Here is a 113088-nt window from a genome sequence, read left to right as displayed (position 1 = left end):
TCCATTCCGGATTTGGTTGTTGTACAGGATATGACAATTCCGGTTTGTAGTTCCAGTCCGGTAGGAACAACCGGCTCTTTCACCACAACTGTAAAAGGTGTAAGCACTACTGTTACCTGGACCGTTTTGCAAAGAGTTACAACTGCAGGTTCTACAGCATCAATAAGTGGAAGTACTGTTTTATTAGCACCGGCAAAACCCGAAAAATTACAGATCCGCTATGATTTTTCACCTCAATTACCTTTTGCGCCATCCGGTTTGATATTTGCACCTTACAATAACAGTTCTTATCCCGACACTTTTAACATCAATTATTCCAATAAATCACAAACTTCAATTACCACCAATATTGTTCGTACAGATGCTCTTGGTGATACTTCAGCGACTTGCTGGATGGGACAATTTTATTTCGATATCATCCTGATAAACTAGAACAACTAAATACCACAACTAATCTACTTAATTTTAAACAAAAAAGCCGAGCATTTTGCCCGGCTTTTTTATAACTAACCCACCTAAACTTATTTTTTGGAAGCCGCTTTAATAACTTCTGCAACTTGGGTTGCTTTTCCGCCCTCTGCAAGTTTCAATGCCGTGAAACCGTTGTTGTCTTTTGCTGAAATGTCGGCGCCTTTTTCAATTAAAAATTTTGCTATTTCAGCATTGTTGTAACGTGCGGCATACATTAATGGTGTCATTCCGTTTTTTGATTCGTTAACATCCATACCGTATTCAACAAATTTCTTCACTGTGGCAAGATCTCCTTTACTGATGGCAACAAAAAGAGGTGTTACATCAAATTTTGCAATGGCAACATTTTTTGAAGTTGACGTTTCAACATTCGAAGCTAAAGCAACATTTGTAGCTGCTAATAAAGCTAAACCTAATAAACTGATTGTTTTTTTCATGATGATGATTGATTTTTTCCGCGACGCTCCATTTTTTTGATTGCGCAACGGGTTGATTAATGATTAAAATTGAACTTGATTATAAATTATGATTTACTTGATTTTTTTATCGCGTATAAGGGAATCTCATTAAATACCGGGCTTTCAATAATCTGACGGTCTTCCATAATGATTTCCTCTGTAGTTTTTTCCGTGTAAACCGGACCTTGTACAGAAATGATACTTAATCTAATTTGCTCGTCTTCTTCAGAAGTGGTTTCTGTAACTTCATTTGGTAGATCACTTTCAATAATCTGATTGTTTTCCGCAATGATTTCCTCCATGGTTTTTTGATACGGATTTACAACTATCTCGTCCGAAATAACACTTGAAGTATCTCCACCCCCACCAGTACTGTTTTTACCTATTGTGGCATCGGTATTTTCAATTGATTGAATGTTTTGAGTCAGACTAAGGTTTTCATTGTTGAATGATTGCTGACAATTTAAGGCTGAAATAACATTGCTAAACAGTATCACAGCGATTCCTAAATAAATGATTGATTTTTTCATGATGATTGATGATTTGATTTTTTCCGCTGCGCTCCGATTAATTAATTTTTCTTAATATCAAATGCCTCGGGTGATGATTGATTTATTGAATAGACGCTTTCAAATTAATTTCGTTACTCGGTTTTATGCATTATAACATACTTTTAACAATTCAATACCGATAAACGATTTTTTCGACCGTTAACAGATGTTTTACTCACCACAAAGAACAAAAAAACCACGCTGAGCGTGGTTAGTATATTTTTACTATTGGGTTATCTTATTTATTCAGAAAAGCCAATACATTTTTTTCAATACGTTCGTTAATATTGGAAATGTCAGCCTTTACAAACTTCTCGCCCAAAATATTTTCAAACAATTCTATATAACGTTCTGAAACGGTTTCAATGTATTCATCGGTCATATTAGGAATTTGTTGCTCTTCTTTTCCTTGGAAACCGTTTTCGATTAACCAACGTCGAACAAATTCTTTCGACAATTGTTTTTGATCTTCTCCTTTGTCTTGTCTTTCCTGATAGCCTTCTGCATAGAAATAACGGGAAGAATCCGGCGTATGAATTTCGTCAATCAAAACGATTTTTCCGTCTTTGGTTTTTCCGAATTCGTATTTCGTATCCACTAAAATCAGTCCACGGGAAGCAGCAATTTCGGTTCCTCTTTGGAATAACGCTCTTGTATAATTTTCTAAAACGATATAATCTTCTTCGGAAACAATGCCTTTTGCCAAAATGTCTTCACGGGAAATGTCCTCATCATGCTCACCATTATCCGCTTTTGTCGAAGGCGTTATGATGGGCATCGGAAATTTATCGTTTTCTTTCAAACCTTCCGGCATGGTTACACCGCACAAGGTTCTTTTTCCCAAAGCATATTCACGAGCCGCATGACCTGATAAATACCCACGAATGACCATTTCTACTTTGAAAGGCTGACACAAATGTCCAACCGCAACGTTAGGATCCGGAGTAGCAATCAACCAGTTCGGAACGATATCTTCCGTTAATTGCATGAATCTAGTGGCAATTTGATTCAGAATCTGACCTTTGTATGGAATTCCTTTTGGCATTACCACATCAAAAGCAGATAATCTGTCGGTAGCTACCATTACCAAAAGTTCATCGTTGATATTATATACTTCTCTTACTTTACCGTGATATACGGATTTCTGACCCGGAAAATTAAAATTGGTCGTTGTAATTGTGTTCATTATTGTTGTGTTGTTGTTGAGTGGTGCAAATGTAATTCGATTCTGAGTGTCAAACAAAAGAATCTAAATAAATTTATTACTCAATTGCAAAGTTAATGGTAACATTCGCTACAACTTCAATTTCACCAATCGCTAAAGTTTCTCTGGACAATCCACCGGCATCCGATTCCATTTTCATCGCGGCATACATTGGTCTTGGGTAATTAGTCATTGAATTATCGGAAACCAACAACGCTTTCCCCACTTTTTGATTTAACGCCAATGCATAATCCGCTGCTTTTGCTTTAGCATTCTGAACTGCTTTAATCCTTGCTTCCGATTCGTATTGCGCTACTTTAGACGATTTAAAATCAACACCCTGAATCACGTTTGCTCCCGAATCTACCAATCCCATCATCAACTCGTCATATTTTGTAAGATCCTTAAGTTGGATTACAATATTTTGAGAAGCGGTAAAAGTGTTTTTCTTCTTTTGATAATCGTATGATTTGTACAATGAAACGCGCTGTGTCTGATAATCCGAGGCAGAAAGTTTCATTTTTTTGATGTATTTGATGATGGCATCAATCGCTTCATCATTTTTCTTTTTCACATCGGCGGCTTCACTACCGGTATTCTCAACGCCAACGGTAATAACCGCCTGATCCGGAGTTACTTTTATTTTTCCTTCACCGGAAACTACAATTTGTGGTACGGTTTTCATTTCTTGTGCGTTTGACAATGTTGTGATAAATAAGGTTACTGCAATTAAAAGAATCTTTTTCATATCGTATATATTAAGTTTTCCATTACAAATCAAAAGCAATGCCAAAATCCTTACAACTTACCCATTTTGGATAAAACAAATAGGATTATAATTGGAATTAGCAACAAAACCACCATTAACGTATTGTCTGTAACCATATTAGGAGCTTTCGCAATAGTAATAACATATCCGCCAATAGCTCCGCCAAAATGGGCCGTGTGGCCGATATTATCATTTTTAGCCTTTATTCCGTAAATCGAATACAACAAATAACCGATACCAAAAAGATAAGCCGGAATAGGAATCGGAATAAAAAACAGGTACAAACTCATATTCGGCTGCAGCAAAATAGCAGCATACAGAACTCCGGTTACAGCTCCAGAAGCGCCAATGGCACGATAATGATAATCATTTTTATGAAAATAGAGCGTAAACAAACTGCCGGCTATCAAGCTTCCTGCATAGATTATAAGAAAAGAAAGCGAGTCGAAATAACCAATTACCACCGGTGCAAAGAAATACAAGGTAAGCATATTGAAAAACAAATGTCCGATATCCGCGTGTAAAAATGCCGATGTAATCATCCTAATATGTTCTCCGGCCCGAATACTACCTATATGAAATTCGTACTTTCTGAAAAACGATTCGTCGCCAAAACCTTTAAAACTTGTAATAACGGTAATCGCAATAATAAATAATAAAACCAGGCTCATACATTTGAATTTTCTTATTGTAAAATTAACCAATGTTTCTTTATGGAATGTTAATTTAATCGAAGAATAATCAGTTTAAAAAGTATATTTGTAAAAACTTAAATTGATGCAGTTACTCGTATTTTTATTAGTATACCCTCTTTTATGGTGTATTTCAATGCTTCCCTTTCGGTTATTATATTTCGTTTCAGACTGTATCTATGTCCTGGTGTATTATATAATAGGTTACAGAAAAAAAGTGGTGCGTTCCAATATTAAATTAACGTTACCACATCTGTCTGAAAATGAACGACTGGCAATTGAAATAAAATTCTACAAGCACATGTGCGACATGTTTCTGGAAATGATTAAAACGCTGAACATTTCGGAAAAAGAAATGAAAAAGCGGTTCATCTTTACCAATGTAAAACTGGTTCTTGAACTCGAAAAGAAAAATAAAAGCATTGTCCTGATGTGTGCACATTATGCAAGTTGGGAATGGATGATTATTCTGGGAAAATACATTAATTTTAAAGGATTTGGAATTTATAAACGCATCCGAAACCCTTATTTTGACAAATTGGTAAGAGATATCCGTTCCAAATTCGATGCTACGTTAATTGATACTAAAACTACTATCAAAACTGTGAATGAAAATCAGGAAAAAGGGATTATGGGCATTTACGGCTTTGTAAGCGATCAGACACCAGTTCCTTATAAAACACATTATTGGCAAAATTTTATGGGGCATGAAGTACCCGTTCACACTGGCGGGGAAATGCTGGCAAAAAAAACCGACATGAATGTTTTGTATCTTAAAGTTGAAAAATTAAAACGCGGTCATTATCAAGCCACTTTTATACCTTTGGGGGAAAATGTAACCAACATTCCAAACTATGATATTTCCAGAGATTTTCTGAAAGAAGTGGAGAAACAAATTTATGCTGCACCGGAATATTATTTTTGGACACACAAACGGTGGAAATTTCGTCGTGATAAAGAATAAAAAAAAGCTCAGAAAATTTACTGAGCTTTTTTTATTATAATTTAAACCAATTGGCTACCATCGCTTTTTCCTGATGTAATGCGTTCTTGTGTACAAACTCATTGGAATTTTTATTGTATTCGTAGTCTTTTGCCCAATCCGTGTGATTTTCAGCCAAAGCTTTAATACTGTCGCAAACGTATTCGATTTCCGCCGAAGTAGTTGTAGGGTGAATCGACATTCTGATCCATCCCGGTTTTTCAATCAAATCACCGGAAGTGATTTTATCAGTTAGATAATGTGATGTTTCCTGATCCACATGCAACAGATAATGACCATACGTTCCGGCACAACTGCATCCGCCACGGGTTTGGATTCCGAATCGGTCGTTTAAGATTTTCACACCAAGGTTAAAATGTAAATCGTTGATATAAAACGAAATCACTCCCAACCTGTCCTGATGCTGTCCCGCTAAAATATTGATATTAGGAACATTCCCTAAACGTTCAAAAACATACTCTACAATTTCGTGTTCGCGTTTCAGAATATTGTCGATGCCCATTTGCTCTTTCAACTGAATGGCCAAAGCGGTTTTAATTACCTGAAGAAACCCCGGTGTTCCGCCATCTTCACGCTCTTCAATATTGTCCAGATATTTGTGCTCTCCCCAAGGGTTGGTCCAGCTTACCGTTCCTCCTCCCGGATGATCGGGCACCATATTTTTATATAATTTTTTATTGAAAACCAAAACTCCCGAAGTACCGGGACCGCCAAGAAATTTGTGTGGTGAGAGGAAAATAGCATCCAGATACCCTTCCGGATTGTCTGCCGGATGCATGTCGATTTTTACATACGGACCCGAACAAGCAAAATCAACAAAACATACACCATTATATTGGTGAATCAGCTTGGCTACTTCATGATAAGGCGTTCTGATTCCCGTTACATTCGAACAAGCGGTTATTGAGGCTATTTTTAAGGTACAATCTTTGTATTTTTCCAATAAAGCTTTGAAACTGTTCAGACAAATTAAACCTTTTTCACAGGCCGGAATCACTTCTACCTTTGCAATCGTTTCCAACCATGAGGTTTGATTCGAATGATGCTCCATGTGCGAAATGAAAACCACCGGCTTTTTTTCTTCAGGAATCTGCGTGTATTTCTGAAGATTTTCAGGCACTTTCAGTCCTAAAATACGTTGAAATTTATTGATTACACCTGTCATTCCTGTTCCGTCAACAATCAAAACATCGTTTTCATTACTGTTTACATGGTGTTTGATAATGTGACGCGCTTCATGATAGGCCATCGTCATTGCCGTTCCGGAAATCGTAGTTTCGGTATGGGTATTGGCCACAAACGGTCCGAATTCATTCATCAGTTTTTCTTCGATGGGACGGTATAAACGGCCTGAAGCGGTCCAATCCGTGTAAATGATTTTCTTTCTTCCGAAAGGCGAATCAAATTCCTGATCAATTCCGATGATGTTTTTTCTGAATTGCTGAAAATACTGCTCCAGCTGTGTTGTTTGTGTTGTAATCATTTCAAAAGCATTTGCGGTCAAAGATACATTTTTTTGATTATTTGAGGTTTTGCATGCGAATGGTTTTGAAAACAAAACTAAAACTTTAACATATCTTACTGATTTTATGATAAATACAATACAAATTCTGCTGCATTTAAGATTCCAAACCATAATCTAAAAATCTGTTATCTTTGCTTTTTAATCCGAACTCATGAATATCAAACTCCTCGCCATCGGTAAAACCGACAACAAAGCGCTGCAAACTTTAATAGACGATTACACTAAGCGTCTGTCTTTTTACATTAAGTTTGAATTGGAGATTATTCCGGATATCAAAAACGTAAAAAACCTGTCGGAAGCCCAACAAAAAGAAAAAGAAGGCGAACTGATTCTGGCAAAACTTTCCGCTACCGACCAATTGATTTTACTGGATGAAAATGGTAAAACGTTCTCTAGTGTAGGTTTTTCCGAAGAATTGCAGAAAAAAATGAATTCCGGCGTAAAAACCTTGGTCTTCGTCATTGGCGGCCCTTATGGTTTCAGCGAAGAAGTGTACAAAAAAGCGCAGGGAAAAATTTCGCTTTCGCTGATGACGTTCTCCCATCAGATGGTACGATTGTTTTTTATCGAACAACTTTATCGCGGATTTACAATTTTACGCAACGAGCCGTATCATCATCAGTAAGCAGTTGGCAGATTGCAGACGGCAGATTGCAGAAGGCAGATTACAGAAAACTGTCAACTATTATACTGACAACTAAAACACATATTCAGTTCCGTCAAAAATCAGATTAGGAAACGATAATTTGGTAAAGAGGATTTTATCCGACATATATTCGCCAAAAGAAAGGTTTTTATCAAAAATAAAGCAGACTTTCAGCTTTTTATCTTTAAAATTGGTTACGATATAGTTATTCAATTCTTTTTCCGATATCGGAACAGCGTTACAGATCATCTTGTTGTTTTTGTCAAACCGGATTACCAGTGTTTCCGGCGATTTAGTATCCGAATAATTTTTCAGAACATACTTCACATGCGTAAACGGAAGAAACGCTAAATTCTTTCCGATACTGTCGGCATACGAATAGAAATTATCTTTCGGAAGATCTTCATCGCTTTTCTTTTTAATCTTTTTCTCCTGAAGTTTTATAATATCGGGAAGAATGGTTTTCAACGGCAAACGTTTGTCGATATTAAAAACCCAATTGGTAGTGGTAATTATTGCATTTTTATTGATTTCAGCCAACGTATCTTTATTTTCGGTTTTAAAGAAAAAATCGATTTTTGAAATATCGGAAACTGTTTTCACAACCGTAACATCAGTTTTCGGCAACAGGATTTCTTTTTTTTCTCCGCAGGAAAACAATACCAAAACGGTAAAAAGCGACAGTAATTTATTCATGATTTTGCAATTTTTTAAATAATGTAACACATTCCACGGCTTCTTGCACATCGTGAACGCGAAGAATTTTAGCACCTTTCATCAACGAAATCGTATTCAGAAAAGTCGTTCCGTTCAAAGCTTCCTCTGGATTGTTCTCCAAAACTTTATAAATCATCGATTTTCTTGAAATTGCCGATAACAAAGGTAATTCCAACATTTGAAAAAGCTCCAGTTTTTGCAAAACTTCATAATTCTGTTCAATGGTTTTGGCAAATCCGAATCCTGGATCGATAATAATATCGTTAATACCCAGACTTCTTGCGGCGGCAATGCGTTTGGAAAAATAGAAAATCATTTCCTTTACAATATCCTCGTAATCCGTAAGCGTGGTCATCGTTTGCGGTGTTCCACGCATGTGCATCATGATGTAAGGCACTTTTTCATCTGCAATCACCTGAAGCATTTTGTCGTCCAATAATCCGGCGGAAATATCATTAATAATTGCGGCACCATTGTCAATCGCCACTTTAGCCACTTCTGCCCGAAAAGTATCAATGGACAATATGATTTCAGGAAACTTTTTTACAAGCAGCGCCACAATCGGTGTCAATCGTTTAATTTCTTGTTCTTCTGAAACAAAAACGGCATTTGGTCGTGATGAATACGCGCCAACATCAATAAACGATGCGCCTTCGGAAAGCATTTTCTCAGTCTGATTCAGGAAATCGGCATCGGATTTGTATTTTCCGCCGTCAAAAAAAGAATCGGGAGTGATATTAAGAATCCCCATTACTTTCGGGGAAGATAAATCGACTAATTCGCCTTTACAGTTGATGGTCATTGGAACAATGGCTGTTTTTATTAATTGTACTTTACGGTTCGTGTTTTTTTGAACTTCAAGCTTTATTCTTTACATTTGAAAATTCTAGAACAAAGATAACCAGAAAATGAGTAACACCTCACAGGAATTTGATAAAGTAATCGCCATTTGCCGCGATTTATACAGCAAAAAAATGAAGGATTACGGTAGTGCATGGCGCATTTTACGCCTTCCGTCCCTTACCGATCAGATTTTTATAAAAGCCCAACGCATCCGCAGTTTACAGGAAAATGAAGTTCGCAAAATAGACGAAGACGAAACCGGAGAATTTATCGGAATCATCAATTATTCGATTATGGCGCTGATACAGTTGGATTTGGGCGTAGTGGACCAACCGGATTTGGATTGGGAAACGGCGGTTCGTTTATACGATGAAAAAGTGGCGATTACCAAAGCACTGATGGAAGCCAAAAATCACGATTACGGCGAAGCCTGGCGCGACATGAGAGTGAGTTCGCTGACCGATTTGATTCTGCAAAAACTTTTACGCGTGAAACAAATCGAAGACAATAAAGGAAAAACATTGGTTTCTGAAGGCATTGATGCCAATTATCAGGATATGATTAATTATTCTGTTTTTGCATTGATTTTGATGGGATTCAGTAAAAAATAACTCCAGATGCTATTCAGAGAGGCCAAAATTGAGGATATCAGACAAATTCAAATTGTAAGGAATTCGGTTAAAGAGAACACATTATCCAATCCGGATTTAGTTTCCGATAAAGATTGCGAAATATTTTTATTCGAAAGAGGAAAAGGCTGGGTTTGCGAAACTGAAAACCAAATTGTTGGGTTTGCCATTGCCGATTTGAAAGACGATAATATCTGGGCGCTTTTCATCCATCCCGATTTTGAAAAACAGGGAATCGGAAAAAAACTGCATGACATTATGCTGGATTGGTATTTTAAACAATCTAAAGATAAAGTTTGGTTAGGAACCGCCTTCAATACAAGAGCCGAGCAGTTTTACCGAAAAGCAGGCTGGAAAGAAACCGGCTTACACGGAACGAAAGAAATTAAATTTGAAATGACCAGTAACGACTGGCTAAACCATAACAAATAATATGAAATATTTAGTACACCTGTCAAGAATCATTGTTGGGATTTTATTCATTATTTCGGGATTAATCAAACTTAATGATCCCATCGGATTTTCCTTTAAACTGGAAGAATATTTTTCGGAAGGCGTTCTGAACATTCCTTTTTTAGTGCCTTTTGCATTGGCAATTGCCGTTTTTGTAGTTGTTTTTGAAGTTGTTTTAGGCGTTGCTTTGCTACTTGGTTTTAAACCAAAATGGACCGTATGGAGTTTATTACTGATGATTGTATTCTTCACGTTTCTGACGTTCTATTCGGCTTATTTCAATAAAGTTACCGATTGCGGATGTTTCGGAGATGCGCTGAAATTAACGCCTTGGGAATCGTTCACCAAAGATGTTATCCTGTTGTTTTTCATATTGATTTTATTTTTCAACCAAAAGAAAATCAACCCGTTGCTAAAATCAATGCCGAATGCATTAACTGTATTTGTGGCGTATTCTCTTTGTCTTTTTATGGGTTATTGGGTATTAAACCATTTGCCTTTAAAGGATTTCAGAGCTTATAAAATCGGAACCAACATTCAAAAAGGTATGGAATTTCCAAAAGATGCTCCACGTTCAGTTTACGAGATGAATTTCGTTTACAAAGTGGGCGGAAAAGAACAAAATTTCGGAGAAAAAGATTTGATGAGTTTACCAGCCGGAGCAGAATTTGTACGCCGTGAGGATAAATTAATCAGCCAAGGCTACGTTCCTCCCATCCACGATTTTACAATTGAGCTGGACGGACAGGATTTTACCGAAGAAATGCTTAACGCTCCAAAAGTGATAATGCTGATTTCCTACGATTTGAAAAAAGCAAAATCGGAAGGTTTAGCCAAGCTTGAAGCGTTCTCTCAAAAAGCACAGAAAAAAGGCTATAAAGTGCTTGGAATGACGGCTTCTCCTATTGAAGATATTGCGAAATTCCGCCAGGAAAACGGCATTACTTTCGATTACTATTTCTGTGATGCCACAACGTTAAAAACTATTGAAAGAGCCAATCCGAGTATCGTAGTGCTCCACAAAGGAACAATTGTTGATAAGAAACATTGGAATGATATTGAGGATGTTAAATTGTAATTAATCATGAAGAAAATATTTTTACTTGTAGTTTCCGCACTTGCTGTATTTGCAATCTATTCGTATACCGACAGACAGGACGATAAGGCTTTCAAAAAAGAAGCGTTGGAAAACCAAATGACAGCTTTAGACGGAAGCTCCGTTGCGTTCAAAGATATCCTGAAAAAATACAAAGGAAAAACCGTAGTAATCGATGTTTGGGCTTCCTGGTGTTCGGATTGTATCAAAGGTATGCCGAAAGTAAAAGCACTTCAAACACAATTTCCGGATGCTACGTACTTGTTCCTTTCAATGGATAAAACTCAGGAAAACTGGAAAAAAGGCATTGAAAAATATGATGTCAACGGCGAACATTACATGGCAACTGACGGCATGAAAGGCATCTTCGGAAAATCTATTAATCTGAACTGGATTCCGCGTTACATGGTAGTGGACAAAAAAGGAAAAATTGCCCTTTTCAGAGCGATTGAAGCCGATGACACCAAACTGATTGAGACACTAAAAACTTTAAAATAATGAGACATAATATTGTAGCCGGAAACTGGAAAATGAATAAAAATGCCGGAGAAACCACTCAGTTACTGGCAGCTATTTTAAACCAGCTTCCCTCCGGAAAAGAGGTAGAAGTAATCGTTGCTCCTTCGTTTGTAAACTTATCACAAGCGGTTCATATTCTGGAACATACCAACATTGGTGTTGCCGCACAAAACATGCATCAGGCAGAAGGCGGTGCGTTCACAGGTGAAGTTTCTGCCGACATGCTGACTTCTATCGGAGTACATAATGTAATTATCGGTCATTCCGAAAGACGCGCGTATTTCAAAGAAAACGATGCGCTTTTAGCAAATAAAGTTGACACCGCTTTAAAACACGAAATGCGTGTTATTTTCTGCATCGGAGAAGAGCTAAAAGACCGTCAGGACAAACAACATTTCAATGTCGTTGAAAATCAGTTACGCGACGGATTGTTTCATCTGGAAGCCAATGCCTGGGTAAACATCGTACTGGCTTACGAACCCGTTTGGGCTATCGGAACCGGAGAAACTGCTTCACCGGAACAAGCGCAGGAAATGCACAAATTCATTCGTGAAACCATTCAGCATCATTACGGAAGCCCCGTAGCCGAAAACGTTTCCATTTTATATGGAGGAAGTGTAAAACCCGACAATGCCAAAGAAATTTTCTCTAAACCGGATGTTGACGGCGGATTGATTGGTGGCGCTGCTTTAAAAGCGGAGGATTTTATTGCGATAGTTGACGCAGTTTAAATATGATTAGCATTAATATCATCGGTTCGGGAAATGTTGCACAGCATTTGATTTCGGTTTTTCAACAAACGGAAACTATTGTTTTGCAACAGGTTTTTTCACGTAAAAGGGAAAACATAAATCATTTGGTTTCCGATGATACGATTGTTACACACTATTCTGATTTAAAACCCGCGGATATTACCATTATTTCAGTAACAGATGATGTTATTGCCGAAGTTTCCAACCAACTTCCGTTTGAAAATCAATTGGTGGTTCACACTTCGGGAAGCGTTGGTTTAGATGCTTTACATGCTAAAAACCGAAAAGGTGTCTTCTATCCGCTACAAACGTTTTCCAAATCAAAATCGGTTAATTTCAGAGAAGTTCCGCTGTGTTTGGAAACCGAAAACGAATCCGATTATTTGGTATTGGAAACAGCTGCAAAATCCATTTCGGATAAGGTTTTTAAAATCAGTTCCGAACAAAGGCAAAGCTTACATGTTGCTGCCGTTTTTTCGTGCAATTTCGTGAATCATCTGTACCAATTGGGAAAAGAAATCTGTGATGAAAATCAGGTTCCATTTGAAATTCTGTTGCCGTTAATTCAGGAAACTGCCGATAAAATCAAAACGCTTTCCCCAATGGAAGCACAAACCGGTCCGGCAAAACGCAACGACCAGAAAACAATAGAAAAACACTTGTCTTTCTTAGACGATAAAAATAAAAAAGCAATTTATCAATTGTTAACCCAATCCATACAAAAATACAATGGCTAAAAGTTATAAAGAGATTATGAACGACATCACCACGTTTATTTTTGACGTTGATGGCGTACTGACCGACGGAACCGTACACATAACCCCAACCGGAGAAATGCTTCGCGAAATGAACATTCGTGACGGCTATGCCATGAAGGCGGCGGTTGAAAATGGTTATACCGTTTGTATTATTTCCGGTGGAAGCAACGAAGGCGTGCGTGTTCGATTGCGAAATCTGGGCATTACCGATATTCATTTAGGCGTTCCCAACAAAGTGGATACGTTTAAAGAATTCACCGACATCTATAACATCAAACCCGAACAGGTTTTGTACATGGGTGACGATATTCCGGATTATCATGTGATGCAATTGGTGGGGTTACCAACCTGCCCACAAGATGCTGTTCCCGAAATTAAAAACATTGCCAATTATATTTCCCACCGCAATGGCGGAAAAGGCGCTGTTCGTGATGTTATCGAACAAGTTATGAAAGTGCAGGGCAAATGGATGGAGCACTTTGATGCGAAATTTGATTAAATTGCAGCAGATCAAAAACCAATAAATTAGATGATTAGAAATTCCGAAAAATTCGGAGTAAAAAATACTGAACACTGAATAAATATGAATTTTTTAAAACTAATACGTTACCAAAACCTGTTAATGCTCGCTTTAATGCAGCTTGTTTTTCACTTTGTATTCTTTAAAAATCAGCCGGAATTGGAACTTGCCTTATCCGATGTTGAATTTATCCTATTGGTAATTGCGACAGTTTGCATTGCAGCCGGCGGTTATGTGATTAACAACATCATGGATCAGGAAACCGATGATTTTTCAAAACCCGAAAACGTAATTGTTGGCAAACACATTTCGGAAGGAATGGCTTACAATATTTATGTAGCATTCAACATTATTGGTGTCGGAATTGGTTTTTACCTTTCCAATATCATTCAAAAACCTATGTTTTCTGCGGTTTTCATTGTTGTTGCCGGAACCTTGTATATGTATGCAACAAGTCTGAAGCAAAATCTTTTAATCGGTAACATCATTGTGGCTCTTTTACTGTCATTCAGCGTCGTTATTATTGGAATTTTCGACTTATATCCTATTACTCAGGAAAGCAATCAGCTGCAAATGGCAACGCTTTTTAGCATCCTTTTGGATTATGCGCTATTTGCCTTCATGATTAATTTTATCCGTGAAATTGTAAAAGACATTGAAGATATGGATGGCGATTACAATTCGGGAATGAGTACGCTTCCCATCGTTTTAGGTAAAGAAAGAACTGCTAAAATAGCATTCGGATTAACATTCATTCCTATCGCACTTCTGATTTATTACATGAATGAAAACCTGATGGAAGTACAACTGGTAATTGTTTATTTACTGCTTTTCGTATTGGCACCACTACTCTATTTTTTAATCAAAATCTGGAATGCCAAAACAAAAAAAGATTTTAAACATCTAAGTTTAGTTTTAAAATTGGTGTTGCTATTCGGAATTCTTTCTGTCGTTGCAATTACCTTAAACATTAAATTCAATGCTTAGAGAAAAACTTAAAAAATACAACATTATTTTAGCCTCGGGTTCACCGCGACGTCAGCAGTTTTTCAAAGATTTGGATTTGGATTTTGAAATCCGATTAAAAGAAGTCGAGGAAATCTATTCCGATGCTTTAAAAGCGGAAGAAATCACCAATTATTTAGCCGAACTGAAAGCCAATGAATTTTTAGGCGAACTTTCAGATAATGATATTTTGGTTACCAGCGACACCATTGTTTGGCATGAAAACAAAGCGTTGGGCAAACCGAAAGATTACAATGATGCTTTTCAAATGCTGCAATCGCTTTCCGGTAAAACGCATGAAGTAATTACGTCTGTTTGCATCAGAACCAAAGATAAAACCGATACTTTTTTTGAAGTTACCAAAGTTACATTCAATACACTTTCAAACGAAGCAATCACCTATTATTTAGACAATTACAAACCGTTCGACAAAGCCGGTTCTTACGGAATTCAGGAGTGGATCGGACTTGTGGCCATTTCCAGAATTGACGGTTCCTATGCCAATGTTGTTGGATTACCGGTAGATAAAGTTTATCAACATTTGCTTACATTTGTATAGATAAGCAAATGAAATGGAAAACCATCAGTTTTATATCGAAATTGTCGCCACTGTAATAACACTGATTCTTTTTGTATTAGTTCGGGTTATTGTTGCCAAAATTGTTCGTCGTTTTGCCAGCGTTTCCGAAAGAATTGAGCATCGCACAAATTTGGTTATCAAATACATACACATCCTTGTCAATATACTTACGGCAATTGTACTATTCACCATTTGGGGAATCCGGACAACACAAATTATCTTTTTTGCTTCTTCCATATCAGCAATTATTGGGGTAGCCATGTTTGCGCAATGGTCTATTCTGAGTAATGTTACTGCGGGAATCATCCTGTTTTTTAATTTCCCTTTTAAAATTGGTGATGTGATTCTTATTCACGATAAAGATTTTCCCGTAGAAGGCGAAATTCTGGACATTACAGCCTTTCATGCACTATTAAAAACCAAAAGCGGTGAACGTGTAACGTATCCAAACAATCTTTTGATGCAAAAAGGAATTACCATCGTTAGTCAACACATCGAAGACCGTGAGTTTATGGATTAATTAACATTTTTTATGTTTTTTTTATAGTTTTTTAATGAATAACAGCGTTAATACTACGAATACTTTAATAATTCTAAAACACATTATCTATGAAATCAATCAAATTAGTACTTCTTGGTTTTGCTTTATTCTTTTCATTATTAACTAAAGCTCAAGTATCTGTGAACGTAAATATCGGAACTCCTCCTGTTTGGGGACCGGTTGGCTATGCAGAAGCCCGTTATTATTACATCCCGGATATCGAAACCTATTACGACATAAACGCCGGAATGTTTGTTTATATGGGGCCGCGAGGATGGATTCATGCAAAAGCATTGCCTAGCAGGTATTCACATTTTGATTTATACAACGGTTATAAAGTTGTTTTGAATTTCAGAGGTGATAATCCGTATCGCTATTATGAAGTTCACAAAACCAAATTCCCGAAAGGATACAAAAACTACAAACAGAAACCTTTCAAAATGAAACACGATAATGGTAATCATTACGGGCATCATAAAAAAGGGAATCCGAAATCTGGGAACGGAATCCATTTCAATGACAATTTTCACGGTCAAAAACACGACAATGACGGCGGTGGAAAAGGACATGGTAACGGAAAAGGGCACGGAAAAGGGAAATAAATACTTTATAAATACAAGCAAAGCAAGGACATTAAAGCCTTGCTTTGTTTTTTTAACACAAAATAAAACCATAAACAAACCACTGATTAACAACTAATTAAAACAAAATACAACTTTCATTTTTCAATTCAATTTACGCGGAAAATCATTTTGGCACGGTAGTTGGAAATAATTCATCAACGAACGAATATTGGTTAAATTAAAATATACGATTATGAAAGCTATTAAATTTTTATTCGCAGGATTGTTTCTAATGACGTTGAGTGCACATTCTCAGGTTAATGTGAATGTAAACATAGGCACACCTCCGGTTTGGGGGCCTGTAGGATATCCCGAAACCCGTTATTACTACATTCCTGAAATCGAAGTCTATTATGACATTCCATCGGCAATGTTCATTTATTTTGATGGAGGAGGATGGATAAGAGCTGCGTACTTACCTTACCGTTACAGACATTATGATTTATACGATGCTTATAAAGTGTGTTTACACGATTACGGACCAAACCCTTATATTTACTACAAACAACATAAAGTAAAATACCACCACCATTACAGAGGTCCGGTACAAAGAACAATAGGTCCTCGTCCGCAAGTGGTGTACAATGGTCCGAGAGAAGGATACCGCAGAGAACGAAATGATGATGACAGAAGGGATTACTACAGAAATCAAAATGATAATCGTGGGGAAAAAAGAAGTAGCAATGATTTTAGAACCGAATACAAAGGTTCAAGAGATAATGGAAATGCGAGAGGAAATGATAACGGTCGTGAAAGAGGAAACGACCGTGGTAATGGAAACGGTCGCGGAAACGGAAACGGACGTGGAAATGGCGGCGATCACGGCAACGGAAGAAGAGGATAACATTTATCGGTAACTATAAAAGGGTAAAGATTGTAAAGTCTTTACCCTTTTTAATTTCATCCAAAAAAACAATGGCCCGAAGGTTTATCCGAAACCAACTTTTCCTTTTTAGTGAAAAAAATGTTATTTTGATAAGGGTTTCATGTTAAATAAATAGTTCTCACAACCTATTTCAGTATATTTGAAAATCAAGAATAACACTACATTATGAAGAAGCTCAGCTTACTTTTTTATACTTTTTTATATTTGATTTCTGTACCGGTTTTTGCACAACAACCGCAAAAATTAAGCACTTCCGATATTTACAGTCGGATTGAAAAACTCAACTTTTTAGGTTCTGTACTTTATATCGCTGCCCATCCCGACGATGAAAACACAAAACTCATTTCCTATTTAGCCAATGAAACCAAAGCCCGTACCGGTTATTTATCGTTAACCCGAGGCGACGGCGGACAAAATCTAATTGGAACAGAACTCAAGGAATTATTAGGTGTTTTGAGAACGCAGGAATTACTTGCTGCCCGAAGAATCGACGGTGGCGAACAGTTTTTTTCCCGCGCCAACGATTTCGGCTATTCCAAAGAACCGGAAGAAACCTTTGAAATCTGGAACAAAGAAGAAATTTTAAACGACGTTATTTTAACCATCCGCAGATTCAAACCGGATGTAATCATCAATCGTTTCAATCACCGAACACCGGGAACCACGCACGGACATCATACGGCTTCAGCCATTTTAAGTTATGAAGCTTTTGAAAAAGCAAACGATTCAAATGTGTATCCCGAACAATTAACCACGACTTCCGTTTGGCAACCCAAACGACTATTTTTTAATACTTCATGGTGGTTTTACGGCAGTGAGGAAAATTTCAAAAAAGCCGATAAATCGAATTTAATCAGCATCAATACCGGTGTTTATTATCCTCTGAAAGGAAAAAGCAACGGTGAAATTGCGGCTTTAAGCAGAAGTCAGCACCAATGTCAGGGTTTTGGAAGTACCGGAACGCGTGGCAACGAATTGGAATATCTGGAATTTTTAAAAGGTGATTTTCCGAAAGACAAGAATAACCTTTTCGATGGCATTAACACCACCTGGACAAGAGTTAAAGGTGGAGAAGCCATCGGTAAAATCCTGTTGGATGTACAGCAGAATTTCAATTTCAAAAACCCGGAAGTCCATTTACCTAAATTGGTGGAAGCCTATAAATTAATCTGCAAATTAGACGACGAACATTGGAGAACGCTTAAAAAACAAGAGCTGGAAAACATTATTATGGCTTGCTGCGGCTTGTATCTGGAAGGTGTTGCCTCAATGCAGATTACCAATCCGAACAGCGAGATTACTTTAAAACTCGAAGCAACCAACCGCAGCAATGAATTCATAACCATTGCATCTGTAGATTTTTTGAACACAGTGATTGCAGAAGATAAAAAACTGGAAAACAATGTAGTTTTTAAAACTGAAAAACAAGTTAAAATTCCGGAATCCATGCCTTTTTCATCGCCTTATTGGTTAAACGACAAAGGAACACTGGGTTTATTTTCGGTAACGGATAAAAGTATGGTTGGAAAACCCGAAACCAATCCGCTGCAACTGCACTGGAAAATTTCCATTTGCGATGTTCCGTTTGATATTTATAAGAATGTCGTGTACAAATTCAACGATCCGGTAAAAGGCGAAATGTACCAACCGTTAGCTGTTTTACCCGAAGTAACAACCGAAATACTAAACAAGGTAGAATTATTCCCGAACAACCGTAAACACCTGATTTCAGTAAAAATAAAAGCCGGAAAAGACAACTGCAAAGGCGATGTTATTTTAGATTTGCCTGCCGATTGGAAAGTCTGGCCGAAGAAAATCGCATTTGAATTACCCCAAAAAGGAAGCGAAAAAACAGTAACCTTCGAAGTGATTCCTCCATCCTATCCTACTGAAGCCGTGGCGAAAAGTATTGCAGTAATCAACAATGTCCGTTTTGATAAAAAACTGGTTACGATAGATTACGCACACATTCCGTTGCAACAGATTTTATTACCCTCGGAGGCAAAATTCAATAAGATTGAAATTGAAACCCGTGGCAGCAATATTGGTTATATTATGGGCGCCGGCGATGAAGTTCCGGAAAGTTTACGCCAAATGGATTATACCGTAACACTACTTTCCCCGGAAAAAATTACTACGGAAAGCATTAAAGATTTCGATGCGATTTTAGTCGGAATCCGAGCTTACAACACGATTGACGCTTTGAAATTCAAGCAAAATGTGCTGTTTGATTACGTGAAAAACGGCGGAACTATGATTGTTCAGTACAATACAAACGGAAAACTGGTTACCAACGACATTGCGCCTTATGAGTTGAAATTATCACAAGACCGTGTTACCGAAGAAACGGCAAAGGTGACCTTCCTCGACCCTAAACATGCGGTTTTAAATTTCCCTAATAAAATTACCGAAAAGGATTTTGAATGCTGGATTCAGGAGCAGGGATTGTATTATCCGAACAAATGGGCAAAAGAATTCACACCAATACTTTCGTCGCACGATAAAGGTGAAACCGAAAAAATCAGCGGATTGTTAGTAGCAAAATACGGTAAAGGACATTATATTTATACTGGGTTGAGTTTCTTCAGGGAATTACCGGAAGGAGTTCCCGGGGCATTCCGTTTAATGGCCAACCTGATTGCGATTGGGGAATAATGCGATTTGAAATACAAAAGGTGTTGTATAGCCCTGATGGCAGCGGCATCCTTTTTTTGGTGACTGCGGTTCCCGAAGACACTAAAAAAGATATAGCGTACAGCAGGACTGAAAGTGATTGATAAAACGAGCGTGATGCTCCTAAAAAATAAAACCATGCAAGAAGAAGAATTTAAGTGGAAAAGAAGTTATACGATAGTGTTGCTGCTCAACGCGTTCTATATTTTATTGTTCTATTTCTTAATGCAAATGTACGCTTAGATTATGCAGCTAATTGATTGGATTGTACTTTCGGTAACCCTTCTATTTATCGTAATTTACGGCGCCTGGAAAACCAAAGGCAGTAAAAATGTGGAAGAATACATTCTCGGAAACAACGAAACGCCTTGGTGGACCGTTGGACTTTCGGTTATGGCTACTCAGGCGAGCGCGATTACGTTTCTTTCCACACCCGGACAAGCCTATCATGACGGAATGGGTTTCGTGCAGTTTTACTTCGGATTGCCGATTGCCATGGTGGTGATTTGCATCACTTTTATTCCGATTTACCACAAACTAAAGGTTTTTACCGCTTATGAATTTCTGGAGCAGCGTTTCGATGTAAAAACGCGTTCGCTGGCTTCTATCCTATTCCTGATTCAACGCGGATTGGGAACCGGACTGACGATTTATGCTCCGGCGATTATTATGTCGGCCTTATTGGGTTGGAACCTGACGCTGATGAACATTGTGATTGGAATTATGGTGATCATTTACACCTTTTCGGGCGGAACCAAAGCGGTTAACGTAACGCAGAAACAGCAGATGTTTGTGATTATGACCGGAATGTTTATAACTTTTTTTCTGATTTTAAGCTATTTACCTGAAGAATTGAGTTTCAGTAACGCCTTGGGCATTGCGGGTGCGAATGACAAAATGGATATCGTCGACTTTTCCTTTAATCCCGAAACGCGATACACGTTCTGGAGCGGAATTACAGGCGGTTTCTTTTTAGCGCTTTCCTATTTTGGTACGGACCAGTCGCAGGTTGGACGTTATTTGAGCGGGAAATCGATTCGTGAAAGTCAGATGGGACTGATTATGAACGGCTTGCTGAAAGTTCCGATGCAGTTTTTTATTTTGCTGACCGGTGTTATGGTTTTTGTGTTTTTCCAATTCCACTCCTCGCCGTTGCATTTTAATCCGACGAATAACGATTTGGTAAAAAATTCAAAGCATAAATCCGAATACGAAAAACTGGAAAAAGAACTCGACGCTGTTCAGTCGGAAAAGAAAGAAATCAGCATGTTGTATGTCGGACAGTTGAATCAGGATTTCGACAACCCAATTTTGCAGCAGAAAATGGTATCGCTTTCCGGCAAAGAAAAAGATCTGCGCGAACAAGCCAAAGAGATTATTGCTGAAGTAGACGACAAAACTGAAACCAACGACAAAGATTATGTTTTCCTTTATTTTATTCTGAATTTCTTACCAAAAGGACTGATTGGTTTGTTGTTGGCGGTGATTTTTTCGGCGGCGATGTCGTCCTCGGCCTCCGGGTTAACCGCATTGGCATCAACCACAACTATAGATATTTACAAACGAAACTTAAGAGCCGACAAATCCGAAAAACATTTTGTTACGGCTACCAAACTTTTCACTCTAATGTGGGGCATCATCGCCATTTTGTTTGCGTGCGTGGGAACACTTTTTGAAAACCTGATTCAGTTGGTAAACATTGTAGGTTCTATCTTTTACGGAACTGTTTTGGGGATTTTCCTCGTGGCTTTTTATGTGAAGTTTGTAAAAGCACGAGCCGTTTTCTGGAGCGCCGTTATTACACAACTTACCATTTTTTACATTTATTATCTTGATATCGTAAGTTTCCTTTGGCTGAATTTTATCGGGGCAATGCTTACCATTATTTTGGGGATTTTATTCCAAAGTGTTCTAAAAACCAAAGAATAAAAAAAGGCTGTCAGTAACGACAGCCTTTTTTCAATAGTATAGTAAGATTATTTCTTAGACCATTCTGCAATGGAATCTTTGTTCATCTTAACGTAATCCATGTTTTTAGCTTTTTCTGCAGCTGCTAAAGATAACTTAGCTGTTTCAACGGCTCCAACTTTATCGCCTTTTTTCGCCTGAATCAGGGATTTTAAACGTAAGTACCAAAACGGTGGTTCTTTTTCCATATCTACAGCTTTATTAACCCATGTTAAGGCTTTGTTCAAATCGCCGTTAGATTGGTAGAAGTATTGCGCAGACGAGAAGAAATCAGACGAAGAAGGACCAGCCAATGTTTTCTCGATGCTCTTCATTGCGGTTTTTTGTGTAGGAACTTCGAATTTAACCGCTACAATGGTTTTCTCCCAAGACAATTCAAGTGACGCAGAATCATTATCTACATTGTTTACACCAATAGTAAACGTTTCCACTTTACGGTTTAAGGTTTCAGGTTTCACTGTAGTTCTTAGAACCACTTTTGCATCATCCCAATTTTCAGGTAATCCCCAGTTATCAGTATCGGCATAAAAAATAACATCCCAACTGTCTGCTTTTGGTAAAGTATACAAAGCATATTTCCCTTTTTTTAGGGTTTTTCCATCTATGATAACATCTTCGCTGAAGGTAATCGTTGTATTGGCATTCGCTCCGGTTCTCCAAAGTTTACCATAAGGAACCAATTCTCCATAAACCGTTCTTCCTTTTGTACTAGGACGCGAATAGTCGATTTCAACGTCTGTAAGTCCAACAACCTGCTCAATTTTTGTACTCGGACTCGCTTGTGGTGTTTTAACCTGCGCCTGCATTGCCAATGTTGCAAAGGCAAAAACCGCAGTCAGCATTATTTTTTTCATAATTTTAGGTTTCGTTTATTTGATTTCTGAGCAACGAAAATAGTAAAAAATACAAACTCAAAATGTTAATAATAGCTTAAATAAGCTTTTATGTTTAATTATTTTTTAAAAAGATTAAACAATGTTGTAATTTTACAAAAAAATATTTCCGATGTACACTCTTCATTCAAAGCAAAAACTGCCAATATCATTAGAAAAGGCTTGGGAATTCTTTTCGGATCCGAAAAACTTAAATACCATTACTCCGGATTCGATGAAATTTCAAACCCTTTCCGGTGACGAACGTAAAATGTTTGCCGGACAAATTATTCATTATAAGATTTCGCCTTTCAGTGGTATTACAATGGAATGGGTTACTGAAATTTCACATGTAAAAGAAAACGAATTTTTTGTAGACGAACAACGCTTCGGACCTTATAAATTCTGGCATCACAAGCATTTCTTCAAAGAAATCGACGGTGGTGTGGAAATGGAAGACATTGTACATTATAAAGTGCCTTATGGTATCATCGGAACGTTATTGCATCCGATAGTAATACGACCAAAACTGAATGAAATATTTGCATTCCGAAAAAAAAAACTGATTGAACTTTTTGGGGAATTCGATAGTACAAATGCAAAAAATCAACCATGAAAAACATATTAATAATTGGGGGCTCCTACGGAATCGGATTAGCGATTGCAAAAGAGCTTCAAGACAATAGTAACCTGTTCATTGCTTCAAGAAGTAATGCTGCTTTAGCTGATGTAAAAGCGATGCATATTTCCTTCGATGCCCTAACCGATTCAATTAACACTTCTCTTCTTCCAACCACTATTGATGGCTTGGTATATTGCCCGGGAAGCATCAATTTAAGACCGTTTAAAGGATTAAAACCTGAAGCTTTTGAAAGCGATTTACAACTTAATTTCATAAGCCTGATTAAAGTCATTCAATCGGTATTACCCAACCTTTTAGCTGCCGAACAGGCAAGTATTGTTCTGTTCAGCAGTGTTGCTGCCATGATGGGAATGCCATTTCATACCAGTGTTGCTGCTTCAAAAGGTGCGATTGAAGGTTTTGCCAAAGCCTTAGCCGCAGAATATGCCCCAAAAATCAGAGTTAATGTGATTGCTCCTTCCTTAACGGACACTCCATTAGCCGAAAAATTCCTGAACAACGAAACCAAACAGGAAAAATCAGCCGAGCGCCATCCGTTAAAACGATTTGGAAAACCGGAAGACAGTGCCCAAATGACAAGCTTTCTGTTAAGTGATAAAAGTTCCTGGATTACCGGACAAATTTTCCATGTCGATGGCGGTATGTCAACGTTGTTAATAAACGGGTAACAAGGACAATTGCATATTTAAGTAAAACCACAAACATAAAATATGAACATCTTTTGGTTTAGACGCGATTTACGATTAGACGATAACACAGCGCTTTTTCATGCTTTAAACGGTACGGAAGAAGTACTTCCAATTTTCATTTTTGATGAAACCATCCTTTCCCAATTGCCGAAAGATGATGCACGGGTAACTTTCATTCACAATCAGTTGGCTAAAATTCAGGAACAACTGAACGCAATCGGAAAATCACTGGCATTGTTTCACGGAACTCCGGAAAACGTTTTTAAGAAATTGATTTCCGAAAACAAAATCACGAGTGTTTACACCAATCATGATTACGAACCCTATGCCCGTAAAAGGGACAAAATGCTGAATGAACTTTTCAAAACCAACGCAGTCGAATTCAAAACCTGCAAAGACCAAGTGATTTTTGAAAAAAACGATGTAGTTAAAGACGATGGCACTCCGTATGTGGTGTATACGCCATATTCCAAAAAGTGGAAGGAAAATTTTCGTAAAACCGGTTTGGTGCATTATCCTTCCGAAACACTTTTGGATAGCGTAACGCTCCATTCCTACCCTTTTCTGAGTTTATCTGACATTGGTTTCACAACTTCATCCATAACCGTTCCGCCATTCAATATTTCCGAAAAACTGATTGCGAATTATGAAGACACCCGTAATTTTCCAGCTATTGCAGGAACTTCATTATTGGGAATCTATTTGCGTTTTGGCGCGGTTTCCGTCCGAAAAATGGTGAGCAAAGCCCTTGAAGCCAAAAACGAAACCTTTTGGAACGAATTAATCTGGCGCGAATTTTTCATGCAGATTTTATGGCATTTCCCACATACCGTTAACCGAAGTTTCCGGGAAAAATACGACGTAATTCAATGGAGCAACAATGAAGAGCTTTTCCAAAAATGGTGCGAAGGAAAAACCGGTTATCCTTTTGTGGATGCGGGCATGCGTGAACTCAACGCGACCGGACACATGCACAACCGTGTGCGTATGATTGTGGCAAGTTTTCTGTGCAAACATTTGTTAATCGACTGGCGTTGGGGTGAAACCTATTTTGCACAAAAACTTTTGGATTACGAACAAGCCAGCAATGTGGGAAATTGGCAATGGGCAGCCGGCAGTGGTGTGGATGCTGCGCCTTATTTCAGGATTTTTAATCCTACGGAACAAATTAAGAAATTCGATAAAGATTTGAAATACATCAAAAAATGGGTTCCGGAACTGGAAACATCCAAATATCCGAAACCCATTGTAGATCATAAAGAAGCGCGTGAAAAATGCTTACAAGTGTATAAAGAAGCTGTTGGTTAAATTCCCCTCCAAAGGAGGGGAATAATCAAAAATTAAATCCTATTCTGTTTTAATACCTTTAATCTTCGCAAAATCAATTTCATCAAAATGATGAATAATATAATCGGCCAACGATAAATCCTGATGTTTGGAATTTTCACTGTGATAACCGATACAGAAAATCTCCGCTGCTTTGGAAGCCTGAACGCCGTTGGTACTGTCTTCTATCACGATGCAATGTTCTTTTGGCGCCTCGGAAAGAGATGCCGCGTGTAAAAATATGGCAGGATGCGGTTTTGATTTTGGAAAGTCCTCGCCACTTACGGTATGGGTGAAATACTGATGCAAATCGAAACGGTTGAAAACACGCTGAATCGTACTTTTCGATGCCGAAGAAGCTAAAATCAGCTGCATGCCGTTTTCGTGTAGGTTTTTAATCAGATTATGAACGCCTTCAATCAGTTCCAAATCAGGTTTGGTATCGAACGCTTCGTTAAATAAATGGCGTTTGCGCAGAATCAAATCTTCGACTTCGTGTTCTAAATTGAAGGTTTCTTTGATGCGCTGGAAAACATTACGGGTCGAATTTCCGGTGAAAGAAGCATACATTTCCTCGGAAACTTCGATTCCTAATTCGTCAAAATGTTTGAAATAGGCATATTTGTGAACAGGCTCGGTGTCGACAATTACGCCGTCCATGTCGAAAATTACGGTTTTAATCATTGTAAATTGTGTTGTTGTGCGCAAAGGTACAAAGTTGCCCGCTTATTTTTAGTTAACAAAAATAAAAATGGTTTCCTCCCTAGCCCTGATGGGAGCGGCACCGCGTAGAGCGGACAGCAGGATTTACAAAACCCGACACAAAACGACCACTCGCTTCAAAAAAAACTGAATTTAAATCCCTTCTCCCTTTTCCCATCAAACTTATCAACCAATTAAACCTTTTCCCTTATCTTTAGTCTTATCTACAAATCGATTTCACTTGCAGGACGAGAAACAATTTATCGCGGAATTACTGAACCCGAAAACGCAGAATGAGGCGTTTCGGAAGTTGGTGCGCGAGTATCAGCGTCCGTTGTACAATCATATTCGGACTATTGTTTTGAATCATGATGATACCGATGATGTGTTGCAAAACACCTTTGTTAAGATTTTCCAGAACCTGAAAAATTTTAAAGGGGAAAGCAAGTTATTTTCGTGGATGTACCGCATTGCAACCAATGAAGCGATTACGTTTATCAACCAACGTGCGAAGAAATCCGGCATTTCAAATGAAGAAGTGCAGGAAAAAATGATTAACAGCTTGCAGGCTGATGTGGATTATGATGGAGATGAAATTCAGCTAAAACTGCAAAAAGCGGTAGCCACTTTACCGGAAAAGCAGCAATTGGTTTTTAAAATGAAATATTTTGAAGAAATGAAATACGAAGACCTGTCGGATATTTTAGAAACATCCGTGGGCGCTTTGAAAGCTTCGTATTTTCATGCCGTCAAAAAAATTGAAGAATATTTAAACACGAATTAAACCTTTAGGGCTTAATTTTGTCTAATAGTTATGAAAATGAATATGAAAAAGTTTGACTTACATAATGACCCGAAAATTGAAACCGGATTTAAAATTCCCGAGCATTATTTCGAGAATCTGGAAGACCGGATCATGAATCAGCTTCCGGAACCGGAAGTGAAAGTAATTTCGTTGTGGCAACGCAAATCGGTTTGGATCTCCGGCATTGCAGCAGTTTTAGTGATTGCATTGGGGACTTGGTTTTATTACAATCAACAGGCAAATGCCCTTACGGTTTCGTCTCAGGAGTATTTGGCTTATTCCAGCGATTTGTCTACTGAAGATATTGCTTATCATTTAACCGATGAAGACATTACCACTATTGAAAAAGATTTAGGCCTATACGATTCCGAATCTGAAACTTACGTTAACGAATATTTGAATTAAGATGAAAAAAATAATTATTATACTGTTACTTTTATTGTCGGTGACCACTTTTGCACAGGACAGGGAAAAACAAATGGAGCGCATTAAAGCGTTGCGTGTGGCTTTTATTTCGGATCGCTTGGATCTGACACCTGAAGAAGCGCAGAAATTTTGGCCGATTTTCAACCAGTTTGATGAACGCCAGTTGGAATTTCACAAACAGAAAAGGCAACTAATGCACAAACTGCGTCCCGAAAACGCTGCCGATTTATCCGATAAAGAAACAGCTGCGTTAATGGAACAGGACGATAAATTAGAAAGTGACATTCAGGAAAACCGCAGAAAACTCACGAAAGATTTGCAAGGGGTTATTCCGAATCAAAAGATTTTAATGCTGAAACAGCTGGAAATTGAATTCAAAGAAAAACTGCTGGAGCAAATGAAAAACCGTAAAGGACGACGTTAAAAAAGGAGCATTTTGCTCCTTTTTTGTTAAATAAAACCATGACAGCATTACTACCGGTTCCATTTCGGCTGAATTCGGCGAAAATCCCTTTAAACAGGCCGGATTTTTAAAAAAACAAAAAAAACTACAAGCTGATTTTTGTCATATAATCGCACAAAAAAATCCATGTACTTTGCCCTTGATAACGAATTAAAAATTTATTTTAAAATGGAAGTATTTGAAAGACCAATACCTATTGACAAAGAAGTTTCTTGGGACAAAACCAAAACAATTATGAGTAAAACGGACCGATTTGGTACCATAGAATATGCCAATGAAGTTTTTATCGATGTTTGCGGTTATGAAGATTATGAACTGATGTCGCAACCCCACAACATTATCCGTCATCCCGATATGCCGAAAGTAATTTTTAAAGTGCTTTGGGATAATTTAAAAAAAGGAAATAATTACCACGCCATTGTAAAGAACATGGCCAAATCCGGTCGTTATTATTGGGTAATTACAGATTTCGACATTTCCAAAGACGAAAAAGGAAACATCGTAAATTATTTCGCGCGACGCAAGGCCGTACCACAAGAAGTAATAACCAAACACATCGAACCTTTATACAAAAGATTACTCCAAATTGAAAGTGCCAGCAGCATGGAAGCCAGCGAAAAATACCTGATCGGGTATTTGGAGGAACAAAATAAAACCTATGTCGATTTTATCATGGAAATCATGAGCGAACATGAAAAATCGGTTGAACTTCAAAACGCGGCAGCAGCGGCAACAGCAGAAGTTAAAACAGAAGATAAAAAAGGATTTTTCTCAAAATTCTTTGGTTAGTTAAGTATCTAAAAAAGGCTGGTAAAAACCAGCCTTTTTTTTATTTAAACCGCAAGCGGATAATTTTCTTATTTCCGGCAGCAATAGCCGTTTTACTGTCAACAAAACGAAGGGTAAACAAATCTTTGTAATCGGCAATTTTCTTCCAGCTTTTTCCTTGATTATACGAATAAAAAATTCCTGATGCGCCAACGGTAACCAATTCGTTTCCATGAGAATTTGGTACAAACTGTACACAGGAACCATAACCGAAGCCTTGATTTTCTGCAATTAAATTCCAGGTTTTTCCGCCATCTCGTGTGATGATTTTATTTCCGAAATTCTGTTGTGGTTTTTCATAATCGCCACCGGTAGCAAAACCAATGTTTTCATCATAAAAATCGGCCGAAAAAATCCCGGTCATCGCACTGCCCTGAATAATAGGCGTTTCGACAATATGCCACGATTTTCCTTTGTTATCGGAATAAAAAACACTTGATTTCTTTCCGCCGGAAACAATCCAGGTTCTTTTTCCTTTACTGATGATGTTGGTATTACTGGCCGCAAAAAAAGCTTCGCCATCAGCCAGTTTAGGTAATTTATCACAACTTGTTTTGTGCCAGGTTTGTCCGCCGTCTTTGGTGAGAAGCAGTGAAAAACAATCTTCCGTCGGATCTCCTACGGCAATCCCTTCGGAATCATTCCAGAAATGCATCGCATCGTAAAACACTTTTTCGCCTTTTTCCTGATACACCAATTGAACTTCCGTTTCGTCTTTCGAAATTCGATACAACAATCCGGGATTGGCCACGCTCAGTACAAAAACATGGTCTTTGGTTTGCGCCATGCTTCGGAATTCTAATTTCAGTGTGTCTTTTGCAATATTCCCAACGAAATTTTTCCCACCGTGCAGACTCAAATAGCCGTAATTTCCATTATTTGCGGCATACCAGACCTTGTCCTTATCCACTTCCAAAGCACGGATGCTGAGTTTCTCCTGCAACAAAGTATCAATTTCCACCGAAGTAAAACTTGGCTTCAAGGTGTCTTTAACCAAAATTTCAGTAGCAGTAACCGAATCCGATTTTTGCACATCGGTAACTTTTTTTACGCCACAGGAAAAGCACAAAAGGGAAAAAACAGCAATCCAACTTTTTTTCATCTGAAGAAAATTTAGAACGCTAATTTACAAAAGATTTCACGTTTATAACTGCTTATTTTTCCCGTCGAGCATATAAATCCACAACATTCTGGAAAGCCTGAAATTGAACGTGCTCAAAAGAACGGAAAGGATTCCGATTAGCACCACAATGGTTAAATAACTTTCCACAAACTGATTGACAATCAAGAAAAAGACAACCATTTCTGCAAAAACAAGTGCATAACTCACAAACATGGAACCGAAGAAATAACCGGGTTCTTTTTCAAACTTATGATTACAATTCGAACAATTTGAGTTCATTTTAGGCAAACGGAACAGAAAAATATTCCCTTTTTCAGCAAACACCTTTCCTTTTCCGCATTTGGGACATTTTTCAGTAAGTATATCTGTTAAAACTGACATAGTAATTAATTTTAAGCAAAGTTCAGCAATCTGTTGGAATTAACCGCAGACAAATTGCACAATAATTTGTACTTTTAGGACATTATTTCCAGTTTCCGACACATGAAAAGTTTTACAATATTAGACATACAGCAATTCGAATCTAAAGAAAAAAAGAAAGATTTTTATACCAATACCATAGAAAATCATCTGGTTACAAGTCATAAAAACATTCTGAAACCGCACAAGCACAATTTCTTTTTAACTGTACTTTTCACTCATGGAAGCGGTGTTCATGAAATCGACTTTATAAAATATGAGGTAAAACCCGGGAGTCTTTTCTTTTTAAATCCCGGGCAAATGCATCATTGGGAATTCTCAGACGACATTCAAGGATTTATTTTCTTTCATACGCTGTCGTTTTATGACATTCATTACACCAAAAACAGAATAAACAGTTTTCCGTTTTTTTACAGCGTTCAGAATGCGCCCGCTTTGTATCTTGAAAATGAAGACATTGCTTACTTCAAATCGCTTTTTGAGCAGGTTTATTCGGAAAACAAATCCGATAATCTTTTGAAAACCAATAAAATCATTTCGCTTGTCGATTTAATTTACATTGAAAGTACGCGGCATTATATCCGGAAAAACAAACTGGAAGTCATCAAACAAAACAATTATACCAACAAGTTTCAGGAATTCGAACAGCTTGTGGAACAACATTATAAATCCGAAAAATCACCCTCGCAATATGCAAATTGGCTGAACATGTCGGCCAAACATCTCAACCGGATTACCCAAAACATGATTGGCAAAACCACCACCGATATCATACTGGAACGGGTTTTTCTGGAAGCCAAACGCGAAATAATATCGCAAAAACTCAGTTTTAATCAGATTGCAGACGATTTAGGCTATGACGATTATGCTTATTTCTCAAGGCTTTTCCGAAAAAAATGCGGCGAAACACCTTCTGCGTTCATAAATAAGTACAGATAAGCTAATTAACAATAAATAAATTAATTACCTTTGCAGGCTTATTTTTTTACACAATGAGATTACACAGAAACTTAGTCTTTACTACCATTGATTCGCTTATGGCGATTTTTAATGAAGGACAATATGCCGATAAAGTAGTGGCGCTGGCTTTGAAAAAGGACAAACGCTGGGGAAGTCATGACCGAAAATTTGTTGCCGAAACCATTTATGAAATCGTTCGCTGGAAACGTTTATACGCCGAAATTGCCGAAGTTAAAGAACCTTACGACAGAGATAATATCTGGAGAATGTTCGCTGTTTGGGCGGTTTTGCGCGGTTATACCCTACCCGATTGGAAATATTTCGAGACGACTCCCGTTCGCAAAATAAAAGGGCGTTTTGACGAACTTTCCAAAGACCGACGTTTCCGTGAGTCTATTCCGGACTGGATGGACGAATTGGGCGTAAAAGAATTGGGTGAAGAAGTCTGGACTAAAGAGTTGGCGGCTCAAAACGAGCAGGCTAAAGTAATTCTTCGTGTAAATACCTTAAAAACCACAAGAGAAAAATTGCGTGCGATACTAATGGATTTGGACATCGATACCGAAATGCCAAAAGAATATCCGGACGCATTGATTCTAAAAGAAAGAGCCAATGTGTTTTTAACAGACGCTTTCAAAGAAGGTTTGTTTGAAGTTCAGGATGCTTCTTCGCAATTGGTGGCACGTTTCTTAGACGTAAAACCGGGAATGCGTGTGGTAGACACTTGTGCCGGTGCCGGTGGAAAAACCCTACACATTGCTTCCTTAATGGAAAACAAAGGACAATTGATTGCCATGGATCTGTACGAAAGCAAATTAAAGCAGTTAAAACTTCGTGCGAAAAGAAACGGTGCTTTCAATATCGAACCGAGAGTAATCGAAAACACGAAAGTAATTAAAAAACTTTACGAAAAAGCCGACAGAGTCTTGATTGATGCACCCTGCAGCGGTTTAGGTGTTTTAAAAAGAAATCCGGACAGCAAGTGGAAATTACAACCGGAATTTATCGATAATATTAAAAAAGTACAGGCGGAAGTTTTGGAAAGTTATTCTAAAATTGTAAAACCGGGCGGGAAATTAGTGTATGCTACCTGTTCAGTGTTACCATCTGAGAATCAGGAGCAAATTAAGAAATTCTTAAGTTCTGAAAGCGGAAAAAACTTTACCTTTGTTAAAGATGTGAAAGTCTTGGCTTCCGAATCGGGATTTGACGGTTTTTACATGGCCTTATTAGACAGAAAAATTTAAACCCAAATTTAAAATGAAAAAACTTTACACAATATTTTTAATATTGAGCGCCGTTGTCGGCTTTGCTCAACCAGCTAACTATTACAGTTCAATATTGGTTTCGGATACAGGTTATCCTTTAAAAACAAAACTGAAGAAAATTATCGATAGTAATAACGACGGATTAAGTCCCGAATATTTACATATAGATAGAGGTTATGGTAGCGGAACCAGTACAACAAATAATGGTTTATGGACTGCATACGGAACAACTGACAGAGATTTGGGAATTGGATATGAAAATGACAACACTATTGTTGACATGTATTCAGAAAGACCAACTTCATCAGATCCATACAACTTCAATTACAACACAGCTTCTGGTGGTAATGCTGGTCAATGTGGCTCCTATACAGGTGAAGGAGATTGCTATAACAGGGAACACTTAGTACCTCAAGCCTATTTCGATCATTTTCAAGTTGATCCAATGAAAAACGATCCAAACTTTGTAATTCCAACAGATGGAAAAGTAAATGGTGTTCGTGATAACTTCCCTTTTGGTAGAGTGAATACAGCATCATACACATCTCAAAACGGATCTAAATTAGGATCTAACGTAAATTCAGGTTATTCTGCCGGATACACAAGTACTGTTTTTGAACCAATAGATGAGTTCAAAGGAGACATAGCTCGATGTATCTTATATTTCGCTACAAGATATGAAGACTTTTTAGATGAGTTTTATGCTGGTGCTACTGTTCAATCAAAAGACATGTTTGATGGTTCAAACGGAAAATCATTTTCTAATACTTTTCTAAATATTTTACTTACTTGGCATTTAAATGACCCTGTAAGCACTAAAGAAATAAACAGAAACAATGCTGTTTTTAATTTCCAAAATAACAGAAACCCTTACATCGATCATCCGGAATACGTTTGCAGAATTTGGTCAACTCAATGCGCAACACTTTCTTCTGAATCCTTCGACGCTTTAGCCAACATTTCTATCTATCCAAACCCAACGAAAGACAACCGAATCAACATTACGTCTGAAGTGGAATTGAGCGAGATTCAGTTAATCAACATCAACGGTCAGGTGATTCAAATGATTAAAAACCCTAACCGCGTTCAGAATTCCTATACGTTAGAAAACTTACCACAAGGTTTCTATTTCGTAAAATTGTCTTCTGCAGACAATCAAACTACAACCAAGAAAATTTTAGTGAACTAATCCTTCACTTACCAGCATAAAAAAATCCACCAAATTGGTGGATTTTTTAGTTATACTAACTACTTCTTAATCATTCATCGAAATTAAGAACTCCTGATTGTTTCTGGTTTTCTTGAATCGGTCGTTGATGAAATCCATCGCCTCTACCGGATTCATATCGGCAAGATATTTACGCATAATCCACATTCTCTGAATCGTGTTCTCATCCAATAACAAATCGTCACGACGCGTACTGGAAGAAGTAAGATCGATAGCCGGGAAAATACGACGGTTGGCAATTTTTCTGTCCAACTGTAATTCCATATTACCGGTTCCTTTAAATTCTTCGAAGATTACCTCGTCCATTTTAGAACCTGTTTCGGTTAATGCAGTAGCAATGATACTCAACGAACCACCATTTTCCACATTACGGGCCGCTCCGAAGAAACGTTTTGGTTTTTGTAACGCATTCGCATCCACACCACCACTCAATACTTTTCCGGAGGCCGGTTGTACCGTATTGTATGCTCGTGCCAAACGCGTAATAGAATCCAAAAGAATTACCACATCATGACCACACTCTACCAAACGTTTTGATTTTTCTAAAACGATATTAGCGATTTTCACGTGTTCCTGAGGCTCTCTGTCGAAAGTTGAAGCGATAACCTCCCCTCTAACACTACGCTGCATATCGGTAACCTCTTCCGGACGTTCATCGATAAGAAGTACAATTAAATATACTTCCGGATGATTGGCTGCAATAGCATTGGCAATATCTTTTAGTAACATGGTTTTACCCGTTTTCGGCTGTGCTACAATCATACCGCGTTGTCCTTTTCCAATTGGAGAGAACAAATCGATGATTCGCGTGGAAATCGTGCTTTGTTTTTCGGCCAAACGGAATTTTTCTGTTGGAAAAACCGGCGTTAAATGCTCGAAAGAAATTCGGTCACGAACCACCTGAGGATCGTGTCCGTTGATTTTCAACACTTTTACCAAAGGGAAATATTTTTCACCTTCTTTTGGCGGACGCACTACTCCTTTTACCGTATCTCCGGTTTTTAATCCGAACAAACGGATTTGGGAGGTCGACAAATAAATATCATCCGGTGATGCTAAATAGTTATAATCGGAAGAACGCAAAAATCCGTAACCGTCCGGCATCATTTCCAAAACACCTTCACTTTCTATAATTCCGTCGAATTCGTAATCGGATTCTCTGAAATTCTGCTTTTTGTGCTTTTGGTTCGGATTTTGGTTTTGGTTGGGATTCTGATTCTGATTCTGATTTTGATTGGGATTCTGAGGCTTTGCAACCGGAGTTTCGATTGCAGTTGCAGTTTCTGCTGCTTCAGGGGTTTCAGTATTTTGTTTCGGACGTATGGCAACGTTCGGATTGTTTTCTTTTACAAAACGAGTTTTTTGAACGAACTCTTTCTTTTTGTTTACGAAAGGTTCCCGTTTTGTTTCTGCTTCTGCTGCAGGTTTTTCGGCAATTGCGTCCGGAGCAGCAATTTCTTTTATTTCTTTTTTGTCCGACTTGGGAACAAAAGGTGTTTTTTTATTTTCAGCAGGTGTTTTTACCTGACCTTTCGCCGGAGCAATTCGTGCTCGTTTGGCTTTTTCTTCTTGCTGTGGTTGTTCTGCCAAAGCCGGTTTAACCACTTCGGGGTTGGCCGCCTGATAATCCAAAATCTGATACACCAATTCGTCTTTTTTTAGATAACGGTATTTATTGATTTTGGCAACTTTTGCAATTTCCTGAAGCTCAGGCAGCTTCATTTCTTTTAATACAGAAATATCAAACATGTATTGAATCTGAATTTAATTAAGGTAATGTAGTATAGATTTTTTCGGGTAAGGATTTTTTTGAATCGAAACAATCGAAGAATGAAGTACTTACGATTTTATACTGCAATAATACGAATTAATTTTAACAAACAATAGCATTTTTAGGAAAAAGACACTATTTTTGTCCAACAAATTAACCGAAAATGATTCAACGAATTCAGACCGTTTATCTTTTTTTAGCCTTTGTTTTTTCAGGGGTTTTGCCTTTCGTTTTTCCGTTATGGAAAGATGCGGCGGGAAAAGATTTTTACTTTATGCTGGATTTGACATTTGCAGCCATTTTTGGATTGTGTACCACACTTGCCATAGTAAGTATTTTTAGTTACAAGAAAAGACAAAATCAGTTTGTGATGAACCGACTGAACATAATATTGAACTTTATATTACTAGGATTATTTGTGTATCGTTTACTAAGCTTATCCGGAGAAACCACGGTTTCTGAGAAGGGTGTTGGGATGTTTCTTCCTATTGTTTCTATCGTTTTGTTGGTTTTAGCCAATAAGGCCATCAAAAAGGACGAAGATCTCGTAAAATCTGTAGACCGATTACGATAAACCTTTCATCTTAGTTTATTAGTGCGCGAAAAATCCGAATCTTAACTGGTTCGGATTTTTTTTTCTTACATATCACTAAATTTAGTGATATAAAATCACTAGATTTAATGAATTCCTTTTTCGAATTAAATGTTAAATTTGAAATACTCAATTGTACCGAATGACAGAAAAAATACGCCTCTACTTAGCCGATGACCATCAGATACTTATAGACGGACTTGTTGCTGTTTTAAAAACCAACAAATCCTTCGAAGTGGTTGGCTATTCCCTTACCGGTGAAAATCTGGTGAATGATCTTGCCGATAAGAACATCGATATTTTAATCATGGATATCAACATGCCCGGAAAAGACGGCATCGAAGTGCTGAAGGAATTCAACAGCAAAGGTTTTTCCTGTGACGTAATCGTTTTTTCAAGTTTTGACGATATCAAACTGATTAAAGAAGTCTTACAATTGGGTGCCAAAGGCTATCTGACGAAACAATCGGCCGGCGAAAACATCATTGAAGCCATCAACACCATTTACGGCGGTGAAGAATATTATTCGAAATCGGTACGTGAAAAAATCTTTTTGTCGTTTACCGGAAAGGAACAAGAAAGCGCAACCGGTTTTGGCGGCATCACTCCGGAATCCATAACCGACCGCGAACTGGAAATCCTAAAACTGATTTCACTCGAATACAGCGGAAAAGAAATCAGTGAAGCCTTATACATCAGTACCAATACAGTGGAAACGCATCGCAAGAATCTGATAAAAAAACTAAACGTTAAAAATACCATCGGACTGGTAAAATTTGCGCTCAAACACAATTTAATCCATCAATAAAAAAACCACAAAAAACTAAAAACTATGGCATTAATCGGAAATTACGGTTTTACAACCGTTGCTGAAGACGAATTCGAGTTTACCTTCGAAATCCCTAACAATTGTAATTTTACCACACATTATGATGCAACCAAAAAAATCAACACGGTTACTGTACAACTGAATTCGGGGCAATCACAGCCTTCGACTACTTTTGTAACAGAAACCTACACCTTTACGGGAGACAACGGTGTTTTAGATTTGCGCTTTGCACAGGTTTTAAATGGCGTAACCAATACAAAACCAAAAATTATTGTTAATTACTAATTTTATCTGCTTGAAGAAACATCTTCTTATATTCCTTATTTCCTTCACGGCCTTTTCACAGCAAAAAGTCGTGAAGGATTCTTTTGTCTATTACAAAGAAAACAACCAGTTTCAAAAAGCGTTGGATTACTCGGATAAAAAAGCTACTTATTTTTTAAGCAAAAAACAGTATTCCAGTTACATTAAACACATTACCAACAAAACCACCATACTCACCAATGATATTAAAGACCCCAAGCGCTCTTTAACAATCATCTTTGAAGCATTGAGCAAAATAAACAAAGCGCCGGATTTCGAAAAAGTAAAGCTCTACCCGGAATTTGCACGAACCTACATTCGGTTAGACCAATTTCTTAAAGGCATAGACATTGCTAAAAAAGGTCTCAAAACAGCTACTTTAAGCAAAAATGACTCCGTTATTCAACGACTTAACTATGCCATTCTTTCGGCCTATCTTAATATAGGAGATACTCAAAACGCTTTCCCATATTTGGAACCTTCCTTAGCAGGCGCCAAAAAATTAAAAGATAATGAATTTATCGCAAAGGCATATAACAATCACTTTGCTTTTTATTCCTACATAAAGGAAAGAGATATTGCTAAAAAATACCTGGATTCCAGCATCGTATATGCCGAAAAATCTAAAAATAAGGCAACCATTTATACAGCAAAAAGCAATCTTGGCGTACATTATCTCACTGAAGAAATCGATTATAAAAAAGCTCGGGACCTCTATGTGGAACTAATCGCCGAAAACAAAAACGATTCTTTAAGTAAAGATTTCGCCCATAATTACATAAATCTCTCACTCGCTTATGAAAAATTAGGAGATTATAAATCCGCTAATAAATGTTTGAATAAATATGCAGAGTATCTTCAGTTTGCCAACGAAAGAAAGTTCGACAGCGAGATTGAAGGCATCCGTACCAAATATGAACTGGAAAAATCCGAAAACGAGTTCAAAGAACGGCAAATGCTGTTGCAACAAAAACAGCTCAAAAGCGAAAAAATGCTGTACTTAACGTTAGCCTTATTAGCTTTCGTGGGTATTTTATTTTACTTTTTCTATCAAAATTTAAAACTGAGACAAAAAAACAAACTGAAAGACCTAAACCACAACGTGCAACAAAACCTTGTAAATGCTACCATAGACGGTCAGGAAGAAGAACGCAAGCGGCTTTCGGGGGTTTTACACGATAATATCAGTGCGTTGCTTTCCTCAGCAAGTTTGCATTTAATGGCGTTTGAGGCGAATCATCCGGAAATTGGCGGCGAACTCAAAAAAACCAAAGCGATCATTAAAGAAGCGCATGATAAAGTACGCGATTTATCACACGATTTGATTCCGCCCGTATTGGAAAAACTAGGTTTGATTGCCGCTTTTGAAGATTTATGTGAGAAGAATTCCAATTCGCTGATACATTTTCAATTCAACAATTTCATAAAAGAAGATATTCGTTTTCAGAATGAATTTGAAATGAAACTGTATTTTATTGTTGCGGAATTGTTCAACAACATCATGAAGCACAGTAATGCTTCGGAAGCCTTTTTAACCCTCGACAAAGAAAACGATCAGCTTTCCATTAACATCGAAGACAACGGAAAAGGGTTCAGCACCAAAGAAGGAAAACCAAAAGAAGGACTCGGACTTTCACAGATAAAAACCCGTATCAAAAGTCTGAACGGAACCATGAACATCAATTCTAAAGAACAATCGGGTACTATTATTTATATTAAAGTGCAGATTCCGGAAATAAAATCAGCCCCGGGCTCCGATTTCCACAACGTTTAAATTCTGAATTTTATCACCGTCGATTTCAAACTGCAGCATGGTTCTCACCTGATGAAAACCGTGTATTCCGGCTGCTCCCGGATTCATGTGCAGTAAATTCAGTTCCTTATCAAACTGTACTTTTAAAATATGGGAATGTCCGCAAATGAATAATTTCGGCGGATTTTGTTTTATTTCACTGCGAATCTCCTGATTGTATTTTCCGGGATAACCACCGATGTGCGTAATCCAGACATCCACCCCTTCACACAAAAACCGGTTGTGCAACGGAAATTCCAAACGCGCTTTCGCATCATCAATATTACCGTATACAGCCCTTAACGGTTTGATTTTCTTAATGGTATCCGTAACCGATAAATCCCCGATATCACCTGCATGCCAAACTTCATCCGCCAAGCGAACGTATTTTAAAATCGTGTCGTCGATATGACTGTGCGTATCGGAAAGGAGAAGAATTTTTTTCATTTATTTTGAGTAACTGAGTTGCAAAGTTAATAAGTAGATCGACTATTTAATGCCCCTTTTTAAACATAAGTAATTCAATATTTATTTTTAGAAAACTTTATGACTAAGTAACATAGCAACTAAGTGACTTTTCCTTTAAACTTTGTAACTTTGCTACTCTTAAACTTTGAGCCTTAATCACCTTGAGATACTTCATCGAATTCGCATACAACGGAAAAAATTACCACGGTTGGCAATACCAGCCACAGTCGGCATCCGTTCAGGAAACCTTAACCAAAGCCTTAACTGTTTTATTTCGAAAAGACATTGAGCTTATGGGCGCAGGACGTACCGATGCCGGTGTACATGCCAAGCAAATGTATGCTCATTTTGATTATGATGAAATGTTGGATTCGGCGTATTGGACTCAGAAACTGAATTCGTTTTTACCGAAAGATATTGTAGTGTATGGTTTGATTCCGCTACACGATGACGCTCATGCCCGATTTGACGCTACCAGCCGAACCTATGAATACCACATTCACACCTTTAAAGACGCGTTTGAAAACGAAGGAAGCTGGTATCATTTTCATCCGCTCGACGTGGAAAAAATGAATGAAGCCGCAAAAATATTGTTTGAATACACTGATTTTGAATGCTTTTCAAAAACACATACCGATGTAAAAACCTTTAATTGTGTTATCAAAGAAGCTTTCTGGCAGCAAAACGGTACGAAACTGGTGTTTACCATTACTGCCGACCGTTTTCTGAGAAATATGGTTCGCGCCATTGTGGGAACGCTTATCGGAGTGGGAATCGGAAAAATATCCATGGATGATTTCCGAAACATCGTTGAAAGTAAAAACAGAGGGAAAGCAGGTTTTTCAGTTCCCGCCCACGGTTTGTATTTAACCAAAGTAATTTATCCGTATATTCACAAGCACTAATGAAAGTCATACAATCCATATCATTAAAAAAAGTAATGCGCTATGCAAAGCCATATAAAAACAGGCTTTATATGGTCGTATTGTTTTCGGTTACGCTTTCCATTTTCGCAGCGGTTCGTCCTTATTTATTAAAACAAACGGTTGACGGCTACCTGAAAGAACATGATTCGGTTGGATTACTGTATTATATTATCCTGATGGGTGTTGTATTAGTGCTTGAAGTTGGATCACAATTTTATTTCACCTATTGGGCCAACTGGTTAGGTCAGGATATAGTGAAAGACATTCGTGAAAAACTATTCCATCACATTACGACATTCCGAATGAAATATTTCGATAATGAGCCCGTTGGAAAATTAGTCACCCGTTCGGTAACCGATATGGAGTCGATATCAAGTATTTTTAGTCAGGGGCTGTTCATGATTGTGAGTGACTTAATGAAAATGACGGTGGTTTTAGGAATCATGTTTTACATGAACTGGAAACTGAGTCTGATTGTAGTAATGGGAATGCCGATTTTATTGTATGCGACCCGTATTTTCCAGCAAAAAATGAAAATTGCGTTTGAAGAAGTACGTAATCAGGTGGCCAATTTAAACACCTTCGTTCAGGAACGTGTTACCGGGATGAAAATCGTACAATTATTTCATCGTGAAGAAATTGAACTGGAGAAATTCAAACAAATCAACGAGTTGCACAACAAAGCTTGGTTAAAAAACATTCTATACAACTCCATCTTCTTCCCTATTGCCGATATTCTGTCGTCATTAACATTAGGAGTTGTGGTTTGGTATGGTGGTTGGAACATTATGCACGGCGATACGATGACCACTTTTGGTGATTTATTTGCTTATACTATGCTTATCGGAATGTTATTCAACCCGTTACGTCAGATTGCAGATAAATTCAACGTAATGCAAATGGGAATCATTGCTGCCGAACGTGTTTTCGAAATTTTAGATCGGGAAGATTTGGTGCAGCAAAAAGGGACAAAAATCGCCGGACATTTTAAAGGTGATATTACATTGGAGAATGTCCGTTTCAGTTATATTGATGATGAAGAAGTGTTAAAAGGCATCAATTTAAAAGTGAATGCAGGCGAAACCATTGCCATTGTTGGTGCTACAGGTGCCGGAAAATCAACCATTATCAATTTGTTAAACCGTTTTTATGAAATCAACAGTGGAAGAATACTAATTGACGGTACCGATATTAATGAATTTGACTTGGACAGTTTGCGCCGACAAATTGCCATCGTTTTACAGGATGTTTTCCTATTCGCCGACACCATCCTGAACAATATTACACTTAACAATACCGCAATTACAAGAGATGAAGTTATTGCTGCTGCGCAAAAAATAGGCGTTCACGATTTTATCATGAGTTTGCCCGAAGGTTATGATTATAATGTAAAAGAACGCGGTGCGATGCTGTCTTCAGGGCAACGACAACTGATTGCTTTTTTACGTGCGTATGTAAGTAACCCGAGTATTCTGATTCTGGACGAAGCGACATCTTCTATCGATACTTATTCAGAAGAACTGATTCAGAAAGCCACAGATAAAATCACCAAAGGAAGAACCTCCATTGTCATAGCACACCGTTTGGCTACAGTTGTTAATGCCGACAAAATCATTGTAATGGACAAAGGTATGATTGTGGAAGAAGGCAAACATTACGAATTAATCAGTAAACCGGAAGGCTACTACAAAAATTTATACGAATCGCAATTTGCAGTAGAGAATAATTGATAATTATTTAATTATTGTTTATTTTCGTACGCTGAAAATAATTAAGAAAAACACATACAAATGAAATACGATATTATTGTTTTAGGAAGTGGTCCCGGCGGATACGTAACTGCCATCAGAGCATCACAATTAGGCTTTAAAGTAGCCGTTATCGAAAAAGAAAACCTTGGTGGAATCTGCCTTAACTGGGGATGTATTCCAACAAAAGCCTTATTAAAATCGGCTCAGGTTTTTGATTACCTAAAACACGCTTCCGATTATGGTTTAACCGTAAAGGAATTTGATAAAGACTTCAACGCCGTTATTGCACGTTCCCGTGGAGTGGCAGAAGGAATGAGCAAAGGTGTTCAGTTCCTAATGAAAAAAAATAAAATTGACGTTATCGACGGTTTCGGAAAAGTAAAACCAGGCAAAAAAGTTGACGTTACAGATAAAGACGGTAAAGTAACCGAGTATTCCGCAGATCACATCATCATCGCAACAGGAGCACGTTCCCGTGAATTACCAAACTTACCTCAAGACGGTAAAAAAGTAATCGGGTACCGTCAGGCGATGGTGCTTCCGGAGCAACCAAAGAAAATGATCGTAGTAGGTTCCGGTGCTATCGGAGTTGAATTTGCTCATTTCTACAATGCAATGGGAACTGAAGTTACTATTGTGGAATTCATGCCAAATGTAGTTCCGGTGGAAGACGAAGACATCTCAAAACAATTTGAGCGTTCTATCAAAAAAGCTGGAATCACTGTAATGACAAATTCTTCTGTAGAACGTATCGATACCAGCGGAAACGGAGTAAAAGCGTTCGTTAAAACCGCAAAAGGTGAAGAAGTTTTAGAAGCAGATATCTTATTATCGGCAGTTGGAATCAAAACCAACATCGAAAACATCGGATTAGAAGAAACCGGTATTGCTACCGACAGAGATAAAATCTTAGTAAACGATTTCTACCAAACCAACATTCCGGGTTACTATGCTATTGGTGACGTAACTCCAGGTCAGGCTTTAGCACACGTGGCTTCTGCAGAAGGAATTTTGTGTGTGGAGAAAATCGCAGGTTTACATGTTGAACCGTTAGATTATGGAAACATTCCGGGTTGTACTTATGCAACTCCTGAAATTGCTTCAGTAGGTTTAACTGAAAAACAGGCAAAAGAAAAAGGATACGAATTGAAAATCGGTAAATTCCCGTTCTCTGCTTCAGGAAAAGCAAAAGCTGCCGGAACTCCGGACGGTTTCGTAAAAGTAATTTTCGATGCAAAATACGGCGAATGGTTAGGTTGCCACATGATTGGTGCCGGCGTTACCGATATGATTGCGGAAGCAGTTGTGGCTCGTAAATTAGAAACTACAGGTCACGAAATCCTAAAAGCAGTTCACCCTCACCCAACTATGAGCGAAGCGGTTATGGAAGCCGTAGCGGATGCTTACGGTGAAGTGATTCACTTATAATTTGAAATAAGAATTCAGAAATATTGAAAGTCCGTTTTGTGAAAGCAGAACGGATTTTTTATTTAATCAAATTCAACTTGTATTCCCAAAATTACATCAATATACATTTTTGGGCGTGCCCCTGAAACGGGTCGGGCTATACGCTGCAATCTTTTCTGCGGCTGAAAAAGCCACAAAAAAGGATTTCCACTTCTATCCCTCACGCAAAACCACAATAACACAAACATGTACTTAAAATCATCAGAACGAAAAAAAACCACAATACCGAAAAAAACAAATCAGAATTGCGTTTTAAAATGTTAAAATCAAAAATGCAAAACATAGTTTGTTTACAAAAAAATCAAGCCGTAGAATGACAATTAGACCCCTTAGATTTGATGCTTTTTTGACTTTTTATTAGTAAGATTATTCAAACGTTAAAGTGTTAATTTTATACTTATCGCACCTAAAAATTACAGTAATTTTGTAGTCTAAATTTCAATTAAATGACAACAATTTTATCTCTTTGGTGGTTAATACTTATTGTATTGTCCATTGTTTTTTACAAATTTGTTTTGCGTGTTTTCTTCGGAATGGTAATTGTTCCCGAAGACAAAATTGGTTTGGTAACCAAAAAATTCGTGCTTTTCGGCGCCGATAAATCCTTACCCGACGGAAGAATTATCGCCACAAAAGGAGAAGCCGGTTTTCAGGCACAAACCTTAGCGCCGGGATTGTACTGGACCATGTGGATCTGGCAGTATTCGGTAGACATGACGCCGTTTACCATTATTCCTGAAGGAAAAGTAGGTTTGGTTTTAAGTAAAGACGGTAAAGAAATCCCAACCGGGAAAATCTTGGCCCGAAAAGTAGACAGTGACAACTTTCAGGATGCCACAGCGTTTTTAAACAATGGTGGTCAGAAAGGACGTCAGACCGCTTTTATCACAACAGGTTCGTATCGTATCAACACCTTTCTTTTCGAAATCGTAATTGCCGACCAGGTAAAAATTTTCGAAAACATGGTGGGTATTGTAACCGCATTGGATGGTGATCCTATTCCGTTAGGACAAATCGCCGGTAAATATGTAGAAGGACACAACAACTTTCAGAACTTTGACGAGTTCCTTGAAAAAGGCGGAAACAGAGGTTTACAGCCACAGGTAATGTTGGCCGGTTCCTATTACATCAATACTTGGGCCGTACAAATTGAGCAAAATCCAATGACCGATGTGCCAATCGGGTATGTAGGTGTAGTAATTTCGTATATCGGTGAAGATGGTCAGGATGTAACCGGAGATACTTTCAAACACGGAAATATCGTATCAAAAGGGCAACGAGGCGTTTGGATGGAACCGCTTGGACCAGGAAAATACGCGTTGAATAAATACACTACAAAATTGGAACCGGTTCCTACCACAAACTTGGTATTAAACTGGGCGAATGCGAGAAGCGAATCACATGATTTGGATAAAAATCTATCAACCATTACAGTGCGTTCCAAAGACGGTTTCCCTTTCAATTTAGATGTGGCACAAATTATTCACGTTCCGGCAAATGAAGCGCCAAAAGTGATTGCCCGTTTCGGGAGCATGAACAATCTGGTTTCGCAGGTTTTAGAACCAACTATCGGTAACTATTTCCGTAACTCGGCACAAGACAGCGATGTGATTTCTTTCTTGAGTACGCGTAAAGAACGTCAGGAATCCGCTAAAAACCATATTAAAACCGTTTTGGATGAGTACAACGTGAATGCTGTGGATACTTTAATCGGTGATATCGTTCCTCCAGATTCGTTAATGAAAACGTTAACCGACCGTAAAATTGCGGAAGAAGAGCAAAAAACCTATCAAACCCAAAAAATGGCGCAGGAACAACGTCAGGGAATGGAAAAAGAAACCGCTATTGCCGACATGCAAAAGGAAATTGTTCGCGCTTCGCAAAGTGTGGAAATCGCACAACGTACCGCCGATGCAACCGTTAAAAAAGCGGAAGGTGATGCCACAAGTTTAAAATTAAATGTAAATGCTGAAGCAGAAGCCACAAAAATGCGTGCCAATGCAGAAGCAGAAGCAACCAAAGCAAGAGCCGGAGCACAAGCAGAAGCCACAAAATTAAACGCCAGCGCCGAAGCAGAAAAAATCTCCAAAACCGGTTTGGCAGAAGCAGAGAAAATTATGGCAATCGGTAAATCAACTGCGGAAGCGTATCAGTTACAGGTTTCTGCAATGGGTGGCGACAACTTTACAAAATATAAAATCACCGAAGAAATCGGTAAAGGAAACATCAAAGTGATGCCGGATGTCTTAATTTCAGGCAACAATGGTTCCGAAGGCGGTATCAGTGGTTTATTAGGCATGAAACTCATGGAAATGATGAACGCCGACAAACAAAAACCGGAAGAAAACTAATTCGTATTCCGACAACTGTTCAAAATCCGTTTTGTGAAAGCAAAGCGGATTTTTTATTTCACAAAATATTGATTTTCAGTCATTTAATTCAATTCAGCCTTGTATTTTTGTACCTTTAATGTCGCTTAAAATAACAATACTTATTAATCAAAAACCAAAAAGTTATGCCAAAATATGTAATTGAAAGAGAAATACCGGGTGCAGGCAGCTTCACTCCCGAACAATTAAAAGCCATTTCGCAAACATCCTGTGGTGTTTTGAGTAAAATGGGGCCTGAAATTCAATGGGTTCACAGTTATGTAACCGCAGATAAAATTTATTGTGTGTACAATGCTCCAAACGAAGAAATGGTTCGTGAACATGCCAAACAAGGAGGATTTCCGGCAAATTCCGTTAGCAAAGTATCCCAAATTATTGACCCTGTAACTGCCGAATAACATTTTCGGCAATAAGCAATGAAAAGGAAAATACCACACAACGATGATCATCTAAATCAAAAGCAATGAAAACAATAAAACTAATTGCAACTGTTGTGTTTGTTGGGTTGTTTCCAATGTTCTGTAACTCTTTGTACGCACAGGATCCGGTAGTTGCCGCTCCTAATATTTATAAAAAAGTCCTTATCGACAATGATAAAGTAAGGGTTATAGAAATTGAATTTGCCGCTGGCGAAACGGGTCCGTGGCACAACCATCCGGACCATGTGGCCTATGCCTTAACCGACGGCAAACTGGAAATTACCGACAAAGGAAAAGCGGGCGTAGTATATGACATCAAAGCAGGAGATGCATTATTCATTCCGGCTGTAACACATATGGCTAAAAACATCGGTACCAACACCATACGAATGGTTGTTACGGAAGTAAAACCACATATGATGATGAAAAAAATGAAAAACAAAATGGCGGCAGAAAAAAAATAAATCGAATACATTTTAAAACCAATAATTTTAAAAAATCCGTTATTGTATTGTCAAAAACGGATTTTTTTATGTGCTTAGTTTTCCTCCGCTTACAGAAAAAGCTTATATTTGAGTAGCTTTATACTTAAAAACAAATTCATTAGAATGAATACTGTTTTAAAAATATCGGAATCGTTCCAGTCTTTTTTATCCGAAATTGGAGATTTGTCCTATTTCTCCGGACGATTTTTCAAAGAAGCCTTCAAGCGCCCTTTTGAATTCAAAGAATTCATCCGACAATGTTATCAGATGGGCAACCGTTCGCTCTTACTGGTAGCGGTAACCGGATTTATCATTGGTTTGGTTTTCACGCTTCAGTCGCGCCCTACCCTTCAGGAATTTGGTGCAGTCTCCTGGATGCCTTCCATGGTAAGTATTTCCATTATCCGAGAAATCGGTCCGATAATTACAGCTTTAATCTGTGCCGGCAGAATCGGTTCAGGAATTGGTGCCGAATTGGGCTCCATGCGCGTAACAGAGCAAATCGACGCTATGGAAGTTTCAGGAACCAATCCTTTTAAATTTTTGGTCGTAACCCGAATTTTAGCCACTATCTGTATGTTGCCTGTTTTGGTAATTATTGGCGATGGTATTGCGCTTTACGGCTCTTATCTGGTTGAAAACCTCAAAGGAAACGTCTCTTTCCAGTTGTATTTCAATCAGGTGTTTGAAGCGTTGGAGTTTGGCGATTTGCTTCCGGCTACAATCAAATCTTTTTTCTTTGGTTTTGCCATTGGTTTAGTTGGATGCTATAAAGGCTACAATTGCAAAAAAGGAACTGCCGGCGTGGGGCTTGCCGCCAATTCAGCGGTTGTCTACACCTCAATGCTCTTGTTTATAATTGATTTTATCGCGGTTTTTGTAACCGATATCTTTTATGATTTATAACTATGAAGCCAATAATCATCATCCGAAATCTAAAAAAAAGTTATGGTTCGAATCATGTATTGGACGGTTTCAACATGGAATTAAATGAAGGTGAGAATCTGGTAATCATGGGAAAATCGGGTTCAGGAAAATCAGTGATGATTAAATGCCTAATCGGATTGGAAGATGCGGACAGCGGCAGTATCGAAGTAATGGGAAAAGACATTCTGAAACTCGAACAGGAAGAAATGGACGACTTACGCACCGAAATCGGTTTTTTGTTTCAGGGAAGTGCTCTTTACGATTCGATGTCGGTTAGAGAAAACTTAGAATTTCCGTTGCGCCGGCACACCAAAAAATTTGGTATTATTGAAGACACGACTCCTTTGGTTACAGAAGCATTACGAAATGTCGGACTCGAACACGCCATCGATTTAATGCCAAACGAATTATCAGGTGGAATGAAACGTCGTATTGCCTTGGCACGAACCTTAATACTGCAACCCAAAATAATATTATACGACGAACCCACAACCGGACTCGATCCTATAACATCAAAAGAAATTATCATGCTGATGAAATCCGTACAGGAAAAATACAAAACCTCTTCGGTGATTATAACACACGATGTAGATTGCGCGCGGGTAATTTCGAACCGGATGATACTGCTTGTAGACGGAATTAATTATGCCGAAGGAACCTTTGAGGAACTTGCTTCTTCAACCGATCCTAAAGTAAAAGCTTTCTTTAAATAAATTGGTATGGAAAAAACAAATGCACAAAAAATAAAACTCGGAATATTTGTTCTAACCGGCCTGTCCTTGTTTGTCATTGGAATTTATTTCATTGGAAAAAAACAAAACATGTTTGGAAAAACATCGCACATTAGTACCGTTTTCAACAATGTAAACGGATTGCAGCTTGGCAACAACGTGCGCTATTCAGGTATTAATGTGGGAACCGTGAAAGAAATTGAAATGATTAATGACACCCTGATTCGTGTCGACATGATTATCAACGATAAAATTCTTCCACACATCAAAAAAGACGCTATTGCAACGATAAGCTCCGACGGTTTGGTTGGAAATATGATAATCAATATTCTGCCCGGAAAAGGAAATGCGCCCGTTGTAAAAGCTGGCGATGTGATAAAATCTTTCAGCAGGGTGCGAACCGAAGACATACTTAAAACGCTGAGTGTAACCAATGAAAACGCTGCTATTTTAACTGCCGATTTAATCAAAATCACCAAAGAAATCACCGATGGCAAAGGAACCGTAGGTATGCTGCTGAACGACACCAGTATGGCGAATGACTTAAAGGAAACGCTGCAGTATCTTAAAATCACAAGTAAGGGTACAACCGAATCAGTAGCCAATTTAAACCAACTGATTGCATCATTAAACCAAAAAGACAATGTGATTGGTGTCATAAACGATACAGTCGTAGCTAATAAGATCAAACAAATTGTGGTAAATTTGGAAAAATCGAGTGTTAAAATCGATAATGTGATTGAAAATCTGAACACAACCATTACCAATGCCAAAGAAGGAAAAGGCGCCATCAATTACCTTTCCAATAACCCTGAACTGGTACAAAAAATTGACTCTACCATGACTAACATCAATCAGTCTAGCATCAAACTGAACCAGAATTTAGAAGCTTTGAAACACAATTTCTTTTTCAGAGGTTATTTCAAAAAACAGGAAAAAGCAAATAAAAAATAATACGTATTTTGATGAAAAGCTTATTCAACTCCTCTGATGTTTCCGAAATTTTAGAGCGTATTGAAAAATTAACGCCCGAATCCCAACGAAAATGGGGAAAAATGAACGTGGCACAAATGCTGGCGCATTGCAACAAATCTACAGAAACGGCAATGGGAAAAAATTATATGAAAATGCTTTTTATTGGTCGAATCATCGCTTCCTTCCTGAAACCTAAAGTTCTTGGAGAACAGCCGTTTGGCAAAAATTCACCAACAGACAAAAGTTATATCTTCCCCGAAGACAGCAATTTTGAAATTGAAAAATCAAAAGTAATCGCATCAATCAATTCATTTTTTGAAGGCGGTCCTTCGCAATGTACGACCTACCCTCACCCGTTTTTTGGCAAATTCACACCCGAAGAATGGGCCGTTTTTCAGTGGAAACACCTTGACCATCATTTAAGACAATTCGGAGTCTAAAAGCAACGATCTACAAACGTATTACAGTGTTTTTAAAGCATCCAATAAGGCATCAACATCCTCTTTGGTATTGTAATGGCTGAACGAAATGCGCAAACTCGGTTTTTTCAATTCCTCATCATCCAGAATTTCGGCTAAAACGTGCGATGGTTTTACGCTTCCGCTTTGGCAGGCACTTCCGCGGGAAACTGCAATCCCTTTCATGTCTAAATTGAACAGAATCATAGCCGTTTTTTCTTCTGCTAACGGTAAATTCACATTCAAAATATTATAAAAAGTATCTTCTCCGTTAAACTTACATTCCGGAAATTCGATTTCAAAACGTTCCATCATATAGTTTTTCAATTCGGAAATATGACTTCTTTCTTCCTCAAGATGCTCGTAAGCTAATTCCAATGCTTTTGCCATTCCCACAATCTGATGTACCGCTTCGGTCCCGGCACGGAAACCTTTTTCCTGTTCACCGCCAAAAAACAAAGGCTGCAAACCGCTGTTCTTTTTAACATAGGCGAATCCTGCTCCTTTTGGTCCGTGAAATTTGTGTGCACTCGCCACGAGAAAGTCTACAGGACAGTTTTGCAGGTCGATTTCTGTTTTTCCGACAGATTGTACCGTATCAGTGTGAAACAACGCATTGTGTGCCTGACAAAGCCTTACCGCTTTTTCCATATTCAAGACCGTACCGATTTCGTTGTTCACGTGCATTAAACTCACCAACGTTTTTTTGGTATCGGAAAGTAATTCCACCAAATCTGTAAAATCGATTTCACCGGTTGGTTTTATCGCTACAAAGTCTACCTGAATTCCGAATTCGTGTTGCAGCATTTCCACCGTATGCAACACCGCATGATGCTCAATTTTACTGGTAATAATACGTTTAACTTTCAAGTCTTTCACCGCCGAACGCAAAATCCAGTTGTTAGCTTCAGTACCGCAGGAAGTGAAAATTATCTCAGATGCAGTTGCATTTAGCTGTTTTGCAATGGATTTACGCACCGATTCGATCAGTACTTTAGCGCTTCGTCCGAAACTGTGCGTCGAAGAAGGATTTCCGAAATCTTCCGAAAGCACCTTGGTCATTTCCTGAATCACTTCAGGGCGAATTGGAGTAGTTGAAGCGTTATCGAGGTATATTTTCTTCATGGGATTCAGTAACTTTCTGTGGGTTCAATTTTCTGTTAAAGATAAGCTTTTCATTGAAAACAATAATGGAAATCAGAATTAGAGAATAGGATATCAACTGTACGGTATTCACTTCTTCTTTATAATAAAAAACAGCTAAAAAGAAATTAATCAAAGGATTGATATACAACATGATTCCTACCGTAGACGAATTTACTCCTTTAAGTGCAAACAAATTCAGGAACAGCGGAAGTATGGTAAACAAAATCACAATGAAAACAAGGCAAATATAAAACAAACTTTCTGCCGGAACGGGTCCGCTGAATGCCGGAAAAAAAGGCAATAAAATAATTCCGGCCGTTAAAATCTGAATGTTCAATCCTACGAATTTATCCACTTCGGTATTCTTGCGTTGCGAAATCAGATACATGGCATAGGTTAACGCCACAATCAGACTGTAAAAAATATCGGCAAAATTATTAAACGAAAGCAATCCACAGCCCAAAACACTTATTCCTACAGCAACCCACTGCCATTTACTCAGTTTTTCCTTCAGAATAATAAAGGCCAAAACGGTGGTTAGTATCGGACAAACCAAATAGGCAAACGAAGCCGCTTTAACGCTGATATGGTTCATTACGTAAATGAAAATAAACCAATTGGCCGTAAGCAACAATCCACCTCCGATATTAACACGGATGATTTTATTTCGGTCGAATTTCGATTTTGACTTATAGTTACTCCAGTCTTTTAAAAGTATACCGCGTCTCACAAACAAATTAATTGCCGATATAAGCACAACACTGAAAAAAACCCGGTAAAACAAAATATCCAACGACGGATAATGATGTATGGGTTTTAATGCCAGGCTGAAAAAACCCCATATCACAAAGGCTGTAAAGGCCGCCAGATAGTATTTATTGATTCGCATATAAAAAAAATTCGGAGCAAAGGTAAAGCATTTCCCCGGCTCCGAATTGGATATTATTATTTTATTAAGACTTTAATGTGCGCCATCGGTTTCGATTTCATCCACATCAATTCCTTGTTTTTTAAGCATCGATTTCACGGCTACAGCAAAGAACAAAAGATAACCAAAACAAAGCACCGGAATAATATAAGATTGGTGGATTCCGATGATATCAGACAATTTTCCTTGAATTGGAGGAATAATTCCACCGCCTAAAATCATCATGACCAAGAAAGCCGAACCTTGAGAGGTGTATTTCCCTAATCCGATAATGGACAAACTGAAAATTGCCGGCCACATGATACTGCACGCCAATCCGCCCGCTAAAAATGCATAGATAGCTACCGTTCCTGTTGAAAACAAACCAATTAGCATCGCCAGAACTCCAAAAATCGAAAAAACCGTTAACGTGCGCGCCGGTTTGTCTTTACTGATAAAGAAAGCTCCGATTTGCAATAAGATACACACTACGTAATAATATAACGGCGTCATGTTCTTCTGTGCCAGCGTATTTACACCGATAATCACAGCAAAAGCGACTAATGGAATGATAATCAAAGCCAAGGTTTTTTTAGAATTATTCAAATGAAAAACACTGATAGCTCCCGCCCAACGGCCAATCATAAGACTTCCCCAATACATCGAAATATACGGAGCACTGTCTGACACACTAAAAGCGCCAAAATCCTTCAGCTTCAATAATTCGGTAAGATTACTTCCGATAGCAACTTCCACACCAACATAAGTAAAAATAGCCAACATCCCCAAAACCAATTGCGGATATTTCATTGCGCCCCAACCCTCATTGTTTTTCTGCGCGGCCTTGTATGAAAACAATAATCCTCCCACAACAACTGTAAGTGCTCCCAAAAGCCAATACATTCTGTATTGTTCCAAACCTGGTTTTATCGTTTTTATTTCAGCTTCATGAATAGCCATTTCTGCTCTTAAATTATTCAGCTCATCACCGGAAAAATCTCTTAATTCATTTCCGGAAAATTGGGTTTTGATAACACCTATCCTATTTTCAAGCTCTGCTATCTGAAGTGCTTCTTTACTTTTATAACTGTTAAATACCGGCGTAAACATAATCGCCAACAAACCGGTCATAATTACTAGGGTACGCAGCGCTTTATTTGCCTTTTCCATGGGTTCATTGGAAATTCCGGCAGGAACTTTTTTCGAAAAACGAAACATTGCCGCTGCAGCTACGAATAATAATCCGACACAAACATAAAGCAATATTGCCTTATCCAACGGCAATCCTTTGATTTGCTCATCGGTTACCGATGCGGTGGTTCCGAAAAGAGCCAATCCAACCACCAAAGGTCCTATTGTTGTTCCGAAAGAATTGATTCCACCTCCAAGGTTTACGCGATCGGCGCCCGTTTTCGGATTACCCAATGAGATTGCAAAAGGATTTGCGGCAGTTTGCTGAAGTGAAAAGCCCAAAGCCACGATAAACAATCCGGCCAACATTCCTGCGTAAATATTTGCTTCAACCGCTATAATCATCGCTCCGGCTCCCAAAGCAGAAAAAAGCAATCCGAACACGATGCTTTTTTTATACCCCCAACTTCCAACAATATCCTTCTGTTTTGAAGTTCCGAAAAGGAACAGCAGTAAAGCGCCCACATAGTAAGCAGTATAAAACGCAAAATCAACTAATTGCGACTGAAACTGATCCAGCGAGAATTTAATTTTACAATAAGGAATAAAAATACTGTTTCCGGCAGCTATAAATCCCCAAAAAAAGAAGACCGTAATCAACGTATAAAGTGCAGGATAATTGGTTTGATGTTTAGATGACATAAATTATTTTTTCATTTGGATTTCAAATATAGCAATATTGCTGAATTTTCGGTATTTCTTTTATTGGCTTTTGCAATCTAAAAATGCTATTTTTGTCCCAAACAATTCTGCTTATGAAAAAGTTATTCGGATTATTGGTTTGTACACTGCTTTTATCCTCTTGCGATGATGGCGATATCGTTTTGCAATCCTTCAACTTTAACAACGTTGCTATTCAGAAATGCAGCGATAAAGAAGTTTTGTTTAAAATTAATAAAGAAGAAATGTTGTTGTTGGATATCCCGGCAGTTTATTTTCCCAATGAAATTACGCCTGACGGAGCCCCAAGAATCGTAACAATTTCATCTACAAACCGAGTTTTGTACAGAAAATACAGTGACAATGTTTCAAGCAGCAGCATTTGTAGTGATGTTCCTCCTGCTTCACCAACTGTTTCAAACGAATGGACAGCAGCAAATGGCGGTTCCATCGAAATAATTACCACAGCGAGAACCGTAACCGATGAAATTACCGGAGAAGTTACCATTACGGGATACAATCATCAGATAAAATTCATCAACATTCAATTTGTAGGCGCACAGGATTCTTTTGTTTTTGACGAATACCTTTACGGAACTTACACCACCACTTTATAATTTTTTTATCGATTCGGATTTTGTTTAATGTACACTTCGGTAGCACCCAATCCGTATTTCTGATAGTTGGCATCCTGAAATGAAATTCCTTCATATCGCCCTAACAGAAAATCCAATTCCGCTTTTAAAACACCTTCACCCACACCGTGGATAAAAACCACTTTTGGCATTCTGTTTCTGATGGCAAAATCGAGTTGGCGTTTTGCCGTTTCCATTTGTAAATTTAAGATATCGTAATTGGACATTCCGCGTTTGGAAGGCACTAGTTTTTCTATGTGTAAATCGACTTCCAACACGAATTCATCCTTACGGGATTTCTTTTCTTTCACAAAAGAACGCTTTTCCGGCAACTCTTTTTCTTTTAAAACCTGATTTATACTTTGACTTGAAGTAAATGATTTCAAATCATTGGAATTCTGCTCCTTAATTAATTCATTGACAAAATATGTCATCATGAATCCATCTTCCGTTTCCACTAAAATCTGGTCTTTTTGGAAGCCAACCACTACTCCACTGAAGTCTTCATCAAGAACAAAAACCTTATCTCCTATACTAAACATCTTCCTCTTCTTTATCTTTATTATTACTGGAAACCTTAGACATCAATTTCATCATTAAGAAGAAAAAAGCCAACACTCCTATCACCTGAATAAACACATTTGGAACCGGTTTGGTCTGCTCGTAAAACGCCCATCCCATGAGTCCGAAAATAAGTATGATGTAAATTGTTTTCATAGATTTAAATTAAGATTTCAAAAATAACAAACTTTAAAATAGCACTACGATTATTTTAAAACTATCTGTTTTTTTTATTACATTGCTGAAGGAAAAAACTTGTATATGGAAGAATACATGCTCCCTTGTTTGAGCAAAAAACTTTTCGGGATCGAATGTTTTGGTTGCGGAACACAACGCGCTTTTGTTTTGCTTTGTAAAGGCGATTTTACAGAAGCGTTTTACATGTTTCCGGCAATTTACACCTTACTCCCTTTTCTTTTCATCACAGGGCTTAGTTTTATAGACAAGAGCCGCAATTACCATAAACCGATAGTCACTTTAGGAATACTTAATGCTGTGATTATGGTTGTATCGTATTTTATAAAACATTTTTACCTATAACAATCGTTAACCAATTATCAAATCATGGAGAAACAAAAATTACCAAACCAACAAGCCGTAATGATTTTAGGAATACTTTCCTATATAGGATGTTGTTGTTCCAATGGAATCGTTGGGGTTCTATTATCCGGAATAGGAATCTACCTAGCCAATAAAGACGAAAAACTTCTGGCTGAAAATCCAGAAAACTACTTGCCCGGTTCCTTAAAAACATGGAAAATCATTAACATTGTCAGCCTGGTTATCAGTTCGCTTTTCGTATTTATTCTGATTTATCTTGTTGCGACAGGAAAATATGACGAAATGCAAGAGCAATACATCCAGATGCTAGAAGAAATGCAGAAAGGTCGATAAATAAAAAGACCGTCTTGTTTTACCAACAAGACGGTCTTTTTTTATTAACTATAGATTCTTATTTTTCAAATTGCTTCAATGTCATTGTAATGATGCGTACACAATCTAACAACTGCTCTTCATTCATTACTAAAGGCGGTGCAAAACGAATAATGTTTCCGTGGGTTGGTTTTGCCAATAATCCGTTATCACGCAAAGCCATACAAATATTCCAAGCAGTGTCGCTTTCTTCTGTATCATTAATTACGATTGCATTAAGCAATCCTTTTCCGCGTACCAATGTTGCAATATTGGATGTTTCGATATATTTTCCAATCTCAGAACGGAATAGCTTTCCTAATTTATCCGCATTTTCAGCTAATTTCTCATCTGTTACCACTTCTAAAGCAGCGATAGCCACTGCAGCCGCAATAGGGTTTCCACCAAAAGTAGATCCGTGTTGTCCCGGTTTGATTACATTCATAATAGCATCATTTGCCAATACTGCTGAAACCGGATACACACCACCTGACAAGGCTTTTCCTAAAATCAAAATGTCCGGTTGTACATTTTCATGATGAACCGCTAATAATTTTCCGGTACGTGCAATTCCGGTTTGAACCTCATCCGCAATAAAAAGTACATTATGTTTTTCACACAATGCTTTTGCTTTCGCCAAATATCCTTCAGAAGGTACGTAAACTCCAGCTTCACCTTGAATTGGCTCCACTAAGAATCCCGCAATGTTTGAGGAAGAACTGATTGCTTTTTCCAAAGCATCAAGATCATCGTAAGCTATTTTTATAAATCCTGCTGTATACGGACCAAAGTTCTTACGGGCATTTTCATCGTTTGAAAACGAAATAATCGTTGTGGTTCTTCCGTGGAAATTATTTTCACAAACAATAATCTGCGCTTCATTCTCATGGATTCCTTTTTTCTCATACGCCCATTTACGGCACAATTTCAAAGCTGTTTCCACAGCTTCGGCACCGGTATTCATCGGAAGTACTTTATCAAAACCAAAATAACTGGTAACAAACTGTTCATAAACACCCAATTTATCATTATAAAAAGCACGCGATGTTAACGTAAGCGTTTGAGCTTGTTCCATCATCGCACCAACAATTTTCGGATGACAATGTCCTTGGTTTACAGCAGAATATGCCGAAAGAAAATCATAATATTTTTTCCCTTCGACATCCCACACATATACTCCTTCTCCTTTACTTAAAACAACCGGCAGCGGATGGTAATTGTGTGCACCGAATTTGTCTTCTAACTGAATTGCTTCTGCTGAACTCATTTTTTCTAAAACTTGCATTATTAAATTGGGGTTTAGTAGTTTTGTTTTATACGTAACTATTTAATGGTTAATTTCTGTGCAAGTTAACAATTCAAATTGAAAAAAATAAACTTTAACACCATAATTTAATATTTTTATAACAAAAACCCTTTGATTTATAAAAATATAACAAACAATGAGTGAATCAATTATTTTACAGACAGTTAACAAAAAGCGGTAAAATTGTTGTAAAAAACAACAATTTAAGAATGTCAGGTAAAATTTTTCCTAACATTCAAATTCTGAGCTGGATCTGTATTTGATTGTTTTTATAAAAAACACACAATAATTCGGAAATCAAACCAAATTGTTAGACGTTGCGTTCTTCAAACAGGGAAAGTAAATTTGTAACGGTATTCCAGTTTCTGATGGTTGCCGTTACATTTAGTTTTTTTTCGATGTATTTCTGATCCAACCTTGTTTTTCCTGCGCCTTCTGCGTATTTGATGTAAATCCGACTCTTGTCGATACGAGCTTCGTCGGGTTTGAACTGACTGATTTTTAAATCGTTCAAAGCGCCATCTGACAATTCTCTGGAAATAAAAGCCACGTATAATTTTTTACTGTCGGCATTGGATTCATTTAAATAATGGTTGTTCTTAAAACAGGCTTCCAAATCCGCTTTACCGATAACAACTACGGGAACCTCATGCCCGAAGGTTTTAAATATTTCCTGCTTGATTTTAAATCCGACAGCAGATGGATTTTCGTCTTCCGAATCTACAAAAACATTTCCCGACTGAATGTAAGTTTGCACATTGTGAAAACCGGCATTTTCAAGTAAGGTTTTCAAAGCATCCATTTTAATCATGTTGTGGCCGGAAACGTTTATTCCGCATAAAAGCGCTAAGTGACGATACATACTATTTCAAAATTAGAAATACGAAGTACGAGATTTGCAGATGTTTTTGCAACAATATTGTATTTTTTATCAATTTTTGAATTGTTTTCGTTTTTCAATTAAAAAATCAAGTACGTCAAGAACGCCGTTTTTATCGGTAACATGCTTAGCTTTTAAATCATTTTCACAAAAATCGATAAAGGAATCGATTTCATTTTCTTTGAGATTTAATTTGGTGATGAAAAAATCATTTGGAAACTCCCTTTTGACATAATTTTTAAAACTTTCTCCTTTCGATGGCGCATCTTTCTCGAATTTTCTTGCCAATTGTCGATCGAGGAATTTAATGACCTTATTGCCTATTTCTACAAAATCGACTCCGTATTCTATTTCACCGGTATAAACACCAATAACTTTGGCTTTTGATTGCTCGTTCTCCAATTTTGCTTTTTTTACCGACTCATAACTCATATCAGTGTTAATTTTGGGGCTTTTATCAATTTCAAGCTCTTGAAGTTCTATTCCTCTTTTCTCCAATTCGAACGCAACATTGGAATTCAATTGTTCGGGGGAGACTCTTATCTTTTTCTCATAGTAATCCTTCAGTACAAAAACAATTTCATCACCCGCTACGGCAGCAATCGAAAAGACTCCTTTATCGTTTGTTTTTTTAGCAATTTTCTTGGTAACATTTACCACGTCAACATTGGCTATGGCATTACCGTTACTGCGAACAAGACCATGCAAATTGGATTGACCGAAAATAGCGGAGTGAAATAAAAAAAGTGTGAAAAATATAATAAATCGTTTCATATTTTGACTCTTTTAAATGTTCTTCTAAGTTACTTCATCCATTTGCCAATTACTATTAATATTCTGTTAATATGTTTATTAAATTTTATTAAAAACTTGAGTATTTGCATCCAGTCACCCTTCAAGTTTATAGTTTTCAATTTCTCGTTTCAAAATACAATCCTTACTTTTGCCCCATGGGAAGAAAAAAAACAGACAAAATCGTATTCGAAAACGTAAAAGTCCTTGATGCAGGTGCAAAAGGCGTATCGGTGGCAAAAGCCCCGGAAGGTCAGGTTATCTTTATACCTAATGTGGTTCCTGGTGACGTAGTCGACGTTCAGACATTCAAAAAGCGTAAATCCTATTTTGAAGGAAAAGCAATAAAATTCCACGAATTTTCAGAACACAGAACAACTCCGGTTTGCGAACATTTCGGCGTTTGTGGTGGCTGTAAATGGCAGAATATGAAATATGAACAACAGTTGTTCTATAAAAATCAGGAAGTTTACAATCATTTAAAAAGAATCGGAAAGATTGAATTACCGGATTTCGAACCAATTTTAGGTTCAAAAGAACAGTTTTTCTACCGAAATAAAATGGAATTCGGTTTCTCCAGCTCCCGTTGGATGACTCAGGAAGAAGTAGATAGTGGCGCCGAATTGGACAATAAAAATGCTGTTGGTTTCCATATCCCTAAAATGTGGGATAAGATCCTAGATATCCAAAAATGTCATTTACAGCAAGACCCATCAAATGATATCCGAAATGAAATCCGAAGATTTGCGAATGAAAACGATTTATCGTTCTTCAATCCGAGAAACCACGAAGGTTTGTTGCGTACGTTAATGATTCGTACCGCTTCCACCGGAGAAATCATGGTTTTGATTCAGTTTTTTGAAGACGACAAGGCAAAACGTGAATTACTGCTGAATTTCTTAGCAGAACGTTTTCCGGAAATCACTTCGCTTCAATACGTTATCAATCAGAAAGCTAACGATACTTTATACGACCAAGACATCATTCTGTTCAAAGGAAGAGATTATATTTTGGAAGAAATGGAAGGTTTGAACTTCAGCATCAATGCGAAATCATTCTATCAGACCAATTCCGCTCAAGCCTACGAATTATACTCAATTACCAGAGAATTCGCCGGATTAACCGGAGAAGAATTGGTATACGATTTATACACCGGAACCGGAACCATTGCTCAATTCGTTTCTAAAAAAGCGAAAAAAGTAATTGGTGTGGAAGCCGTTCCTGAAGCGATTGCCGATGCGAAAGAAAACGCAAAACGCAATAACATCACGAATTGTGAGTTCTTTGTTGGGGATATGAAAAATGTTTTCAACGACGATTTCATCAAAACACATGGCCATCCGGATGTAATCATTACCGATCCGCCGCGTGACGGAATGCATGCTGATGTCGTAAAACAGATTTTAAGTATTGCTCCTGAAAAAGTGGTGTATGTAAGCTGTAACTCGGCTACACAGGCACGTGATTTGGCCTTGATGGATGAAATGTACAAAGTTACCCGTGTGCGTCCGGTAGATATGTTCCCGCAAACACATCATGTGGAAAATGTTGTACTTTTGGAAAAACGATAAATCAATTTGAAAATTTACAGATTTGAAAATTTGAAGATGAAAAAAATCAAGATAGTTGCCCTTTCGTTCTTAATCGCCTATTCCTTTTGGGGTTGCGAGAAAGATGATATCTGTACCGAAGGAACGCCAACAACGCCAAATGTTGTAATTGAGTTTTATGATGTACTGAATCCGGCCAATCTGAAAGCGGTAACCAATCTGAAAGTAATCGCTACAGGTTATTCAGGCATACCGGCAAACGGCGTCAGCAAGATGAAAATTCCGTTGAAAACGAACGAAGACACCACAACGTTTCAATTCATCCAAAACGGTAACGATGAAGATGCTACTAATGACAATATTGACATCATAACCTTCAATTATTCAAGAACCGATGTTTTTATTTCAAGAGCTTGTGGCTATAAAACCTTATTTCAATTGGATGCCAATAATCCGGTTTTAACGGATGGTGATTCCAGTCTATGGATTTCCACCACAACACCTATTGAAGCCTCACAACCCAATATTCAAAACGAAAATGAAACACACATTAAAATCTATTTTTAGTATGGCTTTAATGTTGGTTTCCTTATCAACATTTGCGCAAAAACAGACAAAAGATACCGTTAAACAAGCGCGAACCGAACGTTACGGACTTCGTGTTGGGGTTGATTTACACCGATTGACGAAATCATTTTACGATAAAGATTATAAAGGATTTGAAGTGGTTGGCGATTATCGTCTGACCAAAAAAATCTATATCGCCGGAGAATTGGGAAATGAAAACAAAACGGTTAACGACGACCAATTGAATTTTACCACAAAGGGAAGCTATTTTAAAGTCGGTTTTGATTATAACACCTACGAAAACTGGCTGGACATGGAAAACATGATTTATGCCGGAATGCGTTATGGCGTAGGTTCTTTTTCACAGGAACTTAACAGTTATACTATTTACAATACCAATCCGTATTTCGGACAAACAACAGTAACTCCCGGAACAAAATTTGATGGTTTAAACGCGAGTTGGATTGAATTGGTAGGCGGAATGAAAGCGGAACTGTTCAATAATCTATACTTAGGAGTTTCAGTACGCATTAATTACTTAGTCTCCGAAAAAAAACCGGAGAACTTCGACAATTTGTACATTCCGGGATTCAACCGAACGTATGACGGTAAATTTGGCGCAGGATTTAATTATACGCTGAGTTATTTTATTCCGATATACAAAAAGACTGGCTCCAAATAAATTATTTATCGGATGAAATATATCTTTTCCTTTATCTTTTTCATTGCTACATTGTCCAATGCGCAGGAGAAGAAATTTGGGGAGTATACTTTTCAGGAACTTTTAAAAGTTAGCAATTTGTCTTTTAAAATGCCGCGAGGGTTTAAGGAAACCAAAATCATCAAAAATAACGGACATCTTTATCAGTTGGCCATTAAAGATTCCGCCACAGGTTTTGAGGCTCGATATTATATCAAACCTTATGCGCTATTTTTTCCTAAAAATGATGTTACCTATAAAGAAAACCCAATGACGTATAACTTTTTCGTCAGTTCTTTATTAAATGTATCCGGATACATATTACCGGAATATCCACACATTGACATTATAAAACCGGAATATGTAAAATATGATATGAATGCCGATTACGGATTAAATTCCTTTTTTGAACCGAAATCGAAGTTTGCAGAAGGCTATAAATACTGCTTGGCCGCTGCTATCAGAAAGGATTCGGTAGGAGAAGTTTATATTTTCATGTTATATAATATTCAGAATCGCGAAACAAGAATCATCATCGATGATATTCTTTCTTCTGTTGATTATAAATAATGCAGTATTATTTAATCTGCTTCACTCCTTTTATAAACAACCATTTCATAAACAACTTTTCGCCTTCATTGGTTTGAATGGCCTGAAATTTCGGTGCCAATAAGGTTGCAACCACAAATGCAGTTAAAGGTAACAGAATACCTGTAAGATTTGTAAACTCAGGCAAAACGGCAAAACGGATAATGGTAAACAATACGGCAAAGCCTAAAAAATTATATACGATTGATTTTGTTTTTAAAGTCATATTTTAAGTTAATGAATTAATAATTTATGAGTATAAATTGAATCTACCAGTGAACACTGATTACTCACTATCTCTGTTCTGAAACTTCGTTCGCTTGCTTCCTTCATACATTTCGTATTTCACCAAACGAGCTTCCAGTTTTCCGTTGAACAGTTTGATTTTTCGGGATGGTTTTAAACCAACAAATTTCAATGCTTCAAGATTCGCCGTAATGAACCAAGCGTTTGTTCCCGGATAACTTTGTTTTAAGGTATCACCGATTTCTCTGTAAAAACGTTCCATTTCAATATCCAAACGTTCTCCGTAAGGCGGATTGAAAACCATATGCAACGGTCCTCGGGTTTCTTTTTCCGTATCGAAGAAATTGCGTTCGTAAATCTTCACATATTCATCAAGATTCGCATTTCTGATATTGTCTTTCGCTTTCATTACCGCAGACGGCGCTTTATCATAACCCGTAATCGTATAATGAAACTCTTTAACTTTCTTCATCAGCGAATTCATGATCTGATCGAACAACTCGTTGTCCCAGTCACTCCAACGCTCGAAGGCGAATTCTTTTCGGTTGATATTGGCCGGAATGTTACAGGCAATCATCGCAGCTTCTGCCAAAATCGTTCCCGAACCACACATCGGATCGATAAAATCTCCTTGTCCGTCCCAACCGGAAAGCAATAGCATTCCTGCTGCCAACACTTCATTAATTGGTGCGATATTCGTAGCGGTTTTGTAACCACGGTGGTGTAACGAATCTCCGGAACTGTCTAAAGAAACCGAACATTGGTCTCGGTCGATGTGAATATTAATACGCAAATCGGGAAAATCCTTATCAATATTCGGACGTTTTCCGAATTTATCGCGAAACTGATCCACTATCGCATCTTTTGTTTTCAAAGCAACGAATTGCGAATGGTTAAAATGTTCCGAATGCAATGTAACATCCACCACAAAAGCCTGATGCGCATTAAGATACTGCGACCAATCAATGCCCTGAATGCCTTTATACAAACTAACTTCATTAAACGCACGGAAATGGTAAATAGGTTTCAGGATTTTTAAAGCCGTACGCAACGCTAAATTCGCCTTGTACATAAACCCTTTATCGCCTACAAAACTTACCATTCGGGTTCCCATTTCGACATTCTGCGCACCCAGTTGCTGCAACTCTTTTGCTAATATCTCTTCGAAGCCAAAAAAAGTTTTGGCAATCATTTTAAAATTCTGTTCCATAATTTAAATTCAATCGTAAAGGCAATACACTCCTTCTTGAGAAACTTCTTTTTTCTTGTTTCTATTTTCTTGCCTCTTCTTGATTGCATCGGCAAAAATACGTTAAATTTGCAAGATTAATTATCCTCCAACAGAAGAATACATGTCAGACATACAAAATAAATCAACCGAAAACTGGTTTGCCTCCTGGTTCGACACTCCTTACTATCATATTTTATACAAAGAGCGTGATGAAGCAGAAGCCCAGCATTTCATGGACAATCTTACGCATTATTTAAATCTTCCCGAAGATGCAAAAATTCTGGATTTGGCCTGTGGAAAAGGACGCCATTCCATGTATCTTAATACCTTAGGTTTTGATGTAACCGGTGCCGATTTATCCGAAAACAGTATCGCAGAAGCTTCGGCTGCAGCCAATGAAAAACTGCATTTTAAAGTCCACGACATGCGTTTACCGTTTGAAGAAAAGTTTGATGCGGTTTTTAATTTGTTCACGAGTTTTGGTTATTTCGAAAATGATGAAGACAATCTGACTACACTAAAAGCCATTCACGACAGCCTTTCAGAATACGGTTTTGCGGTGATTGACTTTATGAATACCAATTATGTGATTAACAATCTGGTTCCCGTAGAAGTGAAAACCGTAGAAGGCATTGATTTTCATATAAAACGCTACGTAAAAGACAATCATATTTTTAAGGAAATTGATTTTGAGGATAAAGGACAAAAATTTCATTTCACGGAAAAGGTAAAAGCCTTAACTTTAAGCGATTTTGAGCAGATGATGGAAGAAGCCGGAATTTATCTTCTGGATGTTTTTGGCGATTACAAACTGCGCAAATTCTATAAAAACGATTCGGAACGTCTGATTATGATTTTTAAATAATATGCTGTACTTACTACTGCCATTACTTTCAGTAATTTTCGGTTACCTGATCGCTACTTTTTTCCGACCTAAAAGCAAAAAAAGTCTGAGGATTTTATTGGCTTTCAGCGGTTCCTTCTTATTGGCGTTAACCGTTTCGCATTTATTACCAACCGTTTACGAATCAACCCATCATGTGGAAGCCGACGGACATGTTCACGGAGGCATCGGATTTTTTATCATGTTCGGAATTGTGTTTCAGATTGTGCTGGAATACTTTTCACAGGGTGCTGAACACGGGCACGTACACGGGCATGACACCATGCATCACATTCCGTGGTCGCTGTTCATCAGTTTGTGTCTGCACGCATTGTTGGAGGGCATGCCGGTGAGCCAGAACAACGATTTGGCTTGGGGAATTGCAGTACACCACTTCCCTATCGCGATTATTTTAACCACGTTTTTCAGTACGTCGCATTTAAACAAACAATCGATTTTACTGTTCATGCTTACTTTTGCTATCATGACGCCATTGGGAACCATATTTTCTGAAAAACTGCCCTTTATCGTTCATTATCAGGCAGAAATTACTGCTTTTGTAATCGGAATCCTGTTTCATATTTCCTCCACTATTATTTTCGAAACCAGTGAAGGCCATAAATTCAATTTGGCCAAACTTACCGCGATAGTATTGGGAATTGTGTTGGCATATTTTATGTAACACTTTATCCGGTAAGCCATAAGCAAAAACTTTGTAACTTTGAACCTAAGCCACTTAGCAACTAAAAAAACATGTCATTTACCAAAACCACCGAACAATCCTCGAAATACGAACATCTGGAAAAAATGTCGGTACAGGATTTACTGACCAACATCAACAACGAAGATAAAACCGTTCCGCTTGCCGTAGAAAAAGCATTACCGCAAATTGAAACTTTGGTTTCTAAAATTGTGGAACAAATGAAAAATGGCGGACGTTTGTTTTATATCGGAGCCGGAACTTCCGGTCGGTTGGGTATTGTAGATGCTTCCGAATGTCCGCCTACTTTCGGCGTTCCGTTTGATATGGTTATCGGACTGATTGCCGGTGGCGATACCGCTATCCGAAAAGCGGTGGAATTCGCTGAAGACGACAGAAATCAAGCCTGGAAAGACTTATCCGAATGGAACATCAACAAAAAAGATGTAGTCATCGGAATTGCCGCTTCAGGAACCACTCCGTACGTTATCGGTGGATTGGAAAAATGCAATGCAAACAATATCACAACGGGCTGTATTACCTGTAACGAAGGAAGTCCGCTTTCACAAACTGCAACCTTTCCAATCGAAGTGGTTGTAGGACCGGAATTCGTAACCGGAAGCTCGAGAATGAAAGCCGGAACGGCTCAGAAATTGGTTTTAAACATGATTTCCACAGCTACGATGATTCAGTTAGGAAAAGTGAAAGGCAACAAGATGGTCGACATGCAATTGAGTAACGTAAAACTGATTGACCGCGGCGTTCGCATGATAATGGGCGAAATTCCCGTTTCGTATGACGAAGCAAAACTTCTTTTGGAAACTTACGGAAGTGTTCGAAAAGCAGTAGATTTCTATTTATCCCAAAACAATCTTTAAACAAAATACCATGAAAAACGTACTTACTTTACTATGCTTTTTCCTTCTGACAGTGGCTTCGGCGCAGGAAATCAAAATGGAAAGAGGCAAATTTTACCAAAACGGTGTTCAGATTTCAAGTTATGAAACTAAAAACCTGCTGAAATCAAACAATGAAGCCTATGGTTATTTTAAAAGCGCCAAAACCAAAGAAGGTGTTGGAGGTTTTTTATTGGGTTTAGGAATTGGTTTAACAGTGGGCGATGTTGTAAAAGGATTGGTTTCTGATGCTGATTACCCATCCGGATTTACTTATGTAGGTGCTGGTTGTATCGCTGCTTCGATTCCGGTAATGATTGGTAGAAAGAAAAGACTTGAAAAGGCAATCGAACTTTATAATAACGGACTGAAATCAACAGGCACGACCGATTTCAACATGAATATTCTGGCTAACAATAACGGATACGGAATTCAAATCACCTTTTAACCATGGGAACAAATAAAACTCTTTTAGTAAAAGGTGTTCGCTATCTGGCGTATGCATTACCACTGATGTTTATCGGACCCTCTATAATTCACAGTTCGTTTAAAAACCAAAACCATCCGTTTTACATTCCGATTTTAGGAATAGGCATTATATTCTGCCTCGGATCCGGTTTCTTGATGTATAAAGGAATACAAACCATGATGAAAGGGATATTCGATGGAAACGGATAATCAATACCTAGAAAGTGTAAAAAAACAGTTTCTCTACTATAAAACCATCGGAGAAAAAGCGATGCACCAACTCGAACCGGAACAATTGTTTGTTTCAATAAACGAAGACACCAATTCGATTTCGGTAATTGTAAAACATTTGTCCGGAAACATGCTTTCGCGTTGGACCGATTTTCTAACTTCCGACGGCGAAAAAGAATGGCGAAACCGTGACGATGAATTCGAACAAACCCTAAAAACCAAAGAAGAACTAATGACGCTTTGGGATAAAGGCTGGAATTGTTTTTTTGAGGCGATAAACGCTTTAACTCCGGAACAACTTTCGCAAATCATTTACATTCGAAACGAAGGCCATACCGTGATGGAAGCGATAAACCGACAACTGGCACATTATCCGTATCATGTGGGACAAATTGTGTTTTATGCCAAAATGCTAAAAAAATCAGATTGGACGAGTCTTTCCATACCTAAAAACAAATCCAACGATTACAATGCCGAAAAATTTTCAAAAGAGAAAAGCACCAAGCATTTCACGGATGACGAACTTAACAAACTGAAATGAAAAAAATATACTTACTTCCAATATTGGCTCTTCTTGCTTCCTGCTACAATCAGGAGCGCAACTGTAAAGATTATAAAACCGGAAAATTCGAATTTATACAGGATATCGACGGACAACAGAAAAAATCAGTTTTCGAACGGACCGAAAACCTTCAAATCGAAACGTTCAACGGAAAAACCGATTCAGCTTCCGTGCGTTGGGTAAGCGATTGCGAATTTGTCCTTCAAAAATTACATCCGAAAAACATGCAGGAAAAAAAAGCTATCGGTATGAAAATACTGACTACCAGCAACAAAGGGTACACATTTGAATATGCTTTTGTGGGTGATGCAAAAAAACAACGCGGCACTGTAACAAAAATCGATTAACTTACGTTTAACAGCAGAATTTTAAATATAAAAAACAAAAAATGGAATTATTACTCAACCCGGATGCTTGGATTGCTTTATTAACCTTAACCTTTCTTGAAATCATTCTCGGAATCGATAACATCGTATTCCTTTCCATCGTTTCCGGAAAACTAAAAGCCGAAGACCAACCAAAAGCCAGAAGAATAGGTCTTTTGCTGGCAATGGCGTTCAGAATTGTATTGCTTTTCGGAATTACCTGGGTTTTAAGTTTACAAGATGTATTGTTCCATATCAACACCGATTTCTTTAGTGCCGGAGTAACCGGACAAAGTTTAATTATTTTTGGTGGTGGTTTGTTCCTATTGTACAAATCGGTTTCCGAAATTCACCACAAACTGGAAGGTGAAGAAGAAAGCGAAAAAGGAAAAGCCAGCAACTCACTTTCCAATGCAATTATTCAGATTGCTTTGTTAAATCTAGTGTTCTCTTTCGACAGTATTTTAACTGCAGTAGGGTTAATCAGCATGAAAGATCCTTCCCAGGGAGGATTTGGCTATGAAGGCGCATTGGCTATTATGATTTTATCCATCATTATTTCAATTGCTATTATGATGATTTTTGCCGGACCGGTGAGCAAATTCGTAAACGAACATCCAACAATCCAGATTCTTGGTTTATCGTTCCTTATTTTAATTGGTGTAATGCTTTTGGCAGAAGGTTCGCATTTGGCGCATTTTAAATTCTTCGGTGGCGAAGAGGTGCACAGTATTCCGAAAGGCTATTTGTATTTCTCTATTTTCTTCTCTCTATTCGTGGAATTCCTGAATTTAAAAATGAAGAAAGGCAAAAAACCGGTACAGTTACACAACAGTACCATTATGGATAAAAAGTTGGAAGATACAGACGTTACGAATTAATTGAAAATGATGAACAAATCAAATAGCAGCCGTAATTTTGCTCTGAATCCAACAAAAAAGACATTGTGGACTTTCGGATTACTTTGGCTAATTGGAAATCTGTTACTATTAACTGCGATGACGGATTTGTTTACTGAAAATCCATTTAATAAATCCATGAAACCTGACATCATACTTATTTTCATGTTCGGGTATTCAACATTAACGATTATAAATCTTTTCAGAAGATATTTTAAACAAAAAAGCGCTCAAAATTGAGCGCTTTTTTTATTTATTCCAACGATAAGGTTATCTGACCGTCTTCGTCTAATTCAATATTATAATCGGTTAATTCAACATCTTGGTTAACCTCCAGTTCTTCCGGAACAACCTCAACAGGTTCTTCATACGGCAAGGATTCCAACAGATTCACCTGTTTCAGTTTGTCTGTCGTTAATTGATTCCCTAACGCTTTAATACCTTTAACGGCAATAAACTGTTCCATATCAATGGTCTGGTTTTCTTTCTGAACGCCTTTCACTTTAGCAAAAACAAGTTCTGCAACCGGACGCCAATCGGTGGAAACAATTTCCAGTTGTGACTTCTCGTGCTCCGATATAAAAATTTCCTCTTTGTTTTCGTTTTCAACTAAGAAACGTTTGATATAATAACGCTCTTTTTCGCCATCGTAATAAATCGCAGATATCGGCTTTTTCGGATGCCATTTTTCCAAAACCACCATATCTTCATCGAAATGCGTGGTTAACTCCGGAATAATCGTTTTGAGTTTTCCCGATTGGTTGATAATCAGCAAACGGTCGTTCGGACGGAATTCGCCCAACAACTCGCCTCTTCCATCCACATTCAGTCGCTGTACGGTATCGTCAAACCAAATCTTACGCGGACGCAAGGTCGAAATCCCTTTTTCTTTCAGTTCGATTTTCTTGATTGGATATTTCGAAACAGTATTTCCTTTGGAAGCACGGCCTTTGATGGCAATGTCGGCGAAATCGATGTCCCATTTCAGTTTTTTCACGCTGCCGACTTGTCGTAGCAAAACGGTAACCACTTCGGCTTCACCATTCGGGTTGTGGGAGAAATACAAGACTTGCGAACCCGGTTTTTCCTGCGTCAGATCGTACGCTTTATCACGTGTAACACCCGAAACATTGAATCGTTTGATAAACGAAGAACCCGATTTTCCGTCGCGGTAAATCATGTTGTAAATCGTCCGCTTGTCGTTTTTGTCGAAAACCGCCACGTGAATAATGTCTTTCCCAACGAACTTCTTATCATCCACTTTTGAAATCATCATTTTTCCGTCACGAAGGAAGACAATCACGTCATCAATATCCGAACAATCCGCAACGTATTCGTCTTTTTTCAGTCCGGTTCCGATGAAACCTTCTTCACGGTTTACGTATAATTTTGTGTTACGTAACACTACTTTTGTCGCCTCAATATTATCGAAACTTCTCAATTCCGTTTGGCGTTCACGCCCTTTTCCGTATTTCTCTTTCAATTTTGAAAAATAATCGACCGCAAAATCAATCAGGTGTTCCAAATTGTATTTTACCTTTTCCATTTCCTCTTCCAACTTCGCGATGTGCTCATCAGCTTTATCAGAATCAAAACGGGTAATACGAATCATCGGAATTTGCGTTAATTTCTGCAAATCTTCATCAACAATATCACGCACCAATATTTTTCGGAACGATTCAAAACGCTTGTACATGTATTCAAATAATTCTTCCTTATTCGAATACAATTTGAAATCGATGTACATTTCTTCGCGGATGAATATTTTTTCCAAGGTTGAAAAATGCCACTTGGCTTCCAATTCCTCCAGATGAATTTCCAACTCACGTTTTAACAGCTGAACCGTTCTTTCGGTAGATATTTTCAGCATGGCAGAAACTCCGATAAACAACGGCTTATGGTTTTCAATTACACATCCTAACGGTGCAATCGAAGTCTCACAAGCGGTAAAAGCGTATAAAGCATCGATGGTTTTATCCGGAGAAACGCCTGGCGGAAGATGAATTAAAATTTCAACCTCAGCGGCGGTATTATCTTCAATTTTTTTGACTTTGATTTTCCCTTTTTCGTTTGCTTTCAGAATACTGTCAATCAACGAAGACGTATTAGTGGAAAACGGAATCTGGGAAATCACCAATGTCTGTTTGTCTAACTGACCAATTTTCGCACGCACACGCACACGTCCGCCACGCAAACCGTCGTTGTAATTGGAAACATCTGCAATTCCGGCAGTTGGGAAATCAGGGAAAAGTGTAAACGGTTTCCCTTTTAATATTTTAATGGAAGCATCAATCAGCTCATTAAAGTTGTGCGGTAAAATTTTGGTTGATAAACCTACAGCAATACCTTCTCCACCCTGCGCTAACAATAGCGGAAACTTTACCGGAAGATTAATCGGTTCCGCACGACGACCGTCATAGGAAACGCCCCATTCGGTAATTTTTGGTGAATACAAAATATCATGACCAAGTTTACTGATACGCGCCTCGATATAACGGGAAGCCGCAGCACCGTCACCTGTTAGGATATTCCCCCAGTTTCCTTGGCAATCGATTAATAAATCTTTCTGCCCGATTTGCACCATCGCATCCCCGATACTCGCATCTCCGTGAGGGTGATACTGCATCGTATGACCGACTACGTTCGCCACTTTATTATAACGACCGTCGTCCAACTCTTTCATGGAGTGCATAATACGACGCTGCACCGGTTTGAATCCGTCCTCGATAGCAGGTACGGCACGCTCCAGAATTACATAAGAAGCGTAATCCAGAAACCAGTCTTTGTACATTCCGGTTACTTTGGTAATCGTTTCATCGGAACTTTCGTTGTTTTCGTAAAAATGATGTCCGCTCGAAACACGAATATCGTCAAAACCTTCCTCGTTAGTGGATTCGTTTTGATTGTCGAGATTTTCGTCTTCGTTTTCGGGTATGATATTTTCTTCGTCTTCGTTCATAGTCTACAGTTAACAATTTTCGGTTAACGGTTTATTTAAATAGTACTTTTAAGCCTCTTCCACAACATCCAGTTCCACTTTCAGGTTATTAATGATAAATTCCTGACGGTCCGGCGTGTTTTTACCCATATAGAATTCCAATAAGGTTTCGATAGAGGTCGCTTTGTCTAACATAACAGGATCCAAGCGAATGCTTTCTCCGATGAAATTCTTGAACTCATCCGGTGAAATCTCTCCCAATCCCTTGAATCGCGTGATTTCCGGTTTTGGCTTTAATTTTTCGATGGCATCGATACGCTCCTGTTCGCTGTAACAGTAAATTGTTTCTTTACGGTTACGCACACGGAACAACGGCGTCTGTAAAATATACAAATGCCCTTCTTTGATTAATTCCGGGAAAAATTGCAGAAAAAAAGTAATCAACAACAAACGGATGTGCATACCATCGACATCGGCATCGGTGGCGATTACGATATTGTTGTATCGTAAATCTTCCATGCTTTCTTCAATGTTCAAAGCCGCCTGAAGTAAGTTGAATTCCTCATTCTCATACACAATCTTCTTGGTCATTCCGTAAGAGTTCAACGGCTTACCACGCAAACTGAAAACCGCCTGGGTATTCACATCACGCGATTTGGTTATCGAACCGGATGCGGAATCTCCCTCGGTGATGAAAAGCGTACTTTCCAGGCTTCGCGGGTTTTTGGCATCGGTTAAATGCACGCGGCAATCGCGTAATTTCTTATTGTGAAGACTTGCTTTTTTTGCTCTGTCTTTGGCTAACTTACGAATACCGGAAAGCTCTTTACGCTCTCTTTCGGCCTGTAAAATTTTGCGTAATAACGCATCGGCCACTTCCGGGTTTTTATGAAGGAAATTGTCTAATTTGGTTTTGATAAAATCGTTTACGAATGTTCGAACGGATGGCGAATTCGGTCCCATATCCGTTGAACCCAATTTCGTTTTGGTCTGCGATTCGAAAACCGGCTCTTCCACTTTCACAGAAATCGCCGAAACAATCGACTTACGGATATCCGACGCCTCGAAAGGTTTGTTGTAGAATTCTTTAATCGTACGGACAACCGCTTCACGGAAAGCACCTAAATGCGTTCCACCCTGCGTCGTATTTTGTCCGTTTACAAAGGAATAATATTCTTCGGAATACTGTGTTTTACTGTGCGTTAAGGCTATTTCGATATCATCACCCAAAAGATGGATAATCGGATACACCATGTCTTCTTCGGAAATGGTTTCTTCCAATAAATCCTTCAGTCCGTTATCGGAATAGTATTTTTCACCATTGTAGATTATTGTTAAACCTGTATTCAGGTAACAATAATTTTTGAGCATCTTAACGATGTACTCGTTTCGGTATTTGTAGTTTTTAAAGATGGCTTCATCGGCTACGAAAGTCACCTTGGTTCCTTTACGTTTGGTAGTTTCGGTGATATCTTCCTCCAACGTAAGGTTTCCTGCTGAGAATTCCGCCGCTTTCTGTTGGTTATCCCGTACGGATTCCACTCGGAAATAATTCGATAAGGCGTTCACCGCTTTGGTTCCGACCCCATTCAGACCGACCGATTTCTTAAATGCTTTGGAATCGTACTTTCCTCCCGTATTCATTTTGGAAACCACATCAACCACTTTCCCTAACGGGATACCACGACCGTAATCGCGAACGGATACGGTTTTGTCTTTCACGGTAACTTCAATGGTTTTACCGGCGCCCATTACAAACTCATCGATACAGTTATCAAGCACCTCTTTCAGAAGGATGTAAATACCATCATCCGGGGAAGAACCGTCGCCTAATTTCCCGATGTACATTCCGGGACGCATACGGATATGCTCTTTCCAGTCGAGGGAACGGATATTGTCTTCGGTGTACTGATTTTGCTCTAGCATATAGAATTTTTGGAATTTCTGCTAATATAAAGGAATTCTCGAAAATTTGAAATACTATACCGGGAAAGTTATCAATAACTTACCGATAAAAAAGGCGAATTATTTTAAAAATAAAAATCTTACAACAAATTTTCAAAAACGTTTATTTTTTAACATTTTTTTATATTTTTGATTAAAATTTAACTAAACCAACTATGAAAAAACACATCTTAATGCTTTTATTAACACTGGGGATTTCCATTATGGGACATGCCCAGAAAACCATCACCGGAAATGTCAGTGATCAAAAAGGGCAACCGGTCGCAGGAGCCACTATCCTCGAAAAAGGAACACAAAACGGTACAACTGCAGATGATGGCGGAAACTTTTCCATCAAAGTAAAAACCGAAAACGCCGTATTGGTAATCAGTTCATTAGGTTACAAAAAAACGGAAGTTAAAGCTTCAGGAAATTCCGTTTCGGTAGTATTGGAAGAAGAAGGACAGGAACTTCAGGAAGTCCAAATCCAAACGGTAGGTTCGAGAAATACCAAAAGAACAGTGGTTGACTCTCCGGTTGCGGTAGATATTATTAACGTAAGTGACGTGGTGAATAAAACCGGTCAAGTTGAAATCAATCAGTTATTACAATATGCAGCGCCTTCGTTTAATGCCAGTAAACAATCGGGATCTGACGGTGCCGACCACATTGACCCTGCAACTTTAAGAGGTTTAGGTCCGGATCAGACCTTAGTTTTGATTAACGGAAAAAGACGCCATCAGTCTTCTTTGGTTAACCTTTTCGGTTCCAGAGGACGTGGAAATACCGGTACCGATATGAACGCAATTCCGGCGGCTTCCATCAAAAGAATTGAAGTTTTAAGAGACGGTGCTTCTGCGCAATACGGTTCTGATGCTATTGCCGGAGTTATCAATATTGTTTTAAAAGACAATGTGGGTGAATTCAACGGAAATGTTACCTATGGTGCTTTCAACGCTTCCACCCCTTATTCCGGAGATATAAAATCGAGTGGAATTGATGGTAACACCGTTCAGATTAACGGAAATTACGGATTCAAAATTAAAGAAAAAGGATTCTTAAATGCAACGGTGGATGTAATGAAAAAAGACCACACCAATCGTCCTGCCAATGCTGACAAATACAGTATTTACAGAGAACAGTTTGGTGATGCGGAAGCTAAAAATGCCAGTTTATTTTTAAACGGATCCATCGCCACGGGAACAAACTCTGATTTTTATTTCTTTGGCGGAACCAGCTACAGGGATTCGGATGCTTTTGCCTATACACGATCAGCCGACAGCCCGAGAAACATTCCGGAAATTTATCCGAATGGCTTCAATCCGATTATAGGTACGAAAATCATGGACAATTCACTATCTGCGGGTTTCCGAACAAAATTAGCAAAATGGGATGTCGACTTTAACAACACTTTCGGGATGAACCGTTTCATGTATGACATTCACAATACTCTAAACGCTTCATTACAAACCAATTCCCCTACTTCATTTGATGCAGGTGGACACCAGTTAATGCAAAACACAACCGGAATTCATTTTACAAGACATTTTGACAACGTTAGAAACGGACTTAACGTAGCTTTCGGTACTGAATATCGTGTAGAGAATTTCAAAATTTTTGCCGGCGAACAGGCTTCTTACTCTTTGTATGATGTAAACGGTGATGTTGTAACTACTGCTACCAATCCGGCAGATTATGTATACGATGGAAACGGAGATCCTCGTCCCGGCGGCTCACAAGGGTTCCCGGGATATAGTCCGGACAACGAGGTAAACAAATCGAGAGGAAATTTTGCCGCATACCTTGACACCGAATTGGATATTTCCGATGTGGTAACCGCAGCAGCAGCCGTTCGCTATGAAAACTACAGCGATTTCGGAAGCACCTTCAACATGAAATGGGCACAGCGTTTCAAATTATCGGAAGCATCCGGTATTCGTTACTCTTTAAGTTCCGGTTTCAGAGCACCTTCTTTGGCGCAAAAATATTACAATCTGAAATTTACGGATTATGTAAGCGGTGTGGCTTCAGAAACATTATTGGCTAACAATGACAGTCCGATTACAGCAGCTTTTGGTGTTGACAAATTAAAACAGGAAAAAGCCTTCAATGCGAGTTTAGGCTATACGTACAAAAAAGGAAAATTCACGGCGACTGTTGACGGTTACTTTGTAAATGTAAAAGACCGTATCGTTTTAACAGGTCAGTTTGACGGAAGCAGCTTAGGTTTAAATGTAGCAAACGTTCAGTTTTTTGCCAATGCCATCAGTACCAGAACTATTGGTTTGGACATGGTTATGTCGTATGACAAATCGTTTGGAAAAAGCACTATCAGTACTTCCCTTATCGGAAACTTAAACAAAATGTTTATCGGAGAAGTAAAAGGAAACGAAATTTTAAACACAGAAGAAGACAAAGAAACGTTGTTTGGAAAACGTGAAAAGTATTTCTTATTAGCGTCTGCGCCACAAAGCAAATTCGGTTGGAACCTAAACTACAACTACAACAAGAAGTTCAACACCAATTTGAGATTTACCCGTTTCGGATCGGTAGAATTAATTGACTGGTTGGATACTGTGGATCATTATGGCGCAAAAATTGTAACCGACTTATCTTTCGGATATCAGTTCACTTCAAAAATAGGACTGACTATCGGTGCCAACAATCTTTTAAACATTTATCCTGATATTCAGGATACTGAAACAGAAACCGGAGGTAATTTTGACTCCGTACAAATGGGTTCGAACGGAACTTTTGGATTTGCAAGGCTTAACTTCAAATTCTAAAAAAACAAAAATCCCGTCTCGTTTAAAACAAGACGGGATTTTTTTATTGATAATGGTAAAAAATTCCTTTATCGTAAACCGTCCACAAACTGGCTTTTTGACGTGCGGCTTTTAACGCGCTGTTAGCCCAGGTATTACAGGTATAAAACAAACTGTAACTTCCTTTTGCTTCGTAAAAAGCATCGTTATTTCCATAAGTATAATTTGTCGCGATTTGTAGCAGACGTTCATTTTTAATCTGGAAAGATGCCTCAATATAAGAAACCAATTTAGCGTAATTCTCCTTTGATATGAGGATCTTTTTACACGATTCATCTTCCCTCATGTTTTTATAAAATGTGGTATGAATGGCACTGGAACTTAATCCGGTAGCGGCTTTTAAAGCGGTACTCATTTTTAAATCGGCCCAAGTTGGCGTTTCCAGATAAAATCCTTTGTCTCCCCATCCGAAAGCTACATATTTAGCCGAAAAATCTTTAGCTTTAGTATTTTCGATGCGTACGGATTCAGACCAGTCTTTAACTTCATTTTGCAACGGAACTACGATATCCGTATGCACTCCGTTCGACAAAAGGAAAATTTCAACTTCTTTGGGTTGCTGAAAAGCATTGTTATTGACGGCAATCCTTGAAAGCAACAAGACAGCAATAATATATACTAATAGGAAACCGATAATTCCTGAAACCGTCCAAAACAGAACTTTAAAACTCCTCTTAATTGCTTTCATTTTTGACACTTTGTTGAATTGATACTACGAATTCCATTTTTCTGAATTCTTTAGTAAGCAATTACAATTTTCAAGCCAAAAAGAAATCAAAAACTAAAATTTCTTACAATATCTTTTATTTGATTGTCAAAATCCGGATTTGAAATTTTATGTTGCTCTAAATCAAAGTTTTGATCAAAAAGGGGTAGCGAAAAAGTTGCCTTAATATCAGCACCATAACGCGGAAAGGCATTTTTAGCAATTTCAAGTACATTAGCTCCTCCTCTGCCGCCGGGCGAAGTTGCCATTAACAGCATCGGTTTCTGCTGAAACACTTTTCCGTTTATTCTGGAAGCCCAATCAAATAAGCTTTTAAAAGCGGCGGTATAATTGCTGTTATTTTCAGCCATGGAAACCACCAACATATCGGCGGAAGCAATTTTATCCAGAAAATCCTGAGCCTGTTGCGGTTGCCCGATTTCTTTTTCCAAATCGACACTAAACAGTGGTATGGTAAAATCGTTTAAATCCAAAACTTCAACCTCAGCATTTTCGAACAAATGCGAAACATACGTCGCTAATTTTTTATTAATGGAATTCCTGCTGTTACTTGCTCCGAAGGCTATGATTTTCATGATTATTATGTTTGATTTGTCTAAAGTAATAAAATTCAACGCAAAGGCGAAACTTGCAATATGAATTAAAAAAGAAAACCTGCAAAATTACGTTTGCAGGTTTCTGTATTCTATTCTCTATTTTCTTTAATTACACATTAAAACGGAAATGCATCACATCACCATCTTTAACGATATATTCTTTTCCTTCCACTCTTAATTTTCCGGCTTCTTTCACTTTTGCTTCGGAACCGAAATTAGAGAAATCCTCGAAAGCAATAACTTCCGCGCGGATGAATCCTTTTTCGAAATCAGTATGGATTACTCCGGCTGCTTTTGGCGCGGTATCTCCGATTTTGATAGTCCACGCACGTACTTCTTTCACTCCTGCTGTAAAATACGTTTGCAGGTTTAATAATTTGTATGCTGCACGAATCAATACTGCGGAACCTGGTTCTGTTAATCCCATATCTTCCAGAAACACCTGACGTTCTTCGTAACTTTCCAATTCGGTGATATCGGCTTCTGCTCCTACCGAAAGTACGATTACTTCGGCTTGTTCGTCTTTTACCATTTCACGAACCTGATCTACATATTTGTTTCCGTTAACCGCCGAAGCTTCGTCAACGTTACAAACATACAATACCGGTTTTGTGGTAATCAATTGGAAATCTTCCATCAAATCAATTTCATCCTGATTTTGAGGAACTATCGTACGCGCCGATTTTGCTTGCATTAACGCTTCACGGATTCTGTCTAACAAAGCTTTTTCAGCCTGCGCTTCTTTGTTTCCGGTTTTGGCAGCGCGGTTTACTTTTTCCAAACGCTTATCAATCGTTTCCAAGTCTTTCAACTGCAATTCGATATCGATGGTTTCTTTATCACGGATTGGATTTACATTACCATCAACGTGCACAATATTATCGTTATCAAAACAACGCAAAACATGAATGATAGCATTACATTCTCTGATGTTTCCAAGGAATTGATTTCCCAAACCTTCTCCTTTACTTGCTCCTTTAACCAATCCTGCAATATCTACGATATCTACAGTCGCCATTTGCACGCGCTCCGGTTTTACCAATTCTTCCAAACGGTTAATTCTCGGATCGGGTACGTTTACCACACCGATATTCGGCTCGATGGTACAAAACGGAAAGTTAGCACTTTGCGCTTTTGCATTGGATAAACAATTGAATAAAGTTGATTTACCTACGTTTGGCAATCCTACAATTCCTGCTTTCATTTTCTATAAGTTTACAATCGGTGTACCGACTACTAATTCGCTATTCTGTTATATCCCTGATTTCGGGAGTGCAAATATAGTTTATTATTCGCAAGTATAAAACTGATAGCCAATCAAGAAATATGCTGACGATAAGTTTCGGTAAATACATCTAATATGTTAATACTATAATTTAAAAGTGAAATTATGTAATTGACAGAAAAATATTTAATGTAAATTTGTAATGTACTAATTTTTAAATAATTACATTATGAAAAAAGTATTTTTAGGAGTAGTAGCAATAGTGTTTTCAGGAAATTGTTTTGCTCAGAACACTAACGTTCAACAGGAAGTAAAAACCACTGTCACCACTATTAAAGATTCTGACGGGGAGAAAAAAATCATTTCAACAAAAGAACTTAAAGAGGTTCAGGATGTTGAACTTAAAGATGCCGAATCAAAAAAAATAAACAAAGAGATGACGCTGGCTCCGGCTCAGGTTACGGAAAAAATTCAGGTTACTGTAGATGGTGTTAGCCGCTATGTCGATAAAGACCGCTCCGGTTATTATATGTATAAAGGTGAAAAATACCAGATGCTTTTGGATAAAGTCGGATATACCATAATGAATCCCACAACCAAAAAACAACTGGCGGTTTTAAGAGAAACTTCCAACAATGGGTTTATAGTGAAAGGAAAAACCAGAATATCAATGGGGCATTTTGACAACGACGGTAATCTTGTAATTGAAAGCTATGATGAAAAAACCGACTCCATAATGAAAGAAAAAGCAGAATTAATCAAGTAAACTTCAAAATAAAAAAATCCCGAGAACAACTCGGGATTTTTTTTATTCGTTATGCAAAAAGGCTTGTCTGTTCAGTAACGTTTCTTCTGATTCTACGTGGTTATCATCCGGCACGCAACAATCTACCGGACAAACGGCAGCACATTGTGGCTCTTCATGGAAACCTTTACATTCCGTACATTTTCCGGGAACGATGTAATAAATATCATCAGAAATCGGAGTTTGAGCAGCATCAGAATCAACTTCAGTTCCGTCAGGTAACACAATTTTTCCGGATAAACGGGTTCCGTCTTTCCAGCGCCAATCGTCTGCACCTTCATATATTGCTGTATTCGGACACTCCGGTTCGCAGGCTCCGCAGTTAATACATTCGTCTGTTATAATAATTGCCATAGCGTATATTAATTTTTAGCTGTAAATTTGCACAAAATTACAATCAAAACCTTTCATAAACAAATTATATGAACCTCAATCAGAAAAAAACAGCTTTTATTGCTTTAGGTCAGTTTTTAAGCCAATTTTCATTGGACAACTCCGCTAAAAAAGAAAGCGTTCTTTATAATGATTTGTTTTTCGACCGGTTTTTGGATTTAATCGCATTGTCACAGAGCCACAACGGTTGGTTTACGCCGGAACAGGTTCATTTTTCAATAACTTCATGGGCAGAAGCCTTAACGGAAGAAAACCTGAACCAATGGTTATCAAACTATGATTTCTCAACTGTTCAGCCCAAAACAATCGGACTTATTCTTGCCGGAAATATTCCGTTGGTAGGTTTTCACGATTTTTTATCGGTTTTGATTTCAGGGCATAACGTCATGGTTAAAACCTCTTCCAACGATCAGAAATTATTGCCTTTTTTAGCCGAATATCTGATTGCCGTAGAACCAAATCTTGCGGAAAGCATCACTTTCGCGGAAGGAAAACTGGAAAATTTTGATGCTGTAATTGCGACCGGAAGCAACAACACCGCTCGTTATTTCGAATATTATTTTAAAGACAAACCAAGCATCATCCGCAAAAACAGAAATTCGGTTGCGGTTTTAAACGGACAGGAATCTAAAGAAGATTTGATTGGGTTAGGCGAAGATATTTTCCGTTATTTCGGATTGGGTTGTCGTAATGTTTCAAAATTGTTTGTTCCGAGAGGTTACGATTTCAAACTGTTTTTTGATGCGATTTACGAATACGGCGACATCATTTACTATGAAAAATATGCCAACAATTACGATTACAACAAAGCTGTTTTCTTAATGAGCCTGTTTCCACTGTTAGACAATGAATTTTTAACGCTGAAAGAAGACGAAAGTTATGCTTCTCCCATTTCATCCGTTTTCTATGAATTTTACGACGATTTGGAAACTGTAAAAACCAAACTGTTAGAAGATTCGGAAAAAATCCAGTGTATCGTGTCCAATAATTTAATTAATGACAGTATTTCTTTCGGTTCATCGCAAAAACCAAAATTATGGGATTATGCCGATAATGTCGATACCATTTCATTTTTATTAAAAATATAGCTTTAAATCCCTAAAACCATATTAATCGTCCCTTTCGCATTTTTTTAGTGCTGAAGTCATTTTTTTTTTGGAAATTTGCTTGCATTAAACACACAACATAATGCAATTAGAACACAAAGACAACATTAGTCCGGTTTTAAAAGACGGGATTAAGAACTACCTCATTGACATTGACGGTACAATCACGGAAGACGTTCCCAACGAACAACCCGAGAGAATGGCAACCTGCGAACCGTTTCCAGACGCCTTGGAAACCATCAACAAATGGTACGACGAAGGCCATCAGATTTGTTTTTTTACCTCCAGAACCGAAGAACACCGTGAAGTAACCTTAGAATGGCTTAACAAACACGGATTTAAATTCCACAGCCTTTTAGTAGGCAAACCACGTGGCGGAAATTACCATTGGATCGACAATCATTTGGTAAAAGCAACCCGTTATACCGGGAAATTTACCGACTTGGTAGAAAAAGAAGTAGTAATTCAGGTTTTTAAAGATTAAGTAATGAAAAAACATAATTTTAGCGCCGGCCCGTGCATTTTACCTCAGGAAGTTTTTGAGAAAGCAGCACAGGCCGTTTTAAATTTCAATAATTCCGGTTTATCCATTTTAGAAATTTCCCACCGCGATAAAGCATTTGTAGCCGTTATGGAAGATGCCAGAGCTTTGGCTTTGGAGCTTTTAGGTTTAACCGGAAAAGGCTATCAGGCTTTGTTTTTACAAGGTGGCGCCAGTATGGAGTTTTTAAGAATTCCGTACAACCTAATGAAAATCGACGGAAAAGCAGCTTATCTGGACACCGGAACCTGGGCAAACGGAGCCATAAAAGAAGCCAAAGCTTTTGGTGAAACCATTGTAGTAGCTTCCTCCAAACCGGAAAACTACAACCATATTCCAAAAGAATACAGCATTCCGTCTGATGCCAATTATTTTCACTGTACCAGCAACAATACCATTTTCGGAACACAAATGAAAAGTTTTCCGGAAACGAATGTTCCGATGGTTTGCGATATGAGTTCGGATATTTTTTCCAGAACTTTAGATTTTTCAAAATTCGATTTGATTTACGCCGGTGCTCAGAAAAACATGGGCCCTGCCGGAGTGACGCTTATCGTAGTTAAAGAAGAAATTCTTGGTAAAACCGGAAGAACGATTCCGAACATCATGAACTATCAGCAACATATCGAAAAAGAAAGTATGTACAATACTCCGGCTGTTTTTGCGGTGTACACCTCACTTTTAACCATGCAGTGGCTGAAAAATCTAGGCGGAATTCCGGCAATCGAAAAACGAAACGAAGCCAAAGCGCAGTTACTTTATAACGAAATCGACAGAAACCCGTTATTCAAAGGCACCACCGTAAAAGAAGACCGTTCAAACATGAACGCGACTTTCCTTTTAAACGATGAAGCGCACAAAGAAGTATTCGACTCAATGTGGAAAGCAGCCGGAATTTCAGGAATTAACGGACACCGTTCGGTTGGTGGTTATCGTGCTTCAATGTACAATGCCTTACCGATTGAAAGCGTTCAGGTTTTAGTAGACGTAATGAAAGAATTAGAAAACAAAATATAGTTGATTTGGTTATTTGTTTCTTCGATTAAGCAAATAACCAAATTATCAAATCAACAAATCAACACAATGAAAGTATTAGCAAACGACGGACTTTCTCAAAGCGGAATAGCTGCTCTAGAAAAAGCCGGATTTGAAGTTATAACAACCAAAGTGGCTCAGGAACAGGTAGCCAATTATATCAATACCAATAACGTAAGTGTTATTTTGGTGCGTAGTGCAACCAAAGTACGTCAGGATATTATCGACAGTTGTCCGTCTTTAAAAATCATCGGTCGCGGTGGTGTGGGTATGGACAATATCGATGTAAAATATGCCGTGGAAAAAGGAATTCACGTGATCAACACCCCTGCTTCTTCTTCAGAATCGGTGGCCGAATTGGTTTTTGCACACTTGTTCTCCGGAGCACGTTTTTTACACGATGCCAACAGAAACATGCCTTTAGACGGTGATTCGCAATTCAACAACCTTAAAAAAGCATATGCCAACGGTATTGAACTTCGCGGAAAAACTATTGGAATCATAGGTTTCGGACGTATTGGCCGTGAAGTGGCAAGAATGGCTTTAGGATTGGGAATGAAAGTAATTGCTTCCGACAAATATGTGGATGAAGCTACTATTAAAGTAGATTTTTACAACGGACAGTTCATCAATGTGGACATTGAAACCGAACCGATAGAAGATATTTTAAAACATTCGGATTTCATTACCCTTCACGTTCCGGCTCAGGACGGTTATGTAATCGGCAAAGAAGAAATCAGTCTGATGAAAGACGGTGTAGGAATTGTAAACTGTGCACGTGGCGGTGTAATTGATGAAGTCGCGTTAATCGATGCCTTAGACGAGGGCAAAGTACTGTTCGCAGGCCTAGATGTTTTTGAAGAAGAACCAACACCGGCCATTCAGGTTTTAATGAATCCGAAAATTTCAATGACGCCACACATTGGTGCTGCGACTTTGGAAGCCCAGGACAGAATCGGAACCGAATTAGCCGAGCAGATAATTGGCTTGTTGAAAAACAACTAATTCACTGAAATACAAAATCTTACAACACGTGCATTTGTAGCAAAAAATAACCGCTGCAAATGCACGTTTTTTTATTTAGCAGCTAACATCTTAAAATCTGTAACCTTTTTTTGCTTAAATTTGATATTCAACCTTAAATAATATTCCCATGTTAGATCAGATATCAGAATTAGTGAAACAGTTTGGAGGCGAAGCTATTGTTAACAACCAATCCGTTCCAAACGAGCATAATGAGGCTGTTATGAATGAAACCAGCAATTCCATTTTGTCCGGATTAAAAAACATAGTAGCTCAGGGAAACGTAAACGATGTTGCCGGGTTATTAAAAAACGGAAATATTGATGCTTCAAATCCTGTTGTGCAGCAGTTAACACAACAACTTTCGGGTAATTTGGGTGAGAAATTCGGTTTAAGCAACGATGCAGCTTCAGGCGTTGCCGGAAATATGATTCCGAAAGTTTTAGGCTCTCTAATCGGTAAAGCGAACGACCCGAACCAACCGGGTTTCAATGTTTCCGATATTGTAAATTCTATTGGTGGAAATTCCGGACTGATGGATGCCGTTTCCAAATACGGCGGGCAATTCGGCTTAGATCAAAATAAAGACGGAAAAGTAGACATGAGCGATGCCACGGCCGCACTATCTGGAAAAAGTGGCGGTTTTTTAGGCGGTTTGCTCGGAAAACTTTTCGGAAAATAAAGCCAAGATAATTTAGAAAGCCAAGCAAACCAATGTTTGGCTTTTTTGTTAAATAGCGTTTTATTTTAAATGAATTTCAGTAACTTTATAGAAAACCCATTACGATGAAAAACGGTGTTCTTTTAGTAATTTTTCTTTTTATGGCGTTGCTTTTCGGTTGTGATTCCAGTACAAAACCCATTAGCGATAACAGTTCTGTTAAAGCTTTGAACGATACGGTTCGCATTGTCAATAAAGAACTGGATTACGAAGTAACAATTATAGATCCGGGTTTCAATTCGTGGTTACAATCTACAGCCAGACCACGAGGTTTTTACACACAAGCTCATCTGGAAAGCCGCAATATTCCCTGGATAATCGAATGGAATAACCGTGCCCGTTCCCCAAAAAACAGTCGGGACAGGGATTTATTTCAAATGGAGGTAAATTACCAAAACGGGATCAATTATGGCTATGAAGTAAATTACTTGATTTATAATTATCTGGTATATTTTCAAATAAAAAATAATATTCGCCTTGGAGGTTTTACGCCTCGTCCATAATTTGTATTTTTGACCATATTTCAAAAAAATGTCAAATTTAAAAGAGCGCTGGAATATTAAAAGCAATTGGCAGATGGCAATTATTTTTGTCGTTTTTGCCATTACCGGAACTACCGCTTCTTATCTTTCAAAGCCCATTTTGGCTTGGCTTGGTATTACAAAAGACAATTTACATCCTGTTTTATACTGGATCCTTTATATTTTGATTATCCTTCCTGTTTACAAAGTGCTTTTGGTAACTATCGGTACTATTTTTGGGCAACATACCTTCTTTAAAAACTTTGTTTTCAAGATGCTTCGCGGCATGAAATTGGGATTTATTGCCGATTTATTCGGAAATAAAAAAGGAGTTTAAACTATAAACCCCTTTTCTGTCTTCTATATTGTATTCTCTTTCTTTATCAAATAAGTATACACCCACGTAAGTGTAAACGTTGGAATAAAATCGAGTCCGGGAAGCAATTCTTCCACAAAAACCGTTATTCCACCCACAGTTCCCACCGTACCTTTATACATTCGCGCAAGAAGAAAACCCGCTATTGGCGCCCACACTATATCGGTTAGTTCTGCCACAAACGGAATGCCGTAAGAGACATAGCCAATGGCATCAAAAAGCAGACTTAAAATCAAGTGCTTTGTTTTATTGGATTTTGAAGTTTGTACCACTATCTCTTGTGACATCATTATTTGTATTTAGTATCACAATGACCTCAAAATCAATGCCAATTATTGCTCTTTCTTCAATAAATTAAAAAAATCGTTCCGCATTTCCTTTTCTTCAAAAACGCCTCCATATTGTAAAGTCGTTGTATAACTGGACGCATCTTTGATGCCGCGACTTGAGACACAAAGATGAGTAGCTTCAAGAACCACTATCACATCCTCGGTATTTAAAACATCACATAATTCATTATAGATCTGAACAGTCATGCGCTCCTGTACCTGCGGGCGACGTGCAAAGTAATCCACGATACGGTTTAATTTCGACAGCCCTATCACTTTTCCGCCAGACACATAAGCTATGTGCGCTTTACCGATAATGGGTAAAAAATGATGTTCGCAAGTAGAATTAAAATTAATGTTTGCCTCTACCAGCATTTTGTCATAATTGTAACTGTTTTCGAAAACCGAAATCTTTGGTCGGTTGTCCGGATGCAGACCACTGAATATTTCCTGAACATACATTTTCGCTACCCGATGTGGTGTTCCCTTCAAACTGTCATCGGTTAAATCCAAACCCAACTCTTCCATAATTGCTTTAAAATGCTGTTCAATCACAACCATTTTCTCTTCGTCGGATTTCAAAAATGCATCGGGTCGAAGTGGTGTTTCTATAGAAGTCATCTGATGATCGTCACCTATGATTTCAAAAAGTTCTTTTTCTGTTACGTTTTCCATGAAAGAAGTGCTTTTTAGGATTAGTTTTTAAGTTTCGATTTGTAGTTCTTTTTCAATTTATCCAATTTAGGAGCGATAACCGCCATACAATAGCCCTGATTTTTATTTCGGTTGTAATAATTCTTATGATAGTCTTCAGCAACATAAAACGTCACGGCAGGAGAAATCTTTGTAACTACTTTTTTTCCGTAAATATTTTGTGTATTCAACAGACTGATAAAGTTTTCAGCCGCTTTTTTCTGTGCTTCTGAATGGTAAAAAATTTCACTGCGGTATTGCGTTCCCACGTCGGCTCCCTGACGGTTTAAAGTTGTTGGATCGTGTGTTCCGAAAAACACTTCCAGCAAATCCTCATAGGAAATCAACTCCGGATTATAGGTAATTTCGATAGCCTCGGCATGACCGGTTGTTCCCTCGCACACCTCTTCGTAGGTTGGATTCTTAACTTTACCTCCAGTGTAACCCGGAAGAACTTTCTCCACCCCTTTTATTTCTAAAAACAATGCTTCTGTACACCAAAAACAACCTCCGGCAAACGTAGCTTTTTCTAAATTCTGATCTTCTGTAACTTTTTTTTCTGTTTCCATACCGGCTTTGCTTTTATTTTCTTTGCCTTCACACGCAAAAGTAATGAGGGCTAAACAACATATAAATAAATTTTTCATAACCTTTATTTTGTTTAACAAATATACCAAATAATTAAACACTAATTTTTCTTTAACGAAACTTTATTACTTTACATACGTATTTTATGCTCTATGAGATTTAATTTTTCATCATTTAATTTGTTTCTTTGTCAAAACGAATACCATGATTAAGGCTAACAACATTCATAAATATTTCGACAAACTTCATGTTTTAAAAGGTGTAAACCTTCATATCCAAAAAGGAGAAATCGTTTCTATCGTTGGTGCTTCCGGTGCCGGAAAAACAACTCTTTTGCAAATTATGGGAACGCTGGACAAACCAACTACAGAGAAAAATTCTTCTTTGGTAATTAATGGCGAAGATGTCTTAAAAATGAATGACAAAGCTTTATCCCGATTCCGAAATTTACAATTGGGATTCATTTTTCAGTTTCATCAGCTTTTACCTGAATTTACAGCGTTGGAGAATGTTTGCATTCCCGCTTTCATAGCAGGAAAAGACAAAAAGGAAACCGAAGAAGAAGCCAAAAAACTATTGGATTATTTGGGATTATCACATCGTTACGATCATAAACCGGGAGAACTTTCCGGCGGGGAACAACAACGTGTTGCGGTTGCCAGAGCATTAATCAACAAACCGGCTGTTATTTTTGCCGATGAGCCTTCCGGGAATCTCGACACCCATTCTGCCGAAAATTTACACCAATTATTCTTTAAACTTCGTGACGAATTCGGGCAGACTTTTGTAATTGTGACCCACAATGAAGACTTAGCAAATATGGCCGACCGAAAACTGATTATGGTGGATGGCGATATCCGAAACGAAGTAGTGAAAAATTAAATGGATATTTCCGAGTTAAAGTCTTTTCTCGACGAAAAAGTCGAAGTATACAACCGTCCGGATTTTATCGAAAGTGATCCGATACAGATTCCGCATCTTTTTACGCAAAAAGAAGATATTGAGATTGCCGGTTTTCTAGCTGCCACCATTGCATGGGGAAACCGCAAAATGATTATCAACAACGCTAAAAAAATGATGGATTTGATGGGAAATGCACCATACGATTTCATCATGTCGCATAACGAGGATGATTTGGAACGCTTTTCTACTTTTGTACACCGCACCTTCAACAGTCAGGATTTCGTTGGATTTATTAAAAGTCTGCAACACATTTACCAAAATCATAACGGACTTGAAGCCGTATTTGGAGCCCATCAGGAACCGAATTCCATGCAGAAAAGTATTTCGGAGTTTAAGAAAACCTTTTTTGAAATCAACCATTTACCCCGAACAGAAAAACACATTTCCGATCCAATGAACGGTTCGGCAGCCAAACGCATCAATATGTACCTGCGATGGATGTGCCGCCAAGACAACAAAGGCGTGGATTTGGGAATTTGGAAAAGTATTTCTCCGGCAACACTTTCCTGCCCTTTAGATGTGCATTCCGGAAACGTAGCCCGAAAACTGGAATTGCTTACCCGAAAACAAAACGATGCCAAAGCGTTATTTGAATTGGATACAAACCTTCGTTTATTAGATGCAAACGACCCGGTAAAATACGACTTTGCCTTATTTGGATTAGGTGTTTTTGAAGAATTTTAATCAATTAAAACATTCAACTAACTATTAACCAATTTTTTATCTATATTTGAGCGAAATTTTGATTTTTATTCAAGGATTCCCCCAAATCTGTTATATAAAAACCTAAATAACCTTGACATTGTGATAATTTTTTATGATTAATCCTTTTTTAGTCTTATCTAAAGATGAAACCCGAAATCTGATTCGTGAAATCGGGAATTTAAATTCTCTGTCAGAATTCGATTATTTTAACAATCTTATACCTACTTTATCGGACACTTCATTTTCCCCCGAATTCATAGTAAGTGTTTTGAAATTCATAGTAATTCCGCTTTTTGTATTATTTATTACACTACTGGTTTTCTCATTGGTTATCAACCGCTATAAACATGAACAATTAGCACTTAAAAAAAGAGAAATCGACACTTTAGTAAATGATTTTTTAACTGAAATTATTTTCTCCAGTTACAGCGGAAAAGAAATGAAGGAAAAAATAGCCGATTTCAAAACCCAAATCCCATACGACGAAAAATGGTGCCGTTATGTAATCCTTAATAAACTAATCCATTTCAAACAAAACATTCACGGTTTCGATCAGAATCAGATTTTATTAGTTTACAAATATTTTGGCTTGCAAAGTTACAGTCAGCGTTTAATCAATGACCGAAGATGGTATTTCAAATCGCTGGGCATATACCATTATCAGGTTTTAGATTATAAAATTAAAAAAGGACAGCTCAAATCCTTTTTACATCATAAAAATAAATACCTACGTTCGAACGCTTTAATTGCTACCATTGCGTTATCCGATGAAAAATTCGGTGTTTTGGACAATTACACCGAAAAAATTTCAAGAGCCGACGAACTAAAAATTCTGGATATCATTTATCAGAAAAAATCCAAACTTCCCGAAAATATCGTGAAATGGATTTACCACGAAAACAATTCCATCGTAATTCTGGCGTTGAAACTTATAATTCGATATAAAGAACAACTGACCATTACTCAAATAAATCATCTTTTACAAAACAACGATGTTCTGGTTCGTAAAGAAACCTTATTGGCCATCAGAGAACTGGAATTGCGTGAAGCCAACGAAACACTGATTGATCATTATCCAACAGAAAGCAACAAACGAAACCGGATTTCCTGTTTAAAAACGCTGGGAATCATCGGAAATACTAAAACGCTGCAATTCGCCACTGAAATTTTAACCTCGGAAAACGATCTGGAAATCAAATTCGAAATCGTAAACTGCATCAATAAAATTGACAAAACTTATTTTGACAATTTTACCGCAGAAAATGAAACTGAAAACAATACCATTAAAAAGATCGTGTTACACGTTACTAATCCCTATCTGAATTGAAAACGTTAGAATTTTTTATAAAACATTACGAAACTTTTGCGGCTTATTATTCGATAAGCTATGTGATTTTGTATTTGCTTTTGGCACTATTGTCGTATTTAGCGATTAAGAAATATTACAATTCAAAATATTATCTGCACAAAGGCGTATTGGTGAAATCGAACCATACGGTTGGCGTTTCCATCATTGCACCGGCTTTTAATGAATCGGCAACAATTGTTTACAACGTAAAATCCTTATTGTCACAGGAATACCCGAAATTCGAAGTCATTATCATTAACGATGGCAGTACAGACAACTCTTTAGATTTGCTTATTTCCGAATTCAGCCTGGTGAAAGTCGACTTTTTTTATCAGGAAAAGATTCATACACAACCCGTTAGAGGACATTATAAATCAACCAACCCTATCTATTCAAAATTATTGGTTATCGATAAAGTGAATGGTAACAGCAAAGCCGATGCTTCGAATGCCGGAATCAATTCTGCAAAATATTCGCTTTTCCTTTGTACCGATGTGGATTGTATTTTACGAAAAGATGCGGTCGCCATCTTAGCCAAACCTTTCATTGAAAATACCGAAAAAGTTATCGCAACCGGAGCCACCATACGAATTTCTAATTCTTGTGAATTTAAAGACGGTGAATTGTACCAATCGCATTATCCGGATAACTTTTTTGCACGATTTCAGGAATTGGAATACATCCGTGCCTTTATTTTCGGAAGAATGGCATGGAGTAAAATGAACAGCTTACTTTTAGTATCCGGCGGACTCGGAATGTTCGACAAAGAAACCGTAATTAAAGTAGGTGGTTATTGGCATAAATCGTTGGGAGAAGATATCGAACTGATTACCCGTATGCGAAAATACATGCATGAGAAAAAGGAAAATTTCCTAATCAAATACATTCCCGAGACCTTGTGTTGGACAGAAGTTCCCAGTAGCATGGAATTGTTCATGAAACAGCGTACAAGATGGGCGCGCGGACTGATTCAGACCCTAACTTTACACAAAAAAGTCTTTCTGAATCCGAAATACGGCAAAACCGGATTGCTCGCCTTTCCTTATTTTGTATTCTTTGAATTTGCCGTTCCAATATTAGAGGTTATCGGACTTACGGTATTGGTATTAGATTTACTGTTTTTCGACATTAATTACCATTTCTTACTGATTGTGAGCGTTTTCATTTATTTGTTTTACACCGCAATCACATTATTATCAGTGCTTTTGGATCAGTTGGTGTACCAGCATTATTCAAACATTAAAGAAATGCTTACCTTAATTGTAATGGTGTTTCTGGAACCGTTTATTTACCATCCGTTAAACGTGTATGCTTCCTTAAAAGGATATTGGAATTTCCTGAGAAGAAAAGAACAAAAATGGGGTGTTATGTCGCGCAAAGGATTTATTAATTCAAATCAGAAACCATGAAAAAAGTAGTATTCATACTAATTTTCAATCTTATATATTCAATCGGTTTACAAGCCCAAAAAATAGATACAGACAGTCTTTTGGTAAAAACTGCATTCGAATTAAATACCAATAAAAATTACGCAAAAACAATCGAGTTGTCGCGTTTAGGCATCAAAAAAGCGCCTAATTATTTAGACTTTCACCTGGTTTTGGGAAGAGCCTTTTGGATGACACAACAAAAAGACAGTGCGCGGTTTTATTTCAATCATGTCATAACCGAAAATCCAAAATACAAAGAGGCGTTCAGTTATCTTTCGAAATTGGAAATCGAGGAAAAAAACAGCAACAATGCTATTGTTGTTTTAGACAAAGCCATCACTTTTTATCCGGAGGAAAAAGAATTCTATCTGTTGAAATCGGATGCCATTGCTTTGGAAAAAGACGATGAAAAATCCATCCAATACCTGAATTCCGTTGCCGAAAAATTTCCTGATGATAAAAATTTACAAAATCAGCTAACCGAATTAAAACTGAAATCCGTTTCCGACCGCATCGGGTTGAATTACAATTTCACCACTTTCAGTCGCAATGGCGTTGGACCGTGGCATTTAATAGGATTACAATACATCCGAGAACGAAAAAAGCTGACCTTAATCGGCCGCGTCAACTTTGCTGATCGTCGTTATTTCGGGGAAAGTGTGAATTCGGGATTCCAATCGGAGTTTGAAACCTATTTCACTCATGGCAAAAAAAGTTATTCGTTTGCCAATGTTGCTTTGGGTGACAATACTGTTTTTCCAACACTTCGCGCCGCTTATTCCTTTTTTCACACGTTAGGAAAAAGCTGGGAAGGCGATTTAGGCGTACGTTATACAAGAACTGTAGATAAAGATTTAGGAACCGGAGTAGTAGGCATTGGGAAATATGTTGGTTCGTATTGGTTCAATCTGAAATCGTATTGGCAATGGGAAAACAGTAAAATGTATCCGGCTTTTACCGCTACGACACGCTATTATTTCGATACCAAATACGATTATGCAACTGTAATTGCCGGTTATGGAACTTCTCCAGACGAAAGAGTAACTTTGGGACAATTTCAACAAAGAGTTGCCTTAAGTTCCTACAGAATCGGAGCCGGATATTACAAACTGTTATGGGAACATTATTGTGTGGGTTTACAAGGAATGGTTAACCGTCAGGAATACACTCCAAATGCTTTTCAAAACGAATTCGATTTGTTTTTTTCAATTCAGTACAAATTTTAAATCTCTAAAATTAAATACCGCATAAGCATGAAAAAAATATTACTTATTGAAGATGATAAGATTATCATCAATATTTTGGATTTTCTTCTGAAAAAGGAAGGATTTGAAACCCATATCGCCACAGACGGGATTCAGGGAATCGAAAAAATAGAAACGGTACTTCCCGATTTAATCATTTCGGATATTATGATGCCTTTCAAATCCGGTTTGGAAATTACACTGTTTTCAAAAACCAATTATCCGAACATTCCAATAATCATGATTTCCTCGTTGGGAAAAGAAGATCAAACCGTTGTGGAAGTTTCCAATTTAGGCGTTGACGATTTCATAGCTAAACCTTTTGATCCGACAGAATTAGTTAAAAAAGTAAAACATTTATTGCAAACGAATTTGGTATAATTCTACTTTACACTTATTTCCGAAGACTAACTGATTACATCGATATTAGTCAATTAGCAATAACTGACTCAGAAATTGTATCTTTGCACAAAATATACGTTTTATGAGTACTTTTGAGCAATTCAATCTTCCGAAATCCTTACAAAAAGCCATTTATGATTTGGGCTTAACCACGCCTACGCCTATTCAGGTGAAATCATTTCCGGTAATCATGTCGGGACGCGATGTTATGGGAATTGCCCAAACCGGTACGGGTAAAACCTACGCTTACCTGCTTCCTATCCTAAAACAATGGAAGTTCACGCCAACGCACACGCCAAAAGTGGTAATTATCGTTCCCACTCGTGAATTGGTGGTTCAAGTGGCTGAAGAAGTCGAAAAACTGACCAAATACATGTCGGTTCGTGTTTTAGGAGTGTACGGTGGAGTGAACATCAATACTCAAAAAACATCGGTTTACCAAGGGGTTGACGTATTAGTGGGAACTCCGGGTCGTATGATGGACCTGGCGTTAGACAACGTAGTTCGTTTCGACGAAATGCAGAAATTGGTTATTGACGAATTCGATGAAATTCTGAATTTAGGATTCCGATTCCAAATCACTTCCATCCTTTCAATGATGCGTCCGAAACGCCAAAACATACTGTTTTCAGCCACGATGACCGATGAAGTAGACGAACTTTTGGACGAATATTTCGATTTTCCCGAAGAAGTTTCGCTGGCACAATCCGGAACACCTTTGGAAAAAATACAGCAATTTGCGTATCACGTTCCCAATTTCCTTACGAAAGTCAATGTCTTAAAACATTTATTATCGCAGGACGAAGCTTTGGAACGCATCCTCATTTTCATCAACAACAAAAGAGTTGCCGACATTTTAATGGATCTTTTGGAAGAAGATTTCCCGGGTCAATTCGGAGTAATTCATTCCAATAAATCCCAAAATTACCGTTTGAATACGATGGCCAGTTTTCAGGCCGGAGAAATTCGCGGCATCGTAACTACCGATATCATGGCGCGTGGTTTGGATATTTCCGATATTACACACGTTATCAACATGCAATTTTCGGAAACTCCGGAACAATACATTCACCGAATCGGTCGTACCGGTCGTGCCGATAAAGAAGGAATCGCGATAAGTTTAATTGCACCGACAGAAGAAGAATTCCAGGTAGAAGCCGAACTTTTAATGGAAAAAGAACTCGAAATCTTACCGGTGCCGGAAGGTATAAAAATTGAAGAAAAACGTTTGGAATTTGAAAAAGACAAGAAGAAAGTCAAATTCCTGATGAAGAAAGTCAAACTGGAAGGTGGCGCGGCTTTTCATGAAAAATCGGATAAAAACAAACAGGTTAATCTTGGTGGTCCCGGAAAAACTAAGCCAAGAAAAACAGCACCAAGAAACAGAGAAGTCGAAAGAAAACGTGCTGCTAAGAGAAAGAAGAAATAATAGGTAGTAGTCAGTAATCAGTTGGCAAATTGCAGATTGCAGAAAAAGTAGTAGACAGTAGCCAGTGATTAGGTTGACGGTAATCAGAAAAAAACTGTACTCTGAACACTGAATACTGAATACTGAACACTAAAAATAGTTATCTTTGAAAAATCTTTACAACTAAATGCAATTCAAACATCCCGAAATTCTGTATTTCCTTTTTTTATTGGTGATACCAATTTTGGTGCATTTATTTCAATTACGACGTTTTAAGACCGAATATTTCACCAATGTTCGCTTCCTGAAAGAACTCAGCATTCAAACCCGAAAGAGTTCCAAAATCAAAAAATGGTTACTGCTGGCTACCCGATTGCTTTTATTAGCCTGTCTGATTATTGCCTTTGCACAGCCTTTTTTTAAAGCCAAAGACAGTCAGAACAGCGGCAACGAAATGGTCATTATTTTGGACAATTCCTTTTCGATGCAGGCCAAAGGCAACCGTGGCGAATTGTTAAAACGTGCGGTACAGGAATTACTTGAAAACACTCCCGAAAACCAACGTTTTTCTTTGGTAACCAATACCGAAACGTTTTGGGATACCGATATAAAATCGATTCAAAAAGACCTGCAAAACCTACAATACAGTGCTACACCGTTTCAGTTGGATTTTCTGCTGACCAAAATCGAAACCAAAAAACACAATACTCCGAAAGACATTTTCATCATTACCGATGCGGTTAATGCGCAATCGAAAAGTCTTGAAAAACTAAACGAAAATTCACCAGTTTATTATTGGATTCCGAAAGCCGAAAACCAAAACAATGTAAGCATTGATGCAGTTTCCATCAGCGGTCAATCGGAAACGTTTTATGAAATTAAAGTCGACGTGAACGGTTTTGGAGCCATTGAAAACGATATTCCCATGTCGGTTTACAACGGTAAAAATCTAATCGCCAAAACTGTGGTAAAATTGGAAAACAACAAAAAATCGGTTCAGTTTTCCCTACCTAAAAAAGATTTTCACGGCTATGTTTCCATTGAAGATAAAAGTCTGACTTACGATAACACTTATTATTTCAGCATTTCCAAACCGGAAAAGTCGAATGTGATCGTCATCGGCGAAAACCCGAAAAACGAATTCTTATCTCGAATTTATACTCCGGACGAATTCAACTATACGAGTTCCGAATTAAATGCGGTCGATTATAATGCAATCGACAAACAAGACGCCATTGTGCTGAACGAAATCAAAGACATTCCGCAAGCCTTAACAACCACACTGAAAGCGTTTTATGAAAAAGGCGGCAATGTAGTTTTGATTCCGTCTTCGGAAAGTTCGGCGCAAAATCTGAACTCCTTTTTAAACAATTTTAGTGGAATCAAGTTCGGTTCCCTGCAAAATCAGGAAAAACAGGTTACTAAAATTGCGTTCAGTCACCCGTTGTACCAAACCGTTTTTGAAAAGAAAACCGATAATTTCCAGTATCCTAAAGTCAGTACAGCTTTCAGCACGAGTGGCGCTATTGCTAGCGTTTTAAATTATGCCGACCAATCCTTTTTCTTGGGTTCAACAACCAACAAAATCGGACATCTGTATGTTTTCTCGGCACCGATAAATAAAAACAATAGCAACTTCCAGAATTCTCCTTTAATTGTTCCGACGTTTTACAACATGGCACAGAACAATCAGAAAACCGGAATTTCAGCCTATACCATCGGAGAAAATCAAAATCTGGTTTTGGATGTTTTACTGTCAAAAGACGAAGTGGTTACCATTACCAACGAAACTTCCGATTTCATTCCGATGCAACAGATTCTGAACAATAAAATCAAATTGGCTTTTGGCGATTATCCGGAACAATCGGGTAATTTTTCGGTGATGAAGAACAAAGAAGTTTTGAAAAACATCAGTTTCAATCACGCCCGAACCGAAAGCGATTTGAGCCTGATCAACGACAATCTATTTGATAAATTTACTTCCGTATCTTCGGTGGAAGCGGTTTTTAACGATATCCATTCGACACGAACCGGCAACGAAATCTGGAAATATTTTATAATTGCAACACTACTATTTTTATTACTCGAACTACTGATCCAAAAATTCGTAAAATGAACGTAATTTTAAAAAACACAACTATTATCGATAAAGAAAGTGCTTTTCACAACCAGAAAGCCGACATTAAAATTATCGATGGCATCATAACAAAAATTGGTCAAAATCTTACCAACGAAGAAAACCTTCAGGTTGTTGAACTGGAAAACCTTCACGTTTCACAAGGTTGGTTTGACGCTTCGGTTTCTTTTGGCGAACCCGGATTTGAAGACCGCGAAACCATTGCAAACGGATTGACAACAGCGGCAAAAAGTGGTTTTACCAATGTGGCTTTGCAACCGAATTCCCTTCCGGTAATTGACAACCAGTCGCAAGTGAGTTTTGTATTGAATAAGGCGAACGGATTTGCTACGCAATTACACCCGATTGGTGCGTTCACCAAAAACAGCGAAGGCAACGATTTAGCCGAAATGTTTGATATGAAAAATGCCGGAGCGATTGCTTTTGGCGATTATAATAAAAATTCCGACAATGCTAACCTGTTGAAAATCGGATTGCAATATGTTCAGGATTTTGACGGATTGGTACTGGCGTATTGTCAGGACAAAACCATCAAAGGAAACGGCGTGGTTCATGAAGGCATTGTTAGTACAAAATTAGGTTTGAAAGGCATCCCGTCATTAGCTGAAGAATTAGAAGTGGCACGAAACCTGTTTTTACTGGAATATACCGGTGGAAAAATGCACATTCCTACGATATCCACAGCAAAATCAGTACAATTAATACAAGAAGCCAAAGCTAAAGGCTTGAACGTAACCTGCAGTGTTGCGGTTCATAATCTGGTTTTGACGGATGAAGTTTTAACGGGATTCGACACAAGATATAAAGTTACGCCGCCTTTACGCGATGAAAACCATAAAAAAGCTTTGATTGAAGGCGTTTTGAACGGAACGATTGATTTCATTACTTCCGATCATAATCCGTTGGATGTAGAACACAAGAAAATGGAATTCGACAATGCTAAAAACGGAACTATCGGATTGGAAAGTGCTTTTGGTGCCTTGCAGACGATTTTACCAACGGAAATTATCGTTGAAAAATTAATCAATGGCAAGAACGTTTTCGGAATTGAAAAGCAACCTATTAAAGAAGGAAATGTCGCTTCATTAACGTTATTTACAACCGAAGGAAACTGGGAATTCAGCAAAGAAAATATCCTTTCAAAATCGAAAAACTCCGCATTTTTAGGGCAACCGATGAAAGGACACGCTTACGGCATTTACAATAACCGACAATTGATTTTAAACTAAAATTTCGTCATGGAAAACAATTCAGTACAAGAAGGAAAAACGACCGCGATTATAAGTTACTTCACCATTTTAGGAAGTATCATCGCTATTTTCATGAATCTGGAACCTAAAAATTCGTTTGCGGGTTTTCATATTCGTCAGGCTTTCGGAATTAACATCACGTTTTACATTTTAGCCTATTTTATTGGTTATTTCGACAGTTGGATGGTTTCTTCGGCTTTCTATGTGTTCATTTTTGTACTTTGGATTTATGGATTTCTCGGAGCCGTTCAGGGCGAAATGAAAGTGATTCCGCTATTAGGAGAACATTTCCAGAAATGGTTTAAAAATTTAGCATAACATGAGTTTATCTTTATATCATCTCGTTAGAGAACCGAAAGTAAAAAAAGAGAAAAATCCTTTACTATTGTTATTGCACGGTTACGGCAGTAACGAAGAAGATTTATTTTCCTTCGCACAGGAATTACCAGAGGAATACTTTGTGATTTCAGCTCGTGCACCCTACCCGCTTCCGCCTTATGGAAACGCTTGGTATGCGATTCATTTTGATGCCGATGAAAACAAATTCTCCGACAATGACGAAGCCAGAGCTTCACGCGATTTGATTGCGAATTTTATTGGTGAATTAATAGCTGCGTATCCGATTGATGCCGAAAACGTAACACTGATTGGTTTCAGTCAGGGTTCGATTCTGAGCTATTCGGTAGCACTTTCGTATCCTGAAAAAGTACAGCGTGTGGTAGCCTTGAGCGGTTATCTGAATTTGGATATCGTAAAAGAAGAGTATAAAAACAACGACATCAGTAAACTGAAATTCTTCATTTCACACGGAACAGTCGATCAGGTAATTCCGGTGGACTGGGCCCGAAAAGCTCCTGAATTTTTCAAGAGTTTAGGCTTGGATGTGGTTTACAAAGAATACCCTGTAGGTCACGGCGTGGCACCTCAGAATTTTTATGATTTTAAGAATTGGCTGGAAAACAGCAAATAAAAAAAGCTCCGAACGGAGCTTTTTTTATTCCCCAACATCACTGCCGGTTATTTTCTTTTCTACAGCAACTGCTGAGACATATTCAATCTTATTTCCTTTTTTCAGCACATAACCTTTCCATGCTTCCAGCATCCAATCGGCTTGTACATAAGGCTTTCCTTCACTTTCTCTTTTCAGCAACATGGATTTTTTGGCATTCGGCAAGAATAATTCGGCTACCGCTTTATCCTCACTGAACACAACATAAGCATTAAGTGTAGCCTGCTCACCGTCAACATCTATGGAATCGGCCGGACTTTTATAAGGTGTCAATCGAAATCCTTCTTCAAACACACGGATACAACCTTTACGGGTTTCTGACCACATATAGCCTGCCGAAGCAACGCATCCTTTATCGTCTTTATCATTACCTAACACTACAGGTTTTTGATCCAAAACAACAGCATCATCCTTCGAATGATCCTTAAAAATGAAATCACAGGACGTGAGCAACAAAACTGCTAAAATAGTATGTAAAATTGTTTTCATGTGGTGGTGGTTATCGTTAAGTCGGATAATAAAAACTAAATTACTACAATTTTATTGTACATTTTTCACTTTGGGAAATAAAATCGTTTCTATGGTTTCAAAATCAGTAGGCTTATTTTCGTTGACAAAATACTTGATCAGAATTTCACCTCTAAGCGTTCCGGAATAAACATCGGCAATAATCCAACGGTGGTTGATTATTTTTATTTTATTGATAATGAATTTGTTTCCGTCAATTGCGTCATAAGGAACCAGTGGATTTCCTTTCGGATTATCATTTAACGCCAATAATTCGTTTTTAATTTTCTCTGTTAATTCCGGAATGCTGTAATTCTCAAAATAATCCATCGATTCATCGTTCATTTCCAAAGAGAAATAATTTGCATCCAACATCTGATTGTAAACAATATTCGAAGAATCCCTTACCATTTTGATTTTCGCTTTGGCATTCTCGATTTCTTTGCTTTGTGTTTTCAGGATTTTTGTGGAATTCATGTACTGAAACACGTTGAACAATAAGGACAGAATAAATAAATATAATACTGCTTTTTTCATTTTTACACTGTGATTTCTAGGTTATCGTAAGCCAAAAATACATTCTTTGGCAATTTTTTAGCCACTTCTTCATGGAATCCCAAAAGGTGACTGATATGCGTTAAATAAGCGCTTTCCGGCTGTACCAAAGCTATAAAATCCAACGCTTCCTGCAAATTAAAATGCGTTGCATGCGGTTCTTCCCTAAGCGCATTGACTACCAAGACCTTAACCCCTTTTAATTTCTCAATTTCCGACTCATCAATCGTTTTCACATCCGTGAGATAGGCAAAATCGTCGATTCTGAATCCGAAAACCTGCAAATCGCCGTGCCAAACGGATATCGGGATGGCAGTTTTGTTTCCTATCGCAAATGGCTTATTGTTTTCTATTTCATTCACTGCAACCGAAGGCGCTCCCGGATATCGGTTTTCGGTTTCAAAAATATAATCAAAACGTCTTTTCAGACTTTTAAGTACCCGTTCGTGTGCAAAAATCGGTAAAGGTCCCTTTCTGAAATTATACGGACGAATATCATCCAAACCGGCCGTATGATCAGCATGTTCGTGTGTAAACAGAATTCCGTCCAAATCATGACAATTGGCGGCCAACATCTGCTGACGAAAATCGGGACCACAATCCACCACAAATGAGAAGTCATCCCAGTGAATCCAAATGGAAACCCTCAAACGCTTGTCTTTAAAATCATTACTCAAACATACCGAATGATGGCTTCCGATTACGGGAATTCCCTGTGAAGTTCCGGTTCCTAAAAAATATACTTTCAAAATCGTATTGTTTTTTACAAAAATAGGATTATTTATCTTTTGTAAAAATAGCTATTTTGTTAACTTTGTCAATATAAACGGAATTATGAAGAATATAGGAAGCGAAATCAAATTAAAAGGAGATCGCGAAATTGAAGTTATACCCGCTATAGCAGATAAGGCACTACGAATAAACCTTAACAAAAATATCTACGGAACTTTTGCTGAAATTGGTGCCGGACAGGAAACGGTAAGACATTTTTTCCGAACGGGAGGTTCTTCAGGAACCATTGCAAAAGCGATGTCAGCATACGACAAAGACTTCAGTGATGCTATTTATGGTGTTGAAGATGACGGTCGTTATGTTACAGAAAGTCGTCTTAGAAAAATGCTTACCCATGAAACCCGATTGATTGAAGAGCGTTTGGATCGCGAAAAACATCCGGACAAAATCTTTTTCAGTTATGCCAATACCGTGGCTACTATTGACTTTGCCAAACAATTTAAAGGTCATGGCTGGGTAGGAATCAATTTTCAGGTAGAGCCCGGTGAAGACTACAATGAGATTATTTTACACATCCGTTTCAAAGAAAACGACTCCAAATTACAACAGGAAACATTAGGAATTTTAGGGGTTAACCTGATTTACGGAGCGTTTTACAAATACAACGATCCTAAAAAATTATTACGCTACTTATACGACCATTTGGACAAAGACCAATTGGAAATCGACACCATTAACTTCTCCGGCCCCCGTTTTAAAGATGTAGACAACCGATTGATGAGTTTACAATTGGTTAAAAACGGAATGACCGATGCGGTAATGTTTGGTCCCGATGGAAAAAACGTATTACCAGCGGCGATTTTATACAAGAAAAACATTTTGGCATTGCGCGGAAGTTTCCGTCCGGTAACCAAAGTGAACATGGACATGTATGAGAAATCACTGGAAATGTTCCTTCAGGAAAAGAAAGTGGAAAAAGAAAATGCCTTAGTGGTGTTTGAAATTACACTTTCCAATTTACGCTCTGAAGGCGAAATCGACGAATTAGACTTCATGGACAGAGCCGAATTACTTTGTTCTTTAGGGCAAACCGTAATGATTTCAAACTTCCAGGAATATTACAAAGTAGTGGAATATTTCTCCGAATATACCAAAGCCCGCATGGGATTAGCCATGGGTGTGAGCAACTTAATTGATATTTTCGACGAGAAATACTACCGTCATTTGAGCGGAGGAATCTTGGAAGCGTTCGGTAAATTATTCTATCGTGATTTAAAAGTATTCTTGTATCCGATGGAAGATGAAAACGGAGCAATCATCAACTCACAAAACCTTAAGGTTCATCCGCGCATGAAAGAATTGTATAAATTCTTCGCCTACAACGGAAAAGTGATTGACATAACCGATTTCGATAAAGACCACCTTAAAATTTTCTCCCGTGAAGTATTGAAAATGATCAGTAAAGGGAAAAAAGGATGGGAAGAAATGCTGCCGGAAGGTATTGCTGAACTCATCAAGAAAAATCATCTTTTCGGTTACGACGAGAAAAAATTACTGGAAGAACAACCAAAATAGTTGGCAGATTGCAGAACGCAGTTTGTATATTATAAAAAATAAAAAAGAGTTAGATGAAATACATTCAGTCTAACTCTTTTTTTATCTCTAACATTTATTACAAAAATGCTGAGCACTAACCCAATATCTGAGCCGCATGTGCTTTGGTTTTGACATCAGAAATTACCTCTTCAATAATTCCTTTTTCGTCAATTACAAAAGTGGTTCTGTGAATGCCATCGTACTCCCTGCCCATAAATTTCTTCGGTCCCCAAACGCCAAAAGCTTCAATCACTTTTTTGTCTTCATCGGCTAACAGCGGAAACGGAAACGCAAATTTGTCTTTAAATTTTCCTTGTGCTTTCTGGCTGTCGGCACTAACGCCCAACAAAGCGTAATTATTGGCCTGAAAACGCTCAAAATTATCTCTTAAATCACAAGCTTCTGCCGTACAACCCGGGGTATTGGCCTTCGGATAAAAAAATACAACTAATTTTTTTCCGACATAATCTGCTAACGAATGTAATTTTCCATCCTGATCCACTCCTGAAAAATTGGGCGCTTGATCCCCTTTTTTTAATGTTGTCATTTCTTTAGTTTCAAAGTTACAAAGTACCAAAGTTACAAAGTTTTTGTGTCCAAAAAACCAGCATTAGTTTAAGATTAAAGTAGTATTTTCGCTATCTGTAATTACTATTTACAATTGCCATGACCAAAGACGAAAAAGTACAATTCGTAATAAACACTTTAAACGAAATATATCCCGAAATCCCGATTCCGCTAGATCACAAAGATGCATATACCTTACTGATAGCCGTTTTGCTTTCGGCGCAGTGTACCGATGTTCGTGTGAATCAGATTACGCCGTTGCTTTTCGCTAAAGCGGACAATCCGTATGATATGGTGAAATTATCTGTGGAAGAAATCAGGGAAATTATCAAACCATGCGGACTTTCGCCAATGAAATCAAAAGGAATTCACGGTTTATCGCAAATTCTGATTGAAAAACACGGTGGCAAAGTCCCACAAAGTTTTGAACATTTAGAGGCCTTACCGGCTGTGGGACACAAAACGGCAAGTGTAGTGATGAGCCAGGCATTCGGAGTTCCGGCTTTCCCGGTTGATACCCACATTCATCGCTTAATGTACCGCTGGAATTTAACCAACGGCAAAAACGTACAACAAACCGAAAAAGATGCTAAACGCATTTTTCCCGAAGCATTATGGAACGATTTACACCTTCAAATTATCTGGTACGGTAGGGAATATTCGCCGGCTCGCGGTTGGAATCTGGAAAAAGATATCATTACAAAAACCATTGGAAGAAAATCGGTTTTGGACGAATACTTTAAAAATAAATAAAAAATGCCCCGAAATTATCATCTCGGGGCATTTTCCTAATTAGCAATGGTCTCAAAAGTTAAGTCACCTGCTTTTGTAATGCTCAATGCTTTAGAGTAGCTGAGCAGAAAACTTACTGTTTCTTTTTTTGGTAACATTTTCGGACTTGCTTTTTTCTTCTTAGAGTAGAGTTTTGCCATTGTATGTGCTTTAAATTTAATACAATAACGCAACAGCAATCCAAATATTGTTTAATTGGTTAAAATAATTTGATTTTTTTCGATAACCTTTCTCAGATTCATTAAAGCATAACGCATTCTACCCAACGCGGTATTGATACTCACCCCTGTTAAGTCGGCTATTTCCTTGAAACTCAAGTCGTCATAAATACGCATCACCAAAACTTCGCGCTGATCGTCCGGCAATTCGTTTATCAAACGTTGCAAATCAACTTCTACTTGTTCGGAAATGATTCTGCTCTCAATATTCGGACTGTTATCCGTCATAATCGAAAAAACAGAATATTCCTCCGTATCTCTGTTGAAAGGCATTTTTTTGGTTTTACGAAAATGATCCACAATTAAATTATGGGCAATTCTCATAACCCAAGGCAAAAATTTACCTTCTTCGTTATAATTTTTCGTCTTTAAAGTTTTGATAACCTTAATAAAAGTGTCCTGAAAGATATCCTCGGTAACATCTCTGTCCATTACCTTAGAATAAATGAAACCGTAAATCTTAGATTGGTGTCTTTCTATTAATGTAGCTAAAGCAATTTCGTCTCCACCTACATAATTTTTCACTAGGACTGCGTCCGGAAGTACAACATTAGCCATAATAATACCTTTTAGTTTTTGGTTTGGGAATAGATTAAAAATCTCTAAAAAGTATTTTTATACGATAGGCAAATGTTATTTTTGGTTGATTAATTATATCCAAATATAGCAATAAATATTTTTATCTGACAAATAAAAATTTAAAATTTAACATATTTTCACACAATAAATCTTAAATATCGCATTAAAATCAACAAAATAATCAGTTTAGAGAAATCAAACGAACAGATCTTAATCCCGTAATTCTGTGCGTAATAATCCCGAAACAAATTCTTTAAAAATTGGTTTTTGACTATCTTTGCATTTCACCGACTTAGTTCTATGAAAACCGACATCACAACACTCGAACCGAAGAAAAATATCATTATAAAAGGAGCGCAACTTCACAATCTTAAGAATGTGGATGTAGCGATTCCGCGAAACAAACTTGTGGTTATCACCGGACTTTCAGGCTCCGGAAAATCCAGTTTGGCATTCGACACGCTTTATGCTGAAGGACAACGCCGCTATGTAGAAAGTTTATCTTCGTATGCCCGTCAGTTCCTAGGTCGATTGGACAAACCAAAAGTAGAATACATCAAAGGTATTGCGCCTGCTATTGCCATCGAGCAGAAAGTAAATACAACAAATGCTCGCTCAACGGTAGGAACTTCTACTGAAATTTACGATTATCTTAAATTATTATACGCCCGAATCGGGAAAACATTTTCTCCAGTTTCCGGCAATGAAGTCAAAAAACATACCGTTAGTGATGTCATCAACGAAGTAAAAAGTTTCGATTTAGAAAGCAAATGGCTGTTACTCTCCCCTATTCATCTGGAACAAGGCAGAGCGTTGGAAGACAAATTAAAAGTATTGTTACAACAAGGTTTTGCACGTATTTTGGTGAACAATGAAATGGTTCGTCTGGATGAAATCGACCAGCATTCCCTAGATAATAAAGACGTATTGCTAATTATTGACCGAATTGTAGTGAAAGAAGAAGAAGAATTCTTCAATCGATTGGCCGATGCGATTCAAACCGCGTTCTACGAAGGAAAAGGCGAATGTTATTTACAGGAATTGGGTTCGGATAAACGATTGGTTTTCAGCAATAATTTCGAATTGGACGGTATTACATTTCTGGAGCCGAATGTACATTTGTTCAGTTTTAACAATCCTTACGGCGCTTGTCCGAAATGTGAAGGCTACGGAAATGTCATCGGCATTGATGAAGAATTAGTGATTCCGAATACTGCACTTTCCGTTTACGAAAATGCCATTTATCCTTGGCGTGGCGAAAGTATGGGTTGGTACCGCGACCAATTGGTAAACAACAGTCATCATTTTGATTTCCCGATTCACAAACCCTTTTTCGAGTTAAGTGACGAACACAAAGCGCTGATCTGGAAAGGTAACAAATATTTTGTAGGACTCGACGACTTCTTTCAGGAGCTTGAAGAGAAGAACTATAAAATTCAAAACCGCGTAATGTTATCGCGTTACCGCGGAAAAACGAAATGCAACAGCTGCAAAGGAAAACGCTTGCGTCCTGAAGCTAATTACATCAAAATCGGAGGCAAAACCATTTCCGATTTGGTCGATTTACCGATTAAAAACCTGATTGAATTTTTCAAAGCCTTAACCTTATCCGAATACGACGAAAAGGTAGCCAAACGTCTTTTATTGGAAATCAACAACCGTTTGCGCTTTTTGGATGAAGTGGGTTTGAATTATCTGACTCTGAACCGAAATTCGGCAACGCTTTCCGGAGGAGAATCGCAACGAATCAATTTGGCAACTTCGTTAGGCAGTAGTTTGGTGGGTTCGATGTATATACTGGACGAACCGAGTATAGGCTTACATCCTAAAGATACGGAACGACTGATAAAAGTACTCGAAGATTTACGCAATTTAGGAAATACCGTAATTGTGGTGGAACACGATGAGGACATCATGAAAGCGGCAGATATGATTATCGATATCGGACCGGAAGCCGGAACGTTAGGCGGTGAATTGGTGGCACAGGGCACTTACGAAGAAATTCTGAAAGCCGATTCCCTTACCGCACAATATCTCAACGGAAAAATGGAAATTGAAGTCCCGAAAAAACGTCGGAAATTCAAAAATCATATTGATGTAATCGGTGCGCGTGAAAACAACTTAAAAAACATCAACGTGACTTTCCCTTTGGAATGTTTAACGGTAATTACCGGCGTTTCAGGAAGTGGAAAAAGTACGCTGGTTAAAAAAATATTATTCCCCGCCATTCAGAAAAAACTGGAAGGTGTGGGTGAAAAAGCCGGTCAGTTCACCGAATTAGCAGGAAGTTATTCGCATGTGAAACATATTGAATACGTGGATCAGAATCCGATTGGCAGAAGTTCGCGTTCGAATCCGGTGACGTACATTAAAGCGTATGACGATATTCGTGATTTGTTTTCGAAACAGCAGTTGTCGAAAATGCGCGGGTATCAACCGAAACATTTCTCCTTTAATGTAGAAGGCGGTCGTTGTGAAACCTGTAAAGGCGATGGTGAAGTGACAATCGAAATGCAATTCATGGCCGACGTACATCTGGAATGTGAAACCTGTGGCGGAAAACGCTTCAAGAAAGAAATTCTGGAAGTCAATTATGAAAATAAAAACATCGATGACATTTTAACGATGACCATTGATGATGCCATCGCGTTTTTCAACAATCACAAACAAACCAAAATCACGCAAAAATTGCAGCCGCTTCAGGATGTTGGTTTGGGTTATGTGCAATTGGGGCAATCCTCTTCTACCCTTTCCGGTGGTGAGGCACAGCGTATTAAACTGGCTTCTTTTTTAGTGAAAGGCGCTACCAAAGAAAAAGCATTATTCGTTTTTGACGAACCTACAACCGGATTGCATTTCCACGACATCAAAAAATTATTGGCTTCGTTTGATGCTTTAATCGAAAAAGGACATTCCATTATTGTGATTGAACACAATCTGGATTTAATTAAATGTGCCGATTATATTATCGACATTGGTCCGGAAGGTGGTGAAAACGGAGGGAATTTAATGGCGTTTGGCACACCGGAAGAAATTGCTAAAAATGCAAAATCCGTTACAGGGAAATACCTGAAAGAGAAGTTATAACAAACAGGGCTGCGTGAAATTTGAAATTAAAAGGAGGACAGCCAGTGACTTTCAGGTATAACTGCGTGAGGGATAGCAGTGGAAATCCTTTTTTGTTTTCACTATATTCAAATTTCAACGTAAACGTTGTAACAAAAAAGATTACTTCACTTTATTTCTATTTTAATTTGTGTTCCGTGAACTTCGTTTGCAACGGATAGCCCGACCTGAAAGGGCACGCCCAAATAATAACAATAAAAAAACGGTAGTTGAAAATCTCAATTACCGTTTTTTGTTTTATTCAATAACAATCTTTTTAGTAATTCGGTTAGCCCCCGATTCTAAAATCCCCATATACATCCCTTTGCTTAATTGAGATACATCAATGGTTTCGATTTGCTTGGCATTTGAAATCGAATTTGTATAAACTTGTTTCCCCTGAATGTCCATCAATGAAAACGTATAACTATTTTGAGGTAACATTCCTAAATTAATATTGAGTTTCTCTTTTGTAGGATTAGGAAAAAAACTGATTTGAAAATCGGCATTAAATTCTTCATTGCTCAATGTAGTGCTTGCATTGGCAAAATGCAAAGTGGCACCGGCTGCAGCTTTGGCTACTTTATAATTATATACCGGATCCATATTAACCAATAAATCGGTACTTGTATGCTTATGGGAAGTTTCATTGGTTTCAAAAAAACCGGTAATGATTTCGTTATTGGCTTGGAAAGGCATATAATCTGATGCATATGCGTAAGACAATGTCGTTTGAAGCGGAGAATACAATCCTACGCAAGCAATTAACTCGTTAGTGATTGTTGCAGAAGCCGCATTATTGGTAGACGGTGAAGCATTGGTATCTTTTTCACAAGTGATGTTGTTATTGGTCATCCCGGCAACACCACCCACTTCGTCTAAATTGAAAACTAATTTTATATTCATTTTAGGCGTGGTACCGTTAACTACTGAAGAAACAAAGTGTTGACTTCCGATTAGTCCATCTTCCTCACCACTGAAATTGATAAATTTAATGGAGTATTCTGTCGGAACATTTTGCAGTAATCGTGCGACTTCTAAAATAGAAACCACTCCGCTTCCGTTATCGTTGGTTCCGGTTCCGACAATGGAATCATAATGCCCGCAAACAATAACATAAGTATTGGGATAAACGGTTCCGACTTTGGTTAAAATAAGATTTTTACAAGTATAACTGCTGTTCGTATAACTGTCTTCTGTCATTTGAGCGGCTGTATAACCGTAACTCAAATATTTATTCTTTAACCAATCCAACGTGTTTTGCAAGGCTACGGTTCCTCTTCTTTTTACACCAAGAGCTTCGTACTCTGTTAAATTGTTAGTAATGTTGGTTTGTGATGTCTGGTTGACAATATCTGCATAGCGCTGAATAAAAGTCTGCGCGGTGGTGATTTGCAGACTAAAAAAAGCCAATAGCAACAACACATTTTTTTGCTTTAAAAAGGTCATTTTTTGTTAGTTTTAGTTAAGTAAGTTAGTTTTGGTTTACGAATTTATAAAATTTTAACTAATGAAGACATTTTTTTTATATTTTTCATTCAGATAAATTTAAATTTCAAATGAAACACATTCTAGCTTCCGAATTCATTCTCTATGTAGCCAATCAGGAAGTCAGTTCCCGATTTTACGAAGTACTTTTCAAAACAAAACCAACGCTTGAAGTCCCTGGCATGACGGAGTTTACAATTTCAGAAAGCCTAAAAATCGGGTTAATGCCCAACAACGGAATCGCTAAAATCATCACTCCGACCACTGTTCATCCGGAAAAAGGAAACGGAATTCCGCGTTGTGAACTCTATTTTTATGTGGAGAATATCGAATTGGAATATCAAAATGCTTTACAAGCTGGAGCAAAAATCATCAGTGGCATTGAAGACCGAAACTGGGGCGACCGTGTTTGTTATTTTGCCGATTCAGACGGTCACATTATCGCTTTCGCGGAAAAAATACAATAAACAACATAGCGTTTTTAATTTACAGATCTCATTTCTAGAAAGAAGTGAGATTTTTTTATCAATAATAAATAGCTGATTATCACATATATAAACACAATTCACTTCTTCAAAAAAAAGAGACTTTAATTTTTGGCACGCAAATTGGATACTACTTATCAACTGAATCATCAAACAAAAATTCAGAACCGTGAAAACCGAAAAACGATACGAGTAGGTAAACCATTAAATTTAAATATCATGAAAAAAATTACTCTTTTAGTAGCCAGTATACTTCTGGTAGGAAGTATGGCTTATGCGTCAGAAAACCCTGTTTTTTCTGATATCAATGGAAAAGGTCCTCGTTACAGTGTAGATTACAGAGATGCCGAACCAATTATGTTCCTGGAACGCGGAATTGAATTCTACGTTTTTCCTGACGGACAATTTGATTTCAACACGCGTCCTTCAGGACCGAGAAGAGGATCAACAAATGTTACTTACGGAGCGCCCGGAGTTCGTACAGGTGTTCATTACGGCCCTTCAAACTATGGTGTTCGAATTGAGCACGATAACTTTGGAAGAGTAAGACGCATCGGAAACGTGTTTATCAACTACGACGGATACAACAGAGTGAAACGCGTAGGATCTGTTTATATGAGATACAACAGTTTCGCACTTTCTCAAGTGGGTGGCTTACGCATAATGTATGACCGAAGAGGCCATATCATCGATGTAATCGGCTATGTAAACGGCTACAGTACAGGTTATACTTATATGCCTTACGGAGGAAACGATTACGACAACATGAACTACGACACCGATTACGGTTATGAAAGTGGTTCAGGTTACAACGAAGAGGATTACTACTACTACAAAGCCGATGGCACAAAAGCCAAAATGAGTGCTGAAGAAATCGAGACCGTTAAAAAAGATGAAAAAGTTGTGATGGAAAAAAATAAAAGATAATAAGATTTTGGTTGGTTAAGTTTGGTTAAAAGTCCCGCGAAACAGCAATGTGAAGCGGGATTTTTTTATTGTAACAACGCTGCCAAATCTTTGGTTAAATTTTTCCGGCTGTATTGTTGCAAGCCAACCGGATGCACTTTCAAATTCTTTTCAACATACAAGTTGAAGTAAGCGAGTAGTGTTTCTTTCACTTTATCTTTTTCATCGTACAAAGCAAAAACACCGGTATTGGTTTGTTTTAGAATCGTTGCAAAATCAGCGTCTTTTGGACCGATAGCCAATATTGGCCGTTCCGAAACCATGTATTCGAACAGTTTTCCGGGTATGATGCTTTTCGTGTCTTCCGAATCGATTTCAATTAACAGCAACACCTGCGATTTGCGCTGATGCTCAATTGCTTCCTGATGCGAAACATAGCCCAGATTGTTTACATAGTCCGATAATTTAAACTCGGAAATCGTATCCAAAACTTCCTGACTTGTGGCTCCGATTAATTTTAATTCGAAATGTTTTTTAAAATCCGGATTTTCTTTGACCAATTCGCGCAGGGCTTTCCATAAAATCCTTGGGTTTCGTTCCGATAAAAATGAACCGATGTGTGCCAACGTAAATTTTTCATCTAAAGACTGTTTTTCAATCTTTTCCACATCATAACCGTTGGTAATTACATGAATGGGTTTTGTTGTGATTCTTTCGAATTCTGTTTTGGTTGTCGGACTCGTCACTAAAAGAAAATCAGCTGTATTCATCACTTTTGATTCCAGATTTTTATGCTTTTTAGCAGAAGTTTCCGTTAATTTCAAAGCTTTATGATAGCCGATGGTTGTCCACGGATCTCTGAAATCAGCAATCCATTTGATACCGAGTTGCTGCTTCAATTCCAATCCGATTAAATGCAGACTGTGCGGCGGTCCGGTAGTAATTATAGTCTCAATTCCGTTTTCCTGAATGTATTTTGATAAATAATTCACCGATGGTTTCACCCACAAAACCCTCGCATCCGGAATAAACAAATTACCACGAACCCAAAGCATCATTTTTTGGACAAATGATTGCTTTTTCTGATTCGGAATAATTCCCGAACTTATCTTCTTAGTACTTTTTTTTGAAAACAAAGAAGCCCAGGAATAAGGTTCAATGATTTTATTTTTCAGAATGGTGACTTGCTCAGGCACTTCCTGCAATAGCTTTTCATCAACTAAAGGATAGGTTGGATTTTCCGGAATGTACACAATCGGCTCAATCCCAAATTCGGGCAAGTACTTCACAAACTTCAGCCAGCGCTGAACGCCGGGTCCGCCAGCCGGTGGCCAGTAATACGTTATGATGAGTACTTTTTTCATGTTTTCCGAAAGCTAAACTATTCTTGTTTTTTTCTGAATTCCATAAAAATACCAACCCCCAGTAACGCTAACATTCCAATAAAACTGAACAATGAAATCATGCTTCCGGTTTTCACGACCTGTGGTTCGAATTTGAATTCAATGGTATGTTTTCCGGCAGGAACATTTATGGCACGCAATACGTAATCGGCACAGAAAATGTCCGTTTCCTTACCGTCTATTGTTGCAATCCATCCTTTCGGATAATAAATTTCGGAGAAAACTGCAACGCCGGCATTTCTGTTATTGGAAGTGTATTTGATATAATTCGGTTTGTAAACGTCTAATTTAATCGTCGCTGTGCTGTCTTTCGCAAAAGAAGTTCCTTTAACCGCTTTCCCGAAATCAATCTGATTTACAATTGCCGTTTTCTTGGTATCCAGTTTATCCAAGGCTTTCATTTCTGCATCGGCCGAATTGACCATTTTTATTTCGCTTACAAACCAAGCGTTGCCGTTTGCATTTGGATTCTGCATTGGAACATCTTGTCTTTGCTCGTCTTTCTGAATGATGTATTTTACATTCAGCATGTTCAGTACGTTGATGTTGTTTTTTTCAATCTGATAATCATACAACTGCTCGATGCGTCTTGGACGAACGGCGCTGTAACCAGATAACGATTTATGGAAATAAGACGTTCTTGCCTGTAATCTACCTTCAACTTCATAAACGCGGTAATGTGTCGTATCCTGTAAAATATGTTCATCGGCAGGTGTCGGTTCGAACGGAATATCCGCTTGACGGGCAGAAATAAAACTGTCGTTGTTTACATAATTCTTATCAATAAAAAACAAATCACCAACCATTAAAACCCCAATAATAATGATAGTAGTTAATTCAGATAATTTGTTTTTAGTGAACATCCAAAGAGCGCCGGCGGCCAATAAAATCAGAATCCCGGTACGCATCAAATCAGCAGAATACATCGCTTGACGTTGTTCTTTCAATGCCTGTACGAATGGTCCGCCCATTTCGCCGTAAGCCTGTAAATACATACTGTCGCTACCACCGGTAAAACTGAACATTCCTTTGAAAAGAAAAAGCAACACAACAAGACCTAACGTAGTTGCCGCTGTCA

At 38.0% G+C, this 113088-nt stretch carries 123 protein-coding genes (2 of these 123 running past the window's edge); 81 read left to right on the top strand and 42 right to left on the bottom strand.

Annotated elements, in window-relative coordinates; all coding sequences use genetic code 11:
* Positions 1 to 432, top strand: the 3' end of a protein-coding gene (locus FCR2A7T_RS14225; RefSeq protein WP_023572002.1) for a hypothetical protein. It extends 906 nt beyond the left edge of the window; 432 of the gene's 1338 nt are visible here — the last part of the coding sequence; the start codon falls outside the window, past its left edge; it ends in the stop codon at positions 430 to 432.
* A gap of 89 nt (positions 433 to 521) precedes the next feature.
* On the opposite strand, the gene FCR2A7T_RS14220 is transcribed toward FCR2A7T_RS14225, so the two are convergent.
* The 5 genes from FCR2A7T_RS14220 to FCR2A7T_RS14200 form a co-directional block, all read right to left on the bottom strand.
* Positions 522 to 908, bottom strand: coding sequence for an ankyrin repeat domain-containing protein (locus tag FCR2A7T_RS14220; protein WP_035118785.1), 387 nt, complete (start codon positions 906 to 908; stop codon positions 522 to 524).
* 86 nt (positions 909 to 994) lie between these two features.
* Positions 995 to 1459 carry a hypothetical protein gene (locus FCR2A7T_RS14215; protein ID WP_023572000.1) on the bottom strand — a complete coding sequence of 155 codons (465 nt, stop codon included), beginning with the start codon at positions 1457 to 1459 and terminating at the stop codon, positions 995 to 997.
* A 259-nt stretch (positions 1460 to 1718) separates the two neighbouring features.
* Complete coding sequence (locus FCR2A7T_RS14210) at positions 1719 to 2666, bottom strand: phosphoribosylaminoimidazolesuccinocarboxamide synthase (protein WP_023571999.1); 948 nt, start codon at positions 2664 to 2666, stop codon at positions 1719 to 1721.
* Positions 2667 to 2742: 76 nt separating this feature from the next.
* Positions 2743 to 3432 carry an SIMPL domain-containing protein gene (locus tag FCR2A7T_RS14205; protein ID WP_023571998.1) on the bottom strand — a complete coding sequence of 230 codons (690 nt, stop codon included), beginning with the start codon at positions 3430 to 3432 and terminating at the stop codon, positions 2743 to 2745.
* A 50-nt stretch (positions 3433 to 3482) separates the two neighbouring features.
* Entirely contained in the window at positions 3483 to 4124 is a 642-nt protein-coding gene (locus FCR2A7T_RS14200; protein WP_023571997.1) for a rhomboid family intramembrane serine protease, read from the bottom strand.
* Between the two features lie 106 nt (positions 4125 to 4230).
* On the opposite strand from FCR2A7T_RS14200, the gene FCR2A7T_RS14195 reads away from it, so the two are divergent.
* Complete coding sequence (locus FCR2A7T_RS14195) at positions 4231 to 5109, top strand: lysophospholipid acyltransferase family protein (RefSeq protein WP_035118752.1); 879 nt, start codon at positions 4231 to 4233, stop codon at positions 5107 to 5109.
* A gap of 34 nt (positions 5110 to 5143) precedes the next feature.
* Here the strand turns inward: FCR2A7T_RS14195 and FCR2A7T_RS14190 are convergent, their stop codons facing one another.
* A complete protein-coding gene (locus tag FCR2A7T_RS14190; RefSeq protein WP_035118783.1) occupies positions 5144 to 6631 on the bottom strand; it encodes an aminotransferase class V-fold PLP-dependent enzyme in 1488 nt (495 codons plus the stop codon).
* Between the two features lie 193 nt (positions 6632 to 6824).
* Here FCR2A7T_RS14190 and rlmH point away from each other — a divergent pair, with 193 nt between their 5' ends.
* Positions 6825 to 7298 carry a 23S rRNA (pseudouridine(1915)-N(3))-methyltransferase RlmH gene (rlmH, locus tag FCR2A7T_RS14185; protein WP_023571994.1) on the top strand — a complete coding sequence of 158 codons (474 nt, stop codon included), beginning with the start codon at positions 6825 to 6827 and terminating at the stop codon, positions 7296 to 7298.
* Positions 7299 to 7370: 72 nt separating this feature from the next.
* Here rlmH and FCR2A7T_RS14180 read toward each other — a convergent pair whose 3' ends face one another.
* The gene (locus tag FCR2A7T_RS14180) at positions 7371 to 8015 is read right to left on the bottom strand and encodes a hypothetical protein (protein ID WP_051369571.1); all 645 of its coding nucleotides are present in this window, start codon (positions 8013 to 8015) and stop codon (positions 7371 to 7373) included.
* Complete coding sequence (folP, locus tag FCR2A7T_RS14175) at positions 8008 to 8838, bottom strand: dihydropteroate synthase (protein WP_023571993.1); 831 nt, start codon at positions 8836 to 8838, stop codon at positions 8008 to 8010. The genes FCR2A7T_RS14180 and folP overlap by 8 nt, the downstream gene beginning before the upstream one ends.
* Before the next feature lie 106 nt (positions 8839 to 8944).
* On the opposite strand from folP, the gene FCR2A7T_RS14170 reads away from it, so the two are divergent.
* From FCR2A7T_RS14170 to FCR2A7T_RS14105, 14 genes are all read left to right on the top strand, one after another.
* Entirely contained in the window at positions 8945 to 9490 is a 546-nt protein-coding gene (locus FCR2A7T_RS14170; RefSeq protein WP_023571992.1) for a DUF1599 domain-containing protein, read from the top strand.
* Positions 9491 to 9496: 6 nt separating this feature from the next.
* Positions 9497 to 9940, top strand: a complete 444-nt coding sequence (locus FCR2A7T_RS14165; protein ID WP_023571991.1) for a GNAT family N-acetyltransferase — start codon at positions 9497 to 9499, stop codon at positions 9938 to 9940.
* 1 nt (position 9941) lies between these two features.
* Complete coding sequence (locus FCR2A7T_RS14160) at positions 9942 to 11039, top strand: BT_3928 family protein (RefSeq protein ID WP_023571990.1); 1098 nt, start codon at positions 9942 to 9944, stop codon at positions 11037 to 11039.
* Positions 11040 to 11045: 6 nt separating this feature from the next.
* Positions 11046 to 11555: a TlpA family protein disulfide reductase gene (locus FCR2A7T_RS14155; RefSeq protein ID WP_023571989.1), complete on the top strand. Its 510-nt coding sequence runs from the start codon at positions 11046 to 11048 to the stop codon at positions 11553 to 11555.
* Positions 11555 to 12307 carry a triose-phosphate isomerase gene (gene tpiA / locus FCR2A7T_RS14150; RefSeq protein ID WP_035118750.1) on the top strand — a complete coding sequence of 251 codons (753 nt, stop codon included), beginning with the start codon at positions 11555 to 11557 and terminating at the stop codon, positions 12305 to 12307. Before FCR2A7T_RS14155 ends, tpiA begins: the two co-directional genes overlap by 1 nt.
* A 2-nt stretch (positions 12308 to 12309) precedes the next feature.
* Complete coding sequence (locus tag FCR2A7T_RS14145; protein WP_023571987.1) at positions 12310 to 13065, top strand: Rossmann-like and DUF2520 domain-containing protein; 756 nt, start codon at positions 12310 to 12312, stop codon at positions 13063 to 13065.
* On the top strand, positions 13058 to 13585 hold the full coding sequence (locus FCR2A7T_RS14140; RefSeq protein ID WP_035118748.1) for a KdsC family phosphatase: 528 nt from the start codon (positions 13058 to 13060) through the stop codon (positions 13583 to 13585). Before FCR2A7T_RS14145 ends, FCR2A7T_RS14140 begins: the two co-directional genes overlap by 8 nt.
* Positions 13586 to 13669: 84 nt before the next feature.
* Positions 13670 to 14593, top strand: a complete 924-nt coding sequence (locus tag FCR2A7T_RS14135) for a geranylgeranylglycerol-phosphate geranylgeranyltransferase (RefSeq protein ID WP_023571985.1) — start codon at positions 13670 to 13672, stop codon at positions 14591 to 14593.
* Positions 14586 to 15170 (top strand): Maf-like protein, encoded by a 585-nt coding sequence (locus FCR2A7T_RS14130; protein WP_035118744.1) that lies wholly within the window; start codon positions 14586 to 14588, stop codon positions 15168 to 15170. Before FCR2A7T_RS14135 ends, FCR2A7T_RS14130 begins: the two co-directional genes overlap by 8 nt.
* Positions 15171 to 15183: 13 nt before the next feature.
* Positions 15184 to 15711, top strand: coding sequence for a mechanosensitive ion channel family protein (locus FCR2A7T_RS14125; protein WP_023571983.1), 528 nt, complete (start codon positions 15184 to 15186; stop codon positions 15709 to 15711).
* An 89-nt stretch (positions 15712 to 15800) separates the two neighbouring features.
* The gene (locus FCR2A7T_RS14120; RefSeq protein WP_023571982.1) at positions 15801 to 16334 is read left to right on the top strand and encodes a hypothetical protein; all 534 of its coding nucleotides are present in this window, start codon (positions 15801 to 15803) and stop codon (positions 16332 to 16334) included.
* A gap of 214 nt (positions 16335 to 16548) precedes the next feature.
* Complete coding sequence (locus FCR2A7T_RS14115; RefSeq protein WP_023571981.1) at positions 16549 to 17199, top strand: hypothetical protein; 651 nt, start codon at positions 16549 to 16551, stop codon at positions 17197 to 17199.
* Between the two features lie 207 nt (positions 17200 to 17406).
* On the top strand, positions 17407 to 19896 hold the full coding sequence (locus FCR2A7T_RS14110; protein WP_023571980.1) for a PIG-L family deacetylase: 2490 nt from the start codon (positions 17407 to 17409) through the stop codon (positions 19894 to 19896).
* A 264-nt stretch (positions 19897 to 20160) separates the two neighbouring features.
* On the top strand, positions 20161 to 21843 hold the full coding sequence (locus FCR2A7T_RS14105; protein ID WP_023571978.1) for a sodium:solute symporter: 1683 nt from the start codon (positions 20161 to 20163) through the stop codon (positions 21841 to 21843).
* Between the two features lie 47 nt (positions 21844 to 21890).
* Here FCR2A7T_RS14105 and FCR2A7T_RS14100 read toward each other — a convergent pair whose 3' ends face one another.
* Positions 21891 to 22736 carry a DUF2911 domain-containing protein gene (locus FCR2A7T_RS14100; RefSeq protein WP_023571977.1) on the bottom strand — a complete coding sequence of 282 codons (846 nt, stop codon included), beginning with the start codon at positions 22734 to 22736 and terminating at the stop codon, positions 21891 to 21893.
* A gap of 151 nt (positions 22737 to 22887) precedes the next feature.
* Here FCR2A7T_RS14100 and FCR2A7T_RS14095 point away from each other — a divergent pair, with 151 nt between their 5' ends.
* From FCR2A7T_RS14095 to FCR2A7T_RS14085, 3 genes are read left to right on the top strand one after another with little or no spacing between them, the layout of a single operon-like run.
* Positions 22888 to 23370, top strand: coding sequence for an SRPBCC family protein (locus FCR2A7T_RS14095; RefSeq protein ID WP_023571976.1), 483 nt, complete (start codon positions 22888 to 22890; stop codon positions 23368 to 23370).
* Positions 23367 to 24065 (top strand): SDR family NAD(P)-dependent oxidoreductase, encoded by a 699-nt coding sequence (locus FCR2A7T_RS14090; RefSeq protein WP_035118742.1) that lies wholly within the window; start codon positions 23367 to 23369, stop codon positions 24063 to 24065. Before FCR2A7T_RS14095 ends, FCR2A7T_RS14090 begins: the two co-directional genes overlap by 4 nt.
* Before the next feature lie 42 nt (positions 24066 to 24107).
* Positions 24108 to 25394, top strand: a complete 1287-nt coding sequence (locus FCR2A7T_RS14085) for a cryptochrome/photolyase family protein (RefSeq protein ID WP_023571974.1) — start codon at positions 24108 to 24110, stop codon at positions 25392 to 25394.
* A gap of 39 nt (positions 25395 to 25433) precedes the next feature.
* On the opposite strand, the gene FCR2A7T_RS14080 is transcribed toward FCR2A7T_RS14085, so the two are convergent.
* Positions 25434 to 26096: an HAD family hydrolase gene (locus FCR2A7T_RS14080; RefSeq protein ID WP_023571973.1), complete on the bottom strand. Its 663-nt coding sequence runs from the start codon at positions 26094 to 26096 to the stop codon at positions 25434 to 25436.
* 259 nt (positions 26097 to 26355) lie between these two features.
* Between FCR2A7T_RS14080 and FCR2A7T_RS14075 the strand changes: the two genes are divergently transcribed.
* From FCR2A7T_RS14075 to FCR2A7T_RS14060, 4 genes are all read left to right on the top strand, one after another.
* The gene (locus tag FCR2A7T_RS14075; RefSeq protein WP_023571972.1) at positions 26356 to 26898 is read left to right on the top strand and encodes an RNA polymerase sigma factor; all 543 of its coding nucleotides are present in this window, start codon (positions 26356 to 26358) and stop codon (positions 26896 to 26898) included.
* 42 nt (positions 26899 to 26940) lie between these two features.
* On the top strand, positions 26941 to 27324 hold the full coding sequence (locus FCR2A7T_RS14070) for a hypothetical protein (protein ID WP_051369570.1): 384 nt from the start codon (positions 26941 to 26943) through the stop codon (positions 27322 to 27324).
* Between the two features lies 1 nt (position 27325).
* The gene (locus FCR2A7T_RS14065; protein WP_023571970.1) at positions 27326 to 27769 is read left to right on the top strand and encodes a hypothetical protein; all 444 of its coding nucleotides are present in this window, start codon (positions 27326 to 27328) and stop codon (positions 27767 to 27769) included.
* A gap of 207 nt (positions 27770 to 27976) precedes the next feature.
* Positions 27977 to 28597 (top strand): PAS domain-containing protein, encoded by a 621-nt coding sequence (locus tag FCR2A7T_RS14060; RefSeq protein WP_035118775.1) that lies wholly within the window; start codon positions 27977 to 27979, stop codon positions 28595 to 28597.
* Positions 28598 to 28637: 40 nt separating this feature from the next.
* Here the strand turns inward: FCR2A7T_RS14060 and FCR2A7T_RS14055 are convergent, their stop codons facing one another.
* Together FCR2A7T_RS14055 and FCR2A7T_RS14050 are read right to left on the bottom strand one after the other, a co-directional pair.
* On the bottom strand, positions 28638 to 29738 hold the full coding sequence (locus FCR2A7T_RS14055; protein WP_023571968.1) for a WD40/YVTN/BNR-like repeat-containing protein: 1101 nt from the start codon (positions 29736 to 29738) through the stop codon (positions 28638 to 28640).
* A 42-nt stretch (positions 29739 to 29780) separates the two neighbouring features.
* Positions 29781 to 30140: a DUF983 domain-containing protein gene (locus FCR2A7T_RS14050; RefSeq protein WP_023571967.1), complete on the bottom strand. Its 360-nt coding sequence runs from the start codon at positions 30138 to 30140 to the stop codon at positions 29781 to 29783.
* A gap of 102 nt (positions 30141 to 30242) precedes the next feature.
* Between FCR2A7T_RS14050 and FCR2A7T_RS14045 the strand changes: the two genes are divergently transcribed.
* Genes FCR2A7T_RS14045 through FCR2A7T_RS14035 form a run of 3 tightly spaced genes read left to right on the top strand, consistent with a single transcriptional unit; the run spans position 30243 to position 33596 of the window.
* A complete protein-coding gene (locus FCR2A7T_RS14045) occupies positions 30243 to 31118 on the top strand; it encodes a helix-turn-helix domain-containing protein (RefSeq protein ID WP_023571966.1) in 876 nt (291 codons plus the stop codon).
* A gap of 53 nt (positions 31119 to 31171) precedes the next feature.
* Positions 31172 to 32386 carry an RsmB/NOP family class I SAM-dependent RNA methyltransferase gene (locus FCR2A7T_RS14040; protein ID WP_023571965.1) on the top strand — a complete coding sequence of 405 codons (1215 nt, stop codon included), beginning with the start codon at positions 31172 to 31174 and terminating at the stop codon, positions 32384 to 32386.
* Between the two features lie 13 nt (positions 32387 to 32399).
* On the top strand, positions 32400 to 33596 hold the full coding sequence (locus FCR2A7T_RS14035; protein WP_035118740.1) for an endonuclease: 1197 nt from the start codon (positions 32400 to 32402) through the stop codon (positions 33594 to 33596).
* 66 nt (positions 33597 to 33662) lie between these two features.
* Here FCR2A7T_RS14035 and rho read toward each other — a convergent pair whose 3' ends face one another.
* The gene (gene rho, locus FCR2A7T_RS14030) at positions 33663 to 35384 is read right to left on the bottom strand and encodes a transcription termination factor Rho (RefSeq protein ID WP_023571963.1); all 1722 of its coding nucleotides are present in this window, start codon (positions 35382 to 35384) and stop codon (positions 33663 to 33665) included.
* A 185-nt stretch (positions 35385 to 35569) separates the two neighbouring features.
* On the opposite strand from rho, the gene FCR2A7T_RS14025 reads away from it, so the two are divergent.
* From FCR2A7T_RS14025 to FCR2A7T_RS14920, 4 genes are all read left to right on the top strand, one after another.
* Positions 35570 to 35980 (top strand): DUF4293 domain-containing protein, encoded by a 411-nt coding sequence (locus tag FCR2A7T_RS14025; protein WP_023571962.1) that lies wholly within the window; start codon positions 35570 to 35572, stop codon positions 35978 to 35980.
* A 160-nt stretch (positions 35981 to 36140) separates the two neighbouring features.
* Positions 36141 to 36806 (top strand): response regulator, encoded by a 666-nt coding sequence (locus FCR2A7T_RS14020; RefSeq protein ID WP_023571961.1) that lies wholly within the window; start codon positions 36141 to 36143, stop codon positions 36804 to 36806.
* Positions 36807 to 36830: 24 nt separating this feature from the next.
* Complete coding sequence (locus tag FCR2A7T_RS14015; protein WP_023571960.1) at positions 36831 to 37112, top strand: hypothetical protein; 282 nt, start codon at positions 36831 to 36833, stop codon at positions 37110 to 37112.
* Positions 37113 to 37122: 10 nt separating this feature from the next.
* A complete protein-coding gene (locus tag FCR2A7T_RS14920; protein ID WP_131473133.1) occupies positions 37123 to 38904 on the top strand; it encodes a tetratricopeptide repeat-containing sensor histidine kinase in 1782 nt (593 codons plus the stop codon).
* On the opposite strand, the gene FCR2A7T_RS14005 is transcribed toward FCR2A7T_RS14920, so the two are convergent.
* Positions 38872 to 39369 carry a metallophosphoesterase family protein gene (locus FCR2A7T_RS14005; protein ID WP_023571958.1) on the bottom strand — a complete coding sequence of 166 codons (498 nt, stop codon included), beginning with the start codon at positions 39367 to 39369 and terminating at the stop codon, positions 38872 to 38874. The two genes, FCR2A7T_RS14920 and FCR2A7T_RS14005, sit on opposite strands and share 33 nt — an antisense overlap.
* Before the next feature lie 182 nt (positions 39370 to 39551).
* Here FCR2A7T_RS14005 and truA point away from each other — a divergent pair, with 182 nt between their 5' ends.
* The 10 genes from truA (at position 39552) to FCR2A7T_RS13955 (ending at position 49901) form a co-directional block, all read left to right on the top strand.
* Positions 39552 to 40295, top strand: a complete 744-nt coding sequence (truA, locus tag FCR2A7T_RS14000; RefSeq protein WP_023571957.1) for a tRNA pseudouridine(38-40) synthase TruA — start codon at positions 39552 to 39554, stop codon at positions 40293 to 40295.
* On the top strand, positions 40295 to 42046 hold the full coding sequence (locus tag FCR2A7T_RS13995) for an ABC transporter ATP-binding protein (protein WP_035118731.1): 1752 nt from the start codon (positions 40295 to 40297) through the stop codon (positions 42044 to 42046). Before truA ends, FCR2A7T_RS13995 begins: the two co-directional genes overlap by 1 nt.
* 60 nt (positions 42047 to 42106) lie before the next feature.
* Positions 42107 to 43495 carry a dihydrolipoyl dehydrogenase gene (gene lpdA / locus FCR2A7T_RS13990; protein ID WP_023571955.1) on the top strand — a complete coding sequence of 463 codons (1389 nt, stop codon included), beginning with the start codon at positions 42107 to 42109 and terminating at the stop codon, positions 43493 to 43495.
* 485 nt (positions 43496 to 43980) lie between these two features.
* Positions 43981 to 45885, top strand: a complete 1905-nt coding sequence (locus tag FCR2A7T_RS13985; protein WP_023571953.1) for an SPFH domain-containing protein — start codon at positions 43981 to 43983, stop codon at positions 45883 to 45885.
* Between the two features lie 164 nt (positions 45886 to 46049).
* Positions 46050 to 46322, top strand: a complete 273-nt coding sequence (locus tag FCR2A7T_RS13980) for a DUF4242 domain-containing protein (protein WP_023571952.1) — start codon at positions 46050 to 46052, stop codon at positions 46320 to 46322.
* Between the two features lie 65 nt (positions 46323 to 46387).
* The gene (locus FCR2A7T_RS14915) at positions 46388 to 46807 is read left to right on the top strand and encodes a cupin domain-containing protein (protein ID WP_023571951.1); all 420 of its coding nucleotides are present in this window, start codon (positions 46388 to 46390) and stop codon (positions 46805 to 46807) included.
* Between the two features lie 144 nt (positions 46808 to 46951).
* Positions 46952 to 47734: an MlaE family ABC transporter permease gene (locus FCR2A7T_RS13970; RefSeq protein WP_023571950.1), complete on the top strand. Its 783-nt coding sequence runs from the start codon at positions 46952 to 46954 to the stop codon at positions 47732 to 47734.
* A gap of 2 nt (positions 47735 to 47736) precedes the next feature.
* Positions 47737 to 48468, top strand: a complete 732-nt coding sequence (locus FCR2A7T_RS13965; protein WP_023571949.1) for an ABC transporter ATP-binding protein — start codon at positions 47737 to 47739, stop codon at positions 48466 to 48468.
* A 6-nt stretch (positions 48469 to 48474) separates the two neighbouring features.
* On the top strand, positions 48475 to 49440 hold the full coding sequence (locus FCR2A7T_RS13960; protein ID WP_023571948.1) for an MlaD family protein: 966 nt from the start codon (positions 48475 to 48477) through the stop codon (positions 49438 to 49440).
* Positions 49441 to 49451: 11 nt separating this feature from the next.
* Positions 49452 to 49901, top strand: a complete 450-nt coding sequence (locus tag FCR2A7T_RS13955) for a DUF1569 domain-containing protein (RefSeq protein ID WP_035118727.1) — start codon at positions 49452 to 49454, stop codon at positions 49899 to 49901.
* Between the two features lie 21 nt (positions 49902 to 49922).
* Here FCR2A7T_RS13955 and FCR2A7T_RS13950 read toward each other — a convergent pair whose 3' ends face one another.
* The 3 genes from FCR2A7T_RS13950 to FCR2A7T_RS13940 all read right to left on the bottom strand — a co-directional run bounded on the left by FCR2A7T_RS13950 (position 49923) and on the right by FCR2A7T_RS13940 (position 53805).
* Positions 49923 to 51044: a cysteine desulfurase family protein gene (locus FCR2A7T_RS13950; RefSeq protein WP_035118725.1), complete on the bottom strand. Its 1122-nt coding sequence runs from the start codon at positions 51042 to 51044 to the stop codon at positions 49923 to 49925.
* On the bottom strand, positions 51022 to 51954 hold the full coding sequence (locus tag FCR2A7T_RS13945) for an EamA family transporter (RefSeq protein WP_023571945.1): 933 nt from the start codon (positions 51952 to 51954) through the stop codon (positions 51022 to 51024). The genes FCR2A7T_RS13950 and FCR2A7T_RS13945 overlap by 23 nt, the downstream gene beginning before the upstream one ends.
* Before the next feature lie 72 nt (positions 51955 to 52026).
* Positions 52027 to 53805: a glucose/galactose transporter family protein gene (locus FCR2A7T_RS13940; RefSeq protein WP_023571944.1), complete on the bottom strand. Its 1779-nt coding sequence runs from the start codon at positions 53803 to 53805 to the stop codon at positions 52027 to 52029.
* Between the two features lie 113 nt (positions 53806 to 53918).
* Here FCR2A7T_RS13940 and FCR2A7T_RS13935 point away from each other — a divergent pair, with 113 nt between their 5' ends.
* On the top strand, positions 53919 to 54440 hold the full coding sequence (locus FCR2A7T_RS13935) for a hypothetical protein (RefSeq protein ID WP_035118722.1): 522 nt from the start codon (positions 53919 to 53921) through the stop codon (positions 54438 to 54440).
* Positions 54441 to 54445: 5 nt separating this feature from the next.
* Here the strand turns inward: FCR2A7T_RS13935 and FCR2A7T_RS13930 are convergent, their stop codons facing one another.
* On the bottom strand, positions 54446 to 55000 hold the full coding sequence (locus FCR2A7T_RS13930; protein WP_023571942.1) for a Smr/MutS family protein: 555 nt from the start codon (positions 54998 to 55000) through the stop codon (positions 54446 to 54448).
* Positions 54993 to 55175 carry a hypothetical protein gene (locus FCR2A7T_RS13925; protein WP_035118720.1) on the bottom strand — a complete coding sequence of 61 codons (183 nt, stop codon included), beginning with the start codon at positions 55173 to 55175 and terminating at the stop codon, positions 54993 to 54995. The genes FCR2A7T_RS13930 and FCR2A7T_RS13925 overlap by 8 nt, the downstream gene beginning before the upstream one ends.
* 105 nt (positions 55176 to 55280) lie before the next feature.
* Here FCR2A7T_RS13925 and FCR2A7T_RS13920 point away from each other — a divergent pair, with 105 nt between their 5' ends.
* Complete coding sequence (locus FCR2A7T_RS13920) at positions 55281 to 55559, top strand: DUF2752 domain-containing protein (RefSeq protein WP_023571941.1); 279 nt, start codon at positions 55281 to 55283, stop codon at positions 55557 to 55559.
* A gap of 24 nt (positions 55560 to 55583) precedes the next feature.
* On the top strand, positions 55584 to 55913 hold the full coding sequence (locus FCR2A7T_RS13915; RefSeq protein ID WP_023571940.1) for a CCC motif membrane protein: 330 nt from the start codon (positions 55584 to 55586) through the stop codon (positions 55911 to 55913).
* A gap of 58 nt (positions 55914 to 55971) precedes the next feature.
* On the opposite strand, the gene rocD is transcribed toward FCR2A7T_RS13915, so the two are convergent.
* The 3 genes from rocD to FCR2A7T_RS13900 all read right to left on the bottom strand — a co-directional run bounded on the left by rocD (position 55972) and on the right by FCR2A7T_RS13900 (position 58891).
* Positions 55972 to 57216 (bottom strand): ornithine--oxo-acid transaminase, encoded by a 1245-nt coding sequence (rocD, locus tag FCR2A7T_RS13910; protein ID WP_023571939.1) that lies wholly within the window; start codon positions 57214 to 57216, stop codon positions 55972 to 55974.
* 331 nt (positions 57217 to 57547) lie between these two features.
* On the bottom strand, positions 57548 to 58099 hold the full coding sequence (locus FCR2A7T_RS13905; RefSeq protein ID WP_035118716.1) for a DUF1697 domain-containing protein: 552 nt from the start codon (positions 58097 to 58099) through the stop codon (positions 57548 to 57550).
* A gap of 69 nt (positions 58100 to 58168) precedes the next feature.
* Positions 58169 to 58891 (bottom strand): hypothetical protein, encoded by a 723-nt coding sequence (locus tag FCR2A7T_RS13900; protein ID WP_023571936.1) that lies wholly within the window; start codon positions 58889 to 58891, stop codon positions 58169 to 58171.
* A gap of 176 nt (positions 58892 to 59067) precedes the next feature.
* Here FCR2A7T_RS13900 and rlmD point away from each other — a divergent pair, with 176 nt between their 5' ends.
* From rlmD to FCR2A7T_RS13880, 4 genes are read left to right on the top strand one after another with little or no spacing between them, the layout of a single operon-like run.
* Complete coding sequence (gene rlmD / locus FCR2A7T_RS13895; RefSeq protein ID WP_023571935.1) at positions 59068 to 60480, top strand: 23S rRNA (uracil(1939)-C(5))-methyltransferase RlmD; 1413 nt, start codon at positions 59068 to 59070, stop codon at positions 60478 to 60480.
* 36 nt (positions 60481 to 60516) lie between these two features.
* Positions 60517 to 61026, top strand: coding sequence for a DUF6452 family protein (locus tag FCR2A7T_RS13890; RefSeq protein ID WP_035118714.1), 510 nt, complete (start codon positions 60517 to 60519; stop codon positions 61024 to 61026).
* Positions 60998 to 61708: a DUF6048 family protein gene (locus tag FCR2A7T_RS13885; RefSeq protein WP_023571934.1), complete on the top strand. Its 711-nt coding sequence runs from the start codon at positions 60998 to 61000 to the stop codon at positions 61706 to 61708. The genes FCR2A7T_RS13890 and FCR2A7T_RS13885 overlap by 29 nt, the downstream gene beginning before the upstream one ends.
* A gap of 12 nt (positions 61709 to 61720) precedes the next feature.
* Positions 61721 to 62296, top strand: a complete 576-nt coding sequence (locus tag FCR2A7T_RS13880) for a hypothetical protein (protein WP_023571933.1) — start codon at positions 61721 to 61723, stop codon at positions 62294 to 62296.
* Between the two features lie 7 nt (positions 62297 to 62303).
* On the opposite strand, the gene FCR2A7T_RS13875 is transcribed toward FCR2A7T_RS13880, so the two are convergent.
* Complete coding sequence (locus tag FCR2A7T_RS13875) at positions 62304 to 62540, bottom strand: hypothetical protein (protein WP_023571932.1); 237 nt, start codon at positions 62538 to 62540, stop codon at positions 62304 to 62306.
* Between the two features lie 60 nt (positions 62541 to 62600).
* Entirely contained in the window at positions 62601 to 63770 is a 1170-nt protein-coding gene (locus tag FCR2A7T_RS13870) for a THUMP domain-containing class I SAM-dependent RNA methyltransferase (protein ID WP_117614410.1), read from the bottom strand.
* Positions 63771 to 63912: 142 nt separating this feature from the next.
* Between FCR2A7T_RS13870 and FCR2A7T_RS13865 the strand changes: the two genes are divergently transcribed.
* The 8 genes from FCR2A7T_RS13865 to FCR2A7T_RS13830 all read left to right on the top strand — a co-directional run bounded on the left by FCR2A7T_RS13865 (position 63913) and on the right by FCR2A7T_RS13830 (position 68777).
* A complete protein-coding gene (locus FCR2A7T_RS13865; protein WP_023571930.1) occupies positions 63913 to 64656 on the top strand; it encodes an SAM-dependent methyltransferase in 744 nt (247 codons plus the stop codon).
* Between the two features lie 4 nt (positions 64657 to 64660).
* The gene (locus FCR2A7T_RS13860; protein ID WP_117614412.1) at positions 64661 to 65356 is read left to right on the top strand and encodes a ZIP family metal transporter; all 696 of its coding nucleotides are present in this window, start codon (positions 64661 to 64663) and stop codon (positions 65354 to 65356) included.
* Between the two features lie 71 nt (positions 65357 to 65427).
* The gene (murQ, locus tag FCR2A7T_RS13855) at positions 65428 to 66252 is read left to right on the top strand and encodes an N-acetylmuramic acid 6-phosphate etherase (protein ID WP_023571928.1); all 825 of its coding nucleotides are present in this window, start codon (positions 65428 to 65430) and stop codon (positions 66250 to 66252) included.
* Positions 66253 to 66262: 10 nt separating this feature from the next.
* Positions 66263 to 66718, top strand: a complete 456-nt coding sequence (locus tag FCR2A7T_RS13850) for a hypothetical protein (protein WP_023571927.1) — start codon at positions 66263 to 66265, stop codon at positions 66716 to 66718.
* A gap of 2 nt (positions 66719 to 66720) precedes the next feature.
* A complete protein-coding gene (locus FCR2A7T_RS13845) occupies positions 66721 to 66948 on the top strand; it encodes a DUF6095 family protein (protein WP_035118711.1) in 228 nt (75 codons plus the stop codon).
* A complete protein-coding gene (locus FCR2A7T_RS13840) occupies positions 66935 to 67510 on the top strand; it encodes a DUF1572 family protein (RefSeq protein WP_023571926.1) in 576 nt (191 codons plus the stop codon). Before FCR2A7T_RS13845 ends, FCR2A7T_RS13840 begins: the two co-directional genes overlap by 14 nt.
* Positions 67507 to 67878 (top strand): hypothetical protein, encoded by a 372-nt coding sequence (locus FCR2A7T_RS13835; RefSeq protein ID WP_035118708.1) that lies wholly within the window; start codon positions 67507 to 67509, stop codon positions 67876 to 67878. Before FCR2A7T_RS13840 ends, FCR2A7T_RS13835 begins: the two co-directional genes overlap by 4 nt.
* A gap of 41 nt (positions 67879 to 67919) precedes the next feature.
* On the top strand, positions 67920 to 68777 hold the full coding sequence (locus FCR2A7T_RS13830; protein WP_023571925.1) for a TerC family protein: 858 nt from the start codon (positions 67920 to 67922) through the stop codon (positions 68775 to 68777).
* Between the two features lie 271 nt (positions 68778 to 69048).
* Here the strand turns inward: FCR2A7T_RS13830 and FCR2A7T_RS13820 are convergent, their stop codons facing one another.
* Positions 69049 to 71754, bottom strand: coding sequence for a DNA gyrase/topoisomerase IV subunit A (locus FCR2A7T_RS13820; RefSeq protein ID WP_023571923.1), 2706 nt, complete (start codon positions 71752 to 71754; stop codon positions 69049 to 69051).
* 48 nt (positions 71755 to 71802) lie between these two features.
* Positions 71803 to 73659, bottom strand: coding sequence for a DNA topoisomerase IV subunit B (locus tag FCR2A7T_RS13815; RefSeq protein ID WP_023571922.1), 1857 nt, complete (start codon positions 73657 to 73659; stop codon positions 71803 to 71805).
* A 194-nt stretch (positions 73660 to 73853) separates the two neighbouring features.
* Between FCR2A7T_RS13815 and FCR2A7T_RS13810 the strand changes: the two genes are divergently transcribed.
* Positions 73854 to 76463 carry a TonB-dependent receptor gene (locus FCR2A7T_RS13810; RefSeq protein ID WP_023571920.1) on the top strand — a complete coding sequence of 870 codons (2610 nt, stop codon included), beginning with the start codon at positions 73854 to 73856 and terminating at the stop codon, positions 76461 to 76463.
* A gap of 43 nt (positions 76464 to 76506) precedes the next feature.
* On the opposite strand, the gene FCR2A7T_RS13805 is transcribed toward FCR2A7T_RS13810, so the two are convergent.
* From FCR2A7T_RS13805 to ychF, 3 genes are all read right to left on the bottom strand, one after another.
* A complete protein-coding gene (locus tag FCR2A7T_RS13805; protein ID WP_023571919.1) occupies positions 76507 to 77190 on the bottom strand; it encodes a TIGR02117 family protein in 684 nt (227 codons plus the stop codon).
* Positions 77191 to 77276: 86 nt separating this feature from the next.
* Complete coding sequence (locus FCR2A7T_RS13800; RefSeq protein ID WP_023571918.1) at positions 77277 to 77804, bottom strand: NADPH-dependent FMN reductase; 528 nt, start codon at positions 77802 to 77804, stop codon at positions 77277 to 77279.
* Positions 77805 to 77934: 130 nt separating this feature from the next.
* Entirely contained in the window at positions 77935 to 79029 is a 1095-nt protein-coding gene (gene ychF / locus FCR2A7T_RS13795; protein ID WP_023571917.1) for a redox-regulated ATPase YchF, read from the bottom strand.
* 250 nt (positions 79030 to 79279) lie between these two features.
* Between ychF and FCR2A7T_RS13790 the strand changes: the two genes are divergently transcribed.
* Positions 79280 to 79816: a hypothetical protein gene (locus tag FCR2A7T_RS13790; RefSeq protein ID WP_023571916.1), complete on the top strand. Its 537-nt coding sequence runs from the start codon at positions 79280 to 79282 to the stop codon at positions 79814 to 79816.
* Between the two features lie 42 nt (positions 79817 to 79858).
* Here the strand turns inward: FCR2A7T_RS13790 and FCR2A7T_RS13785 are convergent, their stop codons facing one another.
* Positions 79859 to 80209, bottom strand: a complete 351-nt coding sequence (locus FCR2A7T_RS13785) for a 4Fe-4S dicluster domain-containing protein (protein WP_023571915.1) — start codon at positions 80207 to 80209, stop codon at positions 79859 to 79861.
* A gap of 68 nt (positions 80210 to 80277) precedes the next feature.
* On the opposite strand from FCR2A7T_RS13785, the gene FCR2A7T_RS13780 reads away from it, so the two are divergent.
* The 7 genes from FCR2A7T_RS13780 to FCR2A7T_RS13750 all read left to right on the top strand — a co-directional run bounded on the left by FCR2A7T_RS13780 (position 80278) and on the right by FCR2A7T_RS13750 (position 85532).
* Positions 80278 to 81336, top strand: coding sequence for an acyl-CoA reductase (locus tag FCR2A7T_RS13780; protein ID WP_023571914.1), 1059 nt, complete (start codon positions 80278 to 80280; stop codon positions 81334 to 81336).
* A 100-nt stretch (positions 81337 to 81436) separates the two neighbouring features.
* Entirely contained in the window at positions 81437 to 81838 is a 402-nt protein-coding gene (locus FCR2A7T_RS13775) for an LNS2 domain-containing protein (RefSeq protein WP_023571913.1), read from the top strand.
* Positions 81839 to 81841: 3 nt separating this feature from the next.
* A complete protein-coding gene (serC, locus tag FCR2A7T_RS13770; RefSeq protein WP_023571912.1) occupies positions 81842 to 82912 on the top strand; it encodes a 3-phosphoserine/phosphohydroxythreonine transaminase in 1071 nt (356 codons plus the stop codon).
* Positions 82913 to 82978: 66 nt separating this feature from the next.
* Positions 82979 to 83935, top strand: coding sequence for a D-2-hydroxyacid dehydrogenase (locus FCR2A7T_RS13765; protein WP_035118767.1), 957 nt, complete (start codon positions 82979 to 82981; stop codon positions 83933 to 83935).
* Between the two features lie 148 nt (positions 83936 to 84083).
* Entirely contained in the window at positions 84084 to 84635 is a 552-nt protein-coding gene (locus FCR2A7T_RS13760; RefSeq protein WP_023571910.1) for a hypothetical protein, read from the top strand.
* A gap of 104 nt (positions 84636 to 84739) precedes the next feature.
* Positions 84740 to 85177 carry a DUF6146 family protein gene (locus tag FCR2A7T_RS13755; protein WP_023571909.1) on the top strand — a complete coding sequence of 146 codons (438 nt, stop codon included), beginning with the start codon at positions 84740 to 84742 and terminating at the stop codon, positions 85175 to 85177.
* Between the two features lie 28 nt (positions 85178 to 85205).
* Positions 85206 to 85532 carry a DUF6787 family protein gene (locus FCR2A7T_RS13750; protein ID WP_023571908.1) on the top strand — a complete coding sequence of 109 codons (327 nt, stop codon included), beginning with the start codon at positions 85206 to 85208 and terminating at the stop codon, positions 85530 to 85532.
* Between the two features lie 23 nt (positions 85533 to 85555).
* Here the strand turns inward: FCR2A7T_RS13750 and FCR2A7T_RS13745 are convergent, their stop codons facing one another.
* Genes FCR2A7T_RS13745 through msrA form a run of 3 tightly spaced genes read right to left on the bottom strand, consistent with a single transcriptional unit; the run spans position 85556 to position 87162 of the window.
* Positions 85556 to 85861, bottom strand: a complete 306-nt coding sequence (locus tag FCR2A7T_RS13745; RefSeq protein ID WP_023571907.1) for a hypothetical protein — start codon at positions 85859 to 85861, stop codon at positions 85556 to 85558.
* 42 nt (positions 85862 to 85903) lie between these two features.
* The gene (gene folE, locus FCR2A7T_RS13740; RefSeq protein ID WP_023571906.1) at positions 85904 to 86575 is read right to left on the bottom strand and encodes a GTP cyclohydrolase I FolE; all 672 of its coding nucleotides are present in this window, start codon (positions 86573 to 86575) and stop codon (positions 85904 to 85906) included.
* Between the two features lie 20 nt (positions 86576 to 86595).
* Complete coding sequence (gene msrA / locus FCR2A7T_RS13735) at positions 86596 to 87162, bottom strand: peptide-methionine (S)-S-oxide reductase MsrA (RefSeq protein ID WP_051369573.1); 567 nt, start codon at positions 87160 to 87162, stop codon at positions 86596 to 86598.
* Positions 87163 to 87385: 223 nt separating this feature from the next.
* Between msrA and FCR2A7T_RS13730 the strand changes: the two genes are divergently transcribed.
* The 11 genes from FCR2A7T_RS13730 (at position 87386) to FCR2A7T_RS13680 (ending at position 99038) form a co-directional block, all read left to right on the top strand.
* Positions 87386 to 88063: an ABC transporter ATP-binding protein gene (locus FCR2A7T_RS13730; protein WP_023571904.1), complete on the top strand. Its 678-nt coding sequence runs from the start codon at positions 87386 to 87388 to the stop codon at positions 88061 to 88063.
* Positions 88064 to 88828, top strand: coding sequence for a TIGR02757 family protein (locus FCR2A7T_RS13725; RefSeq protein ID WP_023571903.1), 765 nt, complete (start codon positions 88064 to 88066; stop codon positions 88826 to 88828).
* A gap of 133 nt (positions 88829 to 88961) precedes the next feature.
* On the top strand, positions 88962 to 90176 hold the full coding sequence (locus tag FCR2A7T_RS13720) for a HEAT repeat domain-containing protein (protein WP_035118704.1): 1215 nt from the start codon (positions 88962 to 88964) through the stop codon (positions 90174 to 90176).
* On the top strand, positions 90173 to 91606 hold the full coding sequence (locus FCR2A7T_RS13715) for a glycosyltransferase family 2 protein (RefSeq protein WP_023571902.1): 1434 nt from the start codon (positions 90173 to 90175) through the stop codon (positions 91604 to 91606). The genes FCR2A7T_RS13720 and FCR2A7T_RS13715 overlap by 4 nt, the downstream gene beginning before the upstream one ends.
* The gene (locus tag FCR2A7T_RS13710; protein ID WP_035118702.1) at positions 91603 to 92853 is read left to right on the top strand and encodes a YaiO family outer membrane beta-barrel protein; all 1251 of its coding nucleotides are present in this window, start codon (positions 91603 to 91605) and stop codon (positions 92851 to 92853) included. Before FCR2A7T_RS13715 ends, FCR2A7T_RS13710 begins: the two co-directional genes overlap by 4 nt.
* 27 nt (positions 92854 to 92880) lie before the next feature.
* On the top strand, positions 92881 to 93252 hold the full coding sequence (locus FCR2A7T_RS13705) for a response regulator transcription factor (protein ID WP_023571900.1): 372 nt from the start codon (positions 92881 to 92883) through the stop codon (positions 93250 to 93252).
* Positions 93253 to 93355: 103 nt separating this feature from the next.
* On the top strand, positions 93356 to 94702 hold the full coding sequence (locus FCR2A7T_RS13700) for a DEAD/DEAH box helicase (protein ID WP_023571899.1): 1347 nt from the start codon (positions 93356 to 93358) through the stop codon (positions 94700 to 94702).
* Positions 94703 to 94868: 166 nt separating this feature from the next.
* Positions 94869 to 96797 (top strand): vWA domain-containing protein, encoded by a 1929-nt coding sequence (locus tag FCR2A7T_RS13695; protein WP_035118700.1) that lies wholly within the window; start codon positions 94869 to 94871, stop codon positions 96795 to 96797.
* Complete coding sequence (locus FCR2A7T_RS13690; protein WP_023571898.1) at positions 96794 to 98047, top strand: dihydroorotase; 1254 nt, start codon at positions 96794 to 96796, stop codon at positions 98045 to 98047. The genes FCR2A7T_RS13695 and FCR2A7T_RS13690 overlap by 4 nt, the downstream gene beginning before the upstream one ends.
* Positions 98048 to 98056: 9 nt before the next feature.
* Complete coding sequence (locus tag FCR2A7T_RS13685) at positions 98057 to 98386, top strand: DUF4870 domain-containing protein (RefSeq protein ID WP_023571897.1); 330 nt, start codon at positions 98057 to 98059, stop codon at positions 98384 to 98386.
* 1 nt (position 98387) lies between these two features.
* Complete coding sequence (locus FCR2A7T_RS13680; protein WP_023571896.1) at positions 98388 to 99038, top strand: alpha/beta hydrolase; 651 nt, start codon at positions 98388 to 98390, stop codon at positions 99036 to 99038.
* 24 nt (positions 99039 to 99062) lie between these two features.
* On the opposite strand, the gene FCR2A7T_RS13675 is transcribed toward FCR2A7T_RS13680, so the two are convergent.
* The 3 genes from FCR2A7T_RS13675 to FCR2A7T_RS13665 are packed head-to-tail and all read right to left on the bottom strand — an operon-like array spanning position 99063 to position 100888.
* Positions 99063 to 99566, bottom strand: coding sequence for a hypothetical protein (locus FCR2A7T_RS13675; protein WP_023571895.1), 504 nt, complete (start codon positions 99564 to 99566; stop codon positions 99063 to 99065).
* Positions 99567 to 99617: 51 nt separating this feature from the next.
* On the bottom strand, positions 99618 to 100121 hold the full coding sequence (locus tag FCR2A7T_RS13670) for a hypothetical protein (protein WP_035118698.1): 504 nt from the start codon (positions 100119 to 100121) through the stop codon (positions 99618 to 99620).
* A 2-nt stretch (positions 100122 to 100123) separates the two neighbouring features.
* Positions 100124 to 100888: an MBL fold metallo-hydrolase gene (locus FCR2A7T_RS13665; protein WP_023571893.1), complete on the bottom strand. Its 765-nt coding sequence runs from the start codon at positions 100886 to 100888 to the stop codon at positions 100124 to 100126.
* Between the two features lie 94 nt (positions 100889 to 100982).
* Between FCR2A7T_RS13665 and FCR2A7T_RS13660 the strand changes: the two genes are divergently transcribed.
* Positions 100983 to 102446, top strand: coding sequence for a hypothetical protein (locus FCR2A7T_RS13660; protein WP_035118762.1), 1464 nt, complete (start codon positions 100983 to 100985; stop codon positions 102444 to 102446).
* A gap of 115 nt (positions 102447 to 102561) precedes the next feature.
* Here the strand turns inward: FCR2A7T_RS13660 and bcp are convergent, their stop codons facing one another.
* Positions 102562 to 103014, bottom strand: a complete 453-nt coding sequence (gene bcp, locus FCR2A7T_RS13655) for a thioredoxin-dependent thiol peroxidase (RefSeq protein ID WP_023571891.1) — start codon at positions 103012 to 103014, stop codon at positions 102562 to 102564.
* Positions 103015 to 103133: 119 nt separating this feature from the next.
* Here bcp and FCR2A7T_RS13650 point away from each other — a divergent pair, with 119 nt between their 5' ends.
* On the top strand, positions 103134 to 103787 hold the full coding sequence (locus FCR2A7T_RS13650; RefSeq protein ID WP_023571890.1) for an endonuclease III domain-containing protein: 654 nt from the start codon (positions 103134 to 103136) through the stop codon (positions 103785 to 103787).
* Positions 103788 to 103822: 35 nt separating this feature from the next.
* Here FCR2A7T_RS13650 and FCR2A7T_RS15250 read toward each other — a convergent pair whose 3' ends face one another.
* Positions 103823 to 103966 (bottom strand): hypothetical protein, encoded by a 144-nt coding sequence (locus tag FCR2A7T_RS15250; protein ID WP_023571889.1) that lies wholly within the window; start codon positions 103964 to 103966, stop codon positions 103823 to 103825.
* Positions 103967 to 104017: 51 nt separating this feature from the next.
* A complete protein-coding gene (locus tag FCR2A7T_RS13645) occupies positions 104018 to 104602 on the bottom strand; it encodes an RNA polymerase sigma factor (protein WP_023571888.1) in 585 nt (194 codons plus the stop codon).
* A 321-nt stretch (positions 104603 to 104923) separates the two neighbouring features.
* On the opposite strand from FCR2A7T_RS13645, the gene uvrA reads away from it, so the two are divergent.
* Complete coding sequence (uvrA, locus tag FCR2A7T_RS13640; protein WP_023571887.1) at positions 104924 to 107710, top strand: excinuclease ABC subunit UvrA; 2787 nt, start codon at positions 104924 to 104926, stop codon at positions 107708 to 107710.
* Between the two features lie 276 nt (positions 107711 to 107986).
* On the opposite strand, the gene FCR2A7T_RS13635 is transcribed toward uvrA, so the two are convergent.
* Positions 107987 to 109177 carry a M20/M25/M40 family metallo-hydrolase gene (locus tag FCR2A7T_RS13635; RefSeq protein WP_023571886.1) on the bottom strand — a complete coding sequence of 397 codons (1191 nt, stop codon included), beginning with the start codon at positions 109175 to 109177 and terminating at the stop codon, positions 107987 to 107989.
* A gap of 110 nt (positions 109178 to 109287) precedes the next feature.
* Between FCR2A7T_RS13635 and FCR2A7T_RS13630 the strand changes: the two genes are divergently transcribed.
* Positions 109288 to 109683: a VOC family protein gene (locus tag FCR2A7T_RS13630; RefSeq protein WP_023571885.1), complete on the top strand. Its 396-nt coding sequence runs from the start codon at positions 109288 to 109290 to the stop codon at positions 109681 to 109683.
* A 237-nt stretch (positions 109684 to 109920) separates the two neighbouring features.
* Positions 109921 to 110628: a hypothetical protein gene (locus tag FCR2A7T_RS13625; RefSeq protein WP_023571884.1), complete on the top strand. Its 708-nt coding sequence runs from the start codon at positions 109921 to 109923 to the stop codon at positions 110626 to 110628.
* 65 nt (positions 110629 to 110693) lie between these two features.
* Here FCR2A7T_RS13625 and FCR2A7T_RS13620 read toward each other — a convergent pair whose 3' ends face one another.
* Positions 110694 to 111971, bottom strand: a complete 1278-nt coding sequence (locus FCR2A7T_RS13620) for a glycosyltransferase family 4 protein (protein ID WP_023571883.1) — start codon at positions 111969 to 111971, stop codon at positions 110694 to 110696.
* A gap of 17 nt (positions 111972 to 111988) precedes the next feature.
* On the bottom strand, positions 111989 to 113088 hold the final stretch of the coding sequence (locus tag FCR2A7T_RS13615; protein WP_023571882.1) for a YfhO family protein. Its footprint extends 1324 nt past the window's final position; only the last 1100 of its 2424 coding nucleotides appear in the window; its start codon lies off the right edge, out of view — the gene reads right to left on this strand; the stop codon is at positions 111989 to 111991.

This window comes from Flavobacterium cauense R2A-7, from assembly GCF_000498475.1.
GTDB classification, from domain to species: domain Bacteria; phylum Bacteroidota; class Bacteroidia; order Flavobacteriales; family Flavobacteriaceae; genus Flavobacterium; species Flavobacterium cauense.
The sequence above is the reverse complement of the archived record's forward strand: the minus strand, read 5'-3'. Positions and strand labels throughout refer to the sequence as shown.

Excerpts from the sequence above, each read along its gene's own strand:
- FCR2A7T_RS13745 (WP_023571907.1), bottom strand. The coding sequence starts at position 85,861 with ATGATGTCACAAGAGATAGTGGTACAAACTTCAAAATCCAATAAAACA.
- FCR2A7T_RS14085 (WP_023571974.1), top strand. The coding sequence starts at position 24,108 with ATGAACATCTTTTGGTTTAGACGCGATTTACGATTAGACGATAACACA.
- bcp (WP_023571891.1), bottom strand. The coding sequence starts at position 103,014 with ATGACAACATTAAAAAAAGGGGATCAAGCGCCCAATTTTTCAGGAGTG.
- FCR2A7T_RS13865 (WP_023571930.1), top strand. The coding sequence starts at position 63,913 with ATGTCAGACATACAAAATAAATCAACCGAAAACTGGTTTGCCTCCTGG.
- FCR2A7T_RS14060 (WP_035118775.1), top strand. The coding sequence starts at position 27,977 with ATGGAAGTATTTGAAAGACCAATACCTATTGACAAAGAAGTTTCTTGG.
- FCR2A7T_RS13930 (WP_023571942.1), bottom strand. The coding sequence starts at position 55,000 with ATGTTTAGTATAGGAGATAAGGTTTTTGTTCTTGATGAAGACTTCAGT.
- FCR2A7T_RS14120 (WP_023571982.1), top strand. The coding sequence starts at position 15,801 with ATGAAATCAATCAAATTAGTACTTCTTGGTTTTGCTTTATTCTTTTCA.
- FCR2A7T_RS14155 (WP_023571989.1), top strand. The coding sequence starts at position 11,046 with ATGAAGAAAATATTTTTACTTGTAGTTTCCGCACTTGCTGTATTTGCA.
- FCR2A7T_RS13970 (WP_023571950.1), top strand. The coding sequence starts at position 46,952 with ATGAATACTGTTTTAAAAATATCGGAATCGTTCCAGTCTTTTTTATCC.
- FCR2A7T_RS13940 (WP_023571944.1), bottom strand. The coding sequence starts at position 53,805 with ATGTCATCTAAACATCAAACCAATTATCCTGCACTTTATACGTTGATT.
- FCR2A7T_RS13810 (WP_023571920.1), top strand. The coding sequence starts at position 73,854 with ATGAAAAAACACATCTTAATGCTTTTATTAACACTGGGGATTTCCATT.
- FCR2A7T_RS13725 (WP_023571903.1), top strand. The coding sequence starts at position 88,064 with ATGGATATTTCCGAGTTAAAGTCTTTTCTCGACGAAAAAGTCGAAGTA.
- FCR2A7T_RS13680 (WP_023571896.1), top strand. The coding sequence starts at position 98,388 with ATGAGTTTATCTTTATATCATCTCGTTAGAGAACCGAAAGTAAAAAAA.
- FCR2A7T_RS13650 (WP_023571890.1), top strand. The coding sequence starts at position 103,134 with ATGACCAAAGACGAAAAAGTACAATTCGTAATAAACACTTTAAACGAA.
- FCR2A7T_RS13925 (WP_035118720.1), bottom strand. The coding sequence starts at position 55,175 with ATGAAAACAATTTACATCATACTTATTTTCGGACTCATGGGATGGGCG.
- FCR2A7T_RS13705 (WP_023571900.1), top strand. The coding sequence starts at position 92,881 with ATGAAAAAAATATTACTTATTGAAGATGATAAGATTATCATCAATATT.
- FCR2A7T_RS14055 (WP_023571968.1), bottom strand. The coding sequence starts at position 29,738 with ATGAAAAAAAGTTGGATTGCTGTTTTTTCCCTTTTGTGCTTTTCCTGT.
- FCR2A7T_RS13790 (WP_023571916.1), top strand. The coding sequence starts at position 79,280 with ATGAAAAAAGTATTTTTAGGAGTAGTAGCAATAGTGTTTTCAGGAAAT.
- FCR2A7T_RS13995 (WP_035118731.1), top strand. The coding sequence starts at position 40,295 with ATGAAAGTCATACAATCCATATCATTAAAAAAAGTAATGCGCTATGCA.
- FCR2A7T_RS14115 (WP_023571981.1), top strand. The coding sequence starts at position 16,549 with ATGAAAGCTATTAAATTTTTATTCGCAGGATTGTTTCTAATGACGTTG.
- msrA (WP_051369573.1), bottom strand. The coding sequence starts at position 87,162 with ATGGAAACAGAAAAAAAAGTTACAGAAGATCAGAATTTAGAAAAAGCT.
- FCR2A7T_RS13950 (WP_035118725.1), bottom strand. The coding sequence starts at position 51,044 with ATGAAGAAAATATACCTCGATAACGCTTCAACTACTCCAATTCGCCCT.
- FCR2A7T_RS13870 (WP_117614410.1), bottom strand. The coding sequence starts at position 63,770 with ATGGAACAGAATTTTAAAATGATTGCCAAAACTTTTTTTGGCTTCGAA.
- FCR2A7T_RS14070 (WP_051369570.1), top strand. The coding sequence starts at position 26,941 with ATGAAAAAGTTTGACTTACATAATGACCCGAAAATTGAAACCGGATTT.
- FCR2A7T_RS13710 (WP_035118702.1), top strand. The coding sequence starts at position 91,603 with ATGAAAAAAGTAGTATTCATACTAATTTTCAATCTTATATATTCAATC.
- FCR2A7T_RS14160 (WP_023571990.1), top strand. The coding sequence starts at position 9,942 with ATGAAATATTTAGTACACCTGTCAAGAATCATTGTTGGGATTTTATTC.
- rocD (WP_023571939.1), bottom strand. The coding sequence starts at position 57,216 with ATGCAAGTTTTAGAAAAAATGAGTTCAGCAGAAGCAATTCAGTTAGAA.
- FCR2A7T_RS13885 (WP_023571934.1), top strand. The coding sequence starts at position 60,998 with ATGAAACACACATTAAAATCTATTTTTAGTATGGCTTTAATGTTGGTT.
- FCR2A7T_RS13755 (WP_023571909.1), top strand. The coding sequence starts at position 84,740 with ATGAAAAACGGTGTTCTTTTAGTAATTTTTCTTTTTATGGCGTTGCTT.
- FCR2A7T_RS14095 (WP_023571976.1), top strand. The coding sequence starts at position 22,888 with ATGTACACTCTTCATTCAAAGCAAAAACTGCCAATATCATTAGAAAAG.
- FCR2A7T_RS14065 (WP_023571970.1), top strand. The coding sequence starts at position 27,326 with ATGAAAAAAATAATTATTATACTGTTACTTTTATTGTCGGTGACCACT.
- lpdA (WP_023571955.1), top strand. The coding sequence starts at position 42,107 with ATGAAATACGATATTATTGTTTTAGGAAGTGGTCCCGGCGGATACGTA.
- FCR2A7T_RS15250 (WP_023571889.1), bottom strand. The coding sequence starts at position 103,966 with ATGGCAAAACTCTACTCTAAGAAGAAAAAAGCAAGTCCGAAAATGTTA.
- FCR2A7T_RS13845 (WP_035118711.1), top strand. The coding sequence starts at position 66,721 with ATGGGAACAAATAAAACTCTTTTAGTAAAAGGTGTTCGCTATCTGGCG.
- FCR2A7T_RS13955 (WP_035118727.1), top strand. The coding sequence starts at position 49,452 with ATGAAAAGCTTATTCAACTCCTCTGATGTTTCCGAAATTTTAGAGCGT.
- FCR2A7T_RS13890 (WP_035118714.1), top strand. The coding sequence starts at position 60,517 with ATGAAAAAAATCAAGATAGTTGCCCTTTCGTTCTTAATCGCCTATTCC.
- FCR2A7T_RS14050 (WP_023571967.1), bottom strand. The coding sequence starts at position 30,140 with ATGTCAGTTTTAACAGATATACTTACTGAAAAATGTCCCAAATGCGGA.
- FCR2A7T_RS14080 (WP_023571973.1), bottom strand. The coding sequence starts at position 26,096 with ATGATTAAAACCGTAATTTTCGACATGGACGGCGTAATTGTCGACACC.
- FCR2A7T_RS13675 (WP_023571895.1), bottom strand. The coding sequence starts at position 99,566 with ATGAAAACAATTTTACATACTATTTTAGCAGTTTTGTTGCTCACGTCC.
- FCR2A7T_RS14005 (WP_023571958.1), bottom strand. The coding sequence starts at position 39,369 with ATGAAAAAAATTCTTCTCCTTTCCGATACGCACAGTCATATCGACGAC.
- FCR2A7T_RS13945 (WP_023571945.1), bottom strand. The coding sequence starts at position 51,954 with ATGCGAATCAATAAATACTATCTGGCGGCCTTTACAGCCTTTGTGATA.
- FCR2A7T_RS13900 (WP_023571936.1), bottom strand. The coding sequence starts at position 58,891 with ATGAAACGATTTATTATATTTTTCACACTTTTTTTATTTCACTCCGCT.
- FCR2A7T_RS14215 (WP_023572000.1), bottom strand. The coding sequence starts at position 1,459 with ATGAAAAAATCAATCATTTATTTAGGAATCGCTGTGATACTGTTTAGC.
- FCR2A7T_RS14145 (WP_023571987.1), top strand. The coding sequence starts at position 12,310 with ATGATTAGCATTAATATCATCGGTTCGGGAAATGTTGCACAGCATTTG.
- FCR2A7T_RS13835 (WP_035118708.1), top strand. The coding sequence starts at position 67,507 with ATGAAAAAAATATACTTACTTCCAATATTGGCTCTTCTTGCTTCCTGC.
- FCR2A7T_RS13765 (WP_035118767.1), top strand. The coding sequence starts at position 82,979 with ATGAAAGTATTAGCAAACGACGGACTTTCTCAAAGCGGAATAGCTGCT.
- FCR2A7T_RS13905 (WP_035118716.1), bottom strand. The coding sequence starts at position 58,099 with ATGTATCGTCACTTAGCGCTTTTATGCGGAATAAACGTTTCCGGCCAC.
- FCR2A7T_RS13935 (WP_035118722.1), top strand. The coding sequence starts at position 53,919 with ATGAAAAAGTTATTCGGATTATTGGTTTGTACACTGCTTTTATCCTCT.
- serC (WP_023571912.1), top strand. The coding sequence starts at position 81,842 with ATGAAAAAACATAATTTTAGCGCCGGCCCGTGCATTTTACCTCAGGAA.
- FCR2A7T_RS13800 (WP_023571918.1), bottom strand. The coding sequence starts at position 77,804 with ATGAAAATCATAGCCTTCGGAGCAAGTAACAGCAGGAATTCCATTAAT.
- FCR2A7T_RS13760 (WP_023571910.1), top strand. The coding sequence starts at position 84,084 with ATGTTAGATCAGATATCAGAATTAGTGAAACAGTTTGGAGGCGAAGCT.
- murQ (WP_023571928.1), top strand. The coding sequence starts at position 65,428 with ATGTCATTTACCAAAACCACCGAACAATCCTCGAAATACGAACATCTG.
- FCR2A7T_RS13775 (WP_023571913.1), top strand. The coding sequence starts at position 81,437 with ATGCAATTAGAACACAAAGACAACATTAGTCCGGTTTTAAAAGACGGG.
- FCR2A7T_RS13920 (WP_023571941.1), top strand. The coding sequence starts at position 55,281 with ATGGAAGAATACATGCTCCCTTGTTTGAGCAAAAAACTTTTCGGGATC.
- FCR2A7T_RS14020 (WP_023571961.1), top strand. The coding sequence starts at position 36,141 with ATGACAGAAAAAATACGCCTCTACTTAGCCGATGACCATCAGATACTT.
- FCR2A7T_RS14200 (WP_023571997.1), bottom strand. The coding sequence starts at position 4,124 with ATGAGCCTGGTTTTATTATTTATTATTGCGATTACCGTTATTACAAGT.
- FCR2A7T_RS13850 (WP_023571927.1), top strand. The coding sequence starts at position 66,263 with ATGAAAAACGTACTTACTTTACTATGCTTTTTCCTTCTGACAGTGGCT.
- FCR2A7T_RS13965 (WP_023571949.1), top strand. The coding sequence starts at position 47,737 with ATGAAGCCAATAATCATCATCCGAAATCTAAAAAAAAGTTATGGTTCG.
- FCR2A7T_RS13805 (WP_023571919.1), bottom strand. The coding sequence starts at position 77,190 with ATGAAAGCAATTAAGAGGAGTTTTAAAGTTCTGTTTTGGACGGTTTCA.
- FCR2A7T_RS14045 (WP_023571966.1), top strand. The coding sequence starts at position 30,243 with ATGAAAAGTTTTACAATATTAGACATACAGCAATTCGAATCTAAAGAA.
- FCR2A7T_RS13750 (WP_023571908.1), top strand. The coding sequence starts at position 85,206 with ATGTCAAATTTAAAAGAGCGCTGGAATATTAAAAGCAATTGGCAGATG.
- FCR2A7T_RS13830 (WP_023571925.1), top strand. The coding sequence starts at position 67,920 with ATGGAATTATTACTCAACCCGGATGCTTGGATTGCTTTATTAACCTTA.
- FCR2A7T_RS13700 (WP_023571899.1), top strand. The coding sequence starts at position 93,356 with ATGAGTACTTTTGAGCAATTCAATCTTCCGAAATCCTTACAAAAAGCC.
- FCR2A7T_RS14040 (WP_023571965.1), top strand. The coding sequence starts at position 31,172 with ATGAGATTACACAGAAACTTAGTCTTTACTACCATTGATTCGCTTATG.
- tpiA (WP_035118750.1), top strand. The coding sequence starts at position 11,555 with ATGAGACATAATATTGTAGCCGGAAACTGGAAAATGAATAAAAATGCC.
- uvrA (WP_023571887.1), top strand. The coding sequence starts at position 104,924 with ATGAAAACCGACATCACAACACTCGAACCGAAGAAAAATATCATTATA.
- FCR2A7T_RS13840 (WP_023571926.1), top strand. The coding sequence starts at position 66,935 with ATGGAAACGGATAATCAATACCTAGAAAGTGTAAAAAAACAGTTTCTC.
- FCR2A7T_RS14180 (WP_051369571.1), bottom strand. The coding sequence starts at position 8,015 with ATGAATAAATTACTGTCGCTTTTTACCGTTTTGGTATTGTTTTCCTGC.
- FCR2A7T_RS14135 (WP_023571985.1), top strand. The coding sequence starts at position 13,670 with ATGAATTTTTTAAAACTAATACGTTACCAAAACCTGTTAATGCTCGCT.
- ychF (WP_023571917.1), bottom strand. The coding sequence starts at position 79,029 with ATGAAAGCAGGAATTGTAGGATTGCCAAACGTAGGTAAATCAACTTTA.
- FCR2A7T_RS14210 (WP_023571999.1), bottom strand. The coding sequence starts at position 2,666 with ATGAACACAATTACAACGACCAATTTTAATTTTCCGGGTCAGAAATCC.
- FCR2A7T_RS13985 (WP_023571953.1), top strand. The coding sequence starts at position 43,981 with ATGACAACAATTTTATCTCTTTGGTGGTTAATACTTATTGTATTGTCC.
- FCR2A7T_RS13960 (WP_023571948.1), top strand. The coding sequence starts at position 48,475 with ATGGAAAAAACAAATGCACAAAAAATAAAACTCGGAATATTTGTTCTA.
- FCR2A7T_RS13720 (WP_035118704.1), top strand. The coding sequence starts at position 88,962 with ATGATTAATCCTTTTTTAGTCTTATCTAAAGATGAAACCCGAAATCTG.
- FCR2A7T_RS13815 (WP_023571922.1), bottom strand. The coding sequence starts at position 73,659 with ATGCTAGAGCAAAATCAGTACACCGAAGACAATATCCGTTCCCTCGAC.
- FCR2A7T_RS13785 (WP_023571915.1), bottom strand. The coding sequence starts at position 80,209 with ATGGCAATTATTATAACAGACGAATGTATTAACTGCGGAGCCTGCGAA.
- FCR2A7T_RS14100 (WP_023571977.1), bottom strand. The coding sequence starts at position 22,736 with ATGAAAAAAATAATGCTGACTGCGGTTTTTGCCTTTGCAACATTGGCA.
- FCR2A7T_RS14220 (WP_035118785.1), bottom strand. The coding sequence starts at position 908 with ATGAAAAAAACAATCAGTTTATTAGGTTTAGCTTTATTAGCAGCTACA.
- FCR2A7T_RS14025 (WP_023571962.1), top strand. The coding sequence starts at position 35,570 with ATGATTCAACGAATTCAGACCGTTTATCTTTTTTTAGCCTTTGTTTTT.
- FCR2A7T_RS14140 (WP_035118748.1), top strand. The coding sequence starts at position 13,058 with ATGGCTAAAAGTTATAAAGAGATTATGAACGACATCACCACGTTTATT.
- FCR2A7T_RS14015 (WP_023571960.1), top strand. The coding sequence starts at position 36,831 with ATGGCATTAATCGGAAATTACGGTTTTACAACCGTTGCTGAAGACGAA.
- FCR2A7T_RS14915 (WP_023571951.1), top strand. The coding sequence starts at position 46,388 with ATGAAAACAATAAAACTAATTGCAACTGTTGTGTTTGTTGGGTTGTTT.
- FCR2A7T_RS14125 (WP_023571983.1), top strand. The coding sequence starts at position 15,184 with ATGGAAAACCATCAGTTTTATATCGAAATTGTCGCCACTGTAATAACA.
- FCR2A7T_RS14195 (WP_035118752.1), top strand. The coding sequence starts at position 4,231 with ATGCAGTTACTCGTATTTTTATTAGTATACCCTCTTTTATGGTGTATT.
- FCR2A7T_RS13820 (WP_023571923.1), bottom strand. The coding sequence starts at position 71,754 with ATGAACGAAGACGAAGAAAATATCATACCCGAAAACGAAGACGAAAAT.
- FCR2A7T_RS13620 (WP_023571883.1), bottom strand. The coding sequence starts at position 111,971 with ATGAAAAAAGTACTCATCATAACGTATTACTGGCCACCGGCTGGCGGA.
- FCR2A7T_RS14165 (WP_023571991.1), top strand. The coding sequence starts at position 9,497 with ATGCTATTCAGAGAGGCCAAAATTGAGGATATCAGACAAATTCAAATT.
- FCR2A7T_RS14130 (WP_035118744.1), top strand. The coding sequence starts at position 14,586 with ATGCTTAGAGAAAAACTTAAAAAATACAACATTATTTTAGCCTCGGGT.
- FCR2A7T_RS13695 (WP_035118700.1), top strand. The coding sequence starts at position 94,869 with ATGCAATTCAAACATCCCGAAATTCTGTATTTCCTTTTTTTATTGGTG.
- FCR2A7T_RS13625 (WP_023571884.1), top strand. The coding sequence starts at position 109,921 with ATGAAAAAAATTACTCTTTTAGTAGCCAGTATACTTCTGGTAGGAAGT.
- FCR2A7T_RS14190 (WP_035118783.1), bottom strand. The coding sequence starts at position 6,631 with ATGATTACAACACAAACAACACAGCTGGAGCAGTATTTTCAGCAATTC.
- rlmD (WP_023571935.1), top strand. The coding sequence starts at position 59,068 with ATGGGAAGAAAAAAAACAGACAAAATCGTATTCGAAAACGTAAAAGTC.
- FCR2A7T_RS13915 (WP_023571940.1), top strand. The coding sequence starts at position 55,584 with ATGGAGAAACAAAAATTACCAAACCAACAAGCCGTAATGATTTTAGGA.
- FCR2A7T_RS13685 (WP_023571897.1), top strand. The coding sequence starts at position 98,057 with ATGGAAAACAATTCAGTACAAGAAGGAAAAACGACCGCGATTATAAGT.
- FCR2A7T_RS13635 (WP_023571886.1), bottom strand. The coding sequence starts at position 109,177 with ATGACCTTTTTAAAGCAAAAAAATGTGTTGTTGCTATTGGCTTTTTTT.
- FCR2A7T_RS13780 (WP_023571914.1), top strand. The coding sequence starts at position 80,278 with ATGAACCTCAATCAGAAAAAAACAGCTTTTATTGCTTTAGGTCAGTTT.
- FCR2A7T_RS13645 (WP_023571888.1), bottom strand. The coding sequence starts at position 104,602 with ATGGCTAATGTTGTACTTCCGGACGCAGTCCTAGTGAAAAATTATGTA.
- folP (WP_023571993.1), bottom strand. The coding sequence starts at position 8,838 with ATGACCATCAACTGTAAAGGCGAATTAGTCGATTTATCTTCCCCGAAA.
- rlmH (WP_023571994.1), top strand. The coding sequence starts at position 6,825 with ATGAATATCAAACTCCTCGCCATCGGTAAAACCGACAACAAAGCGCTG.
- FCR2A7T_RS14110 (WP_023571980.1), top strand. The coding sequence starts at position 17,407 with ATGAAGAAGCTCAGCTTACTTTTTTATACTTTTTTATATTTGATTTCT.
- FCR2A7T_RS13980 (WP_023571952.1), top strand. The coding sequence starts at position 46,050 with ATGCCAAAATATGTAATTGAAAGAGAAATACCGGGTGCAGGCAGCTTC.
- FCR2A7T_RS13730 (WP_023571904.1), top strand. The coding sequence starts at position 87,386 with ATGATTAAGGCTAACAACATTCATAAATATTTCGACAAACTTCATGTT.
- FCR2A7T_RS14035 (WP_035118740.1), top strand. The coding sequence starts at position 32,400 with ATGAAAAAACTTTACACAATATTTTTAATATTGAGCGCCGTTGTCGGC.
- FCR2A7T_RS14090 (WP_035118742.1), top strand. The coding sequence starts at position 23,367 with ATGAAAAACATATTAATAATTGGGGGCTCCTACGGAATCGGATTAGCG.
- FCR2A7T_RS13875 (WP_023571932.1), bottom strand. The coding sequence starts at position 62,540 with ATGACTTTAAAAACAAAATCAATCGTATATAATTTTTTAGGCTTTGCC.
- FCR2A7T_RS14205 (WP_023571998.1), bottom strand. The coding sequence starts at position 3,432 with ATGAAAAAGATTCTTTTAATTGCAGTAACCTTATTTATCACAACATTG.
- FCR2A7T_RS13630 (WP_023571885.1), top strand. The coding sequence starts at position 109,288 with ATGAAACACATTCTAGCTTCCGAATTCATTCTCTATGTAGCCAATCAG.
- FCR2A7T_RS13880 (WP_023571933.1), top strand. The coding sequence starts at position 61,721 with ATGAAATATATCTTTTCCTTTATCTTTTTCATTGCTACATTGTCCAAT.
- FCR2A7T_RS14105 (WP_023571978.1), top strand. The coding sequence starts at position 20,161 with ATGCAGCTAATTGATTGGATTGTACTTTCGGTAACCCTTCTATTTATC.
- FCR2A7T_RS14170 (WP_023571992.1), top strand. The coding sequence starts at position 8,945 with ATGAGTAACACCTCACAGGAATTTGATAAAGTAATCGCCATTTGCCGC.
- FCR2A7T_RS13670 (WP_035118698.1), bottom strand. The coding sequence starts at position 100,121 with ATGAAAAAAGCAGTATTATATTTATTTATTCTGTCCTTATTGTTCAAC.
- FCR2A7T_RS13690 (WP_023571898.1), top strand. The coding sequence starts at position 96,794 with ATGAACGTAATTTTAAAAAACACAACTATTATCGATAAAGAAAGTGCT.
- rho (WP_023571963.1), bottom strand. The coding sequence starts at position 35,384 with ATGTTTGATATTTCTGTATTAAAAGAAATGAAGCTGCCTGAGCTTCAG.
- folE (WP_023571906.1), bottom strand. The coding sequence starts at position 86,575 with ATGGAAAACGTAACAGAAAAAGAACTTTTTGAAATCATAGGTGACGAT.